Below are 115,343 nucleotides of genomic sequence, written 5' to 3'. Positions count from 1 at the left end.
TCAAACATCAGCCCATCAACGACGCCGCTGGATGAGGCCACGGCCACCCTGGATGAGGCGGCCATATTCCGGACTGTGCGGATTGCGGGCAGCCCACGGCCGCCGCTGATGACAAAACCATCGTCCCGGACCCGCCAGATCTGCCGGCCCTGGCCGAAATCAACGGTGACACGTTCTTCCTTCACGGCTTCCGGCAGCATCAGTGTGAGCTCGGTGATGTTGTTGTGACACTGAACCGCGAGCAGTGGCCTTGGCGGTTTCACCCCGAGGGCACTGAGCGTGAGCAGATGCCCGGCCAGTTCTGCGGTATCACGGTAGAGCGGACCATCCCCCGGCCTTCGACGCTGTTCCTGCGCGAAGGCCTGGCGCCAGCGTTCGGGCTGGTTGCCACTGCTGATGTTTTCAATCACTACGGCCACCGGGGTACCAAACACCTCATCAAAGCAGGCCAGCCGTTCCAGGCGCTGGCTTTCGGTGGTGCAGTCCCGGGCGGCTGCCAGTTGCTGACCGGTATCCGCACCGACAGCCAGGGAAGACGTCATACCGACGGCGCAGAACGCAGCGGCACGTAGGCGGTTACTTCTGGTAAACGGATTCACGCTTCTGTCACCTGATACTTCAGACATTTATGGGCCAGGGTACGCTTGGGCAGCCCCAGGCTTTCTGCAGCCTGGGCACGATTGCCACCATATTGGCGCAACCGTTCACGGATGATGGCGGCTTCGAAAGCCTGGGCCGCAGCCCTTAGGTCATCCACTGCGTCCACCTGGGGGAGACCCGGAACCATCTGTGACTGAAAGTCACCGACAACACAGGTTTCCTGATTTGGGAAAAGATCGTCCAGCCGCAATACTTCTGGCTGGATATCGTCACCAACCGGTGTCTGCAGGCAGGCGAACTCGACAATGTTGCGTAATTCGCGAGCATTGCCAGGGAAGCTGTAACCCGCAAGCATACTGAGCGCGTGGCTGCTGATACCCATGGGGCCAACGCCTTCACGAGCAGTGTATTCGCGGATGAAATGCCGACACAGGGGCTCCAGATCTTCTGGCCGCTCCCGCAGGGGTTTAACCCACAGCGGGAACTGGCTGAGGCGATAGAACAGGTCCCGACGAAAGCTTCCGCTCTCAATACAGTTGCTCAGTGGCTGATGGGTTGCCGCCACCAGACGGAAATCGGAATGCTCTTCCTGCTGCGCCCCGAGGGGGCGGAAGCGACGGCTTTCCAGTACCCGCAGCAGTTTGGACTGCAGCGCCATGGGCATGTCGCCGATTTCGTCCAGGAACAGAGTGCCACCGTTCGCCTGCGCCAACAGACCTTCCTTGGCCCGGTCGGCACCGGAGAAAGCGCCCCTGGTGTGGCCGAAGAGTTCGCTTTCCAGCAGCGAGTCCGGAATGGCGGCGCAGTTAACAACGACCATAGGCCCTGCGGCCCGGTCCGAGAAGCGGTGAATGCCCTCGGCCACCAGGTCCTTGCCGCAGCCGGTTTCGCCCTGTACCAGCACCGAAAGCTGGCTGCCGGCCGCCCTGACAATCTGGGCACGCAGGTTGGTCATGGCTTTGGAGTTGCCAACCAGGGTGTTCGCCAGTTGTTCACAGCGCTGGCGCACGGCTTCGGCGTCGTGTAGGTGATCGAGGGAGCGTTTGAGCATGCGGCGTTGCCAGACCTGGTCGCTGGTTTTTAGTTGGCTGACCCACTGGTGGGACAAGAGTGTCAGCAAACCCCGGTATAAAGGTTGGGCGGTGATGCCGTCCCACTCGGGCTCTTCATTGCAGAGCACGAGTATGCCGAGCGTGCGGCCGTCTTCGCCTTTGATGGGCTCCAGCCAGAATGAACGGGGGCGGTTGCTGGCTTCCACCAGGGCGTGAAAACCGTGGTGGTCCAGGCGGTAGCTGGCGGCCCGTGAGAGCTCCCTGGGTTTGCCTTGCTGCAGCAGGTGGGCAAAGGGGTGGCTGAAATCGCCGCAGTCGAATTCGCCATGCTCGCCCAAGGCCGCACAGTGTAATGTGCGCCCGCTGAGGTCGAGTTCCAACGTCCAGCAGCGGCTGAGGCCGAAGGTGTTTTCCAGTTGCCGTGAGGCGACTTTCAGCAGGGTTGGCAGGTTGTCCTGGCGGAGCAGTTCAACCGCCAGGTCTATGCCGGTGTGCAACTCCGTCTGCATCCGTCCCATTCTTTTTCTTCCCTGTATTGGTTGTTCGCCGACCGCGTACCCTGTGGTTCGGCTTTCCAAAACACGCTGTGAATACATCCCTGTACGCTCCGCTCCGCCATCCATGGCTCCGCAGGGTATTTGGAAAGCCGAACCACAGGGCCCGCTACCTTCCAGCTGCCTTATGCAACAACCCCGGTGAATTTGTTGTTCTGGACGCCCAGCGTCACTCTTGTGACCGGCTCTCTCGCTGCCAGCTTCTCGAGCAATGCGAGCGAGACCGAAGGCAGCAGTTCACCTTCGATGATTGACTCCAGCATTCGCGCACCGTTTTCACTGCGGGTGGCGCGGCTGCGGATGGCTTCCACCAGGCCACCTTCCAGTTCCACTGTGGTGTGGTAACGGTCGCCGATCTGGGTGGCCAGGCGGTCGAGTTTGTCGCCAACAATGCGATTGAGGGTTTCCTCGCCCAGCGGCAGGTAGGGCACGACTTCCATGCGCGCCAGCAGTGCCGGTTTGAAGAAATCGGCCAGTTCCGGGTACAGCGCTTCTTCGATTTTTTCGGGCTCGTCCGAGTGTTTGACGATGGTCTGGTAGCCCAGGTTCGAGGTGAGGAAGAACACCACGTTCTTGCAGTCGATCACGCGGCCTTCGCCGTCGGCCAGTTCGCCTTTATCGAAGGCCTGGTAGAACAGGTTGAGCACTTCCGGGTGGGCTTTTTCGACTTCGTCGAGCAGCACGACTGAATAGGGCTTCTGGCGGATGGCTTCGGTGAGGATGCCGCCTTCGCCGAAGCCCACGTAGCCCGGCGGTGAGCCAATCAGGCGGGACACGGTGTGCTTCTCCTGGTACTCGGACATGTTGATGGTGGTGAGGAACTGGCGGCCGCCGTAGAGCAATTCGGCCAGTTGCACCACGGTTTCGGTTTTACCAACACCGCTGGGGCCGGCCAACAGGAAGGCACCCATGGGTCGACCCGGGCGACGCAGGTCGGCGCGGGCGGTGAGCAGGTGCTGGTGCAGTGCGCCAATGGCGGTGTCCTGGCCCTTGATGTGGGATTGCAGGTATTCCGGCAGGCGGGTGATTTTTTCCAGTTCGTCGGCGGTCATGCGGTTGACCGGAATCCCGGTCCAGTCGGCGATGACTTCGGCCACCTGGCGGGCGTCGACACGGGCATGTACCAGTGGCTCGTCGGCCTGCAGCTCTTCCAGTTCCTGTTCGATGGCGGCGGCTTCGCTTTTCAGGTCGGGGCGCTCTTCGTTGGTTTCCGGCGTGGTGTCTTCCGCTGATACGTCCGCGTCAGCATCGACAGTGTCCTCGCTCAGCAATTGCTCACGAATGTCCACGAGGCGCGCCACCAGTTCCCGCTGGTCGTTCCAGCGCTGTTCCAGCTCTTCCGCTTCCACTCGCAGGGTCTCCAGCCTCGCGACCAGTTCTTCCTCGCGGTGTTGGTCGATGGTCTGCCCGAGGGTCTGCTCACGCGTCATCAGTTCCTGCTCCATGCCCAGCTGGTGCAGTTCACTGCGCACGTGGCTTAGGCGGCGCGGAGGCGTACTGAGGTTGAGGCTGACCCGGGCGCAGGCGGTGTCGAGTACGTCGATGGCCTTATCCGGCAGCTGACGGCCAGCCAGGTAGCGCGCCGACATGTCGGCTGCGGCTTTCAGGGCGCTGTCGGCGATCAGGACCTGATGTGCCTTTTCGTAGACGGTGCGCAGGCCACGGAGGATGTGAACCGCCTGGGCCGGCGTAGGCTCATCCAGCGCAACGGGCTGGAAGCGGCGGCTCAGGGCCGGGTCTTTCTCGAAGTATTTCTTGTACTCGCGCCAGGTGGTGGCCGCGATGGTGCGCAGTTCGCCGCGGGCCAGGGCCGGTTTGAGCAGGTTGGCGGCGTCGGAGCCACCTTCGCTGTTGCCGGCACCGATCAGGGTGTGGGCTTCGTCGATAAACAGGATGATGGGCGTCGCGGAGCTTTTCACCGCTTCAATCACACCTTTCAGACGTTTTTCGAACTCACCTTTTACCGAGGCGCCAGCCTGCAGGGCGCCCATGTCCAGGGTCCACAGTTCCACGCCCGTCAGGCGCTCCGGCACATCGCCATTGACGATACGCAGTGCCAGGCCTTCAACAACGGCGCTTTTGCCCACGCCGGCATCGCCGACCACAATGGGATTGTTCTTGCGACGACGACAGAGGATGTCGATCATCTGGTCGATTTCCGCGTCGCGGCACACCACCGGGTCCAGCTTTTTATCGCGAGCCAGATTGGTGAAGTCGGTGGCGTAACGCTTGAGCGGGTCCATGTCCACCTGCGCCTGATTGGCGGCACTGGGGCCATGCTCGGCGCGGGGCTGTTCGATCGAGCCGCGGGTCATGGAATCGAACTGGCGGCGCAGTTGTTCGCGGTTGATGTCTTTCAGACGCTGGCTGACCTGGGGCATCAGATAGCGGTCCGCGTTCATCAGCAATGCCAGCATGATGGCACCGGAGCGCAGGTCGGTGTGGCCAAGTTCGGTGGAGGCAATCAGCCAGGCATCCTGCAGCAGCTCGATCAGCAACGGCGAGAACGACGGGTATGGCTCGGCAGACTGGGGCTCGCCGTTCAGGCTGTCCCCAACTACCGGCTGCAGAGTGTGGTGGTCAATACCGGTGCTGTCCAGAATCTGGCGCACATCCGTAAACGGTGTCTCCAGCAGCTTGAACAGCAGGTGGGAGGGAGTGATTTCCGCACCCTGGCGACTGATACACAGGGCCGCCGAGCTTTCCATTCCCTGGCGACAAATCTCGTTGAGGCGCCCAATCAGCGCCGGCAGTTCTACCCGAATCACAGTGATCTCCTTATTTCGGGAGTTGTTCCAGTACGCTGAGCACATCCCTGATGCGTTCGTTCAGCGCTATGTTGTAAAGCGTGTATACCCCGGCCATGGCGGCCACAAAGAGTCCGCCAATGCCCCATAGGGGAAGGCCAGTTCGAAGCCGGTTGCGAGCCGGGGTTACGTTGTCCAGTGCGCGGGTCAGCGGCTGCGGTTCCTCGTCGCGACGCAACCCGCGAATCTGTTCGTACAACCCGCGGATAATCTGTTCGTATTCGTCCCGGCCGTTGGTCATCACCTTGTAGCGGCCTTCGAATCCCAGGCACAGGCACAGGTAGATGAACTCCAGCATGTCGCGGTAACGTTCCGGTTCCTGCTCCATGCGGGCGGTGATGGCGAACACCTTCTCGCCACCCCAGGTTTCGTTGTGGAAGCGGGACAGCAACGAATGCTGGGACCACACGCTGTGGGCACCCCAATCGGTGCCCAGAACGGCTTCGTCGATAAAGGCGCAGAGTACGTAGCGATAGGCCACCACGGTCGGCCGCTCGTAACCCTGCTCCACCAGCTCCCGGTCGATGGCGGCCACTTCGTCCACCACCTGTTGGTACAGGTTTTCCACACCGTGGAAATCCGCCAGCCGGCGCACCCGGATAACCAGCCCCAGCAGGGGCGTGGCGGCATCAATCAGCCGGTTATCCTCCAGGCCCCGCAGCTGGAACTGATCATTACCGAAGCCCTGGTCTCCCACGCGACCATCGCGGTTGCTGTCCGCAAACATCAGGTCATCAAACGCACTGCCACCTGTTTCCGTGTTGCCATTGGGTGAATCCATCACCGGTGCATCTGCCATGATCTAGCTCCTGATTGCCCAGAACTGCATTTCCATTCCCGGGAAACTGCCGGCCACGTGGAACGCAAAGCCGCTGGCGTTGTCGAGCATCTGCCAGGCCTGGCTCTGGTCGTCCAACCGGAAGTACACGAACCCGGCGTGATACGGCAACTGACGGGGCGCCACCGGAAGGGCCGACAGCGGAATTCCCGGCAATTGCAGACTGATGAGATCGCGGATTTTCTCCACCGACGCCACCTTGCACTGCTGGGTGAACTGCTTGCGCAGGTCGTCGAGCGGCATGTCCGCCTTCACTGCCAGAATGAACTCGGCCTGGCCGATCAGCTGTGCATCCTGGATCGGCGCCACCGTGAGGCCGTACTGGCGTTGCTGCAGCTGGATAGCCAGCGCGCGTGGCTCCAGCACCGTGCTGAGGGACTGCCTCAGTACCTGCATCAGCGGCGTGAACGAGTCCTCCGGCAGGTCGTGATCGTAGGCGGCGTACTCCTGGGGCAGGCGGTTCTCATCGGTGAAGGTCACCAGCTCGCCGCACAATTCCAGTAACGCCTCGTAGAGACGCTCCGGGTGTAACTGCCGCAGCCGCGCCAGGTGCAGGAAGCGGGGATGGGCACGGTTGAGCATCTGCAGCAGCATGAAATCCGCCACGTCTGCCACACCGCCCTGCCCGGGAGCGCCCACGCGCTCGGCAATGTTCTTGGCCCGTTCCCGCATCAATCCGGCCATTTCCCCCACGAACCGCTGCAACCGGGGCGCCGCCCGCACGCTGAGCATGGTGGGGAGGAAGTTCGGGTCCATCACCAGGCTGCCGTCCGGGCGCTTTTCCAGGATCCGGCCAATCGCCAGGGCCGCGTAGGCACTGCGATCATCCCGTTCCAGCATCAGCTTCGGGGCCACTCGTGCGACGTCGATGGTGTGGGAATCGCCATCAATGGAATGCAAATCCCGGATTTCTTCACTCTGGGCACGGAAACGGCCGGCGATGGCAGCTTCTGGCCACTCCACTTCCGCCAGGCTCTCGCTGCCCAGCGGCAGGGCCAGGTACACCACCTGGTTGGCCACGGAGGCGTCGGTGATTTCCAGGGGCTCTGGCATCACATCGTCCTGGGGCAGGCAAAAACGGGTGCCATCCGGAAACAGACCGCTGGCCCTCACCAGGCCCACCCGGCCAAAGCTCAGGTATTCAGCGTTGAGCTCCAGGTCACTGAAACCATAGAGGTAATCAGAAACCGCCAGGGCCCGTTCGTTGATCTGGTGCTCCAGGTAACGTTGTTGCTGCTGGAAATGCTGGGGCTTGATGAACAACCCATCACTCCAGACGACTCTATTGGTTGCAGACATCAGGATTCATCCGACCTTCTGAGTGTGACTTCACGCTCGCGGAGGTTGACCAGCAGGTGGTAGCGACCTCCGATGGGGTCCACCTTCACCACCTTTTTCCACTGGGACAGGTTTGGGTAGGCGTAGAAGGCGATCACGCCGATAAAGCGCGTGTCTTCGGCAATTTCAAAAGGCTCGATAAACTTGAACTGTCCCGGCACCAGGGTGTAATCGCTGTGATCTACGTAGTTGCGGCCCAGTGATGGCTCCAGTTCACCCAGCAACTGGTCAAAATCCGCCGCCATCAACCGTGAGCTGTCCCGCATCTCGATGATCTGGAACGCAATGGGTGTGGGGGCCAGGGATTCGTTGGGGTTCACATCCGGCTCCGCCAGCATGGTCAGATCCACCCGGCTGGGCAGGTCTTCCGGGTAACCCACGGGGATCTCCGGGTCCCACATGACCTTGGCGGTTTTGGTAACCGCATTGTAGGGGGTGCTACACCCCACCAAAACGAGAATGGCGACCAGCAAACTCCATTTGCAGTACTTCACGACAGGTTCTCCCTCTGTAATTGACGCAGTTGTTGATCGTAAGCCTGTTCGAACACCTCCTGAAAAAGACGCTCGAAACCCTGCTGACGACTGGAACTCAGTTCCCGGTAATAGTGTTGGTACATCTCCCATGCCCAGTTGCCCTCGTCTTCATCGGTTTTCAGCCCGCGGCGATAACCGTGGAAACGGCGCAGCAACGCCTCTGGTGAGAAGGCGTGAAGAATGGCCTCCAGCCCCTCGCGGATGGCAGTCTGGGTGGCCACCTGATGCTGATGAAGGCTTTGCAGGCTCTCGCTTACCGCCGCCGGGGCGGACAGATGAACCGGACTGCGCTGGCTGGCGAACAGGGTCTGCACGGTATCGTTATAGTCCTCGCCCAGTCGCAACGGGTTGTCCTCGATGGGCTGGAGGCGGGTGCGCAGGGCCTGGTGTCGGCTATCTTCACCCTGGTGAAGCCTTAACAGACCCTCCACCGTCGCTTTCAGGGTCTGGCCGGCCTCTTCCAAGAAAAGGCGCATCTCATCGCTGTCGGCAAAGCCCAGGTCAGTGTCCATGCCGCGCAACAGCGGCGCGCCGCTGATGTGCTGTCGGCTCTGGTCATTGGCCTCCCGGCGACGCGCCGGCTTGTTGGTCTCGGACATGCTGTCACGCTCTCCTTTTCGCATGGGCAACCCCATGGCTACATCACGGTTCTCACGGTATTCGTCGGTGACGACGCCCTCGCGGGCGTGCCACTGCGGCTTGTCTGCCAGCAGGGAGTCTCGCTCACGGTTAGCGTCCTCCTCGAAGTTACGGTTTTCCTCACGTGTGTCGGTCCAGGCCTGCAACGGGTCATCGCTGAAGGTTTCGCCTGGTGCCGGCTGCAGGCCGTGCAGAGGTTCATCACCAACGGCCTCCAGTTCGCGCTTTTCTGCACGTATCAGCTGACCTTCATCCACATTGACCAGGGTGGTGTCCTCTAGCTCCTCCGGCAGGGCCCCGTTATGGCGGGGGTCATCAAGCATCTCCGCCTTGAGCTGATAACGACCGATGGTGATGATATCGCCGGTCTTCAGGCGGGCCCGGCGACCACGACCCACTGGCTGAGTGGCGCTGTTGACGTAGGTGCGGCCACTACGGTCGATCAGGCAGAATACGCCGTCCATAAACCGCACTTCCGCGTGGCCGGCCACAGCGCCGGTGCGGTGGGAGGACAGTTGCCAGGTGTCGCTGCCGGCACTGCCAATCGAGCCACCAGTGACGCTGAACACATGTTCCCGCGCCAGGCCACTGGCCACCTGGGTGGGGTTGCTAACCACCAGCTTCAGGCTGCGGGTTGATTGATGTTCCATATCCGGTTTCCTTTTACACAATCCGTTGTGAGTTCAGCGGCGTATCTGAAGCCGCACCGCTGGCAGCTTCCGGGCCTTTTCCGGCGTTACAAACGAGTTCCAGCCCAGCCGGACATCCGCCCCCAGTTGCATCGGTTTGACGTCCCGGGGTCGCATCTGCAGTTCCAGGTCGTAGGCGAGCTGTTCACGGGTAACAAACTCCACCAGTTTCACCAGCCGGTCGTGATCTTCCCCATTGGGTAGGAAGTCCGCGAACCGCCGGCGGTCCAGGTTGCGGACTCGCAGGATGAACTTGCCACTGCGATCACGAATACCGGAACCCACCAGGGTATCCTGGCCCAGGGAGGCGTTGGCCTGCCCCAGACGGGTTTGCTGGTCCTTCGGAATGGCCACCCGGCGCAATACCCACTGCTCAATGCCCACATCGTCAAGGTCGAAACAGTGGCCGATAATGCCGCTCACAACCTCCGGCGAGCGGCTGCGCCCTGCCATCATCCCGGCGTAAGCCAGCATCTTCGACCAGTTGACCGGCGTTGCCGCCCTGACCTGCGGATCTCCCAGGCCAACCAGAGAAAAGATGTGCTCGGAAAAGCCGTCCGATGCTTCCGGCCGGAACCTCACGTAATAGCGATACTTGCGCCAGGCCCGGTGAAACAGGGTCACCAGCCGGTGATTGAAAAAGTCCAGAAAATGGCGCCGTATGCCCAGGTTCTGCCCTGCTTCCCAGGCCAGATCTTCCAGGTAGTAACCAGGCAGAGGCGACTGGGAGCCGTGCAACCCCAGAAAACTGACTTCCAGCTGGTAGGGGGCGTGCTCGTGTTCCGGCGACGCCGCCGACACCACATCACTGCCGGGAAATCCGAGCCCCGCAGATGCCGAGAAACGAATACGCTCCCGCTGGGGCTGTTCGTCCTGGAATCGCTCCAGATCATCACCATGATGACGATGGATCAGGTCTACCAGCTGGAAAAAGCTGTAGCGTCGCGCATTGCCCAGAACGGGCTGCAGCTCGGCTACATCAGAGGCTGTTGGCCTTGTTGTAACGTCCATGTATACCGTTCCTGGTTGTCTGTATTCACCACTTCCAGTTGGTGAAAGGCGTTAATACTGGCGTAAAGTGCAAAAAACTGGCTGAGTACTGTGCCGAACAGGTAAAGATCTCCCTCAGACGCAAAAGATTGCTGGTCCAGACGCATCACCGAACGGATACCCCGCACCGGCAATCCTCGAACCATACGGTCCACCGGCGTGGTTTCGATATCCAGAATACCGGCCAGGCGTTTCTGGGATACCCGTTCCGCCTGGCGATCCACCAGCGCACGGAAATCATAGACCCGCAGCACCGTTCGCAGCGCATCCACATCCAGCAGCGACAGATAGTTCAGCGACAGGTTGGAGATCAGTGTCCACAACAGGCTGCCATCCAGGGTCGGCCGCAGGGTGTGCGTGGGCCGGGTAATGTTGCTGAACGACGCAAAGGCAGGCGTTGTCTCCGTCGCCATGCAAATCTCCCCCACCGCCAGTTGATGCGGCAACTGCCGGTTGGTGCAGGTGAGAGTCAGTGATACCGCTTCCTGGCGGTTCAGGCATTCAGACTCATCGCCGCGCACGAAGGAAATATAGTGGTCAAAGCCATCCCCGCGCACACTCTCCCGAGCCTTCACCCGGTAGTAGAGGGCAGTGCGGCCACGATCCCGCTCCACCTCGTGCTGAAAACTCTCAAACGCGGTATACAACCGCGGCTCCCCGCGCCCGGACCGGCCTTCCAGCCAGCCCTCTACCTGCTCGATGCTGAACACCTCATAGTGCTCCGGCGAGCGACTGGACGGCGCAATCCGGTACTCCGTCTGGCGTCCATTCAGATCCACCGGATCGGCCTCATGAGTAAACAGGTTGATGGCCGGCGTGCAGTAAAGCTGGAAATTCTCCGCACGAATCTTCGCATCCGGCGGCAGAATCCGGCTGAAGTGGAAACGCAGGCTGACTTCATCCGCCTGCACCGCCGGCAACCGTGTTTTCAGCCCCTGTATATCCACAAAACGGAAGGCTTCGGGAAAGCTCAGGAACTCCTGCAGAATCCGATAACCCGGATAGGCGTTCTTGGGGTACGGCAGCAGGGCCTCGTCATTGGCAAACCCGACGGGCTTCAACTGACTGGCCGGAATGGAAAACACCGAATCCCCGACCACCAGTTCCATGCGCTGCAGATAATGGTTCAGCCACAGGTACAGCGTCTCGGAAATATGGCTCTCGCCGCCCAGATAAAAACGCAGGTTGTCCAGGCCCAGCGACGACAGCGGCTGGTCGGTGTGCAACGCCAGGTCCACGGTCACGGAAGACACTTCCCGTGAGTGCTCTGCATGGGCATCCGCCACACTCACCGGAAACACATCCACCGCCCGACAGGTACGAAACCGACACTGGGTCTGGCGCGTGGTGTCGCCCAGTGGTCGGCTCTTGATCTCGGTATGCCGATCCACTCGCTGGCGTTCACTGATGGCATGCAGTTGCGGATCAAACCGCATGATGGTGCAACTGGGCACCGGCCGGAGGTAATTCGGCCACAGCATGTTCAGCAGCGAATGCGTCAGTTCTGGAAACTCGTCCTCGACCTTCTCACGGAGCTTCCCGGTCAGAAACGCGAAGCCTTCCAGCAGCCGTTCGACATCCGGGTCAGTACTCTGCTCAGAAAGAAACCGGGTCAACTGAGGATGCGCATCCGCAAACTCCCGACCCTGTAGCCTGAGAAAACTCAGTTCGTCCCTGTAAAATCGATTCAACTTCATAACGACTACTACACCAAAGTCCGATCGAGGAGGATGGGGATGCCTTTTCTGCCGGGAAAAAGGTGTCTGAGCGAAGCGAGTTCTTTTTCCCAGAAGAAAAGGTATCGCCGTCCCCCTCTGACTCCGAGTGGCAGTGTACTCAGGCTTCCAAAAGACGCTGCAAGCCCTTCCATGGGCGCTTGGGCTCCGCCATCCATGGCTCCGCACACTTTTGGAAGCCTGACTACACCCCCACTCTCATCCATGTCTTCAAGCTACTCCGATTGACGTTAAATCACCCGGTAGTAGCGCTTGTCATCCAATAACAAATCAATGGTCGTTTTATCGTCTTCAGAACCCACCTTCAGGTAGACCGTCACCTGGAACCGCAGCTGCAACGGATCCGGCCCCTGGGGCATCGCCATCACATCCACCCGGCTCACCCTGGGCTCAAACTTCTCAATACACTGCCGTATGGCACTTCGAATACGAATGCTCAGGTCATGGGTACCGAGCGTGGCGTCGTTGAAATCCACCAGCCCCAGGTCTGGCACGCTTTCACTGTTGCCCGGATGGGCGTTCAGCAGGCGAACCAGGTGGCGCTTGATGGAGTCCACCACATGGGTCACTTGCCCCATGCTTTGCCCGGCGGGTTCGGCAGCCTGCTCCAGTCGCTCGAACAGGCTGCCGCCCGAAGCCTGAACACCGTCAGCACCGGTGTTCCTGAACACGGATTAGTCCTTGTCCAGACGGCCGACGAGTGACAGCTCGAAGTTCGCACCCATGTACTTGAAGTGCGGACGAACCGCCAGGGAGACCGAGTACCAGCCCGGATCGCCTTCCACGTCGGAAACGATCACCTTGGCGGCGCGCAGCGGGCGACGGCTGCGAACATCCGCCGGCGGGTTTTCCTGGTCGGCCACGTACTGGCGAATCCAGGTGTTCAGTTCCCGCTCCAGGTCCTGACGCTCTTTCCAGGAACCGATCTGCTCACGCTGCAGCACCTTGATGTAGTGCGCCAGGCGGTTGACGATCATCATGTAAGGCAGTTGCGTACCCAGCTTGTAGTTGGTCTCCGCTTCCTTACCTTCCTTGGTGTTCGGGAACTGCTTGGGCTTCTGCACCGAGTTGGCGGAGAAGAAGGCCGCGTTGTCACTGCCCTTGCGCATGGTCAGGGCGATGAAACCTTCGTCGGCCATTTCGTATTCGCGACGGTCGGTGATCAGCACCTCGGTCGGGATCTTGGCTTCCAGCTGGCCGAAGGATTCAAAGGTATGAACCGGCAGATCTTCCACGGAACCACCGCTTTGCGGGCCGATGATATTCGGGCACCAGCGGTATTTGGCAAAGCTTTCGGTGAGGCGCGTGGCCAGCAGGTAGGCCGTGTTGCCCCACAGGTAATGCTCATGGTCGCCGGACACATCTTCCTTGTAGTTGAAGCTGCGTACCGGGTTTTCGGTGGGATCATAAGGCACACGCAGAAGGAAGCGGGGAGATGTCAGCCCCAGGTAACGGGCGTCTTCCGACTCGCGCAGGGAGCGCCATTTGGCGTATTTCGGGCCTTCGAAGACGGCTTTCAGTTCCTTGATGGCCGGCAGCTCCTGGTAGCTGTCCACGCCGAAGAAGGATGGCGCAACCGAGGACAGGAACGGCGCATGAGCCATGGCACCCACGGAAGACACGTACTGCAGCAGCTTCATATCCGGGGTGGAGGGGGTAAACGCGTAGTTACCGACTACGGCGCCCACCGGCTCACCGCCAAACTGGCCGTATTCGGTGGAGTAAATGTGCTTGTAGAAACCGGTCTGGGTTACGTCGGGCGCAAACTCGAAGTCTTCCAGCAATTCGGTCTTGGTGGCGTGGAGAATGTCCACCTTGATATTCTCGCGGAAGTCCGTGCGGTCGACCATCAGTTTCAGGCCGCGCCAGGAGGATTCCAGTTCCTGCAGCTTCGGCGCGTGCAGGATTTCATCCATCTGGGCGCTGATCTTACGGTCGAGCTCGACCACCATCTGGTCAACCAGAGCCTTGTTGACCGGCTGGCCTTTCTCTTCGCTTTTCAGCAGGTTGGAGATAAACGTTGCCACGCCGCGGCGGGCGACATCGTATCCTTCATCGGCGGGCGCCATGCGACTGTTGGCCATTACCTGGTCCAGCAGTGAGCCTTCCGCAGCAGCTTCGGAGGCAGCAGATTGCTGCTCAGCAGTATCAGACATACCACATCCCTTCAGTACGTTTTAATAGAAAAGTGAAACCTGCCAGCAATGGCAGAATTCGAATCAAGAGGCCGGGTTATTCGCCGCTTTCGTCCGTGGCCAGCTCAAGCTCCTGAAGGAGTTTGTCGCGGGCGTCATCGTTGTCCAGCAGTTCCTGCAGCTTGGAACGAAACGATGGCACGTTACCCAACGGGCCCTTGAGGGCAACCAGTGCTTCACGAAGCTCAATCAGCTTCTTCAGCTCCGGCACCTGGCGGGAAATACTATCCGGGGAAAAGTCGTCCAGGGTCTGGAATTCGAGGTTGACCGGCAGTTCTTCGGCTTCTTCGTCCAGCTTGTTGGTGACCGTGGTGGAGAGGGTAAGACCGGCTTCAGACATCACAGAACGGAAGTTGTTCTTGTCGACGGAAATCGCCTTGCGGTCTTCGATCGGAGTTTCTTCGGCCTGCCCCTTGAAGTCACCAACGACAAACATCTTCAGCGGTAGCTCTGTTTCAGCCTGCTGATCTCCGGTGGCGGGGACATACTTGATATTGATGCGCTCTTTAGGCGCGACGGAACCGTCTTTTGAAGACATGCGCTTGCTCCCTGTTGTCCATGTGCAAACTCAGTTGCTGTATTACAGTCCTTTGTGCGCACCGTCCTGGCACGCTACGGGCAAAACTTTACACAGAATTAATCAGGCACTCAAGCAAAAACTGGCCAGCTCCTGGCAAAAATCCGGTCGCAGGCAAGGAATTGCCAAGTTGTCGATGTTTTGGCCAAATCGTGCCGTCAGTGACGTTAATGCGGGGGCGACTGGAAAGATCGGCCAATGACGGCAGCATGACGTCTGGATATACTCTGACTGACCATGAGTTACGGATTCAATATCAAATAAGGACTCCCACATGAGTGACCTGAAAACCCGTTTTGACGAAGCTGTAAACTACATTCAGAACGCAGAGGGCGATTTCAAGCCGTCCAACGAACTGAAACTGGAGTTCTACGCCCTCTACAAGCAGGCCACCGAAGGCGATGTCAGCGGCAAACGCCCGGGCATGATGGATTTCGTTGGCCGCGCCAAGTACGACGCCTGGGAAAAGGTAAAGGGCACGTCTTCCGAGGAAGCCATGCAGCAGTATATCGACAAACTGGAAGCCCTGAAGTAACCACGCAGCCAGTCATGCAAGGGGAGCGACAACCGCAACGGAAGTTGTTCCCTGTCAATTCTCCCGGTGAAAGTTTTTGCGACGGTCAAACGATTGTCATAAGATGCGCGCAACATAAGAACAACAATTCACACGGAAGACGCACCATGGATATTACCGAGGCGCTGGAACAGTCGCAGCCCGGCCTTGTCAGTCGAGTGACTGGCGCCATCCGCAAACACCAGCTTAACCATCGCGCAGAACAGACCTACCTCCACTGGATTTCCCGGTTCGTGCTTTTCCACAACCTGAAAAATCCCGATGCCCTGCAGCCGGATGATCGGCAGCTCTTCCTGGTGTATCTGAGTGAGCGCCTGCAGGTATCACGGGCACGCATGAATCAGGCAAAGCAGGCGTTGGCGTTTTTTTACGAGGATGTGCTGGGCAGGACCGAGCCGGACGGAATCGCTGCCGCGTGAGCCAGAATGGTGTGAGAATTAACGCTCGGTGGTTGTAGTATTGAACGCACCATAGTTCCGGTTGGTCGGGGGCCGGATAATATAGTTGTCGCCGTGGGTCTGTCCGGGAATGGACTTGGGATTGCTGAAACGGAATTCCACCGGAATTTCGTTGCGCCCGAGATCCGTGCGTGGGTCACGGGGTTGCAGGGCGAGAGGATCAAGATAGAAGTCCTCGTCCGTTCGCGGCTGTACCGGTACACCGGCCGCCGGCGCCTCCAGCCCACCTTCGATCACGGTGTTGGCCAGAGACTCTTCCTCCATGGAACGGAAAGGAATGGTTTCCAGGGTTGAGCGTTCCTCATAACTGAATGCGTCACCTTCAACGGGATCTTCCCCGGTTTGCGCCCGCACCAGCGGTGATAGCACCAAAGCCAGCGCCACAAGCCCGATGGCCGTCCTGATTGAATCGAATCCGCCCATAACCATTACCTTTTATTGTTCCCTGTCGTGCCCGGGCATCCATAAATCATGCGGACGCGACTCAAGCTGACAATTTTTGATCAGTCTATCGCCAAACACGACAAAAAACCCGGGCGGGCGCCAGTTTTGTGACACTCCTCACTTGTCGGGCGTGATTGGCTCGTAACGAATGCCGGTAATGACAACATGGTCCCAGCCATCCGGCGTGCGCACGCCCACTTCATCATCAATACGCTTGCCCAGGAGGGCGCGGGCCATGGGAGAGTCAATACTGAGATAGCCCCGAGACAGGTCGAACTCATCGGGCCCGACCAGTCGATAGGTGCTTTCAGCACCCTCGTCGCTCTCGATAGTCACCCAGGCACCAAAGAACACCTTATGCCGGTCATCCGGCAGCCGGTCCACCACCGTCAGCTCGTCCAGCCTTTTGCTGAGAAAACGAACGCGCCGATCAATTTCCCGAAGCTGTTTCTTGCCATAGATATACTCGGCGTTCTCTGATCGGTCACCCTGGGCGGCGGCTTCACGTACGGCCTGGGTGACCTCCGGGCGTTTCTCTTTCCAGAGGTAGCGCAGCTCTTCACGCAGGGCGCTTTCGCCCTCCGCTGTTATGTAGCGGGTTCTGGCCATAGGAAAATCATCGTGTAGAAATAAAAAAACCCCGTAAAAACGGGGTAAGGCTAGCGCTGTGCTGGAGGGAGAAGCAAGCGGAGTTTCCACTGGCTTCCATAACTACACCCTCTATTTTGCACAGTCGAGGTTACACCGCAGTGGCCGCACGATTACGTTTTCTTCAGGGCGGGAATTAGGTTGTTCACTCTAGAGAGTAGCGGTAACGTCCGGACTAGTTAAGTCTACTAACAAGTGAAGCACTTATTGCTCGATATTTTCCGAACAAACGGGGCACCCGACATGAATACACGAAAACTGATCAACACAGCATTGAACGGCCTGGACAGGCTCGGTTACCAGCTGGATCAGTATGGCATTACCGGCAGGTTGAACCGCCACAACCTGGCCGCGTTCATCATGCTGGAACAGAAGCATCTGGAAGGCGAGTGGGACAGCATTCAGGCCAGGTTTGATCGTCGCCGGTCACAGTTTGACGGTCTGCTCACCGCGATCGAAACCCGTACCGACCCGCTGATCAAGCCTCTGCTCAGTCGTGTACATCAATTCAGGGGTGTTTCCGGCCACTGATCAGGCGCCTTTGAGCTCGCCCGAAGACGCCTGTTCTCCAGCTTCCGATACCGGCAGCGTCTGGGTATCCTTGAGGCGTTTCCGGTTCGGGGAATAGGCAGGCAGACGAACGGTCACCATTAGCCCCGGGTACTCTTCTCCAGGATGGTGATCGCTCAGGTATATAATTCCCTGGTGGATCTCGGCCACGGCACTGACAAGACTGAGGCCGAGGCCGTTCCCCGGCAGTGAGCGGCTTTTACCCACCCGGTAGAAGCGCTGGAAGACCTGGTCTTTTTCTTCGTCGGGAATGCCAATACCGCTATCCCCCACCTCGAAAATCGCATCCGCCCCTTCCTTGCGAACACTGACGCGAATCTTCCCCTGTTCGGGCGTGTACTTGATGGCGTTGTCGATGAGGTTGCTGACCATCTGGAACAACAGATCCCGGTCCCCCTCGATCACCACTTTCTCCTGCAGCGACTGCTCGAAATCCTGCTCCTTGTCTTCCGCCAGCGCCTCGTAGAGTTCGCAGGCATCGCTGACCAGCTCACCAAGGGACACCTGTTTCATATCCGCCGCATTGCCACGGGTTTCCAGACGCGCAATTCTCAGCAGGGCATTGAAGGTGGCCAACAATTGATCCGCCTCCGCCACCGCTTTGCCCGCCTGATCCCGTGCTTCGTCGTTGTCCACCGACATCAGGGTGTTTTCAAGCTGGTTGCGCAACCGGGTCAGAGGTGTTCTCAAGTCGTGGGCAATGCTGTCGGACACGTGGCGTATACCTTCCATCAGGTACACAATCCGGTCCAACATCTGGTTGAGGTTTTCAGCCAGCTGGTCGAAATCGTCGTCGGTGCCCCGGGTAGGAATCCGTAAAGACAGGTGCCCGTTCATAATTCGCCGGGACGTACTATTGATTACCTCAATCCGCCGGGTGGTGCTTCGGCTCATCAGAAATCCACCGAGCAGGGCCAGGGCCAGGGTTATTCCCATACCCCAGTTGATGGCCGTTTCGATCACCTTTTTCAGATTGGTCAGTTCATCCACATCACGACCAACCAGCAAGCGCAGGCCGCCCTGCACCTCGAAGATACGTGCACGGGCAAGACGCTCAGGGCCGGTCCAGCCGACCGAATCATCCAGTGTGAAATTGATCCAGCCACTTTCCGAGCGTGAGCCTTGCGGCCAGGTTTCTATATTGCCGGCAAGCTTGAGAAAGTCGTCGGTGGTGAGCAGGTAAATGGATTTGGCGTTAGGGTCGCGGGCAACGCGTTCGCGAATAATGGAAATCAGCCCATTGATACCGCTGCCGCGATATTGCTCAGCGAGGCCGGCAATCTCAGCCTCGATGGTTTCATCGGTCTGGGCAGTCATGAACCCGGCTGTACGCCAGTAGATAAACGCCAACAACAGAAAAACCGAGGTGGCGAACACCACCATATACAGCAGGGCTAACTGGAACGATGAAGTTCTGAGCTGGCTAAGCAGTTTCACGCAACATGTATCCTGCGCCCCGGATAGTCTGCAGCAATGGGGTATCGAACTCCTTGTCGATTTTCGCCCGCAGACGGCTGATATGCACATCAATCACATTGGTCTGCGGGTCGAAGTGGTAGTCCCATACCTTTTCCAGCAGCATGGTGCGGGTGACCACCTGCCCGGCATTGCGCATCAGGTATTCCAGCAAACGGAACTCCCGGGGCTGAACGTCAATATTGTGCCCTGCCCGCTTGACAGTCCTGGCCAGCAGGTCCATTTCCAGATCCGCTACCTTCAGCACAGTCTCGGTTTCGGCGGACTGACGATTACGGCGCACCAGGGATTCGATCCGGGCCAGCAGTTCGGTAAAGGAGAAGGGCTTGGTCAGGTAATCATCGCCGCCGCCCCGCAGACCTTCCACACGGTCATCCACATCCCCCAGCGCACTGAGGATCAGCACTGGCACCTGGTTGCCGGTGGCCCGTACCGTTTTGATAATTGACAGGCCGTCCATACCCGGAAGCATGCGATCGACAATCATGATGTCGTAATCTTCGCTGGCGGCCATCATCATTCCATCCTTGCCATCCGCCGCATGATCAACGACAAAATCAGACTCTTTCAGCCCTTTAACAAGGTAGTTTGCCACGTCCTGATCGTCTTCAATTACCAGTGCTTTCACCGGTTATCCTCCTGATTAGCGGATTACATTAACAGCTAGGGTACGAAGAACATCGGTTGCCGACCAGTTACGATCTTGTAAGAGGGTGTCGCCAACGGCGACGGTCACGCTCTATGCCGAAACCAGCCCAGACTTGCCGCCGTGTCGCTCCTGGGGCGATATTCCGCGCTCACCCAGCCACCATACCCCATGCGGTCAAGAGCCGCGAAAACATTCCAAAAGTTAATCTCCCCGGTACCAGGCTCATGACGCCCGGGATTATCCGCAAACTGGATATGGGCAATCCACGGCAACAGGCACTCCACCGTGCGGATCAGATCCCCTTCCATAATCTGCATGTGGTAAAGGTCGTACTGCAGTTTAACGTTGCCAGCATCAACCGCCTCAATCAACTGTATCACCCGCGCGGAGTTATCCAGGAAGAATCCCGGTATATCCACCCTTGAGTTGATGGCCTCCAGGCACAGGGTGATGCCTTCGTCCTCAAGCCGGGCAGCGGCGTATGTCACATTATCCACCAGCGTTTGCCAGGCCAGTGACTCATCCATGGCGGCAGGGCAGATGCCCGCCAGACAGTTGACCTGTTTACAGTTCAGGGCCCGGGCATAACGAATGGCCTGGTCCACACCCGCCCTGAATTCATCCACACGGTCGGGCAGGCAAGCGATGCCTCGCTCACCAGCGCCCCAGTCGCCGGGCGGCAGGTTGAACAGCACCTGGGTCAAGCCGTTTGCTTCAAGTTCGTGCCTGAGATCCTCTTCCCGCCATTCATAAGGGAACAGGTACTCCACACCGGTAAATCCAGCCTCCCGCGCCACCCGGAAACGGTCCAGAAAATCCACCTCGGTGAACAGCATGGAGAGATTGGCAGCAAATACAGGCATGGCTTATCCCCTACGTTTAATGGCCGGCGAGGAGCCCAACAGCGCGCCATTCAGATGTTCCAGTTCCAGCAACAGACCGCTGTGGTCCACATCACTGTGCCCGTTGGCGACGAGGCTCTGATATTCATTGTGTACCTGCTGCGCCAGCGGCAGAGTCAGTCCTTCCGAGCGCGCCTCGTCCAGAATCATACGCAGATCCTTGAGCTGGATACGCGCAGGCGCACCGGGGGAGAAATCACGCTCGATCATTCTCTGGCCATGAAGCTCCAGAATACGGCTGCCTGCAAAGCCACCCATCAAGGCGTCCCGCACAGCGGCAGGATCAGCCCCGCCTTTCGCAGCCAGCAGTAACGCTTCGGAAACCGCGCCAATGGTAATACCCACGATGGCCTGATTGGCCAGCTTGGCCAGTTGTCCGGCACCGACGGGACCAATCGGGGTGCACTTCCCCAATACTTCGAAAACCGGCATCACCCCTTCAATGTCTGCTTCAGAACCGCCGGCCATGATACTCAGAGTCGCCTGTTCAGCTCCCACGGTTCCACCCGATACCGGCGCATCGACATAGCTCGCACCCTGTTCATGAGCCAGGCCCGCGTGACGGCGTGCCAGCGAAGGCTGAACCGAACTCATGTCAATATACACCGCTCCGGCCCTGAGTGCGCTGATGCCGCCCTGCGCCACCATCACGCTGTCCACCACATCGCCGTTTTCCAGCATGGTGATCACCACATCGGCATTGCGAACAGCATCTTCAGGAGAGTTGGCAATGCTGGCCTCGCCTACAAAGGGCTCGCACTTGCTCGAGGTCCGGTTCCACAAAGTCATTGGGAAACCGGCGTTCAGAAGGTTACGAACCATGGGGGTACCCATAAGCCCGACACCTAAAAAGGCAAGGTGCAAACGTTTATTGGTCATGACTCGTTGGTCCCTGAATCAAAGCTCGATTATACAAACAAAAACGCCACCGACCCCGTGAGGGTGGTGGCGTTCTGACAAAAAGCCCGAGTTGTTTCTGGCTTATGCGACAGCTTCTTCCGTCGTCATCTGCGCCCGAATCTTCTTCATGGCGTTCTTTTCCAACTGACGGATACGCTCGGCAGAGACGCCATACCTGTCAGCCAGTTCATGCAGCGTGGACTTGCTGTCAGACAACCAGCGCTCACGCAGGATGTCCTGGCTACGTTCGTCCAACAACTCCAACGCAGACATCAGGCGACCGTTAGAATCATCCGTCCAGTCCGACTGCTCCAGTTGAGTGGCCGGGTTGCTGCGGTGATCCTCCAGATAATACGCCGGAGCCTGGTAGGCATTGTCGTCATCGTCGTCCTGGGGCCCGTCAAACGCAGTATCATGGGAGGCCAGACGACCCTCCATTTCACGAACAACCTTTGGCTCTACACCAAGATCGCTGGCGACAGCGTTCACTTCATCATGGCTCAGCCACGCCAAGCGCTTCTTCTGGCTGCGAAGGTTAAAGAACAGCTTGCGCTGGGCCTTGGTGGTTGCGACCTTCACGATACGCCAGTTACGCAGAATGAACTCGTGAATCTCCGCCTTGATCCAGTGCACTGCAAAGGAGACCAGGCGTACACCATATTCCGGGTTAAAACGCTTGACCGCTTTCATCAGGCCCACATTGCCTTCCTGGATCAGATCGGCCTGGGAGAGACCATAACCGGCATAACTGCGGGCAATATGGATCACGAAGCGCAGATGCGAAAGCACCAGCTCACGGGCAGCATCCACATCACCTTCGTAATGCAGCCGCTCTGAAAGCTTGCGCTCCTCCTCTACAGAAAGCACCGGTATACGGCTGGCGGCCTGTATATAGGACTCCAGATTCGCGCCCGGAACCAGTCTGTCGAGGACCTGTAGATTCGTACCCATATTTTCTCCTCCGAACATGACGGCCAGTAAATATAACAACTCGCACTGTGACCGCCAAGTACCCTGAAAGTTCCCTGAATTCCCGTTAAAACGTTTTAAATCAACAAACTGGGAATTTGCTCACTGCTTCAATCTGATTTCAAGCTACCCCGAAAGCACAGATGTTTTCAATACGGCATTACCGAAACCGGAGATCACCCGCCGGCTATTTCGCCAGGCTCAATATCATCAAGGTGACGCTTGACGGCTACCCAAGCTCCCAACCAGCCTAGCAGCATGGCGGCAATTATCAACGCCAGCGCCCCGTCAAACGTCAGACCGTTAAGAGAGAATTCGCTGCGGTAAAGCCCTGCCAGGCGCTCAACCGGACCGCTGAGCCACCAGAGCGATATCTGAAGCAGCAGCCACGCAACTATACCACCCCCAAGACCAAACCAGGCACCGGTGTACAGAAATGGGCGGCGCACGAAGGCATCTGTGCCACCTACCAGTTTCGCCACCAGAATTTCGTCACGGCGGTTTTCAATGGCCAGGCGCACGGTATTACCGATCACCAGCACCACCGCAGCGGCCAGCAACAGGGCCAGGGCCCATACCGCACGGCCCAGAAGGTCGGTCATCGCATTCAGCCGCTGCAACCACCCCAGGTCCACCTGCACACGCTCCACACCGTCCAGCCCTTCAATCACCGTCAACAGCATCTCCACACCGTCGGCAGTGCGGGAACTTTCACTGGGCGTAACCAGCAACGTATGGGGCAACGGATTCTCGTTAAGGTAATCCAGGGCATCTTCAAGACCGGAAGAAGCACGGAATTCATCCAGCGCCGCATCCCGGTCGATCAACTCCACTTCAGCCACGCGGCTGTCATCAGAGACCGTTGCCTTAAGGGCCTGAGCCTCCTCTATAGAGACGGCCTCGTTCAGATAGGCCGTCACCCGGGCGGAGCTTTCCCAGCCAGCGCTGACGCCTTCCAGGCTGGCCAAGAGCAACATCAGTGCCACCGGTAATGCCAGGGCCACGCCCATAACCGTCCAGGTCATCATACTGGCAATCGGAGACTGCCACAGCCGCTGGGCGCTGTCCCGGGCAACTTTGCGGTGATGGCTCAGGTAGCTCTCGGCCTGTTCGCGCCACGGCGAGCGAGCACTTTTCGCACCCCGGGTCTGTTGTCTGCGGGGATCGTTAGCCATGCAGTCCCCCCGCAACCCCGACCCCAGACACCAGCCGGCCGTGATCCAGCGTCAGCGTGCGACGCCGAAGATCGTTGATCAGGGCAATATCGTGGGAGGCGATCAATACCGTAACCCCCACCTGGCTGAATTCCGTAAACAGCCGCATGATGTCAGCAGAAAGCTCGGGGTCCAGATTACCGGTGGGCTCGTCCGCCAGCAAAACCGGTGGCTTGTTCACGACGGCCCGGGCAATACCCACCCGTTGCTGCTCTCCGCCGGAAAGCTGCAGCGGGTTCATCTTTTCCTTGCTAAGCAGCCCCACCTTGTCCAGCGCGGCACGAACGCGTCTGCCGATATCCCGGGCAGGCGTGCCCATCACCTCCAGTGGCATGGCCACGTTGTCGAACACAGTGCGGTCAAACAATAACTGGTGGTTCTGGAACACCACGCCGATGTGGCGGCGGATGTAGGGCACCTGGCGGCGCGGCAAGGTATTGAGCACCTGCCCGCCCACAATCACCTCACCGGCACTGGGGCGCTCCATCACCATGATCAGCTTTAGCAAAGTGCTTTTACCGGCACCGGAGTGGCCGGTAAGAAACGCCAGCTCTCCGCGCTCCAGGCCGAAATTGACCTGCCGCAGCGCGGTATGGTCGCTGTCGTACCGTTTGGTGACCTGATGGAACTCGATCATCGGGGGTTACTTCTCTGGGGTGTTATCAAGAATTTTCGTCAAACAGCGCATCCACGAAAGTGCGGGCATCGAAGCTGCGTAAGTCGTCCACCTGCTCCCCCACACCGATGTAGCGAATGGGTAGCTGCAACTGCCGGGCAATGGCGAACACAATACCACCCTTTGCCGTGCCATCCAGCTTGGTCAGGGTAATACCACTGACACCCACTGCCTGCTGGAATACCTGGGCCTGGCTGAGGGCATTCTGGCCAGTGCCGGCGTCCAGCACCAGCATGACTTCATGGGGAGCGGTATCGTCGAGCTTCTTGATGACCCGAACCACCTTCTCCAGCTCGCTCATCAGGTTGTCCTTGTTCTGGAGGCGGCCAGCGGTATCGGCGATGACCACATCCACCCCGCGAGACTGGGCCGACTGGACGGCATCGAAGATCACTGAAGCACTGTCAGCACCGGTATGCTGGGCCACCACAGGCACGTTGTTGCGCTCGCCCCACACCTGCAACTGCTCCACCGCTGCCGCCCGGAAGGTATCCCCCGCTGCCAGCATTACCGACTTGCCATCACGCTGGAACAGCTTGGTGAGCTTACCGATGGTGGTGGTTTTACCCACCCCATTCACACCCACCATCAAAATCACGTAGGGTTTTTTGGCGGTGTCGATTTCCAGGGGCCTGGTCACATCCGCCAGCAGGCCATGGAGCTCCTCCCGCAGTGCCTTGCGCAGGGCCTCTCCGTCCTTGAGCTGGTTGCGCTGAAGCTTGTCCGTCAATGACTCAATGATTTCCGAAGTAGCGGTAACGCCCACATCTGCCATCAGCAGCGTGGTTTCAATTTCCTCCAGCAGATCCTCATCCACTTTCTTGCCGACGGAGAACAGGTCGGCAAGGCCACCGGTCAGGTTGGCCCGGGTTTTACCCAGACCCTGGCGGATACGCTCGAAAACACTGACCTGAGGCGCCTCAGGCTCCGGGGCTGGCTGAGGCGCCGCCGGAGCTTCCTCCGCAAAGGGAACTTCGGCAACCGGGACACTCTCGTGCTCAGCTTCCTTCCTGTCCTCAGCTTTTGGCACAGCACCTTCGGAGGGTTCCGGCTTTTTCTGGGGCACAGGCTTCGGCCGCGGCACACGCCTGCGGTTGGCGGCCACATCCAGAACAAACACCAGGACAAGAAGGGCCAGAAGGCCGATAGCAATCCACTCTGCCGTCATAGTCATACCATTGGTTGTCGATTCGCGGGATAAAAGAAAGCCGGTATTCTAGCAGACTGGATGCCCTAAGTGATGGCCGCAGGTGACTCACCGGATAAACCTTCGTAACATGGTGCCAACCGCACGCACAGACGCACCGCACCAGCGATCAAGAGACCTTACGGACAATGGCACGCAACCAGAAACCCAGGGCCGCCAGCGGCGGAGGAGAACTCCGCATCATCGGCGGCGACTGGCGCAGCCGCAAACTGCGCTTCCCCGAAGCCGGCGGCGTACGCCCAACCCCCGCCCGCACCCGCGAAACCCTCTTCAACTGGCTGGCATACCACCTCACCGGCAGCCGCTGCCTCGACCTCTTCGCCGGCTCCGGCGCCCTGGGCCTGGAAGCCCTCTCCCGCGGCGCCGGCATAACCGTCTTCGTCGACCACACCCCGGCCCTCGCCCAGGCACTTCGTGGCAACTTGCGGCTGTTGAAATCAGAAATGGGAGAAGTGGTCTGCCAGAACATCGACACCTACCTGGCCCAACCTCCAGCCAGACCCTTCGACATCCTGTTCATGGACCCACCGTTCAGACAAGGCTGGCTGGAAAAGCTGTTTCCGATGATTGCAGATCATGGGTGGGTAAAATCCGGAGGCTGGATCTACGCAGAACACGAAAGCGAGATGTCGACACCAACGCCACCCGCCAACTGGACCCTCCATAGACAGAAAACAGCAGGCCAAGTGACCTACTGCTTGTTCAGAGTGGAAGGATCAGAAGCAACCAACTGAGGAGACCACGCGGGGAGATTTCACCAAGGTCAAATCGGTCTCGGGGTGGGGTGCCTTTTCTGCCGGGAAAAGGTGTCTGAGCGAAGCGAGTTCTTTTCCCAGAAGAAAAGGCACCCCACCTCGGGACCAGACACCCCAACAGCAGGCTACTAGCTAGGGAGAGGGTCTAAGAGAATAAGCCCGCAAATGCGCCGCAAAGTCTTCCAGATAGCGGATACCACTGGCCTCAGCCTCCCGGCACCACTCCATCAACGCATGCAGCTTATCCTGCGGTTTCAAACCACGACGACGCCAGAGCTCCTGCAGCTCGTTGCTCTTCTCATAAATCTGCCGCAACACCGCATTACGCTCCAGCACAGTCTCCAGGTGTTCCTTCTCCTTGGGCTTGATCAGCGTTACCTCCCGGGACAACAAACGCTTCAGACTGCGGTAACGCGGGCGGATCTCCTCATCCATCAGCGACTTCTGCTGACGCAAAACCGGTTCCATCACCCGCTTGCGATACTGTCGCATGATGTCGAAGCGACTGTTGGTAATCGCCTGCACCGTCTCAACATCCACCTCCTGCTTACCCGGCACATAATGGGCAATAGGCTTGAAGCCCTTGGGGGTTGCCAGCCCGAAGAACTGGAACAGACGGATGTAACCCCAGCCGATATCCACCTCGTACCAGCGGCGCGACAGCTTGGACGAATTGGGATAGGTATGGTGATTGTTGTGCAACTCTTCGCCGCCAATCAGAATGCCCCAGGGCGAAATGTTGCGGGCATTGTCGCTGCACTCGAAATTACGATAACCCATGAAGTGGCCAATGCCGTTGACCACTCCTGCAGCCCATACCGGAATCCACATCATCTGCACCGCCCAGATCCAGATACCGTGAACACCGAACAGCAGCAGGTCAATCACTGCCATCAACTGGATACCCAACATCTTGTAGCGGCTGTAAACGTTGTTCTCCACCCAATCTTCCGGGGTGCGCTGACCGTAACGCTCCAGGGTTTCCGGCGTACCGGCCTCCTCATAAAGCTCAGCCCCTTCAAACAGCACCTTGCGAATACCCAGCACCACCGGACTGTGGGGGTCTTCCTCAGTTTCGCACTTGGCATGATGTTTACGGTGGATAGCTGTCCATTGCTTGGTGTTCTGTGCCGTGGTCAGCCACAGCCAGAAACGGAAAAAATGCGCCAGCACCGGATGCAGATCCAGTGAGTTATGGGCAGAATGGCGATGCAGGTAAAGCGTAACGCTGATGATTGTGATGTGGGTAAGCCCCAGCGCAACCAGGATCAGCTGCATCACCGAAAGGTCCAGAAGACCGTTGTACCACATAGAGTTTTCCTCGTCCGAAATAAGAATCCGGTACTGCCCAGCAACCGTATCAGGCCACTTTAGCGTACAGTTGTTAGCCGGAACAACCGTATTTGGATGCCAATTTGTTACTGATTACACTTATCCGTTACCGACCCCTGTCGCTGGAGTAAAATCCCTTGCCCGAATTACCCGAAGTGGAAACCACCCGGCGCGGCATAGCGCCCTATTGCGAGCACCGGACCATCACCCGCGTGACCGTGCGGGATAACCGTCTTCGCTGGCCCGTTCCGGGCAACCTGAGGGAGCTGCTGGAAGGCGTCGTTATTCACACCGTGGACCGCCGCGCGAAATACCTGCTGATCGGAGTCCGCTCAGCCACCGTGGCCGGCTCACTGATCGTGCATCTGGGCATGTCCGGCAGCTTGCGGGTTATTACGGACCAGAGCGAACCACTACCCCATGACCACGTTGAGCTGGAACTGGACAGTGGCACTCGCCTTCGCTTCAATGATCCACGCCGGTTCGGTTGCTGGCTGTGGTCCGAAATCCCGGATGAGCATCCGCTCATTGCCAGCCTGGGCCCCGAGCCGCTGGCGCCGGAGTTTAATGCCCACCTGCTCTACCGCATATCCAGGGGCAAAAAAGCCCCCGTCAAGTCCTTCATTATGGACAACCACGTGGTGGTGGGTGTGGGTAACATCTACGCCAACGAAGCGTTGTTCAAGGCCGGCATCCACCCCCGCCGTGCCGCCGGGCGAATCAGCCTGGACCGCTATAATCGCCTGGTGGAGGCCATCCGGGAAACCCTCAGCGCCGCCATTCTGATGGGCGGAACCACCCTGAGGGACTTCGTGAACAGCGACGGCAAGCCTGGTTATTTTGCACAGTCGCTGCTGGTGTACGGTCGTACCGGGGAGCCCTGCCAGGAATGCGGGCAAACACTGAAGGAAATACGGATGAACCAACGTTCGACGGTTTACTGTGGCAAATGCCAGCGCTAGACCCGCGCTCAGACAACTATTGAAACAGAAAATTCGTTTGAAAATGCGCAAATATGATTCATAGTTAACAGAGTATCCATAATTGTAAGCTACAATACGCTGTAGATTTATCGCCAGGAGTAACAAGAAATGAACGGTAAAGTTTCCCACATCGTTATTACAGCCGTAGCGGTTTGCCTGCTGGCGTTTTCCTCTGTCGGCCATGCCCAGGCCATTGATGAAGAGCCCTCTGCGCTGGCAATGACCGGCGACGCCCTGTTTGTTCGCCCGGCCCTGTTTGCCACCACCATTATCGGTAGCGCCGTGTACCTGGTGTCGCTGCCTTTCTCCGCGCTGGGCGGCAATGCTGGCGAAGCCGGGGAAGTTCTGGTTGTTGGCCCGGCCAAGGCTACTTTCGTGCGCTGCCTCGGCTGCACCCGCACCGGCAGAAAGCCTGAAACCATTGAGCAGGCCAGCAACTGATCCGTAAAATCCCGCCTTGCCAATTGTCGCATTCTTCGGCAGCCTGAAGTTCAACCAACTTCAGGCTGTTTTTGTTTATGGTGAACTGGCACTCCCTCGATACCGTCTTCCTGGATATGGACGGAACGCTGCTCGACCTGCATTTCGATAACCACTTCTGGCTTGAGCACCTGCCCAGACGTTATGCCGAGCACAACAACCTCAGCCCTGAAGAAGCGCGCAACACCATTATTCCCATGATCATGGCCGAGCGTGGCTCCCTGAACTGGTACTGCACCGATTACTGGAGCGACCGGCTGGAACTGGACATTACCGGCCTCAAGGCGGAAGTCGGTGAACGCATAGGCTACCGCCCCCATGTGACGGACTTTCTCGATGCGGTGAGAGGCAGCGGCCTGCGCTCAGTCATCGTGACCAACTGCCACCCCGACCCGCTCAGCCTGAAACTGCAGCGGACCGGTCTGGACAGCCGGGTGGACAACATCATTTCCAGCCATCAGCTGGGAAAACCCAAGGAAGATCCAGCCTTCTGGCGTGATCTGGCCCAGCTGGAAACTTACAGTCCCACTGCCACCCTGATGGTGGACGACAGTTTTCCGGTACTGGAGAGCGCCCGTACCGCCGGCATAGCCCAATGCCTGGCCATCCTCGCACCGGACAGCAAACATGCCGCCCGGGACAAACACCCGGATATACCCTCGATTCATCACTTCGATGAAGTCCTGCCGGCCCTGCGTCAGCGCCAGACCCTGCCATCCGGCCAGTGAGCCAGCTATACTATGGGTATACGCTCATCAGGTGAGGAGACATGACGGCAACCACCACTGAGGACAACCGCGTAAGACTCGACAAATGGCTGTGGGCGGCACGTTTCTACAAAACCCGCAACCTCGCCAAACAGGCCATAGAAGGGGGCAAGGTTCACTACAACAGCCAGCGCACCAAACCCGGAAAGCTGGTGGAAACCGGCGCCAGGGTTACCCTGCGGCAGGGATGGCAAGAGCGCATTGTTATCGTGGATGACATCAGCGAACGTCGCCGGGGTGCTCCGGAAGCCCAGAAGCTTTACCACGAAACCGACGACAGTGTGAAACGCCGGGAAGAGCTTTCGTGGCAGCGCAAAACCATGCAGGCTGCGCAGTTGCCACCTGCCCGGCGGCCCTCCAAAAAAGACCGCCGGGACATCCAGCGCTTCCGCGAACAGAACGGGCTTTGATGTCCTGCCCCACAGATTACCGATTCCGACTTTAACGCTCAGGAGAAAACACCATGGCATCCCGGGACCAGTTCCAGCGATTTATTTTTGAAGACAGCCAGGTCCGGGGAACCTGGGTGAAGCTCAACGACAGCTACAGTGAAATCGGCAACCAGGCGCCGTATCCCGCCTCTGTAAGGCGCATTCTCGGAGAATCCCTGGCCGCCAGCGTACTGATGAGCACCACCCTCAAATTTGAAGGCACCCTCTCTTTGCAGGCCCAGGGCAAGGGGCCGCTGCGCACCTTGATGGCCGAATGCAGCCACGACCACTTCATCCGTGGCCTGGCCCGGTACGATGAACACGCCGTTACCGAAGAATCCCTGGACGCATTGCTGGGTGAAGGCAGCATGGCCATCACCATCTCGCCGGACAAAGGCCAGCGCTATCAGGGTGTGGTGCCCAGAGAAGAAGAAAATCTGGCCGGCTGCCTGGAAGAGTATTTCGAGCGCTCTGAACAGATCCCCACCAGTTTCTTCCTGTTTGCCGACGACAGCTGCAGTGCCGGCCTGATGCTGCAGAAAATGCCCGGCAATAGCGAGCAGGATTCCGACCTCTGGGATCGCCTGAATCATCTGGCCAGTACCGTGGAAGCCGGGGAGCTTCTGGGGCTGGACAGCGAAACCTTGCTCCACCGACTGTTCCACGAAGAAACCGTGCGCCTGTTCGACGCCGAAACAGTGGCCTTCCGTTGCAGCTGCTCACGGGAACGGACCCTGGGCGCACTGGAGGGCATCGGCCAGACAGAGTGCTACAGTATTCTCGAGGAACAAGGCTCCATCGAGATGGATTGCCAGTTCTGTCACGCCCACTATCGCTTCGATAGAAATGATATTGATCACCTTTTCACCGGCCATACGTTACACTGAACACCCGGCTGAATGGCCCGGAAGCCAGTCATAGAGCGGCTTCCGGGGAAGTCGTTTTTTACCGGCGTCTCTGGCATAATAGCGCGCCTGAACTGACCCGATTGCTCAGATTTCCGTCAATTTTCAGGGGGGGGACGGCCTGGACAATCACGATCACATCCCGAGGGCGAGGTCGAAGTGAGTAACACTTATAATGATCTGTGTGCAGCACGACTGATCGAGTTAGCACTGGAAAGACACGAGGGCCAACTGGCCGCAAACGGTTCACTGGTGGTAAAAACCGGCGAACGCACCGGCCGGTCCCCGATGGACCGCTACATCGTGGAGGAGCCCAGCACCTCTGACGACATCCACTGGGGCCCGATCAATCGCCCGTTCGACGCGGAGAAGTTTGATGCCCTCTGGGACCGCGTGGAAGCCTACATCGCCGAGAAAGACAGTTTTGTAAGCCATGTGCACGTCGGCTCTGACCCGGAACACTATCTCCCGGTACGCATGACCACGGAGACCGCCTGGCAGAACCTGTTCGGACAGAACCTGTTCATTCGCCCGGAGACCTTCAACCCGGCCGACAAGCAGGAATGGCAGATCCTCAACGTTGCCAATTTCGAATGCGTGCCCGAGCGTGACGGCACCAACAGCAACGGCACCGTGATCATCAACTTTGCCAAGCGCAAGGTATTGCTGGCGGGCATGCATTACGCCGGCGAGATGAAAAAGGCCATGTTCTCAGTGCAGAACTTCCTGCTGCCGGAAAAAGACGTGCTGCCGATGCACTGCTCCGCCAACGTGGGCGAAGACGGCGAAACCTGCCTGTTCTTCGGCCTCTCCGGCACTGGCAAGACGACCCTGTCTGCCGACCCTGAGCGCTTCCTGATCGGTGACGACGAGCACGGCTGGGGCCCAGGTACCGTTTTCAACATCGAAGGTGGCTGCTACGCCAAGTGCATTGATCTGAGCCAGAAGAACGAACCCATTATCTGGGACGCTATCCGCTTCGGTGCTCTCGTTGAAAATGTCACGATCGACCCGGACACCCGCGAGCCGGACTACACCGACGTCTCCCTCACCGAAAACTCCCGCTGTGCCTACCCGCTGGAGCACGTTGAGAAGCGCGTAATCGAGAACCGCGCTGGCGAGCCGTCACACATCGTATTCCTGACCTGCGACATGACCGGCGTACTGCCGCCCGTGTCCATCCTCAGCAAAGAGGCCGCAGCCTATCACTTCCTCAGTGGCTACACTGCCCTGGTGGGTTCTACGGAAATGGGCTCCTCTTCCAAGCTGAAAGCCACCTTCTCCACTTGCTTCGGCGCACCCTTCTTCCCGCGTCCGGCCGGCGTCTACGCCGAGCTGCTGATGAAGCGCATGGACGAGTTCGGCAGCAAGGTCTTCCTGGTTAACACCGGCTGGACCGGCGGCCCCTACGGCGTGGGAGAGCGCTTCAGCATTCCCACCACCCGTGGCATTATCGCCGCCATCCAGAATGGCGACCTGGACGATGCCGAAACCGAGCACCTCCCCACCCTGAATCTGGAGGTGCCAGTAGACGTCCCTGGCGTAGACAACAACCTGCTGAACCCGCGCAATACCTGGGCCAGCAAGGAAGACTACGACGCCAAGGCTGCCGAACTGATCGGCCAGTTTGTTGAGAACTTCAAGAAGTTTGATGTTTCCGACGCCATTGTAGAGGCCGGTCCGAAAGCATAAGCCTGCCTTTACCGAAAAAGCGCCCTGCTCTTTGAGTACGGCGCTTTTTTTATGCCTTTTCAGCATGGATCAACTCAATAAACACCGGCCAAGCGGTTCGAGTCGCAATGCGTGGCCGTCGGCAGACCTATTGGCATTGGCCCCTCAAGAGGTTAATTTATGACCAGTTAATGATCATGAGGGCCGATTCGGCATGGCAAAAAGCGACACAAAATCTCAGTTCAAAGCAGACCTGCTTCGTCCGGCCAGGTCGGATGACGACACGCCCTGGGCTTTTGTCATTCTGCCCAGGGAGGCGAGCGCAAAGCTTCCCAGGCGGGGAAGAACAACGGTGGAGGGTAGCATCAACGGCCATAGCTTCCGGGCCACGCTGGAGCCAGACGGGCAATTGAGCCATTGGCTGCGCGTAAATGACGAACTACTGAACACCGCAGGCGTGAACTTCGGCGATAGTGCCACATTCGAGATCATGTCGGTGGAGCAGGAACCAGAGCCTGATGTTCCGTCCGACCTTCAGGAAGCCCTTCTGGCTGCTCCCGAAGCTCGCGCCGTGTGGGACGACACGACCCCCATTGCGCGCCTGGACTGGATACACTGGATTACCTCAGCCAAGCAGGCCAGGACCCGGGCGAAGCGGATCGGTGATGCCTGTGACATGCTCGCTTCCGGAAAGCGGAGAGTTTGCTGCTTTGACCCCTCGGGCTACTACAGTAAAGCCATCAGTGCTCCCAAGGCAGCCGATTAAGCTACGGTGTGCCCCAAAACTCGATGGGCGAGCACGCCTAGGAGAACCACGAAATGTCGACTGAGCAACCGCTACCGAAAGCCGTGTCTGTCGAGGAATGGCAGGCAGCCCTTGACCCACTGCGGGTGAAGGAGAAAGAGCTGACGCGCTCCCCTGGAGAAAATCACCCAGTACAGATCACGTATGGGGTGGAGAATTCCCTGGCACTCGTCTTACGAGAGCGCCTTCATTGACGAGCCCTGGTCAGTTCCTGATTATCCCCCGCGATATCTGGCACACCGTCAATGTTCCGAAAGGTGCACTGGTAACCTTTGTGACAGCTGGCGAAGGCACACAGCATTGTCCTCGAACCAGGGGCAACTGAGTGGCGGCTAGACAGATTACCACTGCTCCCTGTCCTCCGCGCTTTCCTCGGCTTCAACTTCTGCTTTTCTCTCCTGGATTTTCTTCATCTTTTCCTTCGATATCGGCATCCTGCCACTATCGCGCAGCATGAAGAGCCCGCCGAGTATCAGGGCAAGGGCGCCGAGAAGGAAAACCCATCCTATCGTTGGCATAAGCGTGACTCCCTGACTGGACTGGTTTCCTTTATAGTGGACCACACACCTTCGATCCTACAACCAGATTTCGGATATTACTCCATGTCCTTTGCCAGAATTTACGAGCAGGCGGCCGCCCGCAAGGGCGGAGAAACGGCATTACAGGCACTCCTGCCACGGGTCGCTGAGCGCGGCGAACTGGAGGCCCTGGGCGACGACCGCTACCTGGCTGAGGTTACCCGCTGTGTATTCAAGGCAGGCTTCGTATGGAGGGTAATCGAGAACAAATGGCCGGATTTCGAGGCAGCGTTCAAGGGTTTTGTACCGCTTTACTGGCAACAGGTGCCACCGGATGTGCTGGAGGAACTGGCCCGGGACGAGCGTATAGTGCGGAACATGCAGAAAATCCGTACAGTGCCTGAAAACGCCCGGATGATAGTGGACGGGGCCCGTGAGCATGGAAGTTTCGGGGCTTTTCTCAGCCAATGGCCTTCGGACGACCAGGTGGGGTTGCTGATGTGGCTCAGACGCCATGGTGCCCGGCTGGGCGGCAATACCGCACAGTATTTCCTGCGACGGGTTGGCTGGGACGGCTTTATCCTGTCATCGGATGTAGTCGCCGGACTTCGTCGTGAAGAGCTGCTGGATGCAACACACGGCAGCAAGAAGGCCCTGATCCAGGCGCAGCACGCCTTTAACGACTGGCGTCGGGAAACCGGCCTGCCATACAGTCACCTGTCACGGATTCTGTCTTATTCCGTCGGGGACTAACTTCATTAACCGGGCAATGGCAGAAACAAAACGGGCTTTGCGAATTCCACAAAGCGATGGCACGATATTCAATTCCTCAGGATGAGAGAGAGGGTGTAATGAACCCGACGATTGAACTGCTCAAGTCACACCGTTCGATACGCAAATTCCAGGACTGGAAGATTCGCCATGAGCTCTTCGAAGAGCTCATTCGTGCCGGCCAGAGCGCTGCCACCTCCAGTCACGTTCAGGCCTATTCCATTATTCATGTCACCAACAAAAAAAACCGCAAAGCCCTTGCGGAGTTGAGTGGTGGTCAGCGTTATGTGGCTGAGTGCTCGCATTTCCTGGTGTTCTGCGCCGATATGAAGCGGCCCACTGATGCCGCCGAGCGTGCGGGTACCGAAGTGGTCAGAGGCACGACCGAGCAATTACTGGTGGCCAGTATCGATACTGCGCTGGTTGCCCAGAACGTCGCTACAGCAGCCGAAGCGGAAGGTCTGGGCGTCTGTTACATTGGTGGCATTCGCAACGACCCTGCCGAAGTGAGTAAATTGCTTCGCCTGCCCGACCATGTCTACCCGGTGTTTGGTATGTGCATTGGCTATCCGGACCAGAGTCCGGAAATCAAACCGCGCCTGCCCCTGGCGTCAGTCCTGAAGCAGGACTACTACGAGGATGATCAGGACGCGACGCTGGTGGCGGAGTACGACACCACCATGCACTCCTACTACCAGGCTCGTACCGCAGGCAAGAAAGACACCACCTGGTCAGAACAGCTCAAACCGCTATTTTCCACCAAACTTCGCCCCCACATGCGCGATTTCCTGCGCGCCAGGGGCTTCGAGATGAAATAGCGGCTTTAGCGGGGTGGTCTAACCCGGCGCTCCGACCAGGGAGCGGTAGACATCCACCATCGTCAGGGTCACCGCTGTACGGCTACGCACGGTTGCATCCCGGGTTGCGGTGAACTCCTGTTCGGCCGTCAGTACCTCGAAATAGCCGATGAATCCCTCTTCATAACGGGCCCTGGCCAGTTTCACCGCTTTCTCGGCGCTGTTCATGGCCTGCTCAAGTCGCTCTTCCCGTTGTTGGGCGCGCTGATAGCGCACCAGCCGTGTCTCTGCTTCTTCAAGCGCTTCCAGTACAGTTTGCTGGTAGTTGGCCAGTGCCGCACGGCTGTCTGCTCCAGCAGCCTCAATACGGGCCTTTACCTTGCCGTGGTCGAGGAAGGTCCAGTCAATGCCCAGGGCCACACGCCGGGTTTCCGCCGGGCCAGTGAACAGGTCACTGGTGTCGGCGGTCACGGAACCTATCAGGCCACTGAGGGTAAAGCGGGGAAACAGGTCCGCGGTGGCAATGCCGATGCGGGCAGTAGCAGCAGCGAGGCGGCGTTCCGCTGCGGCGATGTCCGGGCGGCGCCGCAATACGTCCCCGGGGCTGTCCACGGGGATCACCGGCAGACTTTCTGGCAAGGTACCCCGGGGTGACAGGGTACCCACAAGTGCCATCGGCGGCTGGCCGGTCAGTACGGCAATGCGGTGCATCGCTGCGCGGATACCCGCCTGCAGGGCGGGCAGTTCAGCACGGGTCCGTTCCAGTTGGGCGCGGGCACGCACCTGGTCAAACTCGGTGCCCCGGCCCGCCTCCACCCGGGCTTCCACAATATCCAGGGATTGCTGTTGCAACGCCACACTCTGCTGCGCCACCTGATACTGCTGTTGCAGGCCCCGTAACTCAAAGTAGCTGCTTGCCAGTTGCCCCACTATCGCCACCTGCACAGCACCGATATCGGCACCGGCGGCTTCCAACTCCGCCCTTTGGGCTTGTGTCGCACGCCGCAGGCGCCCGAACAGGTCCAGCTCCCAGTTGGCAGCAAGGCCGGCCTGGTAACGCTGCACCCGTTCCGGACCGTCACCCGGCGGTGACTGCTCACTGTCGGCCAGGTACTGCTCCGCCGCGGTAGCACTGGCGGTTACGCTGGGCCACTGATCCCTTTCGGCCCCGTAGAGCAGTGCAGCCGCACGCTCGTAGCGGGCCACCGCACCTTCCAGGGTGTGGTTGGCCGTCAGCGTCTGGTCAATCAGCTGTTCCAGCATGGGGTCGTCGAACCCCTGCCAGAAACGTTGCTGATCACCGGTGCCGGCCACCATCGTGCGTCCCTCCGAGAAGACTTCCGGTTCCGGTGTGGCCGGGGTCTGGTAATCCGGCCCCACGGCGCAACCGGTCAGCAGCACCAGAGCCCCCATTATCGCAATTACTTTATGCATGGCTACCTCCCGGAAGTGCTTCGTCGTTCGGCTCGTCGTCGCAGTTCAGTGTGGATGTGTGATGGCTCTTCAGGCTATGGCTGCCGGATAGCTTGCGCAGGGCCACGTAAAACACCGGCGTGAGGAACAGGCCAAACAGGGTCACTCCGATCATGCCGGCAAACACGGCGGTGCCCAGGGCCTGGCGAACCTCGGCGCCGGCACCGGTGGCCAGTACCAGCGGTACCACGGCGGCGGTGAAGGTAATGGAGGTCATGATGATGGGCCGCAGTCGCAGCCGGCAGGCCTCCAGTGCCGCTTCCACAACGCCCCGGCCCTGCAATTCCAGCTCACGGGCGAATTCCACAATCAGGATGGCGTTCTTGCAGGCCAGGCCAATCAAAACCACCAAGCCCACCTGCACGAAAATATTGTTGTCCCCGCCTCCAAACCACACGCCGATCAATGCCGAGAGCATACACATGGGCACGATGAGAATGACTGCCAGCGGCAGGGTCCAGCTCTCATACAACGCTGCCAGCACCAGGAATACCAACAGGATGGCAAGCGGGAAGACCACCAGAGCGGCATTACTCTGGTTGGCCTGCTGGTAGCTGAGGTCGGTCCACTCGAAATCCATCCCGGCGGGAAGGGTCTCTTCCGCAAGCGCCCTCAATACATCCAAGGCCTGGGCCGAGGACAGTATCCGTGGGTCTGCCTCGCCGGCGATATCAGCGGCAGGGTAGCCGTTGTAACGCAATACCGGGTCGGGCCCGAAGCTCTGGCGGATATCCACCATGGAGCCGATGGGTACCATCTCGCCCTGGTTATTGCGGGTACGCAGGCGGGCAATATCCTCCACACTGTCACGGTAGGGGGCATCGGCCTGGGCAATCACCTGCCAGGTACGGCCAAAGCGGTTGAAGTCGTTGACGTAGGTGGACCCAAGATAGGTCTGCAGGGTGTCAAACAACTCCGTCAGCGGCACCCCCTGGGCCTTGGCCTTGAGCCGGTCCACTTCCGCATCCAGTTGCGGCACGTTGGCCTGGTAGCTACTGATGGGGTAACCCATGCCGGGTGTCTGGCTGATCGCGCCCTGGAACTGGTTCACCGCGTTCTGCAGGGCACCGTAACCCAGGTTGCCCCGGTCCTCGATGAATAACTGGTAGCCAGAGCCATTACCCAGCCCGAGGATCGGGGGCGGCATGAAGGAGAAGGCGAAACCTTCTTTCAGCCCACTGATCTTCTGGTTGATCTGGGCATTGATTTCCCCGGCACTGAGGCTGCGCTCCTCAAACGGCTTGAGAGGAAAGAACACCACGCCGGTGTTGGAGGTATTGGTGAACTGCAGTGCGTTCAATCCCGGGAAGGCAACCGCATTCGCCACCCCTTCGGTCTCCATGGCGATATCGGTCACCTTTTGCAGCAACTGGTCAGTTCGCTCCAGAGAGGCACCTTCCGGAAGCTTCACTCCGGCCATCAGGTACAACTTGTCCTGAATCGGTATAAAGCCCGGCGGCACCACCTTGAACATCAGCCCGGTGCCTGTGAGCAACAACGCATACACCACGAACACCGCACCGCGCCGGCGCAGGGAGCGGGACACACCGCTCTGGTACCTCTCCGCGCTGGCATTGAAGAAACGGTTGAACGGCCGGAAGACCCAACCGAACAGGGCGTCAATGACCCGTTGTATTCGATCCTTGGGTGCCGCATGGGGTTTGAGCAGCATGGCGGCCAGCGCCGGCGACAGGGTGAGGGAGTTGATGGTGGAGATCACTGTGGAAATGGCGATGGTTACCGCGAACTGGCGGTAGAACTGCCCGGTTACTCCGGAAAGGAACGCCATGGGAATAAACACCGCGCACAGCACCAGGCCGATGGCAATGATAGGGCCGGAGACCTCCTTCATGGCCTGATGGGCCGCTGCCAAAGGGGTCCGTCCTTCCTCGATGTTACGCTCCACGTTTTCCACCACCACAATGGCGTCATCCACCACGATACCGATGGCCAGAACCAGCCCGAACAGGGTCAGGGTGTTGATGGAATAACCCAGCAGGTAAAGCGCACCGAAAGTCCCTATGACCGAGACCGGTACCGCCAGCAACGGAATGATGGAGGCCCGCCAGGTCTGCAGGAACAGGGTGACCACCAGCACCACCAGCAATACCCCTTCCAGCAGGGTGGCCACCACCGCCTTGATGGAGTCGCTGACGAAAATGGTCGTGTCGTAAACCGCTTCGTACTCCACCCCCTCCGGGAAAAGGGTGGCCAGTTCGTCCATGGTGTCGATCACTTCATCACGGATTTCCAGGGCGTTGGCCTCCGGTGCCTGAAAGACACCAATGGCCACGGCATCCTTGCCATCAAGCTGGGAGCGCAGGGTGTAGTTGCCGGCCCCCATCTCCAGCCGGGCCACGTCTTCGAGCCGCAGGATTTCGCCATTGTCGCCGCGCTTGAGCACGATGTCGCCAAACTCTTCCACGGTTTCCAGCCGGCCCCTGGCATTGATCAGGGTGAGGAAGTCGCTGTCCGGTACTGGCTCGGCACCGATCTGGCCGGCGGAAACCTGCACATTCTGCTCACGCATGGCCCGCACCACATCACTGGCAGTCAGGCCACGGGCAGCAATCCGCTCAGGGTCCAGCCACGCGCGCATGGCGTAGTCGCCACCCCCGAATATCTGCGCATCCCCTACTCCCCGGATACGAGCCAGACGGTCCCGCACGTGCAAACGGGCATAGTTACGCAAGTAAAGGGTGTCGTAGGTGCCGTTCGGAGAGGTCAGATGAACCACCATCAGAAAGGTCGGCGACTGCTTCTGGGTAGTCACCCCCTGGCGCCGCACCTCTTCCGGTAATCGGGCGAGTGCCTGGCTGACCCGGTTCTGCACCCGCACGGTGGCGTCTTCCGCATCTGTGCCGGGGCGGAAGGTGACGGTCATCTGGAGCACGCCATCGGAGCCCGCTACGGACTTGAAATACATCATGTCCTCGACACCGCTGATGGCCTCTTCCAGGGGCGTGGCCACGGTTTCTGCGATTTCCTTGGGGTTGGCGCCAGGGTAGACGGTGCGCACCACCACAGACGGCGGCACCACTTCCGGGTACTCGCTGACGGGCAAGTTGGGAATGGAAATCAGCCCGATGGCAAAAATGATAATGGAAAGTACCGCCGCGAATATCGGCCGATCGACAAAGAAGCGGGAGATATTCATTGCGACATCTCCCGGGCCACTGCAACCGCACCGTCATCCTGATCAGAGTCTCTCATCGCGACCAGCTGCGGTTTGACCTCCACGCCGGGGCCATAGACTTTCTGCACACCATTGATGATCACCAGGTCCCCGTTCTCGAGGCCGTCGCGGATCACCAGCAGATCTTCCACCTGGCGGCCGGTGGTTACGTGCCGGGGGCTGACCACGTTGTTTTCATCCACCACGTAGACGTAACGACGGTCCTGATCGGTCAGCACCGCCTTGCGGTTGACCAGCAGGGCCTGGTCCAGCCTGGCCACGGGCATTTCCACACGGGCAAACTGGCCGGGCCTGATCAGGCCATCGGTGTTGCTGACCACAGCGCGATACTGCAGGGTGCCGGTTCCCGGGTTCAGGTGGTTGTCGACGAAGTCCAGCTTACCCTGATACTGCCGACCATCCTCATCCCCCAGCGTGATTCGCAAGCTCCGGGGCTGGCCAGTGGCAGGCAACCGCTGGCGACTGAACGCGGCTTTCTCATCGGCCTCGAAATAGACGTGTACCGGATCCACCGACACCACAGTCGTCAGCAGGCTCTGGTCCGCATTGGCGAGGTTGCCACGGGTTACCAGCGCACGACCGGCACGGCCGCTGACCGGTGCGGTTACGCGAGTGTACTGCAGGTCCAGTTCGGCGGCATCCAGCGCCGCCTGGGCTGACTGGACCCGGGCACGGGCACTCATCAGCGCGGCATTGCGCTGGTCGTACTCTTCCCGGGAAATAGCCCGGCTTTCCAGCAGTGTCTTCGCCCGGCCGGCTTCGCTCCGGGCCAGTTCCAGCTGGCTATTGGCCAGCGCCAGGTCCGCACGGGCCGCCTGCTCCCGCGCCTTGTAAGGCCGGGGGTCGATCTGGAACAAGAGGTCACCGGCCTGCACCAGCTCACCTTCTTCGAACGCCACCTCGTCGATGTATCCACTGACCCGGGGGCGTAAATCCACTGTTTCCGGTGACGCAACCCTGCCCGTGAAAGACTCCCACAGGGTGACCGGCTCTACGATAACCTCAGCAACATCCACTTCTGGCGGGGGAGGCGCGGCCATCGCCTCGTCGCTTTGCGCTTCGCACCCGGTCAACAACACCGCCAATGCGATGGCCAGGCCCAGTACCCGGCCGGGTCCGCTGAAATTCTCTGCTGTCAGACTTTCCATGGTTTTTCGCTCCACTGTCGGGATCGCCTTGTGAGCATTCCCGGTTGGCAAGTAATCGGTTGGATCGCTTGTTAAGTCGGTTGGGATAAAACGAATTCGACACAGAGCCTAGGCCCTCAAGTTAACTTGAGGTCAATAGGTCCGAATCGGGATGTGAGTTAAGATAAAGAATGCAGGGATGAAGACGGTATCGGGTTACTGCGGGAAGCTTGCCTGATTCTGCCAGCTGTCATGAGCCTGAGCTGAGGGGTTGCCGATTTCTGCGCGGTCATTGCCTGATCCTGCAGAACATACATGAACCCCCATACGATTCAGGGTGCGAAGGATTATACTGCCCCGAAAGGGAGACCCACCGATGACTGCGACGATTCCAGAGATTTCCGGAAATCTCACTCTCAACCTGCAGCAACAGCTCGCCCGGGTAGTTGGTACATGGACAACTCAACAGGGCATTCAGGGTTCAGCCATTGATGGTGTGGAGCTGATACGCTGCGACCGGCCTTCCAGCTGCGGCTCAAGTGTCTACGAACCTTCGCTGTGTTTTGTGATACAGGGCACCAAGACCATTCAGCTGGGCGACCGTGAAATCACCTACCAGCCACTCTCCTATCTCGCCAGCTCCGTTCATCTACCGGTACTGGGGCGGATTACCGAGGCCTCGGAGGAACAACCCTATCTTGCGGCAAAACTCAAGGTAGACCCCCAGGAAGTAGCGGATCTGGTGCTGGAACTGGGTGAGAAAGCCCCACCACTGGACCCACACGGTCACTGCCCGGAGGTGGAATGCGGTCTTTGCATTTCTTCCATGGACGAGCTTATGCAGAATGCGCTTTACCGGCTGCTGAGCCTGTTGGATTCCCCCGGAGACATTCCCATTCTGGCGCCCCTGGCCCGCCGGGAAATCATTTACCGGACCCTGATTGGAGAGATGGGGTCGCGGATGCGCAAGTTTGCCTCGGCCGAGTCCCAGTCACACCGGATTTCAACGGTGATCTCGGCACTGAAGGATCATTACGCGGAACCCCTGCGAATCCGCGAACTGGCGGAAGCGGCCAACATGAGTGAGTCGACGCTGTACCACAGCTTCAAGCAGGTAACCCGCATGTCGCCGCTGCAGTTCCAGAAGAAGCTGCGCCTGCATGAAGCCAGGAGGCTGATGCTGACCGAGGGGCTCGAGGCCGCCACCGCCAGCTATCGGGTGGGCTATGAAAGCCCCTCCCACTTCAGCCGCGAATACAGTCGCCTGTTCGGAGCGCCGCCAAGAGCAGACGTCACCTTACTTCGTGGTGAACGGAGAACGCCTGAGACGATATGACTTTTCCGGCTCAGGCATAGAACAGCAGCGGTACAAACGCCACCAGTACCAGCGATATACCCATGGCTATCAGCGGCATGATAATGCGCTCGTGGCGCTGGTAGAACGTGCCCTCTTCCTGCTGTGCTGCCAACACTTCCGCTTCTCCGACCACTTGTCGTGTCAGCAAGTGGTTCAGCGCAACCGGGGGGCTGAGGTAACCCAGTTCGAACGCCACCAGGGTAACCATCCAGAAGTGAATCGGATGAATACCGCTGCTATAGGCAATGGTGGCCACTGTTGCGGTGACGAGAATCACGGCTCCAAAGGCGTCCATGATCATACCCAGTACCACCAGTATGACCACCATCAGCAGCATGGCGGACCAGGCGCTGTCGAAAGACTGGGGGAAGGCTTCCATCAGATGGGAACGCTCAATCACGCCGCCAATGCTGACTGACAGGCCCAGCAGCAAAAGCAGAGCCCCGATTTCAGCGGTGGTGTCGTTGGTGGCTGAACGCAAGCTGCGTTCCAGGCCCTGGTGGTTGATCTCGCCACTGGCCCGGCCCTTGCGGTTTTTCAGGCTGATGTGCTCGTACAGCAGAATCGCCAGCATAATCACCGGCAGCAACCGTGGGGCCGAGAACTCGTCCATTTTTACGTCCAGCGCGAACCGGTACAGCAACACCACCGCGAAGATCACCAGAACATAGGGAATCAGCTGCTTCAGTGCCGACATCATCGGCGAAAAGGCAACGGCGGCCGGAGCCAGGTTGAACCGGCTCTGACGATTAACGGTCAGCGCGACAGCGGTGAACATGGCAGCGGTCAGTACGAACACCCATATGCCCCAGCCAAACAACTCATCGGTAGTGACTTCCCGATTCAGGTAGGCAATCACCACCACCAGCAGGCAGGGCCGCAAGACAACACCCAGGGAACCAGACATGGCGGTGGCGGCCAATGCCAGATGCCGGCGGGCACCGGCAGCACGCAGTTCCGTGTAAATAACGGCGCCGGCAGCAATAACAAAGATGCCCGAGGCGCCCGTGTAGGCCGTAGGCACTGCAGCAACCAGCACCGCCACCACGGCCAGGAGTTCGGGTGGCATGCGCCACGGCCGGAACACGTTGAACACCAGTGTGGCTAGGCGTGTCTGCTTCAGCATCATGCCTACCCACACATACAGGCCCACGTTGAGGAACATGTCAGACAGTTCCATCATCTTGCCCAGATAGATACCAATACCAGAGGCATGACCAATCAACGCGAAGTAAGTGCCTGATATCAGACACATAACAGTATAAAGAGGTACAGCCAGAAACGCCTTGTTGAGCACACCCCCCTCTGCCAGATCGTCCGGCACACGTATCAAGCGGTAGAGACTGGCCAGGGTCAGCGCAGCGAATCCGATAACCCACAGGTTGTGGAGCAGAAGCTCCTCCGGGGACATGGTATTGCCGGAGCCAAAACTGGACTGGCGAAAGATCACACTGGAGCCGAGCAGCATGGCATTCGCTATAGTCTGCAGGGTGTGGGAAACGGTGTAGTCCAGGCGGGTTTCCATGGCTCGCATGGCGATGTGGTGGCGGGTCAATGTGGCCGTGACTGCGCACAACATCACCAGAATAACGAGAATATAGCGTTGCGACTCCAGCCCGAAAGCAATCAGATCGGCAACGAACAACTCCATTGCCCGGTAGGCTTTCACGCCGGGGGTGAGCTTGTCCCTGAGGTTTTCGTAGCTCTGGTAACTCTGGCGGCAGTTTTCCACCGACCGTTCGATGGCCAGGCGAACTTCGGCAGGATCTTTCTCGACCTCGCCCAGCAACGCTGCCATTGGATTGTCGCTGCCGTCTTTCGCGAGCTCTTCCTGCACCGCGGCTTCGATATCCACGTTCGGATCACAGGTTGGCTGGACCGGATCTGCCCTCAGTTTGTAATAGCCACTCCACAGTTGCTCGCCACCGCGGAGCATCTGGTTGTGGATATCACTGCTGGTGGAAAACAGCACCACCGCCAGCAGAAGCAGACAGGCCGGCAGGGAGGAAAACCACTCCCTGCCACTACGGCGAAAACCACCCTCGGACATAACAACTCACTCTGGGAATGTTGAATTACAGCAGATCATCCAGATCCATGGTTTCGACTGTTTCCCTGTCATCGTCCCAGAAGGTTCCCAGTTTGCCAGTCGGTGTACGGTGCCCGGTGTTTTCCATCCACATACGGTCGGATATAGCGACAATCATCTGGGTCGCCATGGCGTCCACGAACTTCCATTCTTCATCCGCTGGCGTTTCGTCGATGGCTTCGGCATGGCTACGAATCACAGCGCGCAGCCGCTCCTGGTCGCCCTCGTTCTGGGCGGCAATGGCGTGGAATACATGACTGAGCCTTACCCCGGCCTCCTCACCCTGCTCATCGGCAATACTCAGGCGCTGGAAAGGATCTTCGCCCTCGGGCAGCGCGCCGGGGATCATCGACCAGACCGTTGCGCGTAATGCCATGGGGGCGCCCCACCACTTGTCGTTTTCCAGACAACTAGTGGCGCGGGCAACGGTGGAGCCAATGTTCTTGGGGACGCCGATGGACGAGGTAGACTGGATCTCGGCATTCAGTGCCTGCAGGCCCGAAAGCAGTCCTGCCATGTAGATAAATTCACCAAGATCGTCCTCAAAGCCGGGGCATTCGCCCTCATCCGGCTCGCCATAGAATGCGTTATGGTGATTCCAGCCCCGGTAATAACGCCTGGCGGCCAGTGCCAGGGCCCGTTTCTGGCGAATAATGGCGTCTTCCGCCGCTTCCGCATTCCGTGCACGCATTGCACCCAGGCTGGCCAGTTCGTGCTCCCGCGCCTGTTCTTCGGCGCAACCACCGGCGGACAGGTAAAGCATTACCGCCAGTTGGTCAGGCTCAGTGGTTACACGGCCGAAGGACATCAGCAAGGGCGCGGTGGCCTCACTCATGGCACAGCCCATGGCCAGGTCTTCACTTTCCAGAAGATAGGGAACGGTGTGATTGCGGGAGAAGCCCTGCATCACATCACCAGTGGTCTTGTAGATCATGTTGTTGACGACCCCACAACCACTGAGAACCAACCCTGCAAGAACTGCCGTTACGGCACCGCGAAACCGGACAAACCCGTGAGGTAGCCGGTTGGCAGGTTTCTGAATACGTGTCATAACATCTTACCTTTTTCTTGTTAGGGCGGCCGGGCGTCGTCCGGCCGGGGCCACGCAACTGCCTGGTTACAGTTTGTAACCGAAACAGCATTATCGCCTACAACTCCCTGTTTTTATGCGACTCCGCCCGCAAATGAAGCCGGAGGCTCAAATGTATCCGGTTTACCGGTTTGCACAATGGGTCGCAAACCGCTATAGATTTGATCAGCCGGCGGTTACGCAGCCACCGGCCAGTAACCAAAAACGACAACAAGGAGTATCCAATGCGCAAACCTGAACTTGCCGCCGCTGTTGCAGACCAGACCGGATTGACCCGGGAGAAAGCCAGTGAAGTGATCACCGCTTTCACCGACCAGATCTCCGCTGCCGCGGCCCGGGGCGAAGACACCACCCTGATCGGTTTCGGTACCTTCAACATCCGCAGCCGTGACGCTCGCGATGGCCGTAATCCCCAAACCGGTGCAACCATCCGCATACCAGCCAGCAAGACTGTCGGCTTCAAGGCAGGCAAGGCGCTGAAAGACTCGATCCGCTAAAACCGCAACCGGGGGCCGTCCGGCCCCCGGTTATCAACGTTTCAGGACGCACACTCGGAACGGGAACCATCCACCCGGCAACGAATCGCCTTCATCAGGCTGATAGCGCGTTCGTCGTAGACACCGTCTTCCAGCAACGATAACCGCACCTTGCGAAGCATCTTGTCGTATTCGGCCACGTCTTCCTGTGGCGGATGCATCCACACCTCATCAGGAATACCTTCTTCGGCTTCAGCGATGATTTCATAGGCCTCATCGATGCGCTGGATGGCCTGGTTGCGCACCATCTGGCCTGCACTGTCCGGGAAACGGTCACGATGGATAATCACCTGGAAGTTCATGTACGCCAGCGCATACTTGAACACGCCCCCGTTGGGGGTCACACCCTTGTAGAGCTCCAGAGGGGAATAGGCCACCGCAGGTGCATAGGCCAGATCGACACTGCCATTGTTGAACTTGCCCGCAAAGTTGGCGGAGTTGGAGCCCACTACGGAAGCGCCCACATGGCGCACCATGCGTACGGAGGCAGTGTCAAAATCCAGGGTTGCAATGCGTTTACCCTGGAGTTTTTCCACCGAATCGATCGCCCGGTCACGGGTGTGCAGGTACACCGCACCACCGGGGAAAACACCGGCCACTTCGTAATCGCCATCGATCAGGAACGGGCGTGCCTTTTCCTGGCTGAGGGTGTTGTACAGCAGCCGCATTTCCTCTTCACCGGGTACAGCACCCATAGCCTCCAGGGTGCCGGTGAACTTGTTGAACTCGCGGGCCCGGGTACCGGTGAGCAACACAGCGTCACACTGGCCAGCCTTGAAGTCTTCGGCGGCCACTTTCTCGTCGGTGTAGGCACGCAGATTCAGTTTGATGCCTTCCTTGAGGGCGGTGGGCTGGAAGGTTTTGGTGATAGCGAACAGCGGGCCGTTGGCTCCCACAGGATCAAACACACAGAAGCTTCGCTCCATGAGGTCCGATTCCGCCTGAGCGAACGGCGACAACGCAAGACTGGCACACAGGGCGGCAACCGCTGTGGCCTTTCGCGGTAGGTTGACTAGTTTCACGGGGATGACTCCTGAATTATTATTGTCGGGCGACCGCACATCCGTTTGTGCGTTTTTCACCGCATTCCCTGGCCGAGGTTAGGTCGGCCATGACAAGAATACGTTGGCACGGGTGCCAGTCTTCAAGGGCTCTGAAGCAAAAAGGTGAGGAACTGTGACGGGCTCGACAGAGGTTTGGCAACCCCTGCCACATTTTACCGACATGAAAGCCAGGGCTACAGGTTATTGCCGGGCCAAGCCTGCTGTCCGTCGCACAGGGTGAGACGAACCACTCCAGGAAGATCCTTGCCAGGCAGCGGCACGTGGCGCCCTACGGAACAGAGATTGGTGTCACCCGGCCGCCAGCTGGCTTCCGGATCAAATACACACAGGTCCGCCACCGCACCTTCACGGAGGTCGGCGGAACGGCCAAGTACAGCAGCCGGGCCAGTCGTCAGCGCCCGGATCAGGTCCACGCTGCCCAGCTCACCGCGCTCCACCAGCAACAGTCCCATGGACAGAGTGCTCTCAATGGTAGCAAGGCCTGGTTCTGTGGCAGCCATCGGTGCCTGCTTGGCCGCGGAGTCGTGAGGTTGGTGCTGGCTGGTAACAGCGTCAATCACGCCGTCCCGTACACCTGCCAGCAGCGCCTGCCGGTCTTTCTCCGAACGCAGGGGCGGGCGCACATGGTAACGGCTGTCGAATCCGGACAACGCGTCTTCCGTGAACAGGAGCTGGTGCATTGCAACATCTGCGGTCACTGAAATACCACGCTTACGGGCATCGGCCAGCATCTCCACGCTACGGGCACAGGATAACTGGCTCAGATGCAGGCGAACGCCGGTTTCTTCCGCCAGCAGCAGCATTTCCATGATCGCCGCGGTCTCCGCCACTTCCGGAATGCCCAGCAGCCCCAGCCTTGAGGCCACCAGACCATCATGGGCGTAACCATCGGCTGCCAGAGCCTGGTTCTCAGGGCTGAACATGACCGTCAGCCCGAACGTCCGGGCGTAAGCCATACAGCGACGCAATACCCGCGCATTCCTGACCGGGCGGGCGCCGTTACCCAGGGCCACACAGCCCGCAGCCGCCAGGCCAGCCATATCACTGAGAAGGTCGCCTTCCAGACCCCGGGTAATGGCGCCCACCGGCAGTATCCGCACCGCGGAACGCCTGGCAGCCACGTCCAGAATCAGATTGGTGACCGCCCCGGAATCGTTGACCGGCGATGTCTCCGGCGACGCACACACAGTGGTGAACCCGCCATGGGCGGCAGCCAGGCTTTCCGACGCAATATTGCCTTTCTGACCATTGCCCGGCTCGCGCAGGTTGCAGCACAGGTCGACAAAACCCGGCGACACAATGCAGCCACCAGCGTCAAACTCGTTATCGGCAGACTCCCGGCTGGCCGCCTCGCCGAGCGCGGCGATATAGCCATCCCTGATCAGGACCGTGGTTACAGTATCGGTGTTGGCCAGACGGCCACCGCTGATTTTCAGGCTGCTCATCCTTCGGCCCTCCCTGCCGGCTTGCGATTACGATCTGCCATCTGGCCACCCATGGCCATGGACATCACTGCCATGCGAATGGCAATACCGTTGGTGACCTGGTTCAGGATGACCGACTGGGGCCCGTCAGCCACCGCCGATTCTATTTCCACCCCCCTGTTGATGGGGCCGGGATGCATCACAATGCAGCCGGGATCAGCAAGGGCCAGCTTCTCGCGGTTGAGGCCATAGAGGCGGTAGAACTCCCGTTCGCTGGGCAACAGCGCCCCTTCCATACGTTCTTTTTGCAGGCGTAGCATGATCACCACATCCAGGTCTTTCATGCCCTGTTTCATGTCGTATTCCACCGTGCAGCCCAGGCTTTCCACGTCTCTTGGCAGCAGAGTGGCCGGCGCAATTACCCGCACTTCGGCCGCCCCCAGTTCGTTCAGGGCACGGATCTGGGAGCGCGCCACCCGTGAATGCAGCACATCACCAACAATGGCCACTTTCAGCCCCTCAAAGCGGCCTTTGTGCTGCCGGATGGTAAGCATGTCGAGCATGGCCTGAGTGGGATGTGCGTGGCGGCCGTCTCCGGCGTTGATGATCGCCACGCCCGGGGTAACGCTTTCGGCGATAAAGTGGGGGGCACCACTCTGGGAATGACGAACCACGAACATGTCGCTCGCCATGGCCTCAAGGTTCAGCAGGGTATCGGACAGGGACTCCCCCTTCGACGTGGCGGACGTGTTGATGTCCAGGTTGAGCACGTCCGCTGACAGGCGTTTGGCCGCCAGCTCGAAAGTGCTGCGGGTGCGGGTGCTGGATTCAAAGAACAGGTTCACCACCGTACGGCCCCGCAGCAACGGCACTTTCTTGATGCTGCGCTCACCCACTTCGATAAAGGAATCTGCGGTGTCCAGAATTTCGGTCAGCAGCGCCCGGTCGAGACCATCAAGGGTCAGGAAATGCCGTAGCTGGCCGTCAGCAGTAAGCTGCAGTGGTGTCGAGGAAGGGTCGTTTGCCGTCATGTGTCGCCTGTTGGTGTTATGCGTTCGCTGATTACTTGCCCGTTTCCTGTAGTTCTATGTGCAGAGGGTCCGGGCCGCGCAGTTTCACGCGCTGGTGTGACTGCAGCGCCAGCACCCGTCCGGTGACGTCCGGCTGCACCGGCAGTTCCCGTGCGCCCAGATCCACCAGGGTGGCGAGGATAATACTTGCCGGCCGGCCATAATCGAAGATTTCATTCATGGCAGCGCGAATGGTGCGGCCACTCATGATGACGTCATCAATGAGGATAATATCCCGGTCTTCCGTACTGAACGGCAGGCTGGAAGGTTTCACTTTCGGGTTCAACCCAATGCGGCTGAAATCATCCCGATAGAAGGAAATGTCCAGCTCTCCCCAGGGCTCTTTCAGGCCCAGGCGCTTGCTCATGACATCCGCGAGCCAGACGCCGCCGGTACGAATACCGATCAGTGCCGGATCGGTCACACCGCGCTCTTCCAGCTTCCTGCGCAAACCCGTTTCCAGATCGTCCAGCAGCTGGTCCATATCAAGCAATGCAGTCATTTGAGTCCTCTTATACAACAGCCTGAGCCCGGTCAGGCAGAACGGGATTCCTGCTGATGAAACCAGGTTTCCAGAATCAGTACGGCAGCACGGTCATCGACACCGTCGCGGCCAAAGTCACGGCTGCCGCCTGCAGCCATGACGTCGCCTTTGGCCTCGAAACTGGTCAGGCGTTCATCCACCATTTCCACCTCCACGTGAAAGCGGCCGTGTAAACGTTTGCCAAATTTACGGGCCCTGGCGCACATGTCGTTCTCGGTGTCGTCCATATTCAGGGGCAGGCCCACCAGAACACGGTCCGGCTTCCATTCTTCCAGAAGACACGCAATCTGGCCCCAGTCCGGTACTCCGTCACGGGCCGGCAGCATCGTCAGCGGTTTGCCGGTTCCGATCAACTCCTGGCCGCTGGCAACACCAATCCGTCGGGTGCCGAAATCAAAGGCCATTACGCGGCGGTTTCCGGCCTCAGGCATGACCAACGAACTCGCTGAGCTGGTTAAGATCAATACCAATCCGTTCCAGCACGGCCTGATAACGGTCGTCCCAGGCAGTGCGGAACAGGATGTCGGGAGTGGCGGGACAGGTCAGCCAGGCATTGCTTGCCAGCTCGTCCTCCAGCTGCCCCTCACTCCAGCCAGCATAGCCCAGACAGACCAGGTAGCTTTCCGGCCCTTTGCCGGCCCCAATGTCGGAAAGGACATCCCGGGATGTGGTCAGCAGCACATCATCGGCCACCCGGGCAGTATTCTGCCAGGCGGTCTCCGGGGAGTGCAGCACGAAGCCGCGCTCAGGCTGCACGGGGCCACCACCATAGACGGGTACGTCCAGTTCGCCGCCGTCCATATCCAGCTGTTCGAGAATTTCCCCGAGGTGGATATCCAGGGGGTGGTTCACCGTCAGCCCCAGCGCGCCTTCATCCGAGTGCTCGCACAGGTAAATCACCGCCCCATGGAAACGGGGGTCCTGCAGATAGGGGGAGGCCACCAGAAACTGGTGCCTCAGACTGTGTGGAGAGTGTTTCGATGCTGTCATCCTGATGTCAGACCCCGCCGTTCGAATACCCAGGTACGGATAATTTCCAGTTCGTCGATATTCTCTCTCATATCATCCGGGAAAGGGGCAAAGGGCGCCGCCATTCTCACAATGCGAATAGCCGCGTCATCAAGCACCGTGCTGCCGGATGACTGGAGTATAGCCAGTTCCTTGATCGAACCGTCTTTCTTCAGTGAAACCAGCATGCGCAGTGTGCCATATATGCCCGCCTGCCTGGCCTCCTTAGGGTAGTTGATGTTGCCCACCCGGGTCACCTTGCTGACCCAGTTCTGCACATACCAGGCGTTGGTGGATTTCAGGGTGGATGCCGCCGTAACACGCATGACGCGAGGTTTCTTGGCGTAGGCCTGCCGCTGCTGGTCAAACCTGGCTTCCAGGCTGGCAATTTCCAGGCTGCGCTCCATCAGGCTCTTCTTTTTCTTCACGGGCAACGGCTCGTCAGAATCCGGTTCCGCGGTGTCCGGCTTCGACACCTGGCGGTCGCTGGTCGCATCTGTCTGCACCACAGGCTGTTCCTGCTGGCGTACCGGCTTCACCCGGGAGGGCGGCTCGGGCTGAACCTCGGAAATCTCCTGCTGGCTGATCTCCGTGGGTTGCGGCGAGGTCATTTCCACCGGTTCTTCCTCGGTGCCACTGCCTTTCTGGCTGGTCTGGGCGAGGAAATCGGCTTTGTCCGGGTCAGTCTTGTCATCAAACTGTGACAGGGTAATTTCCATGGTCTGGGCCGAGGAACGCGGAGGCTCCGGCGCGAAGGTGATACCCAGCACCACAATGGCATGAAGCGCAAGCGCCATGAAAAGTGTGAAAGAGAACCGATCGAAATCGCTGACCTGCACTGCCATTCCTGAACTTTACCTCGGTTAGGCCCGGCTATGGACCATTATTAAAGACGACGCTCGACGGCATCCAGCAACTGGCTGGAAATATCGATTCCGAATGCGGCATCAAGTTCCCGGATACAGGTGGGGCTGGTTACATTGATCTCGGTCAGATAGTCACCGATCACATCGATACCAACGAAAATGAGCCCTTTTTGCTTGATGACCGGCGCCACCCGGTCGCAGATCTCCCGGTCCCGTGCGGTCAGTTCACGGCCCTCGCCGCGGCCGCCGGCTGCCAGGTTACCGCGATTCTCACCATGGGAGGGGATGCGCGCAAGTGCATAGGGAACCGGCTCGCCGTCAATCAGCAGGATGCGCTTGTCACCCTGTTTGATCTCTGGAATGTATTTCTGCGCCATGGCCTGATGGGCACCATGGTTGGTCAGGGTCTCGATGATCACGCCGAGGTTGTCGTCATTTTCCTTCACCCGGAAGATCGAACGCCCGCCCATACCATCCACCGGTTTCATGATGACGTCGCCATGCTCGGCGTAGAATTCCTTCAGCCGTTGGGAGGAACGGGTCACAATCAGCGGTGGCGTGCAGTCTTCGAACTGGGCAGCGAACAGCTTCTCGTTACAGTCACGAAGCGTCGAGGCGGGGTTGACCACCAGAGCGCCCTGCTGCTCGGCAATTTCCAGTATAAAGGTTGCCATCAGGAATTCACGATCCACCGGCGGGTCCTGCCGCATCAGGATAACATCCAGATCACCCAGCGCCCGGTCCTGGCTGGCGCCGAAGCTGAACCAGTCTTCCGGGTTCATGTGAACGGTCAGGTCGCGGGTGCGTGCTCTGGCCTGTCCGCCCTTGAGGTAAAGGTCCGGCAATTCCATATACTCGATTTGCCAGCCCCGCTTCTGGGCAGCCAACAGCATCGCCAAAGAGCTGTCTTTCTTGAAATGGATCTTTTCGATGGGGTCCATCACAATTCCGAGTCGGACTGTCATAATGCCTCGTCAGGTAAAAGGTTGAAAACACGAACCGGTCTGCAAAGCGCTGTCAGTGATAAGTGCTATGCTGTGAACTCAGATGGTATTGTACCCGAGCCGCGAATGCATCCGGAGAAATCCCGTATCAATTACGTGACTTTCCGGGCAGAAGTACATTTGGTCACAAAGTTATACTTTTTATCCGGCCCCCAATACTCTATAAATGAGCGGGATTTATAGAACAACGTTAACGTTTGTGTTAAAAACCCCGGTTGAAAAATAACGACAGTCGCAGAGCGCAAGGCAGTTGGACAATGGATGACAACTTCGAGAATCTGAAGATTATGGTGATCGACGACAGCAAGACCATTCGTCGCACCGCTGAAACCCTCCTGAAGAAGGTCGGTTGCGAAGTCATTACGGCAACAGACGGCTTTGACGCTCTGGCGAAAATTGCCGACTCCCAGCCCAACATCATTTTCGTTGATATCATGATGCCCCGGCTGGACGGCTATCAGACCTGCGCACTCATCAAGAACAATTCCTCTTTCAAAAAGACGCCGGTTATCATGCTCTCCAGTAAAGACGGACTGTTCGACAAGGCCAAAGGCCGAATTGTCGGATCAGACCAGTACCTGACCAAACCGTTCAGCAAGGACGAGCTTCTTAACACCATTCGCCAGTACGTTCCCCAGGCGGAACAGTAAACCTGCTGAAGCAAAGAACTATTGAGGACACCATGGCCCGCATTCTGATTGTTGATGATTCCCCGACCGAGGTAAAAAAAATCTCGACCATTCTGGAAAAGCACAAGCACGAAGTGCTGACAGCTGATAACGGCGCCGATGGCGTTGCCAAGGCCCGTGCCGAAACTCCGGACCTGGTATTGATGGATGTGGTCATGCCCGGCCTGAATGGCTTCCAGGCAACCCGCCAACTGACCCGCGCGCCGGAAACCGCATCTATTCCTGTGGTGATCGTAACCACCAAGGACCAGGAAACAGACCGGGTATGGGGTACTCGTCAGGGCGCCAAGGGCTACCTTGTGAAACCCGTCAACGAAGACGACCTGATCAAAACAATCAACAGCCTGATTGCCTGATCCCCAACCGTGGAGTAAGCATGTCCGCCCAGGCCGCCCCCTTTGCAGTACTGACGGATATCGCCCGACGCAGCCGGACAATGGCTGCCGGTCTGCCGGAACAACAGGAAGCCGTTGAGCTCTGGAACGGGATCGGCTTTGTTCTGGCAGGCGAGCGCTACGTCGCGCCGATGGGTGAAGTTACCGAAATCCTCCATGTACCCCGCTATACCCATATACCCGGGGTTCATCAGTTTATGTTGGGCGCCGCCAACGTGCGGGGCCGCCTCCTGCCCCTGGTTGACCTTGCCGGTTTCTTTGAAATCCCCCGCTCCTCCCGCAGCCAGCGTGAGCGCCGGGTGCTGGTTGTGGAACAGGGTGACGTGTTCAGTGGCCTGGTAGTAGACAGTGTTTCGGGCATGCAGTATTTCGCAGTGGACAGCTTTGTGGCCTCGCCACAGGATGTGCCTGCAAACGTTCAGCCGTTTGTAAATGGCGGCTACGAGCGTAACGAGGAAGTCTGGAAAGTGTTTTCCGCCGCCGAACTGCTCGGGGACGAACGCTTTCTGGATGTAGCGCAATGGTAAGGGCGGTGACAACGGCAGGAACTCCTTCCCGCCTGCCCAACGCCCGCAGAAACAAACTTGCCAATATTATGAAGAGGCCGGGAGCCAGAAAATGAAAAATAGAGCCGGAAGACTCAGTATGGGACAGGGAGGCAACAAACTCGTTGCCGGCCTGATCGCCGCACTGATCGCATTGACCATCCTGCTCGTTGCAGTGCTGTTCATTATCAACAAGGACAGCCAAAACGACCAGGCCTACATCGCCCACGCTTCGGAGCTGCGGGTACTGTCACAGGAAATTGCAAAGAACGCGACGGAAGCAGCGGGCGGTACCGCCTCGGCCTTCGACGCGCTGCGCCGTTCCCGTGACGAATTCGAGCGCCTGTGGGGTTATGTGGTTGATGGCAACCCGGACACCGGCCTGCCCCCAAGCGAGCTTGCCCAGGAAAGCGGCGTGCAGGAGACCTGGCAGGAAGTACGGAACAACGCGGACAGCATCCTGTCTACCCGCGATGCGGTACTCGGCCTCCACGAGGTTGCCCGCACCCTGAACGAAACCATTCCGCAGCTCCAGGTGGAATACGACGACATCGTACAGATCCTGCTGGACAACAACGCACCTGCCGAACAGATCGCCCTCGCCCAGCGCCAGTCGCTGCTGGCAGAGCGGATTGTTCGCTCGGTCAACAACGTACTGTCCGGTGATGAAGACGCGGTTATCGCCGCGGACCGGTTCGGTCGCGACGCCAGCCTGTTTGGCCGCGTTCTCGACGGCCAGGTAAACGGCAACCCGGCCATGGGCATCTCCCAGGTTAACGATGAAGATGCCATCTATGGCCTCGAAGCTGTTGGTGAACTGTTTGAATTCGTATCCCAGAACGTAGACGCCATCCTTGAAGCCTCTCCCGACCTCTTCAAGGTTCGTACTGCGGCGAGCGACATTTTCTCCAATTCACAGGTTCTGCTGGACGAAATGTCTGTGCTTGCTGAGAGATTCACCGGCCAGGCCGGCTCCCGGCTCATCAGCCCGACTCTCGCCTTCATCATCCTGGCTGCGATGGTTGGTATCGTTGTCATGATCGGTGTGGTTCTCTACCGCGAAGCCCAGGAGCGTCTGGCGACGACCCAGGAACAGAACGAACAGAACCAGAACGCGATTCTGCGACTGCTGGACGAACTGGCCGACCTGGCCGATGGTGACCTGACCACGGAGGCCACAGTAACCGAGGACTTCACCGGTGCCATCGCCGACTCCATCAACTACGCGATCGACCAGATGCGCGGACTGGTACAGGCGATTCGTGGTACTGCCGTACGGGTAGCGTCAGCGGCCCAGGAAACCCAGGCCACTGCGATGCACCTTGCCGATGCTTCCGAGCACCAGGCGCAGGAAATTGCCGGCGCCTCCGCTGCGGTTAACGAGATGGCGGTGTCCATCGACCAGGTGTCCTCGAACGCCGCCGAATCCTCCGCGGTTGCGGAGCGGTCGGTTGCGATCGCGAAGAAAGGCGCGGAAGTGGTACAGAACACCATCCGCGGCATGGACAACATCCGTGAACAGATCCAGGAAACCTCCAAGCGGATCAAGCGCCTGGGTGAGTCTTCCCAGGAAATCGGTGACATCGTATCGCTGATCAACGACATCGCCGACCAGACCAACATCCTGTCCCTGAACGCAGCGATCCAGGCCTCCATGGCCGGTGACGCGGGCCGGGGCTTCGCGGTTGTTGCGGACGAAGTTCAGCGACTGGCGGAACGCTCCTCTGCCGCAACCAAGCAGATTGAGGCACTGGTCAAGACGATCCAGTCGGATACCAACGAAGCGGTTATCTCCATGGAGCACACCACCGCCGAGGTGGTCCGTGGTGCGCGTCTGGCCCAGGACGCGGGTATCGCCCTCGAGGAAATCGAGAACGTATCCATGTCCCTGGCGGAACTGATCCAGAACATCTCCAACGCCGCGCGTCAGCAGTCGTCTTCTGCGGCTCACATTTCCAATACCATGAACGTCATCCAGGAAATCACCTCGCAGACCTCTTCCGGTACCAACGCGACTGCGAAGTCCATCGGTAACCTGGCAGAGATGGCGTCCGAGCTGCGGTCCTCTGTAGCGGGCTTCACACTGCCCGAGGAAGAGTCGGCCGATCAGGAAGAAGAGGAAGACAGCGACGTCCCGGTGGTGAGCTGATTATCGCTCCGAGGCTGCTGACAGTTTATGGCTGAAACACGCAACCATCTGTCACCTGCCGACGGCATCTGGTCACTGCGCCGACTCCCCGATATGGACGAAGCGCAGTTCAGCCAGTGGCAGACACTGCTTGAACACCGTACTGGCATTACCCTGCCTTCGGGCCGCAAGTCGTTTCTCGAAACCAATCTCGGGATCCGCATGCGGGAGATCGGATGCAGCAGTTACCAGGCCTACTACGAGCAGATCGTATCCGGCCCGGATGCCATTATGGAATGGTCCACCCTGGTGGACCGGCTGACGGTACAGGAAACCCGGTTTTTCCGGGACCCGGATGCCTTCAGGCTGGTGTCTGACTATGTGCTTACCCGGCCCCGTGAAGCGCTGACAAAGCGTCCCCTCGAGGCCTGGAGTGTAGGCTGCTCCACCGGTGAGGAGCCCTATACGCTGGCCATGCTGCTGAACGAGTGTATGGAAGGATTGTCTCTGCAGCCATTGTTCGGGGTCACTGGCTCCGACATCAGCAAGCCAGCCATCGACAAGGCCCAGTCCGGCCTGTTCAGTGCACGCAAGCTGATGGGAATGGACGAAGCGATGAAGGCCAGGTACTTCCGGCCGGCAGAGCGGAACAACGTTGAAATTGTAAAAAGCATCCGGGAGCGGGTGTGTTTCACAAGGCTGAATGTGCTGGATCTGAAACACGCTCCCATGCACGGAATGAACATTATCTTCTGCCAGAATCTGCTGATTTATTTCCGGCGCTGGCGCCGGCGGGAAATCGTAAAAAGGCTTGCAGAGCGGCTGGCGCCCGGGGGGTTGCTGGTCCTGGGCCAGGGGGAACTGACCGACTGGCAGCCCCCTGGCTTACAGAGGGTACCCTCGGAACATGTGCTGGCGTGGATCAAACGCCAGACTGACGAAGAATAACCGGAGTGGTTATGGGCAATCACCATGACAGCATCGCCCTGGACTGGGTTCGTGGCGAAATACAGGACACGCTGACCCAGGGTCAGCAGGCACTGGAAGCGTATGTCGAGAATCGTGACGACACCGCGCGCCTGCGCTTCTGCCTGAACTATCTCCACCAGGTTCACGGTACTCTGCAGATGGTTGAGCTTTACGGCGCAGCCCTGCTGACCGAGGAAATGGAGAAGCTCACCCAGGCCGTCCTGAACGAAACCGTTGCCAGTGTGGACGATGCGGTGGAAGTATTGATGCAGGCTATCCTGCAGCTTCCCCAGTACCTCGAACACCTTGCCAGCAGCAAGGATGACTTTCCGATGGTGCTGCTGCCGCTGCTGAACGATCTCCGGGCTGCCCGGGGCGAATCGCTACTTTCCGACACATCGCTGTTCAAACCCGATCTGGCGCCCTCGAAGGTTGCCGCTGCTTCCAATGTGTCCCAGCGCCTGCAGGATCCAAAGGTTCTCGGCCATATCCGCAAGCTTCGCCAGATGTACCAGTTCGCACTCGCCGGCGTGGTTCGCGAGGCCGACCTGGACGCTCATTTCGATTACATGCAGAAGGTAATCCAGCGGCTGATCCGCTTGTGCCAGAAAACCCCCCGGGGTCAGCTGTGGAAAGCCGCAGGTGCCTTTGTGGAAACCCTTCAGGAGCACGTCAATCCGGTCAATACAGCCGTCAAGGCACTGTTGCGTGAACTGGATGCGGAAATACGCCGTCTGACCGACGAGCATGTGGATATCCTGCAGCAGCAGGTACCAGAAGCCCTGCTCAAGCACCTGCTGTACTATGTCGCCCGCGCCCGGGACCTGGACACGCCGCTGGTGCAGGAACTGCGTAACGATTATCGGCTGGAACAGGCCCTGCCGTCCGACGATGACGTCGATGCCGCCAAAACCCGGGTCTCCGGCCCTGGCCGCGACGCCATTCACTCGGTGGTCAGCGCCCTGAACGAAGAGCTTGCCAAGCTCAAGGATCAACTGGACCTGTTCGTTCGCTCAGAGCTACGCCAGAACGACGAACTGGAAGAGCTATTGCCGGGCCTGCGCCAGGTGGCCAATACCCTGGCGGTGCTGGGCCTGGGCATACCCCGAAAGGTCATTACCGAACAGCTCGAACTGGTGGAAAAGCTCTCCGCCCAGCCTGAAGCCGTGGATGACGGTACCCTGATGGATATTGCCGGTGCCCTGTTATACGTCGAAGCCAGCCTGGCCGGGCTCGACAGCGACCGGCAGTCCGAGAGCAACCGTGCCGATGACGATCAGCAATCCGTCAATATGGGTTCGCGAGAACTGGGTGAAGCCAACGGCGCCCTGCTGAGGGAGTCACGCAATACCCTCGAGCAGGTCAAGACCGCTATCGTCAATTTTATTGCCTCGCAGTGGGAAACCGGCGAAATCGAACATGTTCCCGGATTGCTCCACAGCATTCGCGGCGGCCTGAGCCTTATTCCCCTGGGCCGTGTTGCCGATATGCTCGCCTCCGCCGAGCGCTACATCACCGATGTACTGCTTGGTGGCAAACAGGTGCCTGACTGGAAACAGCTGGACACCCTGGCTGACGCAATAACAAGCATTGAGTATTATCTGGAGCGGCTTGCTGAAGGTATTGAGGACAACGACAGTGTGCTCAGCGTGGCTGAAGCCAGCCTTGCTTCCCTCGGTTTCCCGGTTGGCGAAGAACCCACCTGGCAACATCCGTCGGAAGAAGACGTACCGGTGGTAGAGCCCGAAATAACCGCCGACGCAAGCTCAGGTGACACCAAAGGCTCCGACGAAGAGCTACTGGATGACGAAATTCTTGGCATCTTCGTTGAAGAAGCTGAAGAAGTCCTCGAAACCATTAACGAGTTCTATCCTCGCCTACGCCAGAATCACGACGACCGCGACGCATTGACCGAAGTCCGCCGAGCATTCCATACCCTCAAGGGCAGCGGACGGCTTGTAGGCGCCACCAGTATTGGTGAGCTTGCCTGGTCAGTGGAGAATCTCCTGAACCGGGTGATTGACCAGACGCTGCGCCCCAACGACGAGATGTTCAGCCTGATCGACGACGTTAACGGTCGGATTCCGGCACTGATCAACGACTTCCGTACTGGCCAGGCAGATGGTGATGTGGCAGAGCTGATCGAGCGCGCCGAAGCCATGTCCACCACCCGCAAAACCGACAGTGAAAGTGCCGCCTCAGAACCCGTAGCCGAATCTGACAGCAGCGCCGAAGCGGAAGCACTCTCAGAGAGCCCGGCAGAAACACCCGTTGCTCCGGGGCCATCCGCGACTGAAGATAGCGAGGAAGACGACCTTATCGACGACGAAATTCTCGAGATTTTTATCGAGGAAGCCGGTGAGGTTCTGGACACCATCCGGGAATTCCTGCCCATGCTGCTAAGGCAGCACGATGACCGTACCGCGTTGTCGGAAGTCCGGAGGGCATTCCACACCCTGAAGGGCAGTGGCCGCATGGTTGGCGCCCTGATCGTTGGCGAGCTCGCGTGGTCGGTCGAGAACATGTTGAACCGCGTGATCGACGGCAGCATCTTCATGAACGACGACATAGCAGTTTTGCTGGACGAAGTAACGGCGGTTCTTCCGGAACTCGTTGAAGACTTCGAGAAGCGCAGAGCTGCGTCCCGTGATACCTCGGCCCTGGAAGCCCGCGCCAAGGCCCTCGCCAATGGCGAGATCCCTGACGCCAGCACCATGCCGCCTTCGGAGCCGCAGACGACTGCTGACCAGGAATCCGCGGCGGAGCCACTGCAGCCTGATGACGACGAAGACACCGCGGTCGACCCGGTACTGCTGGACATCTTTGAAAGTGAAACCGAAACCCACCTGCAGACCCTGCAGGAGTTCCTTCACGCCGCCGGTGACAAGGCCAGCGTTGCCTATACCGACGACCTTTCCCGCGCTCTTCATACCCTGAAAGGAAGCGCGCATACCGCGGGTATTGGCCCGATTGCCGCTGTCATTACTCCGCTGGAACGATTTGTTAAAGAATCCCGAGCCCAGAACAAGCGGGCAGATCAGGACGTCGTCAGCCTGATTGGCGACGCCTGTCATTTCCTGACCCAGGGCCTGAGCCAGATCCGCGAGAACCCGCAGGGCGATCTTCCCGGAACGGAAAACTTCCTGGAAAGGCTGGAAGAGATCAGCAATGCCACATTGCGCGGCGCCCGTTCCCGTGATGATGACCAGCAAGAGGACAACCGACCCCAATTGGTTCAGCTATTCCTCAACGAAGGCCTGGATATCCTGCTGGACGCCGACCGCATTCTTGACGAGTGGGCGGAAAACCCCGAACAGACCTCGGCACTGGATACCCTGCGCAGGGAGCTGCGGCAGCTGACAGACGGTGCGCAACAGGCTGATCTGACCGACGTCGCCGAACTCTCAGGGGCACTGACAAACGTCTATGAGCGCGCTGCAGAGCCCGGGTTCCAGCCGGATCCGTACTTCTTCGATACCATCCGTGCAGGTCACGAACATCTGATCAACATGATGGATCAGGTGGCTGCAGGGCTGGCCACGGAAAATGGTGACGAACTGATTGCCGGCCTCGACGCACTCGCCCTGGCCACCTCCGGTGAAACGCCCGACCCCTTTGAGCAGGAATTCACCGGCGACCTGGAAGAGATCGACCGCAGCTTTGATCTTGAGGCCGAGGACACCCCGGACGAAAGTGACGAACTGCCGCCGCTGGCGGAAACCGATGAAGAGATGGATCAGGAGTTGGCGGAGATCTTCCTGGAGGAAGCCCGCGACCTGATCGACAGCACCGCCGACGCCCTGCAGAGCTGGAGCGACAATACCAACAACCTTGACCTGCTGCGTCTGCTACAACGGGACCTGCACACCCTCAAAGGTGGCGCCCGTCTTGCCGACATCCCCCCGGTTGGCGACCTGTCCCACGAGCTGGAAAACCTCTTCGAAGGCCTGACAGAACAGCGCCTTGCCGTTACCGTTGAACTGTCCGACTTACTGTTCCGCTGCCACGACCGTTTGGCAGGGATGGTCGAAGCCCTGGAGCAGAATGAAGCACCCCGGCCGGCACCGGACCTCATCAGTGAAATCCACGCCTACATGGACAGCGCCACTGGTTCTCGTCCGGTAACGGACGTGAACCACGATAGCACCGAAGAAGCTGACACCATCCCTCCTGACGATCTGAAAGAGGACGATGGTCCGGCACCGGAGTCTCCGGCGGATGCCCCGGAAGACACGCCGGAAGAGGAACACGCCACCGATCTGTCCCATCTCGACCCGGAGCTGATTGGCATCTTCCTGGAGGAAGCCTACGACCTGATCAACTCGACCGGCAGCGCCCTGCATACCTGGAGTGAAGACACCTCCAACCGCGAAGTCGCGGCGGAGCTGCAGCGTGACGTGCATACCCTCAAGGGCGGCGCCCGCATGGCCGGTGTTGACGCCATTGGCGACCTCACCCATGTGCTGGAAGATTTGTTCGAGAAAGTGGCCGAGGGCCAGCTCAGTGCCAGTGACGACATGAACGATCTTTTGTTTGCCTGCCACGACCGGCTTGCGCAGATGGTTGAGCAGGTTGCTACCCAGAAGCCATGCCCGCCCGCCACGGAGCTGGTCGCCCAGGTACAGGCTATTCTCTCTGGCAAACCAATGCCTGCTGCAGAGCCTGAAGAACCTGCAGAAGAACCGGAAGCGACCACTGGCGCATCCGATGAGCCCGAAAAAACCGAAGAGCAGTCTGCTTCCGTTGCGGACGCTATTGCACAGGCCTCGGACGATGACCTGGTGGGCATCTTCCTCGATGAAGGCGTGGAGATTCACGAGGCCATTGGCGAATGTCTGGCCCAGTGGAAGGACGAGCCGGAAGAGCTGGTTGGCGTGACCCAGCTTCAACAGGAACTGCATACCCTCAAGGGTGGCGCTCGCCTGTCTGATGTTGACCCCATTGCCGATCTGGCCGAAGCCTGGTCAGACGCCCTCGACCCGTTGATTGCCGGTGCCAGCAATCAGTCCAGCCTGCTGGCGCTTAGCGAGAAAGCCCACGGCGCCTTGCGAAACATGCTTTCCAGCCTGGAAGACGGCACCAAACCAGCTGCTGACACCGCTCTGGTAAGCGCATTGAAAGATGCCCACAGGGCCTCCGGCGACGAACTGTCCGAATCAGCTACACCAGCCGGCGCCGTCAGCGACGAAGAGGCTGTTGATGCCGAAGTGCTGGAGATCTTCCTGGAAGAAGCCGGCGAGATTCTCGACCAGCTGGAACAGTTACTGGACGACTGGCGCAAAGATCCGGCCAACCACCATTTCAACCAGGAAGCCCAGCGTGCCCTGCACACCCTCAAAGGTGGCGCACGGCTATCGCAACTCGGCGAACTGGGTGACAAGGCCCATGGCCTGGAAACACGACTGATAGACCTGGGTGGCAACACCCCGGGCGAAGAAGCCTGGCGGGCCATTACCGAAGACCATGATGCCATAGTGTCGTTGGTCGCCGATATCCGTAAACGGTTCGAGAATACCGGCGCAGTTCCGGAACTCGCCAAACCGCAAGCCGATATATCCGGAACGTCTGAAGTACCCAAGCCACCAGAACCAGTCGCCGACGAAAAGCCGGCTGAACCGGAAAAACCGGTTGCGCCAGCGCCCAAACCCAACAAGGGGCCATCCAAGTCGCCGGCAAAAGCGGGCGCCGCCCAGCGCGCACCCCAGGAAACCATCCGGGTATCCGCCCCGTTGCTGGACGAACTGGTTAACCTGGCGGGCGAGACCAGTATTACCCGTGGCCGCCTGGAACAGCAAACCAGCGACTTCAGCCACAACCTGGACGAGATGGCCGCCACCATCGAGCGTCTGCGTGAACAGCTGCGCCGGATGGAAATCGAGACCGAAACCCAGATCCTGTTCCGTGCCGAGAAGGAACACGGCCCGGACTACGGCGACGACTTCGACCCTCTCGAGATGGACCGCTATTCCGCCATCCAGCAGCTCTCGCGGGCTCTGACGGAATCGTCCTCTGACCTTGCGGACCTGCGGGAAACCCTGTCCGACCGGGTACGGGATACTGAAACTCTGCTGGTGCAGCAATCACGGATCAACACGGAACTCCAGGAAGGTCTGATGAAGACCCGGATGATCCCGTTTGCCTCCATGGTACCCAGGCTGCGCCGGATCGTTCGCCAGATCAGCGGCGAGCTGAGCAAGAAGGTCGAGTTTGATGTCCGTAACCCGGAAGGGGAAATGGACCGCAACATCCTTGAACGCATGATCGCGCCGCTGGAACACATGCTGCGTAATGCGCTTGATCATGGCATCGAGAAACCGGCGGACCGCAAGAAAGCCGGGAAGCCGGAAACCGGGGAGGTTACCCTGTCGCTGACCCGCGAGGGTGGCGATGTGGTACTGCGAATGATCGACGACGGCGCCGGCATTCCGGCCCAGGTTATTCGTGACAAGGCGATTCGCCAGGGCATGATGTCAGCGGATGAAGACCTGAGCGAGCGCGAGGTCCTGCAGTTCATCCTCCAGCCGGGCTTCTCAACCGCCCAGCAGGTCACCCAGATTTCCGGCCGTGGTGTCGGCATGGATGTGGTGGCCAGCGAGATCAAGCAGCTTGGCGGCAGCCTGGACATCGATTCCACTGTCGGCAAAGGCACCGTCTTCACCGTTCGCCTGCCGTTCACGGTATCCGTCAACCGGGCACTGATGGTGTCTACCGGTGAGGATTTCTATGCCATTCCGCTGAACACCATCGAGGGTATCGTGCGGGTCAGCACCTACGAGCTTGAGGAATACTACAAGCCGGACGCCCCCCTGTACGAATATGCCGGCCAGCAGTACCGCCTGCAGTACCTGGGCAGCCTGCTCAACAGCGACCATCATCCCAAACTTCAGGGCCAGGCCCTGCCGCTGCCAGTAATCCTGGTGCGCGGTGCCGAGCAGCCCATGGCCCTACAGGTGGACAGCCTGATGGGCAGCCGCGAGATCGTGGTGAAATCCCTCGGCCCGCAGTTCAGTACCGTGCGGGGCGTCTCCGGCGCCACCATTCTTGGTGACGGCAACGTGGTGGTAATCCTCGACCTGCCGGCGATGATCCGGTCCGATATCCTCTCCGAGCGTCAGCGAATTGCCAGCCTCGAGAAGGCCAGGGAAGCCTCACGCCGGGTGGAACAGTCCACCGTGGTTATGGTGGTGGACGACTCGGTCACCGTACGCAAGGTCACCTCGCGCCTGCTGGAGCGGAATGGCATGGAAGTGATCACTGCCAAAGACGGCCTGGACGCTGTGGCACAGTTGCAGGACCACAAACCCGACATCATCCTGCTGGACATCGAGATGCCCCGCATGGACGGTTTCGAAGTGGCCAGTTTTGTGCGCCATGATGAAAACCTCAAGGATACGCCGATCTGCATGATCACCTCCCGTACCGGTGAAAAACACCGTGAACGGGCGCTGGCCATAGGTGTCAACGAATACCTCGGCAAGCCTTTCCAGGAAACCGAGCTGCTGGACACCATCGCGCGGCTGACCGGGAAGCAGTGATGACCGGCCAGCCAGGACGGCCAGCGGTCGGTATCGTCTCGGATATCGTGCTGCAGCGACACCGGCTGCAGGAAGCCACGTCCAGGTTCGGCCTGGATGTTTGCTTTTCCGGCGACCCGGCACGCCTCCAGGGTTACCCCGATTTTCCGGAGGCCAGCCTTTGGTTGATTACCCTCGAAGACGAGGCAGACCACCCGGTCCTGTTCGATCATCTGCTGGAAAACACCGAAGCACCGGTGCTGTTTGGCCTCGATCCGGCCCCGAAGCCCGGTAGTACCGAATATTTCCGCTGGGAACGTCGGTTGCTGGACAAGCTGGAGCAGTCGCTCGGGCATATCGAGAAACTGGATTCCGCCGCCGCTATTGAGGAACTGGCCAACGAGCATCCAAAGGCGGCGACGTCACCCACGCTGCCTCACTGGATTCCGCCTGCATCGGCGGATCTGCCAGCGGAAGAAATCTGGATTCTGGGCGCATCACTCGGTGGCCCGGCCGCGGTTAAAACCTTTCTAGACAACCTCCCACCCGGCTTGCCTGTGGGTTTTGTCTATGCCCAACACATCGACAACAACTTCACCGAAGTACTGACCCGGGTACTGGGGCGCCATGCCCACTACCAGTTGAAGCCCGCGGAAAGCGGCTACCGCATTCATAACGGCGACGTTATCCTGATGCCGGTTGAGCACGAATGGACCCTGGACGACAGCGGTGCACTCCTGCAGCGGGATACCCCCTGGCCAGGGCCCTATGGCCCGTCCATTGACCAGGTGCTGCTGAATATCGGGGACCATTATGGCGCCCGTTGCCACGCCATCGTGTTTTCCGGCATGGGCAACGACGGTGCCATTGCTGCGCCTTTGCTGAAAGCTTATGGTAGCCGCATCTGGGTGCAGGAAAGCACCAGCTGTGGAAACAGTTCGATGCCGGACTCCGTGGCGGCCACTGGCTGCTCCGTTTTCTGTGGCACGCCGGAACAGCTGGCCCGAGAACTCGTCAAAACGATTGAAGAATCCTGCCTGCTCAAGGGCCGGCAAAAACGGGATTCCGCCTGAGGAAATGAGTAATGAACGACAACAGCCAAACCCTGCCCTGTGTAATGATCCCCATGAGCGGAAAACAACTGCTGTTACCGAACGTTTCGATAGCGGAAGTCGTGGATTTTGCCAGCTCTGACCCCGCACCCAACACGCCCGAATGGCTGGTCGGTGAACTGGACTGGCGCGGCCTGAATCTGCCAGTTATTTCATACGATGCAGCCAATGGCGGCAAGCTTACCGTTCCCGGCGGCAATCGGGGTCGCATTGTGGTACTGAACACCATCGGCGATCATCACAATTCGGTACCGTTTATGGCCCTGATCACCCAGGGCATTCCCAGTCAGACGCGTCTGACCGAAGAGCAGGTTAATAAAATCGATGGCGAAACCGGCCCTGCCGACCTGATGGTAGTGGAAGTCGAAGGCGAAACCGCCATTATTCCGGACCTTGGCTACCTTGAGTCCCTCGCACTGGAAGCTTCCCGCTAGCCTAACCACCGCGAGGACAGCCAACGAAGACGTGGCACTGTTATTTGCTAATGTTATAATGTTGCAAATTTCGCAGGACAGTGCCCATGTCATCCAGCGCTCTTCCCTATCGTCCCCACAATCACGACGCCTGTGTTGCCCAGGCGCTGGCTGAGGCCAGAACCATCTGTCAGCAACACAATGCCCGCCTGACACCAACCCGCGAGCGGGTACTGGAGCTGATCTGGCAGTCACATAAGCCCCTGGGTGCCTATGACGTGCTCGCTGTGCTGGCAGAAGATGGCCACAATGCCGCGCCACCCACCGTTTACCGTGCCCTCGATTTCCTGCAGCAATACGGGCTGGTGCATCGTATTGCCTCGCTGAATGCGTTTACAGGCTGCACCCATGCCGGCAAGAGTCACAATGGCATGTTCCTGATCTGCCGCTCCTGCGGGAACGTGCTGGAACTGACAGCACCCGCTGTGTCCAGTGCGGTCCATATGGCAGCAGCGGAAGAGTCCTTCCGGCCGGACGATGTGACCGTTGAGGTTTCGGGCTACTGCCCAGGCTGTGCTCCGGATCACGCCCATGGCTGAGGCGCTGGTAGAACTCAGACGGGTAACCGTCAGCTTTGACAACCGCCCCGTGGTGGATCACGTGGACTTGCGGGTCCAGCGGGGAGATATCATTACCATTATCGGCCCCAACGGTGCCGGCAAGACCACACTGATCAAAGCCATCCTGGGTATTCAGCCAATTTCCGACGGTGCTCTCACCCTGGCTCCCGGGCTGACCATCGGTTACGTGCCCCAACACCTGACCCTGGAGACGACCCTGCCACTCAGCGTCAAGCGGTTCATGCTGCTCAGTGGTCGCTCCCACGTGGAATGCCGGGAAGCACTGTCGAAAACAGGCGTAGCTCACCTGATTGATGCCTCGGTCCACCGCCTGTCCGGAGGTGAGAAGCAGCGACTACTGCTGGCCCGGGCACTGGCCCGCAGGCCGGATCTGCTGGTACTGGACGAACCGGCTCAGGGCGTGGATATAAATGGTCAGGCGGCCCTTTACGACCTGATCAGAAGCCTGAGAGACGAGCTTCATTGCGGCGTGATCATGATCTCGCACGACCTGCACCTGGTCATGGCCGCCACAGACAAGGTTATCTGCCTCAACCAGCACGTCTGCTGCAGCGGGTACCCTGCGGATATCTCCCACGACCCGGCCTTCATCGAGACCTTCGGCCGCCCGGTTGCGGAAAGCCTGGCGGTATACCATCACCGCCACAACCACAGCCACGACCTGCACGGTGACGTAGTTACGGGCGAGGATGATGACCACAGGGAGTGCTCCCATGTCCATCATTGATGCCATCCTCGGGGACTTTTTCTGGCGTGCGCTGATCGGTGGCCTTGGCGTCGCCCTTGTGGCCGGACCACTGGGCTGTTTCGTGGTGTGGCGGCGCATGGCCTACTTCGGCGATACCCTGGCCCACTCCGCGCTGCTGGGCATTGCCCTGAGTTTCCTGATCAGTGTTCCCATCAACCTGGGTGTGATCATTACCTGCGTGGTACTGGCAGTGGCCCTGGTCCTGTTCTCCCGCAGCAAGACGCTGGCCACTGACACCCTGCTGGGAATCCTGGCCCACAGTGCCCTGGCCATTGGCCTGGTGACACTCAGCTTCATGCCCGACATCCGGATTGACCTGACCGGCCTGCTGTTCGGCGACCTGCTGGCCATGAGTCGCCATGACCTGCTCTGGATCTATGGCGGTGCCGCGCTGATTCTGGCTTTGCTGACACTGCTCTGGCGGGGGCTGTTGATGAGTACCATTCATGAAGAGCTGGCAAGAGTGGAAGGCGTGCCAGTCGAACGCCTGCGGTTGGCGCTGATGCTGATGTTTTCTATCGTGATTGCCGTGGCCATGAAGATCGTCGGGGTACTGTTGATCACCGCCCTGCTGATTATCCCGGCTGCTACCGCCCGCCGCCTGGCATACAATCCGGAGCACATGGTGGCGCTGGCCATTGTCTTCGGTTTCGTGGCCGTCAGCGGGGGCCTGACGCTGTCCTGGCACCTGGATACACCCGCCGGCCCGTCCGTGGTCGTTACTGCCTTTTGTGTTTTTCTGCTGGTCTACGGTTCGGCGCGCCAGACCCAGTCCTGACCGGGAGTAATAAGGGTAGAGTTTGCCGGGGCTGTGGCCGTGGCCTGAAGTGTGGACTAGAGTAGAGGGCAGGCAGTCACCCCCAAATCTCGCCAACGGTTACGGACAGACTATGGAAAGCCCCGAACTGACAGGGAAAGGACATTCCCCGGTGCTGCCACACCTGTGGGCACCGCTGCTGATTCTTGCCGCCGGCCTGGTGGTTACCGGCGCCACCGCACTGGTACTGGAAAGCCAGGCCCGCAGCCTGGCCGAAGAGGTCTACCACCGGCAGCACAACACACTGGTTGCGCAACTGAGCGGCTATGAGCAACTTCCTCCCATAGTCACGGACGAGCCTGTTCCTGAGGAGCCGGTGAACGACTCGGCAGCGGTGGGACTATGGCTGGCTACCGTTTTCAAAAATTCCGTTCCGGGCATGATCAACCTTCGCATTGATACCCTGGAACGTCACACCAAAACTCCGCTGTTCCAGACCATTCACACAGCAAATCCGGACCGTTCACAATCGTTGCGCACGGAAATCTCCATCGGGGAGCATCGGTGGCTGCTGACCACCCTGCCCGACGCCCGGTTTCTGGAACGCCCGGCCCAGCAGTCGTTTCGCTTCGTGTGGCTGGCCGGGCTGGTGATGACCCTTCTGGCAACGGTGATTGTGGTACTGCTGTGCCTACATTTACGACGCTGGCAAATGCACTTTCGCAGGGCGGAACGGGGGCGCGAAGAATACCATCAGCAACTCAACAACATGCAGGTGGAAAAATCCATTCTGCGGAAGGCGTTGAATGACAGTGAACAGCGCAGCCGCGACCTGGTGGCGCTCTCAGGAGCCACTATCTGTGAGCTCGATGAAGCGGCTGCCACAGGATACATCTCGCCCCAGGTGGCTGATCTGTTGCAAAAAGCTCCGGCTGATCTTTCCGGTCTCCCATTCGACGAGCTGGTGGTGCCGGATTACCTGGACAATTTCCACCGGACCCTCCAGGCCGCGAGACAGGAGCAGCAAATACAGCGCATTGACCTGAAACTGCTGGACACCAATCGCCAGCGGGTACCAGTGACTGTTCGGGTACTGGCATTGCGGGATACGTTACACGGGTTCAGCGGTTACCGGCTTAGCCTGCAGCCCGGTACCCAGGCGGTCCAGTAGCGCAGTGCCGGTTGCCCGAACCCCCGAACCGTCAGCGTTTGCCTTCCAGAGGCCGCAATACGTCTTTCAGCCGGCCGGACGCCACCAGTTCCATGAATTCATCTCCCAGGCGTTCACTCTCGGCAATGGCCTTGCGCCAGGCGCGCTCGCGTCCGGCGTCGTCGCCCAGGTAGCGTTCGAAATCCTTGCGATCCGGCAGTTTCTTATCCGGCAGCGACTCCAGGTATTCAGCCGACGGCGACACCAGTAGCACATCCTGTAACCGGGTGGCGTCGCCTCTGCGCCACGGCAGGGTTTTATCGAACCAGCCCGGCACAACCTTGTCGGTGAAATGAGGGTACAGAATAACCCCGGGCTGCTCGTAGGGAAGGTCCAGGTGATAATCCAGCAGGCCGCCATCGCGGTACAGGCCATCTGGAGCGCCGGGAATGTTACGCACGCCAGACATCACCATGGGAATGGACGCGGAAGCCAGCAGTGCCGGCATCAGATTGTCTCGGTTCAGCGCTACTTCGTGGCTGGGAAAGTCCACCAATTTGGCCAGTGGAGCTCTTACCCGTGCGTCATGGATGATGCCTCGTTCCATAAAGCGGCCCAGGTGACGACGGCTGACCATGTTGGCACTGATGGCATTCATCAGGCCCAGGCTGAGGCGGCCCCTGGTGTCGTGTTCCAACATGCCACGACTGCGCACCACAACGATGTTCAGGCGGTACCAGGGGTGGTTGAGAATGTGGTCTTCACAGCCGGAGAGCAGCTCATCCAGGAACACCACGCTCTTGCGGCTGACTTCCGCCATGCTTACGCCTTTGGCGAAGCGCTGGGAAGTGTACAGGTCAGCCAGCCGGCCCAGTTGGGACTTCGGATCATCCGTTGAGGTTACCGCTGCAAACCGCCAGCTCCCGATAGAAGAACCGATAAGCGCGCGTACCTGAGGAACCGCAGGCAGGAAGTCCCCGAAAATGGCCTTGTCGAGGCCGGAAATCCCCAGTGCCTTGGGGCCACCGGCCGCTCCGGGCACAACATGCACGTCTGCTGCGGTAAATGGCTTGTCCTGCAACCGTTTGAAAGCACGGCTGCCCGCACGGATGGTCAGCGCGGAGGGGCGCGTGTGAACGGCGGTCATAATGGCTCCTTGCTCAGAGCACGCAAGTTTATCGAACTGCAGGCCAGGCAGCCATAGTCGTGGTGGTGGCATTACTACCGGGCCTGAAAACCCACTATCTTCCCGGCAAGGAAGTGCTAGACTGCGAAAAAACTGTTTCAGGAAGCCCAGTTACACCATAAACAGCCGGAGTATGCTGTGAACCCACTCACCGCCACAACCAACCTGGCTACCAACCCCACCCTTGCGGTACTTGGTTTCAAGCGACAGATCGTTTATCACCTGCACTTCTGGGCGTTCGTAGCCGTTACACCTCTGGTCATGGTGCAGTGGCGCCAGGGCAATATTCTGTTGGCCTTACTGCTCACGCTGTTCTGCCTGAATGCGGTTGCCGTCATCGCGTTGCTGCGGTTCCGCAACCTCTATTTCCTCCAGGGGCGACTGTTCCCGCTGCTGGCGGTGATCTGCGCTGTTTATTCCACCACAATAAATGGCCATGCCGGGCTCTACTGGGCATACCCCGCCGCCGCGGCCGTGTTCTTTCTGCTTCCCCTGAAGGAGGCGACTGCCAGCAACATCGTATTTGTGTTCTGCATGTCGGTGGTGTCGTTTGTCTCGTTTCCGGAGGCCGATTTCTGGCGCATCACTTTCTCTCTGGTACTGACCTGCCTGTTCGTGATGATCTTCGCCTGGCTGGTAGGGAGGTTGCAGGCGGAGCTGACCCGGCTGGCCACCACGGACCCGCTCACAGGCTGCCTTAACCGGTCACAACTGGCCGAGATCCTCAATGGCCGGATCCAGATGCGTGAGCGCTATGAACGGGTTTCCAGCCTGATACTGCTGGACATGGACTATTTCAAGACCATTAATGACCGCTGGGGACATCTGGCTGGCGACAGGGTTCTGCAGGAACTGTCCTCCAGGCTGAATAAGCGCCTGAGGGCAAATGACCGGCTGTTCCGCATTGGCGGCGAGGAGTTCATGCTGGTCCTGCCGGAAACACGTCAGAAAGACGCCGACAAGGTTGCCAGGGAGCTGCTTACCACCATCAGCGCCCGCCCCTTCGTTGAAGGCATCCAGGTAACCGCCAGCGCCAGTGTGGCAGAAGTCGATAAGGGCGAAACCTGGTCGGTATGGCTGAACAGAGCCGACCAGGCCCTCTATGAAGCCAAATCCAGGGGGGCGGAACCAGGTAGCCAACGCTGCCAGGCGCCGGGAAGCTCTCCCTCCCGAAGACACCGACCCTCTGTTAGCCGACGCCTAGTGTCAGGCGCGGCTAATCCGTCTGCCGACAGAATTCACGCCAGGCCCTGTAGACCTTCGCGGCACTCTCAAAATGCGGGTAATGACCGACATTGCGCAGGCTGACAACGTCCGCGTCCGGTACAAGCTCGCGATAGCGTCTGGCCATGGCGGCGCCCGAAACCGGGTCTGCCACGCCCGAGATCAGCCTCAACGGCTGCCTCGCATTCTGCAGCGCCCCCACCCAGCGATGGCGGTGGCACCGACGTTCTTCCATGAAGTGAATCAGCCTGTGCAGAATGCCACGGCCATTGTTGTAGGTGAGCAGATACCAGAAATCATCCATGTCTTCAGGCCCGGGTGCGCTGCCCGGGCCGAACAGACGCCGGAAATTCCGCTCAAAGGTACCACGGGACAACCCACGACTGATCAGCCCGCCCAAAGGACTGCGCAGGAGTTTCTGTATCAGCAGGGGACTATGCACTTCCGGGAAAAGCGCCCCGTTGAGAAAGCCCACCCGGGTGATGGCAAAGGGCAACACGCCTTCCTGGTCACGGGCCAGTAATTCCTGAGCCACGCTGCATCCGTAATCGTGAGCAAAGATACTCACAGCTTTTAACCCGAGGCCGGCAATCCACCCCTCAATCATGTCGGCCTGATCTTCGATACTGTAATCGTAAAGCGCGGGCTTGTCGGAGAAGCCGAAGCCCAGCATGTCGAGGGTGAATACCGTATGGTGCTGGACCAGCAATGGCCACAACCGGTTCCAGTCCCAGCTCGCCGTGGGGAAGCCATGGAGCAGCACCAGGGCGTCACCCTGCCCGGCCATGCGGCTGAAAATGGCATGCCCCCCGTAAGAGAACCATTTTCCCTCCTGCTGCCAGCCCTCCAGGGTTCCTTTCCCCGATTCGTGAGCTGTCTGGCCCTGCGTTCCTGGTATCACCTGTTCCATTCCGGTTTCCTGAACCCCGCCTGAGTGTGGAACTCTAAATCAAACCAGCCGGGCCTGCCATATCCCATAGGGCATTTTGCGAACCGGGTCGGTCGGCATGGTCTTTTTGATCCAGGTGATCGTAATTCTGGAGGACATCGGCAAATTACCTTAAGCTTTCGCCTTTTAACCGAATACCAATTCCGGAAGCCTATATGACCAACAAGCTTGACGACCTGGCCAGCCATTTCCAGCAGATTATCGCTGGCCTGGGCGAAGATCCGGGCCGCGAGGGCCTTCAGGACACCCCCCTGAGGGCAGCGAAAGCCATGCAGTTTCTGACCCAGGGGTACAAACAGAGCCTCGAAAGCCTCGTTAACAATGCGGTCTTCGAGTCTGCCATGGACGAAATGGTGGTGGTTCAGGATATCGAGCTTTACAGCATGTGCGAACACCACATGTTGCCGTTTATCGGAAAGTGCCATATTGCCTACCTGCCGCAGGGCAAGGTGCTGGGGCTGTCCAAATTTGCACGCATTGTCGACATGTATGCCCGTCGTCTTCAGATCCAGGAAAACCTGACCCGTGAAATTGCCGAAGCAGTGGAAATGGTTACTGGCGCCAAGGGCGTCGCTGTTGTTATTGAGGCACAACACATGTGCATGATGATGCGCGGCGTGGAAAAACAGAACTCCCGCATGAAAACCTCAATGATGCTGGGCCAGTTCCGCAAGTCCCAGGCAACACGGACTGAATTCCTGACGCTGATCCGGGATCGCTGAATATTCATGAGTATCGAGGAGTCCAGATGACAGCAGTGACCGGTAACCACCAGGCAACCGTGCGCATAAAGGACCTTTTGCTACGCGCCTATATCGGCATCAAGGACGAAGAGATCAACAATCAGCAGGATGTGCTGATCAACGTGCGGCTGACCTACAATGCTGCAGACGCCATCAATCAGAATGACATCCGTGCGGCGCTGAACTATCGCACCATTACCAAGCAGATCATCAGTCACGTAGACGGCAACCGCTTTACCCTTCTGGAGCGGCTTACACACGAAGTACTCAGCATTGTCATGGAGCATGAAGCCGTCCGTTGGGCCGCAGTGGAAATCGACAAGCCCCATGCGCTACGCTATGCCGAATCGGTGTCTGTCTTGAGGCGCACCGGGCCACCTGACGAACCGGTATCGCCATGTCCCGCAACAATCCCGAACAGCTACGCAGAATACTCGAAACCGTCCGCACCATCTCACTGGTCGGAGCCAGCGACAAAGCCAATCGTCCCAGCCATGAAGTCATGGCCTATCTTCAGGGGCGCGGCTACCGGGTGATACCGGTCAACCCCAGGCTGGCGGGTAAAACAGTGCTCGGCGAAACCGTCTATGCTGATCTTGCTTCCGTCCCCATCCCCGTTGATATGGCGGATCTTTTTCTTGCCCCTGATCACACCGACCCGGTCATCGATGCCGCTATCAAAAAGGAGATACCGGTAGTCTGGATGCAGATCGGTGTCATTAATGAAGAGGGGGCGTTGCGAGCGGAAAATGCGGGGGTCACTGTGGTCATGGACAAATGCCCCAAACAGGAAATCCCCCGCCTTGGCATACCTCCCGTGGCACAACCTGTCCTGTGATGCGGGTGCCGCCCGGCATCTTAACCATAGACCTGTCCCGGAGACTGGATTTCTGAGATAATCAGGTACGAAAATCAGAAGACTGGCAGAGCCATGTGGTTCCGACGTAAAACCAGCAAGAAGCCTTCGCGAAGGCCAACAGCAAGCCCCCTGGGACCTGATACCATCACCCGCATTCAGCGGGTACGGCTACCGGTGGATCTGCTCGCCTCCGGTATGCGGGTAGTCAAACTGGACCGCCCCTGGACTGAAGTTCCCGTGTTGTTCCAGGGCTTCACCATCGAAACCCCCGACCAGGCCCGTATCCTCCGCCAATACTGCGAATGGGTGCTCGTCGAAGGTGATGACGAGATATTGTCGACGGCGCTGAACCAGGTGGCATTGCACAAGCAGCGCACTTCAAGGCCAATGTCTGAAACCCGGCCGCTGTCGAAAGAAATACCTCGCGCCCGCAAGGCATGGACCAACACGCAAACCTTTGTGGAGCAGGTGACCCGCAACATCGAGCAGGGCAATGACCTTAACCTGCAGGAGGCGCGTCCAGTCATCCGCGAATGCGTTGCAAGCATCAAGGCGAACGCCAGCGCGATGCTCTGGATGAGCCGCATCAAGTCCCGTGACGCCTACACAGCTGAGCACTGCCTGCGCGTCGCCATTTTTACAGTGGCGTTTGCCCGTTTTCTGGGCATGCCGGACGAAGATCTGGAGATTGCCGGCCTGTGTGGCCTGCTTCATGATCTCGGCAAACTGAAAGTACCAGCAGAGATACTCAACAAGCCAGGTGCACTGACCCGCGAAGAATTCGCGATCATGCGGAAACATACCACCTTCGGCTACGAGTTGTTGCGTGCGGATACAACACTGGACCCGATCATTCGCGATGTCACCCGTCATCACCACGAACGCATCGATGGTTCTGGCTACCCGCAGCAATTGCAGGAGTGGCAGATCAGCCGTTTCGCCCGCCTGGTGTCGATTGTCGACGCCTTTGACGCGATGACCAGCGACCGCTGCTATCGGGATGGCATTCCCACATCCGACGCCATCCGCATCCTGTACCGTAACCGTGGCAGGCAGTTCGATGCCGACATGGTGGAAGCCTTTATCCGTATGGTTGGCATTTACCCACCGGGAACCCTGGTGGAACTGACCACCGGAGAAGTGGCGTTGATTGTGGCGGCACACCCTGGCAAGAAACTCAAACCCAGGGTGGAGGTTCTTCTCGATACCGAGAAAAAGGCGATTACACCGAGAATGATTGACCTGGCAAATCCGGCGCCAGGGGAACAACCGGAAATCACGCGCCCACTCCCCGATGGCGCGTTTGGGATATCGTTGCAGGCACGGATTCACCAATTGGTAACAGATCATCGCGTTTATACCTCACAATAGGACGAATCCGGCCGATATGTGGTTCAGTCAATCAAGCAAACGGAGCACTTTGTGGACAAACCTGCCTCGACGCTGACCCTGTTTGTCAGGGGATTGCTGAACCCGGCCTTTCCAGCACTGATATTCCTGGTGTTCATGGGCATTGCTCTGGTTTTGCAATATGGCATGGAAAAGCAGGACAATTCCCAGATCCAGTCCAATCTGGACAACGAAGCGCTGTCCATGGCCACTCGTCTTGAACGGGAGTTTCTGGTTCATGTGGATGCCATTGGGCGGATGGCAAAACGGCGGGAAACCACCCCGGACATGGCCCGCGAAACCTGGGAGCGGGATGCCCGGAATTACCTGGCTGATTTTGGCGTCTACCAGGCGATCGAGTGGATTGACGAAAACTTTGTTATTCGCTGGCTGGAACCTTACCAGAAAAACGAAGACCTCATCGGCTACAACGTCGCCACCTCGCCGGAACGTCGGCAGGCCCTGGAAGCAGCCAGGTCAACGGGCAATATTGATGTTTCCGGCGTCATTGATCTGAAACAGGGTGGCAGTGGGTTGGTCATCTATGCGCCAGTACTCTCCGGCGCGGCCAACGAAGGGTTTATTGCCGGCGTCTTCCAGATGGAAACCCTTGCCCGACAACTTCTCTCCGGACGTCCACTGGAGTCCTTCCGCATCGACATCCTGGATGACGGCCGCCCTGCGTACGTCCTTGGCCAGTCAGTCACCCCGGACACCTCATTCTCCAGCACCGCCAGTGTAGAGCTGCCGACCATGGACTGGACCCTGACCGTTACCCCTTCCATGTCCTGGGTAAAAGATCATCGCAGCAACTGGCCGTTCGTGACCTTCGTGATCATGCTGTGCATGGGGGCATTGACGAGCCTCACCACGCTACTGGTTCAGCAGATTCTCAAACGCAATCAGGCATTGCTGAAAACCCGCCGCGAGCTGGATGCAGAAATCAGTCAGCGCCAGGCTGTACAACAGGACCTGGCGCGACTTGAAACCACAGATACCCTGACCGGTCTGGCCAACCGCCGATTTTTCATGGAAGACCTGGTTCACACCCTGAGCATCGCAGACCGACAGATGCGTCAGGTCGCCCTGGTAATGATAGACCTCGACCGCTTCCAGATGCTCAACGACTCCCTCGGGCACCAGTTCGGAGATGAGTTGCTGATCAAGGTGTCCGAACGCCTCAACGCCCTCAGCGATGAACGAATCATGGTTGCCTATTCCGGCGGCGACGAATTCATGATCTGCCAACAGCACGTGGAAAACATAGACGACATCATCAATCTGCTGGGACAGATCAAACAGTGCTTTGATGAGCCTTATCACGTTCAGGGACAAAAGCACGGCGTCACCGCCACCATGGGAGTGGCGGTGTATCCCCAGAGCGGCCTGGACGCCGACACTCTGATGCGTAATGCAGACGTGGCGCTGTATCGGGCCAAGGAGCAGGGCCGGAATACCTACCAGTTCTATACCGAAGGCATGCAGGAGCGGGAAGTCATGCGCCTGGAGCTGGACAAAGACCTGGACCAGGCACTGGCCAATGACGAATTCGTGCTTTATTTCCAGCCCCAACTGGATCTCAACGATTCCTCCATCAACAGTGTGGAAGCGCTGATCCGCTGGCAGCACCCTCGCAGAGGCCTGCTGCCGCCGATCGATTTCATTCCTCTGGCTGAGGAAAGCGGGCGCATTACTGATATCGGCCGCTGGGTGGTCAAGGCTGCCTGCAAGCAACTGGCTGATTGGCAGAACAGCCCTTATGCCGGCCTTCGCATCGCCGTGAACCTGTCAGGCCGTGAGCTGGATGATGAGAGCATAGTTGATCATATCCAGGAAACACTGGAGTCCCACGGCGTGCCAGCGAATCACCTGGAAGTGGAGCTGACCGAAGAGATTTTTATCCAGAATATCGAGCACAACCTCAATCAGCTCTCCAAGCTCCACAAACTGGGCGTGCAGCTGGCCATCGATGATTTTGGCGTTGGCTATTCTTCGCTCGGTTACCTGAGGGATTTTCCGGTAGACCTGCTGAAAATCGACCGGTCTTTTATTACGGACGTCACCGAACGCCACGACGATGCGGTGATTACCCGTGCAGTCATCAATCTGGCGCATAACCTGGGCATTCAGGTAGTGGCCGAAGGTGTGGAAACCCAGGAACAGCTGAATTTCCTGAAAAATCATCGCTGCGATCTGATCCAGGGCTACCTCATCAGCCGCCCGGTTCCCGCCGCCGATCTGGAAAAAGCGCTGAGTTCCGGCATTCTGAATGTTGATACGCCGGTTGGTACCTGATTGAAAAGGGCGCTGCGAATCACCACTATTCCGGTATCAGCTTTCAAGGTACCAATTTATGACTGCAAACTATCTGACCAGGGAACAGGATGACCGCCTGCGGCGATGGGAGACCTGGAACAAGCGCTATTTTATTTTCGCGTTCTTTTCGCTGATTGTGATTCTGGTTTTCAGCAGCCAGCTCGGACTTTCCAGTGGCGATAGCTGGGGTCCTCTGGGTGTCATCATTGCTCTGTTAATCACGCCCATCATTGCCCTTCAGTTGCGCCTCACTTGCCCCGCGTGCGGGGAAAAAATCGGCTGGCAAGCCAAACTGATGGCCCCGGACCAGTGCAAGGCCTGTGGCACCTTCCTGCGCGCAAAAAACACCTCTTCCTGAAAAAAACCTTTGACCTGTGAGTAGCTCACAGGTTTTAGTCTACCTTTAACCTATACCACGTGGCGTTCAAGTTAGGGTGGCTGCTGCGCTATGAAAGTCAAAGAGATTGCTATGGGGGCGGGGGTTAACCCCGATACCGTCCGGTTTTATACCCGGGAAGGGTTGTTGAAGCCCACTCGGAATCCGGACAACAACTATCAGCTGTACGACGCAGAAGACCTGCGGCGATTACGTTTTGCCCGCAAGGCGCGGCAACTCGGTTTTTCACTCCCGGAAATCCGGCAGATTCTGGAGCAGGCGGAGGATCATCACTCCCCCTGCCCTATGGTACGGGACGTCTTTCGGCATCGGCTCGCGGAAGTAGAGCGCGAGATTGCTGAGCTGCAGCAACTGCGCAACCGCATGACCGCGGCGCTTTCTGCCTAGCAGGACATGCCGGACGGCACGCCGGACGGCCATACGATCTGCCAGCTTATAGAACACTGGGACGAGACCGCCCCGGAAACAGGTAAGAAGGAGTAATGCTCCATGAATGAGAAAACCGCGTTACACCCTGCGTTGTCGATTTCCGGCGCATCCTGCCAGGGTTGCGTGCGCAAGATTCGTAGCGCGCTGGAGCTATTGACCGGCAGTGCCGATCGGGTAGATGTGAATCTGGACGAGCAGACGGTTTTACTGCCCGATGGCATTGATACCGGGGAAGCGGCCCGTATTGTAACGGAGGCAGGTTACCCTGCGATGCCTCTCGACGAGGCGTCTGCCGAGCCGGTGCCCAGAGATGATCATTGCCACTCCGAAGACGACGAGAGCCAGAGTGGAACCGGACATAGGCCTGCAGAACACCCCGGTATCGGTGGGAACAGCGATGAAGGTGATCAGATTCACCTCGCCGTAACCGGCGCCACATGCGCCTCCTGTGTGAACACCATTGAGAAAGCGCTGAAGTCGGTGGATGGCATCACCGGTGCGCATATGAATCTGGCAGACAATACCGCCACTGCCAGTGGCCATGCCGACCCCCAGGCACTCATCAAGGCTGTGGAGAGCTCCGGCTACGGTGCCAGCATGATAGAAGATCCGGATGCCGCGGATGACCGCAAGCAGCAAGAGGATCGCAAGCAGTACAAAACGCTGCTGGTTAAGATGGCGATCAGCCTTGGCCTGGGTCTGGGTCTGATGATCTGGGGCATGGGATTCGGCTCCATGATGGTCACAGCAGACAACCAGTTGACCTGGCTTGTCCTGGGTATTCTTACCCTGGGCGTGATGGTTGCCACCGGCGGCCATTTTTTCACGGGCGCCTGGAAGGCGTTCCGCCATCACAATGCCAATATGGATACCCTGATTGCCCTGGGCACCGGCACCGCCTGGGCCTATTCCATGGTGGTAGCCAGCATTCCCGATGCGCTGCCGGAAATGGCCCGGCATGTGTATTTTGAAGCCTCGGCAATGATTATCGGCCTGATCAACCTGGGCCAGGCGCTGGAACTTCGTGCCAAGGGCAAAACCTCGGAAGCCGTGCGTCGGTTGCTGGACCTACGGGCAAAAACCGCCCGGGTCATCCGTAACGGTGAAGAGCGGGATCTGCCAGTGGAACAGGTCCAGGTTGGTGACCGCATTCGTGTGCGGCCCGGAGAAAAACTGCCAGTGGACGGGGAAATCAGCGAGGGCACTACCCGCATCGATGAGAGCATGCTCACCGGTGAACCCATGCCCATCAGCAAGCGCGAAGGTGACGAGGTGTCTGCCGGTACCCTGAATACCCATGGCTCGATTATCTACAAGGCCACCCGCGTGGGCAGCGAAACCGCTCTCGCCCAGATCATCCGCCTGGTCAAGAAGGCCCAGGGCTCCAAGCCTGCCATCGGTCGTCTGGCGGACAAGATTTCGTCAGTGTTCGTACCCAGCGTGATGCTGATTGCCGTGGTTTCGGCACTGGTATGGTACAACGTCGGGCCGGAGCCAGCAGTGGTCCATATGATGGTGGCAGCCACCACAGTGCTGATTATCGCCTGTCCCTGCGCCCTTGGCCTGGCCACCCCGATGTCAGTGATGGTCGGTGTCGGCAAGGCTGCGGAATACGGCGCGCTGATCCGCCAGGGCGACGCCCTGCAAACCGCCGGCAAGCTGGACCTGGTGATACTGGACAAAACCGGCACCATCACAGAAGGGCACCCGGCCGTTACCCGTTTCCATGCCATTGATGACGATACGGGCCGATTACTGGCGCTGGCAACCGGCCTGGAACAGCACTCGGAACACCCGTTGGCGGAAGCCATCATGGCTAAGGCCAAAGAAGAAGGCGTCACCCCGGAAAATGTCAACGGGTTTGAGGCTCTCAACGGCCAGGGCGTGCAGGGCGAGCTTGAAGGCCAACCTGTGCGCTTGGGCAATCGCCGCTGGCTGGAAAGCGAGGGTGTGGATCTGTCAGGTCTTCAGAAGGAGGCTGATGCCATTACCTCCGAAGCCGGAACTCCGTTGTTCCTGGCGCTGGGTAAAGAAGCGGTGGGCGTGATCGGGGTTGCCGATGCCGTTAAAAAAGATTCCGAGGACGCCATCCGCCGGCTCCACGATGCTGGTATCCGGGTGATGATGGTCACCGGCGACGTAGACGCCACCGCCAGAGCCATCGCGCAGAAAACCGGGATTGATGATTACCGTGCGGAGGTATTGCCTGAAGACAAGGCCACCATCGTCAGCGAAATGCGTGGCAAGGGCTACACCGTGGCAATGGTTGGCGACGGCATCAACGATGCCCCTGCCCTGGCCGCTGCAGATGTCGGCTTTGCCATTGGCACCGGAACCGATGTGGCTATTGAAAGCGCCGGTATTACGCTGATGCGGGGATCGCTGCACGGCGTAGCCGACGCCATTGAGATATCACGGGCGACTGTTCGTAATATCCACCAGAACCTGTTTGGTGCTTTTATATACAACTCCATGGGTATACCGGTGGCAGCCGGGCTGTTATACCCTTTGTGGGGAATATTGATGAGCCCCATTCTGGCCGGCGCTGCCATGTCGCTTTCCTCAGTTACGGTGGTGACCAACGCCAACCGGCTGCGGTTGTTCAGAACCAGCAATAGCGTCAGCAAAGAGGGGAACGAATGAGCACACTTCTGGTCAATGCGGGAGGACTGGTCCTGATGGCCGCCATCGTCTGGTGGTTCTGGCTGTCACCCTCTGACGGTAGCAAAACGGACAACGACCATAGCCATCACCACTGAGGTAACATCATGAAAAAACACATGCTGGCCCTGGGCCTCATTGCCACCGTCGGTCTGAACAGCCAACTGCAGGCCGACGAGGGGCTCAAAGACATTCATGTCTACAAGTCTCCGACCTGCGGCTGCTGCACTGACTGGGTAGACCACCTGGAGGACAATGGGTTCAAGGTTGAAGTGACTGAGACCAACGACCTGAACCCCATCAAGATCGATGCGGGCCTGACACCAGCGCTGGCCAGTTGCCACACGGCCTTCGTCGGCGACTACGTGATCGAAGGTCACGTTCCGGCCAATGACATTCACCGCCTGATTGCCGAGGCCCCGAAGGCAAATGGCCTTGCGGTACCGGGAATGCCGGCAGGATCTCCGGGCATGGAAATGGGCGACCGCAAGGATCATTACCAGGTGCTGATGTTCAACGAAAACGGCCAGACCCGGGTTTTCGCAGAGCACAACTAGGCCCTTCCTTGCTCCACGACTATCCCGGCCACTAAATCGGGCCGGGATATTAACCACTCGTAACAGGTCTGACTCATACCGCCATAACCGGTATACTCCGTAACAACATTCAAATTTTATCCAGTCAGGTTCTGTTCATGCTCAACGCCGACGCCCTCAGCCAGTTGCGCCAGCTCAAGTCCGATATTGAAGAAAACAAGGTGGTGTTCCCCGGCACTGTCAAAGCCACCAACGGACGTTTCGGCTTTGTGGCACTGGATGAAGGCAGGGACGTGTTTCTGCCGCCGGAAGAAATGCAGAAAGTCCTGCCGGGCGACCGGGTGACCATTACCGAGCAGGAAGGCGATAAAGGTAAGACCCAGGGTGTGGTGGACGAACTGCTGGAAACCCGTCTGGACACCTTCGTGGGACGTTACCTGGTCAAGGGTAAGGGCCACTTTGTGGTGCCGGAAACACCCGGCATCAATCGCTGGATATTCATTCCGCCGAAAGAGCGCCAGAATGCCGGGCCCGATGACTACATCTACTGCCGCATTCACAAACACCCCATCAAGGATGGGAAGGGCCAGGCAAGGATCCTGAAAGTGATCGGCAAAGCCGGACAGACCGGCATCGAGCGCGCCTTCACAGTCGCCACCTTCGATCTGCCAGACACCTGGCCCGAGGCTGTCAGCACACAGGCCGAGGCATTGGACGAATCGGTCATCGACGCCCGGAGCGAAAACCGGGAAGACCGCACCGACCAACCGTATGTCACCATCGACAGCCCCGGGACCCAGGACATGGACGACGCCCTGCTGGCCGAGCCCAATGCCACCGGCTGGAAACTCTCCATTGCCATTGCCGACCCCACCGCAGTTATTGAGCCGGGCAGCCCGGCCGAGCAGGAAGCCTTCCGCCGCGCGACGGCCATCTATTTTCCCGGCGAGCCCCTGCCAATGCTGCCGGACACATTGAGCACCCGCCTGTGTTCTCTGATGCCCGAGGTAAAGCGCCTGGCCCTGGTCTGTGACCTGCAGGTGAACAACGATGGCAGCCTGGGTGAGTACAGCTTTCACCAGGCCGTCATCCGCTCCCACGGCAAGCTCAGTTATGAACTGGTATCCAACCTGATCGAGGGCCGTGAAGCCGATGACGTCAAGGCGTTACCGGACAGCGTTTCCAACAGCCTTGACCAGCTCCATCAGGCTGCAACTGCGCTTCGCAAGTGGCGGAATGAGCACGCACTGGTGAACGGCGACCGCCCGGAATTCCGCCTGCGCCTGGATGAGAACCGGCGGGTCCGGCTGATCGAGCCCTCGGTGCAGAACGAGGCCCATCGCCTGGTGGAAGAATGCATGATTGCGGCCAACCGCTGCGCGGCGGACTTCCTTGGACAGCAGGACAAGGGCCTGTTTATTCAGCACCCCGGCTTACGTGATGACCGCGCCGACAACATCCGCGCACTGCTGGAAGGCTATGCCCCAGATCTGGCTGGCGTGGATGCCACCAGTGCCGAGGGCTTCCGTGACCTGATGAAACAGACCGAAGGGCTGGATTCGGAAGTGCCGGTCAAGGCTATCATCTCCCGCCAGCTAGCGCGGGCCGAGCTGTCCTTCACAGCCGCTCCCCACCAGGGCATGGGTCTGGCCGCCTACACCACCTTTACCTCACCGCTGCGCAAGTTCAGCGACTTTCACGTTCACCGGCTGATCAAATCGATCCTGTGGCAGGAGCCCCTGAGCGACCTGAGTGACGAACAGCTGGCCGAACTGCAGCTGACCCAGTTCCGCGCACGCCAGGCGGCCAACAGCCTGGAGAGCTGGCTCAAGAGTGATTTCGCCCGCACCCTGGGCGACGAGCCAATGACCGGCGCCATCAGCCGCACAACCCCTTCGGGTTTCTTCGTGCGTCTGGATACCAACGGGCTGGAAGGATTCGTCAGCTGCAAGACCCTGGAAGGCAAGTTCAGCTTCGACCCGGTCACCCTGCGCCTGGTTCATAACAAGAACGGTCGCACTTTCCAGCTGGAACAGCCGGTGACGGTTACATTTGCGGGCGTGGACGACGAGCGCAAGCAGATTCTTTTCAATCTCACAGAGACGCCGGCCGGAGAAGCAGCCACCGACAGCGGTCCCGACCCCACAAGCGAGGCTTGAAAATCCGGGCCCGGAGCACCATCGTATTAGTAAAGACGCGGCTATCTATTGCGGAGGTGATTCCGGATGCCTATCAGCCCAACTGAATTTCTCAGGAAGTACGGCTTCGAAGAGGAAGAAGAGGAGCGGGACCACAGCCTGCGCCACAATGCCATGGAGCACGCGAAGCACCTGAAGCGACCCCATGCCGGCACGCCTCACGACTGGGAAGAGTGGGAGCGCTATAAAAAAGAGCACCCCGATGAAGTCGAGGACGATGAAAAGGGTAACAACAACTAGCCCTTCTCAAGCATCCTCGACAGGCGTTCGTCCTTTGCCCGCCACTGCTCTGCCAGCCAGTTCTTCACATTCTTGCGGTGCTCGGCATCCGTCGCATAGTCCCGCCCCTTGAGATACGCGGGAATCGCAACCGTGTCGATCTCCATTTTTACCTCAGTGACCCTTCCGCACATGAAGTCCCAGAAAGTGGGCGCCTTGCCCGGATAAGCGATTGTCACATCCACCAGCGTTTCGATCGCATCCCCCATGGCATCCAGCACAAATGCCACACCGCCGGCCTTGGGGGTCAGCAGATGGGTGTACTTTGATTTCTGCTGATCGTGCTTGGCCTGGGTGAAACGGGTGCCTTCCACGAAGTTCATTACGCTGACCGGTGTGTAGCGAAACTTTTCACAGGCCTGGCGGGTGGCTTTCAGGTCTTCGCCGCGCTTTTCCGGGTGCTTGATCAGGTATTCACGGGTGTAACGCTTCATGAACGGGAAATCCAGCCCCCACCAGGCCAGGCCAATCACCGGTACCCAGATCAGCTGTTGCTTGAGGAAGAACTTGAGAAACGGCGCCCGGTGGTTGAACACCCGCTGCATGGCGAAAATGTCGACCCAGCTCTGGTGGTTGCTGAGCACCAGGTACCAGCTTTCCCGTTTGAGTTTTTCGTCGCCGTGGACGGTCCATTTCGTGCCCTGAGTGAGTTTCATCCAGCCGGTATTGCAGGCCACCCAGGCTTCAGCAATCCAGATGATGGCTTTGGTGCACAGTACCCGGAAACCGGTATGGGGGATGATCAGTTTGAATATTGCCGGAATGTAGAGGAGCAGACACCAGAACAGGGTGTTGATTCCCAGGAGGATAGAGCTGATAACGCCGATGACCGGGGCTGGCAGGAAGCTGAGCATGGTTGTCCTGTTGTTGGTTTTTTCGATGGCTGAATGATACCAATGGTTGGCAGCTTTGGGCAGTGGCGTGAAGTGACCGGTTTGCCATTGGTGGTGGACGTTCTTGCCATAGTTCTGGCCTGTATAGATAGTCTAGTCTTGTTGGGCCTCGGTGGCTGTGCAGGTATGAAAACCCTTTTCCGGACCCGTTAGCGCCCTACATTTTATGGAAATCTCTATGCCCGACCCGCTGAAATACGCCTTTGACAAGGCTTCGGAACTGACCCGACACTCCGCGCTTTACGCCGGCAACGCCTTCGACCGTGTATTTCGCGCCGCCAGCCTGGTTCAGGCGGGGCAGACGCCGTTCGAGACCCTGCACACCGATGGCCTGGTGAGCCTGCGGTACTATCCGCCGCTGGCCGAGGACTTCATCGAGCTGGACGGCGAGATGATCAATGTGGAGCGCACGCCCCACAAGACACCGATCGTGATCGTGCCGCCATTGGCAGTAAACATGCTTATCTACGATCTGTTCCCCCAACGCAGCCTGGTGCGATTCCTGCGGGCCAAGGGGTTTGAGGTGTACCTGATCGACTGGGGCGTGCCGACGCGAGAGCACAGCCACTACAATCTCCACACCTACGTGGCGGAGCTGCTGCCGGCCTACTTGAACCGGGTGCGGGAACACAGCGGCGAGCAGGAGTTATCGCTGCATGGCTGGAGCCTGGGGGGCATGTTCACGCTGTTTTACTCTGCCCTCAGCCGCGACCAGCACATCCGCAACGCCATTGTGCTGGGCTCTCCCATCGACAGCCATGCCTCCGGCCTGATGGGCTTGATGTACCAGCGGGTATCCGACGTCGCCGACTTTGTCCGCAAACGCACCGGCTTTCGCCTGCACGACGTCAAACCCCACTGGTTCCACACCCCCGGCTGGGCCAACACCATCGGCTTCAAACTCACCAACCCCATCGGCAGCGTGATGGGCTACTGGGAACTCATCGTCCGGCTGGGCGATCGCGAATTCGTCTCCAGCCACGCCACCACCTCCGCGTTCCTCGACCGCATGGTCGCCTACCCCGGCGGCATCGTTCAGGACGCGGTGGTGCGCCTGTGGATCGACAACGACCTCTCCCGCGGCCAGATCCAGATCGGCGAAGACATTGCCCGCCTGGAAAACGTAAACGCCAACTTACTCGTCATCGCCGGCGACAGCGACACCCTGGCCACACCGGGTGCGGTCAAACGGATTGAGGACCACGTCAGCTCAAAGGACGTCACCTTCCGGGTCACCCCCGGCGGTCACATGGGTATTCTTGCCGGTAGCAGGGCGCCGAAAGAAAGCTGGCTGGAAATGGCGGAGTGGTTGGCAGAGAGGTCGGATTGAATTAAAGCAATCTGACTCCTAATTTATAGACGCACTTCGCTTCCACCAAGCTCAGAGGCTGGCCAAGGTCGCGGGCAACTCCGAAAGACTGCGAACCACCGCATTGGGCTGAATCCCCCAGTCCTCAAACACCTTCCCGGGATCACGCTGAACCCATATAGCCATAAGCCCCGCCGCCCGGGCCCCGATCACATCCCAGGCATTACTCGACACCAGGCACAACGGTTGATCCAACGCCCCCGTCGCCCGACGGGCATAGGCATAGACCGCCGGGTCCGGCTTGAAGCTTTTAACGTCATCCACCGACACCAACCCATCAAACATCGCCAGCAGATCATTGTGCCCCAAAACCTTCTCCAGCGCCGGATAGGTGCCGTTGGAAAACGCATACATCAGATAATCCCCCTCAAGGGACTTCAGCGCCGGCAAGGAATCATCAAACGCAGGCAGGGAAAGGTAAGCCCCCATGAGCTCATCCTCACGCTCACTGCCCAGATCCAGACCATGACTGGCCATCGCATACCGCAACGCCTGCCGGGTACAGGCTCCGAAATCCTCATACATCCGCATCAGCCCCTTGCGAAATGAAAACTCCAACTGCTTCTCCCGCCATTGCGCGCTCACCGATTCCGCCGTCTCACCCGCATCCGGTGCCAGCAATTGCGCCATACCCATCGGGTCCACAAGTGTTCCGTACACGTCAAACGCCAGAATCGGCTTCATCAGGTTCTCCTTTGTCATCCAGTCGGCTTTGGTACATCGTAAACCATGCGGCATCACGATATGAATGGTCACTCAAACTATTGAGCCAGGTGAAGTCATGCACAAAGCTCTCTACCGAAAAGAGGAGCCGGAGCTGGCCGAAGCACGGACGGAATTCGCAACGGCACAGGAAAAACTCTGATGCCTGGGTTACACTCCCATTCATGAACCCAGTCGATACATTAAACCTGGACATTCGCTCCCTGAGTACCTTTATAGCCGTGCTGGACGAAGGCAGTGTATCCAGGGCCGCTGTACGTCTGGGGGTAAGCCAGTCGGCGGTCAGTCACACTCTGGAACGCCTGCGCCAGGCACTCGGAGATGCCCTGTTCGTGAAATCGGGCCGTGGCATTGTGCCCACCCGTTATGCCGTTCAGGCAGGCCCTCACATTCGTCAGATACTCGACGACCTCCACTCCCTGTCCTCCGGCCCGCCGTTCACACCAGCCAGTGCGGAATTCACCTTTACCATTGCGGCCAACGACTACCAGCGTGACCTGATATTGCCCGGGCTGCTATCGGTCCTCCGCCGCGATGCCCCCGGCATCCACCTGCAGGTGATCCCCTCGGGCATCCCCACTGCCGAAATGCTGCGCAAAGACCTGTGTGACCTGATTATTTCGCCCCATGCCCCGGAAGCAACAGACATCATGCAGAGGGGCCTGATGGCGGACCGAATGGTCGTATTCTACGACCCGGCTCAGCGGCAGGCCCCTGACTCACTGGTGGATTACCTGAAAGCCGATCACATTGGCATCCTCTTCGGCACGGGGGAAAAAACCGCACTAGAAGACTCGTTATCCGCTCGTGGCCTTCGACGAAGAACCGTTGTGACCGTCTCCAACTTTTCCGGGCTGGCCGGATTCCTGCGCGGAACAGACATGCTCGCTACTGCCCCTGAACGCATGAGTGAACACTTACTGCGTGACTTTGCCACAGCAGCCCTGCCCTTTGATTACAAGCCTTTCACCATGCTTATGTTATGGCACAAGCGTAACCAGAACGACCCCGCCCACCGCTGGATCCGCAACCATGTTAACGGCGTGGCCGCGACAATGAACGATATCAACAGTTAACCCATCTGTTTTTGTCATACGTTGTATGAAACGGACGGCCGTTATCAGGGCTGGGTTAGTGCGTAGACTTACACCATTGTTTCGGGAAGCGGCGCAGGAACGGAAATGCTTGCATTAACCAGTGTATGGACAACGATATTATTGGCCGCCGCCGTCGCCCTTGGGCCGCTGGCGATCGACATGTACCTGCCTGCCCTGCCCAGCATGGGAGAATCCCTGTCGGCCGGTACCGGCCAGGTCCAGCTGACCCTGAGCGTCTACATGGCCGGCTTCGCGGTCGCCCAGTTGGTCTGCGGCCCCCTGGCAGACCGTTTTGGCCGCAAGCCCATCATGATTGGCGGTTTTCTGCTGTTTGCCGCTACCAGCGTGATCTGTGCCCTTGCCACCAACATTGAAACCCTGGTGCTGGCCCGCTTCCTCCAGGCCCTTGGTGGTTCTGCCGGGCCAGTACTTGGCCGCGCAGCTGTGCGGGATATCTATTCGCCCAGGGAGGCCGCGAAGATCATGGCCATACTTGCCAGCATCATGGCTCTGGCACCGGCAATCGCCCCGACTCTAGGCGGCTTTATGGTGGTCGGTCTGGGCTGGCCATCGATATTCCTGGCGCTGGGCGGCTATGCGCTGGTGATGGCGGTGGTGGTGGCCGTTGGCATTCCGGAACCGATGCATCCGGAGCACCGTCAGTCCCTGAGCCTGGGCAGTCTGCTCAAGAATTATCGGGCGATAGCGTCAGACATCAGCTTCCTGGGCTACACACTGACTAACTCCCTGGTCTTCGCCGGCCTGTTTGCGTTCCTGTCCGGCGCCTCGTTTGTGCTGATCGATTTCCTGGGTGTCCAACCCCAGCATTTCGGACTGTTCTTCGCCTGTATCGTCGCCGGTTACATCGTTGGCAACCTCACCGCTGTTCGCCTTGGCCGCCATCTTGTCCCAGACCAGATTCTGGTCAGAGGGCTGGTCCTATCTGTCGCCGGTGGCGGGCTGATGGCGGCGTTGGCGATTACTCAGGTCTACAGCGTCTGGGTGGTGATACTACCCCAGGCGCTGTTCATGATGGGACTTGGCATGGTGCTTCCCCAGACCATGGCTGGCGCACTGGCCAACTTCCCCCAGATGGCCGGTTCCGCGTCGGCACTTTTCGGCTTTACCCAGATGGCGGTCGCAGCCATTATCGGCATGCTGGTGGGCCATTTCCACGACGGTACCTCCCTGGCGATGGCGGCTGTTATTGCTACGTGCGCCATCGCAGCCCTGGCCAGCTACCTGTTGCTGGTCCAGCGGTACCCGGCTCCCGGATTTGAGCCGGCCTGACACTCATTTAACCGTGTCCCTGGATGAAAAAGCATCCAAAATGAACTACACAGAGTAAGTTGTTAGACACAAATCCATTCGGCCAGAAACAGGGAATAACCTATGAGCAACGTCACACTCGGCGGCAATCCTATTACCGTCAGCGGCACCTTACCGCAACCGGGCGACACCGCCCCCAACTTCACCCTCACTACCCAGGGCCTGGAAGACGTCACTCTCGATAAATGGTCCGGCAAGCGCAAAGTACTCAACATCATCCCCAGCATTGACACCCCCACCTGCGCCACGTCCACTCGCACATTCAATGAAAAAGCCAGTAACCTGGACAATACCGTCGTGCTGGTTATCTCCGCCGACCTGCCCCCCGCCGCCAGCCGGTTCTGTGGTGCAGAAGGCCTGGAAAACGTAACCACCCTGTCCAGCTTCCGCAACTACAGCTTTCAGCAGGATTACGGTGTGGCAATTCAGGACAGCCCACTTGCCGGCCTTTGTGCCCGTGCCGTGGTAGTTCTGGATGAGGACAACAAGGTTTTACACAGCCAGCTGGTGGGTGAAATCAAGGACGAGCCGGATTACGAGAAGGCTTTAGCGGCTCTTTGAACCTGTTGTCGGATCGGACCAGGGGTAGGATGTTTTTTCTGCCGGGAAAAGGTGTCTGAGCAAAGCGAGTTCTTTTCCCATAAGAAAAAACATCCTACCCCTGGCCCAGCCCCCAAACCCGCAAACCCGCAAACCTGCTAGAATCGCCCTCCAGGCACAACACCAGGAACCGAAGCCCCCAACGTGACCAACGCCGAATCCCAAGCCAGCCTGCCACGCCAGTTGTTTACCATGACCTGGCCCATGCTCTTCGGCGTGCTGTCACTGATGACTTTCCAACTGGTGGACAGCGCATTTATTGGCCAGCTCGGTCGCGACCCGCTGGCAGCGCTTGGCTTCACCCTGCCCATGCAACAGTTGATTATTGGCCTGCAAGTAGGCCTGGGCATCGCCACCACTGCCATTATCTCCCGCACCCTGGGCGCGGGTGACCAGCTTCGCGCCGAGCGCCTGGGTGGCCTGGTGGTCACCGTTGGCGCCACCCTGGTGATCATCCTGTGCATCAGCCTGTGGTTATTGCAGACCACTATCATGTCGGCACTCGGCGCCGAACAGAGCCTGCTGCCACTGATCCGCAGTTACTGGATACCCTGGCTCGTCTCCGCCTGGACCGGTGCCATGCTGTATTTCGGCTACAGTGTGTGCCGCTCCCATGGCGATACCAGGCTGCCGGGCTATATGATGGTGGCCACCAGCCTGCTCAATATCGCTCTCGACCCCCTCTACATCTTCGTCTTCGGCTGGGGCCTGCCCGGTGCCGCCCTGGCCACCATTACCGCCTTCGGCATCGGCTGCCTCTTGATTTACCCCAAACTGCTCCGTTGCGGCTGGTTGCGCTTTGACCTGAAGCAGCTGGCCCTGGGGAAAGCAGTCCGACAACTGACCGGCATTATGGCCCCCGCCATGGTCAGTCAGCTAATGCCACCGGTCTCTGCCATGGTGGCCACTGCATTGGTGGCCGGTTTTGGCTCCGCGGCCGTAGCTGCCTGGGGCCTGGGCACACGCCTTGAGTTTTTCTCCATCGTGGTAGTACTGGCACTGACTATGTCCATGCCCCCCATGGTTGGACGTATGTTGGGGGCCGGCGAAATTGGCCAGATTCGCAAACTCGTGCGCCTGGCGGTTCGCTTTGTGGTGGTCTGGCAACTGGCCATCGGCCTGATCTGGTTGCTGGCCTCCGGACTGGTATCCGAACTGTTCACCAGCGACAGGGACGTCAGTGATGTGCTTGGCAGCTACCTGGTGCGGGTGCCGCTCAGTTACAGTGGCCTGGGCGTCTGCATGCTGATGGTCTCTGTTTGCAACGCCCTTGGTCTGGCAATGCGTGCTCTGCTGGTATCCACCCTTCGCCTGTTCCTGTGCTTCCTGCCCTTTCTCTGGTTTGGTGCCCAGATTGGCGGCATCAACGGGCTGATGAGCGGCGCCTTAGCTGGTAACCTGTCGGCAGGAGCCATGGCCTATACGTTCTACCGCCAGGGCATCCGGAAACTCGCGGCCCCGGACGCTGCTTAATGAGTTATAAGAATGAAAAAGTCTCAAACATCGGCTATACATAAAGAATGCTAATAAGCTGAATGTTTTTAAGAACTCACTCCTGACCGGCTGAATTCCGTTATGGACATTGGGCTTCTCGTCTTTTTGCCCGTACTGGGAGCCATCGCTTCGCTCCTTTCAAGGCTGAACCGGCCCGGCCCGGATCACGTACAGCGCCACGCGCTGACAGCGCTGATCGCCCCGGCCATCTGCCTGCTGCTTTTGCTCAGTTACCTTCCCCGGATCCAGTCCGGCGAAGCCCTCGTCTATTCCATTTCCTGGGTACCGGAAATCGGCCTTGGCGTCGCATTCCGCCTGGACGGCCTGAGCTGGTTGTTTGCCACTCTGATTACCGGTATCGGCTGCCTGATCATTCTCTATGCGCGATACTATTTCGCCGGCAAGGACTCGGCCGGGCGCTTCTTCGTGCTGATTCAGCTGTTCATGACCGCCATGCTGGGCATTGTGCTGTCAGAGAACCTGCTGTTCATGCTGGTGTTCTGGGAGCTCACCAGCCTGGTATCTTTTCTGCTCATCGGCTTCACCTGGTCCAGCCGCAACGCCCGTCGTGGCGCCCGCATGTCCCTGGTAATCACCGGCGGCGGTGGCCTGGCCCTGCTCGGTGGCATTCTGCTTCTGGGGCAGATTGTTGGCAGCTACCAGATCAGTGATGTATTGGCGGCCACCGATGCCATTGTCAGGGACGATCGCTACCCCCTGACCCTGTCGCTGATTCTGCTTGGCGCCTTCACCAAGTCTGCCCAGGCGCCGTTTCATCTCTGGCTGCCCCATGCCATGGCGGCACCGACGCCTGTGTCCGCCTACCTGCATTCTGCCACCATGGTCAAAGCCGGCCTGTTCCTGATGGCCCGCCTGCATCCGGCCATGGGCGACACCGAGCTCTGGTTCAGCCTTATTACGATTACCGGCATGGTGACCCTGATGGTCGGCGCGTTTGTGGCCATGTTCATGCACGACATCAAGGGCCTGCTGGCCTACTCCACCATTTCCCATTTAGGGCTGATAACACTTTTGATTGGCATGGGCAGCGAAATGGCAATGGCGGCGGCCCTGTTTCATCTGACGGTCCACGCCCTGTTCAAGGCTCCCCTGTTCATGATGGCAGGCATCGTCGACCAGGCCACCGGAAGCCGGGACATGCGAAACATCAACGGCCTGTGGAGAACCATGCCGGCGCTGATGCTGATTACAGCAATACCGGCGGCGGCCATGGCAGGCCTGCCGCTGATGAGTGGTTACCTGAGCAAGAAGATGCTGTTCTCCGAGAGCCTGCTGGTCACCGCCCCCCATTGGGCCAACACCCTGATTCCGGCATGGGTCACTGTGGCAGGCCTGTTTTCGGTGGCGTATTCCGTGCGCATCTTTCACAACGTGTTTTTCAACGGGGCACCGGTGGATCTGCCCCACTGGCCTCCCCGCAAAAAACCGGCAGGCATGCTGGTACCACTGTGCATTCTTGCCGCCGCCTCACTGATGATGGGGCTGGCGCCACAGGCCACCTACGATGGGGTAGTTCATCTGGCCGTCATGGCCACGTCCATGACTCACCTGCCGCTGTATGACTTCTCCGCCCTCTCTGAGGCCCGGGTGCCGGCCATGATGAGCATGACCGCCATGGTCGGGGGGGTAGTGTTCTATCTTGCCCGCGGCCCGCTGTTTGCCATTCATCGACAGCTACCGGAGGTCGATGCCAAGAACATCTTTGAACAGATCATGCAGCAGTGTATCCGCTTCGCCCAGTCGCTGGTCTATCGCCTGGAAAATGGCTCACTGCAGCGCTATCTCGCCTTTATTCTCGTCGCCGCAATCGCACCGGCGCTCTGGATGCTCGGTGGCTACACCGGCTGGCAAGGCCCCTCCGCACTGACAGAGGTTAATCCGATGGTGGTTTTTGGTGCCGTCATCCTATGCCTGTCTGCCATCGGCGTTGCCCTGTTTCACCACCAGCGCCTGCCAGCACTGCTGCTGTTATCGGTCACCGGCCTGTTTGTCACCCTGGCCTTCGCCCAGTTTTCAGCCCCGGACCTTGCTCTTACCCAGTTGTCCGTGGAAGTCATGGCTGTGGTCATCATGATGCTGGCACTGTCGTTCCTGCCCCAGACCTCTCCCAGAGAATCCGGAGCCGGAAGGATTGTGCGTGACCTGGGACTGGCAGGCCTGGCGGGCACCGGCGTTGCCCTCTTTGCCTTCGCGGTACTGACCCGGCCTGCCGAAACCATTTCCGGTTATTTCCTGGCCAACAGCGTTTCCGGAGGGGGCGGCACCAATGTTGTCAACGTCATTCTGGTGGACTTCCGCGGCTTCGATACCCTGGGTGAAATCACCGTGCTTGGCATAGCCGCTGTCGCGGTCTTTGCGTTTACCCGTGATCTGCACCTGAAAGAACGGGTGGCCCATGCCGGTACCGCAAAGGGCTTTGCCGAGCCCCATCCGGTGATCCTGCAGATGGTCTCCCGTATGGCCCTGCCTATTGCCCTGCTGGTGTCGGCCTTTATTTTCCTGCGCGGCCACAATATGCCAGGCGGGGGGTTCATTGCCGGGCTGGTGACCGCCGTTGCCCTCACCCTGCAGTACATGGCCGGTGGCCTGGTCTGGGCGCAGGAACGGATGCTCACGCATTTCCGCCCCTTGATTGGCGCCGGCCTGCTGATCGCCACGGCTACCGGCCTGGGCAGTTGGGTAGTCGGCTACCCGTTCCTCACCTCCGCTTTCAGCCACATGGACTGGCCACTGATTGGCGAATTCGAACTGGCAACGGCTTTGTTATTTGACCTGGGAGTTTACACCACAGTGGTGGGTGCCACCCTGCTGATACTGGCAAACCTTGGCAAACTGATGACCGTGGCCGGCCCCGGCCAGGAGGTGGGCTGATGGAACTGGTGGTTGCCATCACCCTGGGTGTGCTGACCAGCACCGGCGTCTACCTGATACTGCGGGCACGCACGTTTTCAGTGGTACTGGGTCTGACATTGCTATCTCATGGCGTAAACCTGTTCCTGTTCAGTATGGGGCGGCTGACCACCGCTTCCCCGGCCGTGATCGGGCTGGTGGAGAGCTATACCGACCCCCTCCCCCAGGCACTGGTGCTCACCGCCATCGTAATCAGTTTCTCTATGACAGCCTTTGTGGTGGTACTGGCCCTGAAAGCAGCCGTGGAGCTGCGCAGTGATCATGTGGATGGCGAAGATCCGAACGAGGACCGCCAATGAATCACCTGATGATCATGCCCATCGTGATACCGCTGCTGACGGGCGCATTCCTGCTGGTGATGTACCGCTACAACATCGGCCGCCAACGGTCGCTGAGTATTGGTTCCACGCTCCTGCTGGTGGTCTTCGCGGTGTGGGCTCTTCTCCAGGCCGGCGTCACCGATTACACCCTGTACCGTCTCGGTAACTGGCAGCCGCCGTTCGGGATCGTGCTGGTACTGGACCGGCTCACCGCCATCATGCTGCTGCTGACAGCGTTACTTAGCCTTTTCTGCGTTCTCTATGCCAGTCGCGGTTCGGACCGTGAGGGTTCCCACTTCCACGCCCTGTTGCAGTTTCAGCTCATGGGGATCAACGGTGCCTTCCTTACCGGGGATCTGTTCAATCTGTTCGTATTTTTCGAGGTACTACTCATTGCCTCCTACGCGCTGCTGCTCCATGGCGGTGGCCGCGCACGCAGCCGCGCCGGGCTGCACTATGTGGTTATCAACCTGGCAGGCTCCGCCCTGTTCCTGCTGGCGCTGGGTATTCTCTACGGTCTGACTGGCACGCTGAACATGGCGGATCTGGCCCGTGTTATTGCCAGCGCCCCTGAGGCGGACCTGCCGTTGCTGAAAGCAGCCTCGCTCCTGCTGATGGTAGTGTTCGGTATCAAGGCTGCGCTGCTCCCTCTGTTATTCTGGCTACCCCGGGCCTATTCCGCTGCCAGTGCACCCGTCGCGGCGCTTTTCGCCATCATGACCAAGGTGGGGTTTTACGCCATGGTACGGGTGTTTCTGGTGGTGTTCGGACTGGACGAGGGATCACCTGCCAACGAGTCGGTATTGGCGTGGCTGTGGCCGATGGCACTGGTGACTCTCGCGCTGGGTGGCATTGGCGTGCTCGGCGCGGCCAGCCTGCGAACCCTGACGGCCTACATGGTCATTGTCTCTGTCGGCATACTGCTTGCGGTCGTGTCCCGCAACGATGAACAACTGTTGGCTGCCAGCCTGTTCTACCTGTTGCACAGCACCTGCCTGACGGCGGTGTTTTTCCTGCTGGCCGACCTGATCGGCCGATACCGCGACAACGGCTATGACCGTTTTTCGGTGATCTCGCCTCTATCGCACCGCTGGATTCTGGGCACTGTGTTTCTGGTTGCGGCCGTCAGCATGGCCAGCCTGCCGCCCTTCAGCGGATTTGTCAGCAAGGCCTGGATTCTGCAATCCTCCTCCCCGCTACCGGACTATCTCTGGCTTTGGGCGTCCATTCTCATCTCAGGGCTGCTGATCATCGCCGCCCTGAGCAGGGCAGGGTCAGGTTGGTTCTGGCGGCCCGAGGAACTCGCCGTCAAGGCCGCCCCGGCGCTGGATGGTGCCCGCACCGCCACTGTCTGTGTGATGATTGCCATCAGCTTCTCTCTGGCGCTTTTTGCCCAACCCGTGATGGATTACCTGGAGGCGGCCGCACACCTCGTTTACCAGCCATCGGGCTATGTGGAAGCCGTGCTGGGGGATTACGTCAGCCAGAGCAGGGAGGTGACCGAATGAACCGTCGCGAACTCTGGCTACCACGACCATTATTCTCGCTGTTTCTGGCAATGCTCTGGTTATTGATGGTCAACAGTTTCTCGGTGGCCCACATGCTGCTGGGACTGGCCCTGGGCGTGTTCATTCCTTTCATAACCCGGCCCTTCTGGCCGGAACAGGCCAAGGTGCGTTACTTGCTACCTCTGGTCCGGTATTTCATGATTCTGGTGGTGGATATCGTGCGCTCAAATCTGGTCGTGGCAAGGCGCATCCTCTGGCATCCGGATCAGCTGACGCCCGGCTTTGTCACCTTTCCACTGGAGCTGGACGATGACTTTGCCATCACTATCCTGGCCAGTACCATTTCCCTCACACCTGGCACTGTCACCACCCATTACGACAGTGACGCCGGCACCCTGCTGATCCATGCCCTGCATGTAACCGACGAGGATGAGCTGGTGCGGCAGATCAAGGAACAGTACGAGCGGCCGTTGAAGGAGATCTTCCAGTGATTGCCACCGTGCTTCCATTCGTGATCGGCCTCTTCTGTATTGCTGTGCTGCTCAACCTTTACCGCCTGGCCATTGGCCCCGACATCGTTGACCGGATTCTCGCTCTGGATACCCTGATGATTAACAGCATTGCCCTGATTGTACTGGCGGATATCCAGATGTCGCTGGGCATACTGTTCGAAGCCGCCCTGCTGATCGCCTTGATGGGGTTTGTCGCCACGGTGGCCATGACCAAGTACCTGCTGAGGGGGGATGTCATCGAGTGAATGGTTCAGAAATGCCCCTGCTTCTGGAGCTGATGATTACGTTTTTTCTGGTGGCCGGTGCCATAGTGGCGCTGATCGGCTCTATTGGTCTGGCGCGACTGAAAGATGTCTATATGCGCCTGCATGGGCCCACCAAGGCCAGCACCCTCGGTGTGGGCTGTATCCTGTTGGCCTCATTGCTGTATTTCAGTTTTCTGAAAGGCGGCCTGTCGGTGCAAGAGGCCCTGGTGACTTTGTTCCTGTTTGTGACCGCCCCGGTCAGTGCGCACATGATGGCCAAGGCCGCCCTTCACCGGAAGCTGAAGTGCTCCCCCCGTACCCGCAAAGGGCCGCCGGATCAGTGACCGGCGAATCGTTTCCGGAAGGTTTCCGGCATGGGTACGACAGCCTTGCGCTGGTAATTGAAGAATACGAACCCGTATTTTGCCAGAGCCACAGGCTGCCCACTTTCCGCCTTGGTAACCCGGAATACGAAATCCCCGCCGTACCTGTTGAAGTCCATCAGACCCACTTCAAACCTCAGCATTTCCGGGAAAAACGATTCAGACTGGTACATGGTTGCCAGATCAGTAACGATGATACCCATTCCATTTTTATCAGCCTCCTGGACGCCGTAGTTCACCAGAAACTGTGCCCTGGCCTCTGACAACATTGAGATGAGCGCATCGTTGCCCAAGTGGTTGGCACCGTTAATATCAGTGATACGTACCGGCATCCTGGTTTCAAAATAAAAGGCATCATCCGGAAAAGAGAGCTTGATACGAGCCAAGGTTGAGTTCCTGTAGGGGAGGATTTTCGGAGAAGGCCAATGATACTTGGTTGTCGACCTCCCTTCATCCCGGGACATCAAGTTCAATATTCGTTATCTTGGATTTATCTCTGGCGCATTCAGCTTGTGAGCATCGGGGATTGGGAGTGCTCTTTCAAAACACGCTCCTTCGGCACATCCATGTGACGCTTGGGCTCCGCCATCCATGGCTCCGCACAGTTTTGAAAGAGCACTCCCAATCCCCACCTCAAACTTAAACGCGCACCTACACCAATAAGACAACGGACATTCTATGAATATTCGCCCTGCTGCGACTCTGGTTCTGACGAAAGACACCCCCGAAGGTCTGCAAATACTTCTTCTACAACGGACCTGGGAAGCGGTCTTTATGCCCGGGTTCTTTGTATTCCCGGGTGGGTCTGTAGATGACCAGGATATAAGGGGGCGCCAGCATGCCGTGGGGCGAGGTGATAGCGAAATCAGTCAGACCATGAGCCTGGATGAAGGTGGGGGTGACTATATGCTCGCGGCGGTCAGGGAGTGTTTTGAGGAAGCCGGCATTCTGGTGGCTCTGGACCAGAATGATAGGGAACTCGCCACCGAACACCCTGTTCACAGCGACCGCATGGCGCTATTCAAGGGTGAAATGACGCTGTCAGAGGTGTGTCAGCGGCACAAACTGACGATTCCGCTGGACCGGTTGGCGTACCTGGGGCACTGGATTACCCCGCCAGGCCCTCCCCGCCGGTTTGATACCCGGTTTTTCGTAGCAGTGGCGCCAGAGAATCAGCTGGCGAGCCATGACGGCACAGAGACCATTGATCACGTCTGGCTGAGCCCTGCCCAGGCGCTGGAGGATCACCGCTGTGGGCGACGCTTGCTGGGCCTGCCGACCATCCGGACATTGCGGATACTGAGCGACTTTGACACGACCGGGGCGTTGATGCGTTACGCCCACGCCAATCCCCCGGAACCCTATCCCAGCAAACCGTGGCCTGCGGTCAAGAAAGGAAAGCCGGTGACACTGGAACCCGGCGCGCCGGCTTATGACGAAGCAGCCAAGCTGGACCCGGAGGGCGAAGGCTCCACCCGTGCGGAGATTATTCCCGGCGAGCCGGTGGAAGTGGCAGCCGGTGTCGTGCGGCTGACAGCGCCAAACCCGGGGATGATGACCGGGCCGGGTACCAACACCTATGTACTGGGCCATGAGCGGTTCACGGTTCTGGACCCGGGACCGGACAATGCGGCTCATATCGAGCGGATTCTGGAAATCACCGGCGGGGTGATTGATCAGGTGGTGGTAACCCATACCCACCAGGACCATTCACCCGGGACCGTGGCGCTGAAAGCCAGAACCGGATGCCGGGTTTTCGGCCTGCCCGCGCCGGCAGGCGCAGCCCAGGACCAGACCTTTGCGCCGGACGAGGAACCGGTTCATGGCGATGTGATCAGAACGGATGCTGGCACCCTGAAAGTGATCCACACCCCGGGTCATGCCTCCAATCACCTTTGCTATGTGTTACTTGAGCAGGAACTGCTGTTCTCAGGGGATCACATCATGCAGGGCTCGACGGTGGTGATTAATCCGCCGGATGGCGACATGAAGGCCTACCTCGAATCGCTCTACGATCTGCTGGACGAACCAGTACGCTACATTGCTCCGGCGCACGGTTTTCTGATGGGGCACCCTGAAGCGGTTATCGATTATCTGATCACCCACCGCCTGGCCCGGGAGCATAAGGTGGCCCGGGTGCTGAAAGAGTTGAAAACGGGAAGCCTGAAGGCATTGACGGCGGACGCTTACGACGATGTCCCGGCAGCCATCCACGGTGTGGCTGCCCGTTCGGCGCTGGCCCATCTGTTGAAGCTTGAGGGGGATGGCCGAGCAGCCAGGGAAGGCGAGACCTGGCACGCCACTTCCCACACCTGAGCCCCGCCAGCCAACTAACACCGGGCCCGCGCCCGGGGCGTGGTTATTTCTTTGCGATAATATACACCGCGTGGACGATACCGGGTATATAGCCAAGAAGGGTCAACAAGATGTTGATCCAGAAGTGCTTTCCGATACCCACTTGTAAAAATACTCCCAACGGCGGTAACAGAATCGCAATAAGAATTCGCAAAAGATCCATAGAGTGAGCTCCCTTTCAGACGTATAACGGATACAGAACCGTAACATGCATCCTGTAGCCTCAATGAATAGGCCATTTTGCGGAAATACACAAAGAGTTCATGAAACGGGCATTAAACCTTTGTCACAGCCGTATTCATGAAACTTGGGGGCCTCTATCCTTGTCGCGTGCCATACATCCAGATGCCAGGCCCCACTGGCTGACAACCTGAGAGGACCTATGCCGTACCGCTGGCTGACACAATTGTTTCGCGCTGGCCTGATTTCCACATTCTGCGGCAGCCTGGTAGTCCTGCCAGCTGCCCACGCTGAGCAATCCGGTACATCTGATACCCAGGAAGTCCTCGTCGCAGAGCTTGCCGAAGACGAGAGCGTTGAAGATGTCGAACACTCCGAACCACTGCGCTCGTCGGAACGGAAAACCAGTGAACCTGATTCGCCTGAAGAGCAAGGCGTCGATGAGGCCCCCGGACAGACTGACGATGCGGAACCACACGAGCCGGTAGCGGAAGCTCAGAGTGAGACCGCACCAGAAGAGGCTGTTCCCGAACAGAGCGAACAACCTGAACAACCGGAAGAGGCTTCCAGCCTTGAGATGCTGGGGGCCAAGGTTCCACCCGGAACAGCCACCCGGTTGTCCTGGTCACCCGCTATCCAGGGTGCCGGGCTTTCCCAGCCAACACCGGTACTGGTGGTTAACGGCGCCAAACCCGGGCCCAGACTCTGCCTGACCGGCGCAGTGCATGGTGATGAACTCAACGGGATCGAAATCATTCGTCGCACAATGTATGACCTGGAGCCAGACAAACTCTCAGGTAGCGTTATCGGGGTTCCCATCGTCAATCTGCCCGGTTTTCAGCAAGGCAGCCGCTACCTGCCCGATCGCCGCGACCTGAACCGGCATTTTCCGGGCAGCACCGATGGCAGTCTGGCAGATCGCATTGCGTACTCCTTATTTGAAAGCGTGATTCGGCATTGCGACATGCTGGTGGATATTCATACCGGATCGCTCAAACGCACCAACCTGCCCCAGTTGAGGGCTGATATGAATAATCCGGAGGTGGCAGAACTGACCCGTGGGTTTGACCGCATGGCCGTTGTCCATAGCACCGGCAGTGCCGGTATGCTTCGCTATGCCGCAATTGAGGCCGGCATCCGCGCTGTTACCATGGAGGCTGGTGAATCCCTGCGCATCCAGGAACACCAGATCAAGGCGGGCGTCAATAGCCTGACCAGCCTCATGGACAAGGAAGGCATGATTTCCAGGATGTTTGTCTGGGGTGACCCGGAGCCGGTCTACTACGACTCAGAATGGGTACGGGCTGAGCACGGCGGCATTCTGTTCAGTGAGATCAAGCTCGGCGCCAAGGTCGGCGAAGGCGAGATTCTTGGCTATGTTTCAGACCCCATTACCAATGAACAACACCCCATCCGGGCCAGAAGCAATGGCCGGATTATCGGAATGGCTGTGGATCAGGTTGTAATGGCGGGCTTTGCCGCCTACCACGTTGGTACTGAGGCAGAAGTGCCCGGAGAGTAGTATCCTGTCGGGTCCCTGATAACCGTCGGGGCTCAGGAATGCTGACAGGAGCTGGTGTGTCTTCAGAAACCCCGAAACCATTATGGCTTGCCTATACCGGGCTGATTCTGACCCCGTTGTTCTGGGCCGGCAACGCCGTGGTCGCCAAAGGCGTGGTGGATGAGATTCCGCCATTGTCCATGTCATTCTGGCGCTGGGTGATTGCCCTGGCGATTCTGCTACCGTTCGGCTTGCCGGGTGTCTGGCGCCAGCGCCACCTGATTCGCCAGCACTGGCGGTCGATACTGGCACTGTCTACCTTCAGCGTAGCGGCATTCAATTCACTGCTCTACTTTGCAGCAGTAACCACCAGCGCCACCAATATCGCACTGATCAACGCCACCATTCCCATTATGGTGGCATTACTGGCCTGGGTGTTGCTGGGGGATCGCACACGGCCGGTGCAGGCACTGGGTATCGGGCTGGCGGTACTGGGCATTCTGGCGGTCGTCGCCAGAGGAGACCTGTCGGTGCTCACTGGCCTGCGGGCACAGCCAGGCGACCTGATCATGGTACTGGCGGTCTTCAGCTGGGGCCTGTTTTCGGTGCTGCTGCGCCGCCAGGCCGTACCGCTGCCGCCGCTGACATTCCTGACCGTTCAAATTGCGTGCGGCACTCTGGTGATATTGCCGCTTTTCCTGACAGACCTGATGTTTTTCTCAGGCGGTTTCGAACTGAACCGGTCGACCGCCCTGCCCATGATGTATTTTGCCATTTTCCCCGGTATTCTGGCCTACGGGTTCTGGAACCATGCGGTCCACCGGATTGGCCCGGCAAAGGCGGCCATCTTCATGTACCTTACTCCGGTGTTTGCGTCGGTAATGGCGGGCATTTTCCTCGGGGAACGACTGGGCATCTTCCACATCGTGGGCGGTCTGCTGATCCTCGCCGGACTTTTCCTGGCCACCCGCACCTCCGAACTGCGACGTAAATACCGCTGAACGTGCAAACGGGAAGCACTGAACAGGCAGGAATTCATGGATAATCACTTGGCAAGATTTCTCAGATTAATGGCCGTACTGGTGTTTACGGCATTCAGCACCGTGGCTTTTTCCGCCCCCTGCGATCCGGAAGAAAACAGCTGGGTCCCCGGCCGCTATTACCCCACTGGCTCAACCGTGTTTCATAAGGGCAAATGGTACGAATCCCGCCAGCTTCATGAAGGCAAAACGCCAGGAGCGGATTTCGAGTGGAAAAAACGGGCATCCGCACCGGACTGCGGCAACGAAGAAAGCAGGCCAACAGCCACAACCGGGCAGCAGGATGAGTCGAAAAAACCCCGGGCCCGGGGCCAGGAGCAGCAGGAACCCAAAGCAAAAGCCCGGAACAATGCCAGGCAGGCCTGCAACGCCCCCGGGGCCTGGAGCTTTGGTACCAGTTACACGGTTGGCCAGATCACCAGCCATGAAGGGCAGACCTACCGTGCGATTCGCCCCACCAATGGCCAGATGCCGGGGGTGAGCAAACCGCCCCACTGGCAGCCGGTAGAGCATCCCTGCAAGAACGCACCTGACAGCGGCAATTAATCCGTCACCGGTACGATTGCCACGCGGATTTGTTCCAGCGCGGTCTCCAGTGTCTTCCGCGGGCAGCCGATGTTCATGCGCATGAAACCACTGCCAGCTTCGCCGAAGGTGATGCCCGGGTTCATGCCAATGCCGGCCTGATGCACGAAGAATCGCTTCAGTTCTGCGTCATCCATCCCCAGTGCCCGGCAATCCAGCCACAACAGATAGGTGCCCTCGGGTTCTGTCACCCTGACCGCGGGCAAGTGCTGTTGAATGTAATCCATGACGTAATCGCGATTGCCTTTCAGGTAGGCCATCAGCTGGTCGAGCCACTGGCCACCATGGCGATAACCGGCCTCGAATCCGGCGATGCTGAACGGGTTGCACTGGTTCATGTGCATGGCCTCGAAAACCTCTTTCAATGCCTTGCGATGGACAGCATTGGGCACCACCAGCGCCGACAGGCCCAGGCCAGGCATGTTGAAGGTTTTACTGGGCGCCACAGCCGTAACCAGCGCATCGTCTTCCCCCGCCAGCCGGGCCAGCACCTGGTGGGCGGGTTTGTCCGGATAGGTCAGATCACAGTGAATCTCATCCGCCAGCACCAGCAGGTTATATCGCCGGGCAATCGACAGTACTGCCCTGAGCTCGTTCTCGGTCCATACCCTGCCGACCGGATTATGGGGCGAGCACAGCAGTAACACCCTGGCGTCGTCTCTTGCGGCGCAGGCTTCCAGGTGCTCAAGGTTCATTTGATAACGGCCATCCACCAGTTCCAGCGGGTTCTCGATCACGGTACGGCCGGTTTTCTGGATGGAACTGAAGAACGGCGGATAGACCGGCGGCTGGATGATCACGCCTTCGCCTTCACCAGCAAACGCCAGCGCTGCCGCGTGAAGGGAAGGCACCACCCCCGGGGCCATAAGCAACCACTCCCGCTCGATGCTCCAGTCGTGGCGGCTTTTGAACCACTCGACAATGGAGGCATACAGGCTCTCCGGAAACAGGGTATAGCCATACACCGGGTGCCTGGCTCGCTGTTCCAGCGCCCGGGTGACCTCCTCAGGGGCCGGGAAATCCATGTCCGCCACCCAGAGCGGAATCACATCCTCACGGCCGAACACGGCCTTGCGGGCATCAAACTTTACCGAGCAGGTATTCTCCCGCGGAAGGAGCCGGTCAAAGGAATCGCGCACAAAGGGCCTCCGTTATGGCGTTGGCAAAAGGGTTGTGAATACTGCCCGTCATTCTGCGGCAGGAGTGATAATGGCAGCAACCGCCCGTCCGTCTTTGGTCGCAAAAACACAGGTTTTGCTTGCCTGCAACCGCCGATACTTGCGAACCTACCGGATTAATTGCTCGTCCCGGTTTACCCTCGGAGCCCTTGAATGCTTGCCCAGATCCTGTCCACCATGCTGCCGGTCTTCCTGATCGCCGGCTGTGGTGCTCTCTACGGTCGTTACCGCACCCCCGATATCCAGGGCCTGAACACGCTGAACATGGAGCTTTTCGTACCCATGCTGGTATTTGCGGTGTTGGCGGACCAGCAGGCACCGCTGCAGGACTACACCAGCCTGGCACTGGCGGCAACGGTTGTGGTTCTGGGCTCCGGGATTGTCCTCTACCCAGTGGCCAGAGTTCTGAACCTGAATCTGAAAACCTTCCTGCCACCGATGATGTTCAACAATTCCGGCAACATGGGCATTCCGGTGCTGGTGCTGGCCTTCGGCGAGGCAGCCTTGCCGGCAGCCGTTGTGCTGTTTGTTGTGGAGATGTTGCTGCACTTTACCGTCGGCATCTATATGCTCGACCCGCACACCTCCATCCTCAGAAGGCTTCGCCTGCCCGTTATCATGGCCAGTATCGCCGGCCTTGCGGTCAATTTCGGCGGCGTACCCATGCCCCAATGGTTGCTGGAAACCCTTAACATGCTTGGCGGGGTGTGTATTCCCCTGATGCTGTTTACCCTCGGTGTGCGCATGCTGGATGTGGACTTCGGCGACTGGAAGCTCGGCATCCTTGGTGCCATTGCCTGCCCCGCCTCCGGGCTGATCCTGGCCTGGCCGATGATCGCCATTCTCGACCTTGCGGGCCTGCAGATCGCCGCCCTGTGGGTCTTCGCCGCCATGCCATCCGCGGTTTTGAACTACATGCTGGCGGAACAGTACCAGCAGGAGCCCGAAAAGGTTGCCTCACTGGTTCTGATCAGCAACCTCGGGAGCCTGGTGGTTATGCCTGTGGTGCTTGGGTTGGTGTTTGCGGCAGGCTACGTCTGAGCACTACCCCCTCAAGCGAAACACACTGACCCGCCCACTCAGTTGCTCCGCCAGCGTGGCGAGGTCGCGGCTGGCACCAGCCACCTGTTCAGAACCGGCAGCGGTTTCCACGGTGGAGTCGTGAATACGGCTGATATTGCGGTTCACTTCCTCAGCCACGCTGCTCTGCTCTTCCGCAGCACTGGCAATCTGTGCGTTCATGTCATTGATTTCACCCACTTCCTGACGGATCTGCACCAGCGCCTGTTCCGCCGACCGGGTTTTTTCCACCGTTGTCTTGGCCAGGTCCCGGCTGGTCTCCATCACCGCGGCCGCTTCCGAGGCACCGGTCTGAAGTTTACCGATCATCTCCTGGATTTCACGGGTGGAATCCTGGGTGCGGGTCGCGAGTGAACGTACTTCATCCGCCACCACCGCAAAGCCTCGGCCGTGAGTGCCGGCCCGGGCCGCCTCGATCGCCGCATTCAAAGCCAGCAGGTTGGTCTGCTCGGCGATTGCGTTGATCACTTCGATGATCTTCTCTATGTTGGCGCTGTCATCCGAAACACGATGCACGGTAACGGCTGCTTTCTCGAGCGTGTCCGCCAGCTGGCCAATGGACGCCGCTGTTTCCTGAACTACCCTGTTACCGGTTTCCACTTCCTGATCCGCCTTTCCAGTAGCGGTGGCGGCACTGGAGGCAAATCCCGCCACCTCGTTCACGGTCGCCGCCATCTGGTTGATGGCAGTCGCCATCTGTTCCGCTTCCTCGGACTGAATACGAATCTGGCGATTGTTATTGTCCGATGTCGACAACAACTCCGCGGAACTCCTGGACAACTCCGTTGCGGACTGACGAACCTCGCGGATAATTCCCGCGAGCTGCTCTACGGTATCCCTGAGGGCCCCCATCACGCTGTTCGGGTACTTCGTGTGAATGTCCTGGTCAAGTATGCCGTCCGAGAGCCGGCGAATAGCATCCGCGACCTCATCCGGCTCAGCCCCCAGCGTTGAGCGGAGTCTGCGAATAATAAGCACCGCCACTCCAACGCTCAGCAGTACGGCAATGCCGGTGACCAGAAAAATCAGCCGGTTGAAGTTTCCGGCGGCTTCTCTGACCGCATCCACGTTGGTGGTGATAAAGCCTTCCTGATGGTCAATGAAGGCGTTGATACGGTTCAGCCAGGTGGTGTAGGAGGGGGAGACGTCCTCCAGCAAGAATTCCCGGGCATCCTCGATGCTGCCATCCTGTCGCATCTCCAGTAACTCATCGGTCAGTGCCAGGGTACTACGTTCGATCTCCTTGATAGCCGCCAGCAGTTGCCGCTCCTGGTCAGTCGCACCGGCTGACTGGAACAACTGGTCCATAGGTCTGGCCGATTCCACGTAGAAGACTTTCAACCGTTCTATGTCCTGGAGATGGGTTCTCAGGGCGCGGTCTTCCCGCACCAGAACGGCATCGCGGATGGCAATTGCCCGGTCATGGACACTGCCACGAAAGTTGATTGCGTATCGCTGTTTAACGGCCGCGTCATCTCCTACTTCCGTGAGCGTCCTGTCAATAAAGCCGACCCGATGGTTACCGATGAGGCTGACCAGAACCATCAGTGAAAGAATAAGACCAAAACCCAGGGCGAGTGGTTTGGCGACGGTAAGTTTACTGAACATTATCTACTCCGGCTGTGCCTGACCATAAATCGAACCTATGTATTCACCACTCTTCCAAAATCAGATCAATGAATTCGCCGGGAAACGCTGATCTTTTACAATGATTTTCATTGCTACATATCGTTACACTCCTGGGTCCTTAGCCGCCATTACCGGCAGATGCGCTTGCAACCGCACGGGCTTTGGCCGAAGGTAAGAACTATTCAGGTTGAATTTCATTTCGATACGGAGATCCGCCCCATGAGTGTTCTGCTTCTCCTCTTAAGTGCGCTGGTGCTGATTTATCTCGGCATTGGCGGCGCAACGGCTGCGGCCGTTCTGGTCATCGCAACCGTTGTAGGTCTGTTCCAGGATGGCTGGCACATCCTCAGTATCCTGTTCGGTGGTGGCCTGCTGGCCCTGGGTCTGGTGTTGGTACTGCCGGGAGATCTGCGACGCGAGAAGCTGAGTGCACCGCTCCTTGGGTGGGTGCGCGGCAGGCTCCCCAAGCTTTCCGATACCGAGGCAGAAGCATTGCGCTCGGGTACTGTGGACTGGGACGGTGAGCTGTTTTCCGGCCAGCCGGACTGGTCAAAGTTGCTGGACGCCAAGCCAGCCCATCTCTCCAGTGAAGAGCAGGCGTTCCTGGACGGGCCGGTGGAAAAACTCTGTGCCATGCTGGACGACTGGAAAATCACCCACGAAACCTATGACCTGCCCCCAAAAGTCTGGAAATTCATTCGTGAGAACGGTTTCTTCGGCCTGGTGATTCCCAAGGAACAGGGTGGCAAGGGTTTCTCCCATACCGCTCATTCCGAAATCGTCATGAAGGTCTCCACCCGCAGTGTGTCTGCCGCGGTCACCGTCATGGTGCCCAACTCCCTGGGCCCGGGCGAGCTGCTGATGGAATACGGCACCGATGCCCAGAAAGAACATTACCTGCCCCGCCTCGCCGGTGGCGAGGAAATTCCGTGCTTTGCCCTGACCTCACCGGTGGCGGGTTCCGACGCCGGCGCGATTCCCGACAAGGGCATCGTCTGCAAGGGCCAGTGGAATGGCGAGGAGGTCCTGGGCCTGAAAGTCACCTGGAATAAGCGCTATATCACCCTGGCACCGGTCGCCACGCTGATTGGCCTGGCCATCAAGGTGTACGACCCCGACAAGCTGCTGGGTGAGTCTGATGAGATCGGCGTCACCTGCGTAATGATCCCACAGGACGTTGAAGGCGTTCACTCCGGCGCTCGTCACCTGCCCATGAACACTGTGTTCATGAACGGCCCGACCTGGGGCAACGACGTCTTCATCCCCATGGAGCAGGTCATCGGTGGCCAGGACATGCTGGGCAAGGGCTGGAAAATGCTGCTGGAATGCCTGTCTATCGGCCGTTCCATCTCCCTGCCCGCGCTGGGCACCGGCGCCGGCAAGGTAGCCAGCCTGGCTACCGGTTCCTATGCCCTGACCAGGGAACAGTTCGGACGCTCCATCAGCCAGTTTGAGGGGGTGCAGGAAGCTCTCGAGCCCATTGCCGGCTACACCTACATGATGGACGCCGCGCGATTGCTGACCTCCGGCATGCTCGACCGTGGGGTGCGACCCTCCGTCCCTTCAGCAGTGCTCAAGTACCGCAATACCGACCTGATGCGCATCGTGATAAACCATGCCATGGACGTGGTCGCAGGCCGTGGTGTGATTACCGGCCCCCGCAACTTCCTGGCGCGTGCCTACCAGGCGGTGCCCATTGGCATTACGGTCGAGGGTGCCAACATTCTTACCCGCAGCCTGATGGTGTTCGGGCAGGGAGCTATCCGCTGCCATCCTTTCATTGTGGACGAAATTGAAGCGGCCGGCATGGATGACAACAAAGCCGCCGTCGAAAAATTCGATGGTATCTTCTACCGCCATATCGCCCACACTACCCGCAATGCACTGAGGTCATTATTGCTGGCACTGACCGGCGGTCTGCTGGAACCCGTGCCGCGCCATGGCAACATCCAGTCCAGCTATCGCCAGCTCGCCCGCTTCTCTGCAGCCTTTGCGCTGATGACCGATGTGACACTGCTCACCGTCGGCGGCGGCCTCAAGGCCCGTCAGCGACTCTCCGGCCGCATGGCGGACTGCCTGGTGCACCTGTATTACGCCACCGCAGTCATCAAGCAATGGCACGAAGAGGGCTACCCGGATGACCAGCGTCCGTTGGTGGAGTGGTGCCTGCAAACCAGCCTGCGGGACTTCAAGACGTCCATGCGTGAGCTGATCATCAACTTCCCGGTGCCTCTGTTGCGCTGGCCGTTACGGATACTGGTGTTCCCGCTGGGTGCCACTGGCCTGAATGGACCGGACGACAGGCTGGGCACCGAAGTGGCCGCCAGCATCGTCAAGGACACACCATTGCGCCAGCGCATCAGCCGCGGCAGTTATGTCAATACCAACCCGGACGATCCGCTGGGCCGGGTACTGAACGCCTACCGGCTGGCCAATGAAACCCGGGAAATGCGCGCGCGCCTGCACGAGGCCCTGCGCAATCGTGATGAAGACGAGTTGGGCGGTATTGACCTGCTGATGGGGCACCAGCGCAAGGAACTGGTGGACTGGGCCTGTGATCAGGGCGTTGTGAAAAAGGAGGAATGCGACAAACTCCTGGAAGCCCTGGAAGCCCTCTACGATGTGATCCGCGTGGATGCCTTCGACGCGGAGGGCCTGCAAGCACTGGCCCGCTGCGCCAAGGGCAAACGGAAGGTCGTAGAACGCGCCGCCAAAGAAGAATAACCCGATTCCGCTCGGCTGCACCCCGATGAGCGGGTGTGGCCGAGAGCTCCACGCTCGGCCTCCCTCCCACCAAGCGTTCTTCATTGTTTCAGCCTTTCACTGCGATTAGCAGATCTTATGAAATCGGCTATCAAAAGCCCTTCTTTTAATCAATTTTTAGTTATAAAATAAACGTTACATATTTCTTTTAAGTATATATAGATATTCCGGCAGGCTATATGGAACTTCAGTTCAGCCAGGTCACCAAATCTTTTGGCAGCCTGAATGTGATCAAGCAATTCGACACCTCCATCAGAACCGGAGAAATCGTTGCTCTGGTAGGTCCGTCCGGTTGTGGAAAGTCCACACTGTTACACATGCTGGCCGGACTTCAACAGCCGTCTTCGGGCATCCTCACTGCGGATGGTGGCCCGGTGGCCAAACCGTCTCCCGAGCGCACCCTGGTGTTTCAGGAACATGCCCTGTACCCGTGGATGACCCTGCTCGACAACGTGGCACTGGCACTGGAGTTCCAGGACAAACCCCGCAAGACCGCCCTCAAAGAGGCAGGGAAGTGGCTGTCCCGGGTCAAGCTGGCCGGCTTTGAAGGCTATTACCCCCACCAGGTGTCCGGGGGCATGCGGCAGCGTTGCGCCCTGGCCAGGGCCTTTATTGCCCGCCCAAAGGTATTGCTGCTGGACGAACCCTTTGGTGCCCTTGATGCTCTGACCCGGATGACGCTGCAAACCGTCCTCAAAGACCTGATCGAGGAAGAGCGCCCCACCGTGGTTCTGGTCACTCATGACGTGGATGAAGCGCTTTACCTCGCGGATCGCGTGATGGTGTTCAGCCAGCGCCCGGCGACCGTTCTGCGGGAAGTAGAACTGGGGCACATCCCCAAGACCCATGACCTGTCCGCGTTTGCCGATGTCCGCCGGGAAGTCCTCAACCTGCTGGGCATTGATACTGATGAACACTCACCTACAGATTCCCAAGGAGAAATGGCATGAACCGTTTAGTGGCTCCCGTTATTGCCCTGCTGCTGGGTCTGGTTGCGACCAGTCCTGCCACGGCAGCAGAAGAATTCCGTGTCGGTTATGTTCGCGTAATGGACGATGCCCAGGCGATGCTTGCCTATGAAGCAGGGCTCTACGAGAAGTATGGCCTGGACGCCCAGCTGATCGAATTTTCGTCCGGTACCGACCTGATCAAAGGGATCGTCGGTGGCCAGCTGGATATCGGCGTCCTGGGCTTTTCCAATGCCTTCACCTGGGCTTCCCGAGGTGCCGATCTGAAAATCGTCGGTGGCGCCCAGCGCGGGTATCACTCACTGCTGGTGCGCGAGGATTCCGGCATTGAATCGGTGGAAGACCTCAAGGGCAAAAGCCTGGCGTCCCAGAAACAGGGCAGCACCGCAGACATCGTGCTCAAAGGCGTGATGCTTGCCAATGCCGGGCTGGCGCCGTCGGACCTGAATATCATGGGTGTAGCCCCTTCCGTGGCCGTACAGTCGCTGGTGGGTGGCCGTGTGGACGCCGCTTTCCTGTTCGAGCCCTATGACCGTATCGCGCAGCTGGTTGCGCCGGTCAAGCAGATCTATGAGATTGGCGAAGTCTGGCCGTTCCCCTGCATGGTGGTGATCACCTCCGCGGAGACCCTGGAGAGCCGCAAGGATGTGCTCTGGGCCGCACTGGATGCCCAGCGCGACGCCATTGAGATGCTTGAAAACGAGCCTGCAAAGGCAGCGCCCTATATCACGGACTACTTTATCCGCGAGCCGGTCGTCGAATCCCGCGACCAGGGCGACGTGCCCAGTGAGCAAGTAATCACTGAAGCCATCAAAACCAATGATTTCAGTGCCAGACTAACCGAAGACGACATCAACCGCATGAAAGAGCTGGCAGCCATCATGCAGGAGCAGGGGATTCTCGAGGTAGAAGGCGAATTCGATGTCGATGCCCTGCTGGACCTGTCCTGGCAACAGGCGCGTGAGCTGTAAGCATGAGCACTACTCAGTCGACCGGCGTTGCCAGCAAGCGAGCCTATGTGGCTGCAATCGTCATTATCCTGTTCTTCTGGCAAGTGGCGGCCTGGTTCCTGCCGGATTTTCTGATGCCGGATGTACCGGTTGCCCTGCAACGGTTGTGGGAAGAACTTAACAGCGGCGATTTCTACGAAGGGCTGGGCAACAGCATGAGCCGCCTCGGCCTCGGATACGGGGCCGCCCTGTTCTTTGGCATTGTTCTGGGCCTGGTGGGCGGCACCCTCGACCCTGTGCGCAGCACCCTGAAAGCGGCGATCATTATCCTGCAGTCGATTCCTTCGATTGCCTGGGTGCCGCTGTTCCTGATCCTGATGGGCTTCGGCAACATGCCGATCATAGTGGTGGTGGCCATCGGCGCCTTCTTCCCCACCGCCCTGAGCGTAATGAACGCCACGGAAAGCGTCGAGAAAGTGCATATCTCAGCGGCCAGGGTGATGGGTGCCTCGAAGCTGCAGATGCTCAAACGGGTCTACTTTCCTGCGGTTACCCCGGAACTGATCACCGGTGCCCAACTGGCCTTCGGCAATGCCTGGCGCGCCCTGATCTCAGCCGAGATGATTGTCGGCTTCAGCGCCGGGCTTGGCAAATCCCTGGCCTATTCCGGTGAAATTGCGGACATGACCGGCGTGATGACCAACATCCTGGTCATTGCAATACTGGCTGCGGTGATTGACCAGGTCATACTGGAGCGCATCAAGCACCGTCTGCTGCGTTACCAGTATCTCTGACACCTACTCTGTTCTGAGGCCACCGCGAATGGCCTCATCCACCAGCCACCGGCGCAGAATCTGAATACCCCGCTCGCGCCGGCGGCTGGTCTTCCAGGCAAAGTAGAACTTGTCACCGGTCATCACTGAGTGGCAGGGCAGCCGCACAAAATCCCCCGAATCCTTCCGCGTACTGAGCATGTAATCGTTGGTCAGCGCGATGCCCTGATGGAACCGCGCTGCCTCCAGCGCCAGCAACATATGACTGAAATGCTGGACCCGCGCGTTACCGGGAATTATCTGATCCACCTCGCGGTACCAGGCTTCCCAGTCGCCGGCCGCTTTATCGAAAATACTGTGGGTGGAAAGCAGCGGAAACCGCGACACATCTTCAGGCGACAACTCCGGTTCGTCCCGCCCTTCAACCTCCGAATCCCGACCCAGCTCCCGCCGGATGCGCTGCCAGTAATCCTGGCTGCACACTGGAAACAGCCTCTCGGTGTACAACAGGTCATAACTGAACGCTGCTGATGCTGGCTTTATGGTAATGAAACAATCCGCCACCCGGTCCGACAACACCGGATTCTCACTGCTCATCTCCAACGACAACTCCAACTGCGGATGCTCCCTCTGCAGATCCGGCAGCCGCGGCACCAGCCAGCGCACCGCAAACGAACTGAACACCGACAGCCGCAACCGCGACTCCTCGCGGCCCAGTAACTGCTCGCTTACCCGTTCAATCTGCAACAACGCAGAGCTCACCCCATCCAGGTACTGCCGGCCTTCGTCGGTCAGAGCCAGCGTTCGCCCACTACGCCAGAACAGCTTCTCGCCCAGGTAGGTTTCCAGCTGCTTGATCTGATGACTGATCGCACTCTGACTCACGGCCAGCTCTTCAGCAGCCAGCGAAAAACTGTTCAACCGGGCAACGGCTTCAAAGACGGGCAGGGATTTCAGGGGTGGCAGCTTCATTATCTATTTTTCTAATACCGATGGATTAAAGATCATTTTATCGGATATTAGCACAGGCATAGAATGCCATCACAACGTTAAGGGAGCCCTGTGTAATTCCCTTTCCAAAACTGTACGGAGCCATGGATGGCGGAGTCCAAGCGTCACATGGATGTGCCGAAGGAGCGTGTTTTGGAAAGGGAATTACACAGGGCGAATGCTCCCAACCGGGAGGAAAGAAAGTAAGAGGTAACACCATGTCAGGCAAAACCGTAAACAGTGCAATCCTACTGCTGGTGATCGGCAACGCCATGGCATTGATCAGTGACGTCTTCATCAAACTGATGGAACCCGGCGCGCCGATCTTCCAGTTTGCCTTCCTGCGCTGCGTCATCACC

The 115,343-nt window shown here is 58.8% G+C and carries 105 protein-coding genes and 2 pseudogenes (1 of these 107 running past the window's edge); 61 read left to right on the top strand and 46 right to left on the bottom strand.

Going from position 1 to position 115,343, the window contains the following annotated elements:
- The 12 genes from vasI to tssB all read right to left on the bottom strand — a co-directional run.
- A protein-coding gene (gene vasI / locus ABJM11_RS00990) for a type VI secretion system-associated protein VasI (protein WP_348294319.1) crosses the window boundary here: on the bottom strand, positions 1–599 show its 5' portion. 55 nt of this gene lie to the left of the window's left edge; the window shows 599 of its 654 coding nt (coding positions 1–599); it begins with the start codon at positions 597–599; its stop codon lies off the left edge, out of view.
- On the bottom strand, positions 596–2,161 hold the full coding sequence (locus tag ABJM11_RS00985) for a sigma 54-interacting transcriptional regulator (RefSeq protein WP_348294416.1): 1,566 nt from the start codon (positions 2,159–2,161) through the stop codon (positions 596–598). The genes vasI and ABJM11_RS00985 overlap by 4 nt, the downstream gene beginning before the upstream one ends.
- Before the next feature lie 170 nt (positions 2,162–2,331).
- On the bottom strand, positions 2,332–4,974 hold the full coding sequence (gene tssH, locus ABJM11_RS00980; protein ID WP_348294317.1) for a type VI secretion system ATPase TssH: 2,643 nt from the start codon (positions 4,972–4,974) through the stop codon (positions 2,332–2,334).
- Positions 4,975–4,984: 10 nt separating this feature from the next.
- Positions 4,985–5,812, bottom strand: a complete 828-nt coding sequence (icmH, locus tag ABJM11_RS00975) for a type IVB secretion system protein IcmH/DotU (protein ID WP_348294316.1) — start codon at positions 5,810–5,812, stop codon at positions 4,985–4,987.
- 3 nt (positions 5,813–5,815) lie between these two features.
- Positions 5,816–7,150 carry a type VI secretion system baseplate subunit TssK gene (gene tssK, locus ABJM11_RS00970; RefSeq protein ID WP_348294315.1) on the bottom strand — a complete coding sequence of 445 codons (1,335 nt, stop codon included), beginning with the start codon at positions 7,148–7,150 and terminating at the stop codon, positions 5,816–5,818.
- The gene (gene tssJ / locus ABJM11_RS00965) at positions 7,150–7,683 is read right to left on the bottom strand and encodes a type VI secretion system lipoprotein TssJ (protein ID WP_348294313.1); all 534 of its coding nucleotides are present in this window, start codon (positions 7,681–7,683) and stop codon (positions 7,150–7,152) included. The genes tssK and tssJ overlap by 1 nt, the downstream gene beginning before the upstream one ends.
- Positions 7,680–9,014, bottom strand: coding sequence for a type VI secretion system-associated FHA domain protein TagH (gene tagH / locus ABJM11_RS00960; RefSeq protein WP_348294312.1), 1,335 nt, complete (start codon positions 9,012–9,014; stop codon positions 7,680–7,682). Before tagH ends, tssJ begins: the two co-directional genes overlap by 4 nt.
- Positions 9,015–9,047: 33 nt before the next feature.
- The gene (gene tssG / locus ABJM11_RS00955; protein WP_348294311.1) at positions 9,048–10,064 is read right to left on the bottom strand and encodes a type VI secretion system baseplate subunit TssG; all 1,017 of its coding nucleotides are present in this window, start codon (positions 10,062–10,064) and stop codon (positions 9,048–9,050) included.
- Positions 10,028–11,800 carry a type VI secretion system baseplate subunit TssF gene (tssF, locus tag ABJM11_RS00950; RefSeq protein WP_348294310.1) on the bottom strand — a complete coding sequence of 591 codons (1,773 nt, stop codon included), beginning with the start codon at positions 11,798–11,800 and terminating at the stop codon, positions 10,028–10,030. Before tssF ends, tssG begins: the two co-directional genes overlap by 37 nt.
- A gap of 269 nt (positions 11,801–12,069) precedes the next feature.
- Entirely contained in the window at positions 12,070–12,510 is a 441-nt protein-coding gene (gene tssE, locus ABJM11_RS00945; RefSeq protein ID WP_348294309.1) for a type VI secretion system baseplate subunit TssE, read from the bottom strand.
- A gap of 3 nt (positions 12,511–12,513) precedes the next feature.
- Positions 12,514–13,995, bottom strand: coding sequence for a type VI secretion system contractile sheath large subunit (gene tssC, locus ABJM11_RS00940; protein WP_348294307.1), 1,482 nt, complete (start codon positions 13,993–13,995; stop codon positions 12,514–12,516).
- Positions 13,996–14,071: 76 nt separating this feature from the next.
- Positions 14,072–14,572: a type VI secretion system contractile sheath small subunit gene (tssB, locus tag ABJM11_RS00935; RefSeq protein WP_036211254.1), complete on the bottom strand. Its 501-nt coding sequence runs from the start codon at positions 14,570–14,572 to the stop codon at positions 14,072–14,074.
- A 313-nt stretch (positions 14,573–14,885) separates the two neighbouring features.
- On the opposite strand from tssB, the gene ABJM11_RS00930 reads away from it, so the two are divergent.
- Both ABJM11_RS00930 and ABJM11_RS00925 read left to right on the top strand, forming a co-directional pair.
- On the top strand, positions 14,886–15,146 hold the full coding sequence (locus ABJM11_RS00930; RefSeq protein ID WP_348294305.1) for an acyl-CoA-binding protein: 261 nt from the start codon (positions 14,886–14,888) through the stop codon (positions 15,144–15,146).
- Between the two features lie 146 nt (positions 15,147–15,292).
- Positions 15,293–15,604, top strand: a complete 312-nt coding sequence (locus ABJM11_RS00925) for a site-specific integrase (RefSeq protein ID WP_348294303.1) — start codon at positions 15,293–15,295, stop codon at positions 15,602–15,604.
- An 18-nt stretch (positions 15,605–15,622) separates the two neighbouring features.
- Here ABJM11_RS00925 and ABJM11_RS00920 read toward each other — a convergent pair whose 3' ends face one another.
- Positions 15,623–16,066, bottom strand: coding sequence for a hypothetical protein (locus tag ABJM11_RS00920; RefSeq protein ID WP_348294302.1), 444 nt, complete (start codon positions 16,064–16,066; stop codon positions 15,623–15,625).
- Positions 16,067–16,204: 138 nt separating this feature from the next.
- Positions 16,205–16,696 (bottom strand): transcription elongation factor GreB, encoded by a 492-nt coding sequence (greB, locus tag ABJM11_RS00915; protein ID WP_348294300.1) that lies wholly within the window; start codon positions 16,694–16,696, stop codon positions 16,205–16,207.
- Between the two features lie 282 nt (positions 16,697–16,978).
- On the opposite strand from greB, the gene ABJM11_RS00910 reads away from it, so the two are divergent.
- Entirely contained in the window at positions 16,979–17,266 is a 288-nt protein-coding gene (locus tag ABJM11_RS00910; RefSeq protein WP_348294298.1) for a hypothetical protein, read from the top strand.
- Here the strand turns inward: ABJM11_RS00910 and ABJM11_RS00905 are convergent, their stop codons facing one another.
- From ABJM11_RS00905 to ftsY, 8 genes are all read right to left on the bottom strand, one after another.
- Positions 17,267–18,742, bottom strand: a complete 1,476-nt coding sequence (locus ABJM11_RS00905) for a HAMP domain-containing sensor histidine kinase (protein WP_348294296.1) — start codon at positions 18,740–18,742, stop codon at positions 17,267–17,269.
- A complete protein-coding gene (locus tag ABJM11_RS00900; RefSeq protein WP_137436320.1) occupies positions 18,729–19,409 on the bottom strand; it encodes a response regulator transcription factor in 681 nt (226 codons plus the stop codon). Before ABJM11_RS00900 ends, ABJM11_RS00905 begins: the two co-directional genes overlap by 14 nt.
- Before the next feature lie 104 nt (positions 19,410–19,513).
- The gene (hyi, locus tag ABJM11_RS00895) at positions 19,514–20,293 is read right to left on the bottom strand and encodes a hydroxypyruvate isomerase (RefSeq protein ID WP_348294294.1); all 780 of its coding nucleotides are present in this window, start codon (positions 20,291–20,293) and stop codon (positions 19,514–19,516) included.
- A gap of 3 nt (positions 20,294–20,296) precedes the next feature.
- Positions 20,297–21,211, bottom strand: coding sequence for an NAD(P)-dependent oxidoreductase (locus tag ABJM11_RS00890; RefSeq protein ID WP_348294293.1), 915 nt, complete (start codon positions 21,209–21,211; stop codon positions 20,297–20,299).
- A 102-nt stretch (positions 21,212–21,313) separates the two neighbouring features.
- Positions 21,314–22,183, bottom strand: a complete 870-nt coding sequence (gene rpoH / locus ABJM11_RS00885) for an RNA polymerase sigma factor RpoH (protein ID WP_348294292.1) — start codon at positions 22,181–22,183, stop codon at positions 21,314–21,316.
- Positions 22,184–22,377: 194 nt separating this feature from the next.
- The gene (ftsX, locus tag ABJM11_RS00880; RefSeq protein WP_348294290.1) at positions 22,378–23,376 is read right to left on the bottom strand and encodes a permease-like cell division protein FtsX; all 999 of its coding nucleotides are present in this window, start codon (positions 23,374–23,376) and stop codon (positions 22,378–22,380) included.
- Positions 23,369–24,052: a cell division ATP-binding protein FtsE gene (gene ftsE, locus ABJM11_RS00875; protein WP_348294288.1), complete on the bottom strand. Its 684-nt coding sequence runs from the start codon at positions 24,050–24,052 to the stop codon at positions 23,369–23,371. The genes ftsX and ftsE overlap by 8 nt, the downstream gene beginning before the upstream one ends.
- A gap of 25 nt (positions 24,053–24,077) precedes the next feature.
- On the bottom strand, positions 24,078–25,259 hold the full coding sequence (ftsY, locus tag ABJM11_RS00870) for a signal recognition particle-docking protein FtsY (protein WP_348294286.1): 1,182 nt from the start codon (positions 25,257–25,259) through the stop codon (positions 24,078–24,080).
- Between the two features lie 167 nt (positions 25,260–25,426).
- Between ftsY and rsmD the strand changes: the two genes are divergently transcribed.
- A complete protein-coding gene (gene rsmD / locus ABJM11_RS00865) occupies positions 25,427–26,032 on the top strand; it encodes a 16S rRNA (guanine(966)-N(2))-methyltransferase RsmD (protein WP_348294284.1) in 606 nt (201 codons plus the stop codon).
- A gap of 153 nt (positions 26,033–26,185) precedes the next feature.
- On the opposite strand, the gene ABJM11_RS00860 is transcribed toward rsmD, so the two are convergent.
- Complete coding sequence (locus ABJM11_RS00860) at positions 26,186–27,364, bottom strand: fatty acid desaturase (protein ID WP_348294283.1); 1,179 nt, start codon at positions 27,362–27,364, stop codon at positions 26,186–26,188.
- A gap of 158 nt (positions 27,365–27,522) precedes the next feature.
- Between ABJM11_RS00860 and mutM the strand changes: the two genes are divergently transcribed.
- The 9 genes from mutM to ABJM11_RS22435 all read left to right on the top strand — a co-directional run bounded on the left by mutM (position 27,523) and on the right by ABJM11_RS22435 (position 33,763).
- On the top strand, positions 27,523–28,347 hold the full coding sequence (gene mutM / locus ABJM11_RS00855; RefSeq protein WP_348294281.1) for a bifunctional DNA-formamidopyrimidine glycosylase/DNA-(apurinic or apyrimidinic site) lyase: 825 nt from the start codon (positions 27,523–27,525) through the stop codon (positions 28,345–28,347).
- 129 nt (positions 28,348–28,476) lie between these two features.
- Positions 28,477–28,809, top strand: coding sequence for a hypothetical protein (locus ABJM11_RS00850; protein ID WP_348294280.1), 333 nt, complete (start codon positions 28,477–28,479; stop codon positions 28,807–28,809).
- A 77-nt stretch (positions 28,810–28,886) separates the two neighbouring features.
- On the top strand, positions 28,887–29,576 hold the full coding sequence (yrfG, locus tag ABJM11_RS00845) for a GMP/IMP nucleotidase (protein ID WP_348294278.1): 690 nt from the start codon (positions 28,887–28,889) through the stop codon (positions 29,574–29,576).
- Between the two features lie 41 nt (positions 29,577–29,617).
- A complete protein-coding gene (gene hslR / locus ABJM11_RS00840) occupies positions 29,618–30,025 on the top strand; it encodes a ribosome-associated heat shock protein Hsp15 (protein ID WP_348294276.1) in 408 nt (135 codons plus the stop codon).
- A 53-nt stretch (positions 30,026–30,078) separates the two neighbouring features.
- Positions 30,079–30,933, top strand: coding sequence for an Hsp33 family molecular chaperone HslO (hslO, locus tag ABJM11_RS00835; RefSeq protein WP_348294275.1), 855 nt, complete (start codon positions 30,079–30,081; stop codon positions 30,931–30,933).
- Positions 30,934–31,110: 177 nt separating this feature from the next.
- Complete coding sequence (locus tag ABJM11_RS00830; RefSeq protein ID WP_348294274.1) at positions 31,111–32,643, top strand: phosphoenolpyruvate carboxykinase; 1,533 nt, start codon at positions 31,111–31,113, stop codon at positions 32,641–32,643.
- Positions 32,644–32,836: 193 nt separating this feature from the next.
- Positions 32,837–33,388 (top strand): YdeI/OmpD-associated family protein, encoded by a 552-nt coding sequence (locus ABJM11_RS00825; RefSeq protein WP_348294273.1) that lies wholly within the window; start codon positions 32,837–32,839, stop codon positions 33,386–33,388.
- A 53-nt stretch (positions 33,389–33,441) separates the two neighbouring features.
- Positions 33,442–33,621: a hypothetical protein gene (locus tag ABJM11_RS00820; RefSeq protein WP_348294272.1), complete on the top strand. Its 180-nt coding sequence runs from the start codon at positions 33,442–33,444 to the stop codon at positions 33,619–33,621.
- The gene (locus tag ABJM11_RS22435) at positions 33,572–33,763 is read left to right on the top strand and encodes a hypothetical protein (RefSeq protein WP_407069941.1); all 192 of its coding nucleotides are present in this window, start codon (positions 33,572–33,574) and stop codon (positions 33,761–33,763) included. The genes ABJM11_RS00820 and ABJM11_RS22435 overlap by 50 nt, the downstream gene beginning before the upstream one ends.
- Before the next feature lie 5 nt (positions 33,764–33,768).
- On the opposite strand, the gene ABJM11_RS00815 is transcribed toward ABJM11_RS22435, so the two are convergent.
- Positions 33,769–33,945 (bottom strand): DUF2897 family protein, encoded by a 177-nt coding sequence (locus tag ABJM11_RS00815; RefSeq protein ID WP_348294270.1) that lies wholly within the window; start codon positions 33,943–33,945, stop codon positions 33,769–33,771.
- An 84-nt stretch (positions 33,946–34,029) separates the two neighbouring features.
- Here ABJM11_RS00815 and ABJM11_RS00810 point away from each other — a divergent pair, with 84 nt between their 5' ends.
- Positions 34,030–34,698 (top strand): DNA-3-methyladenine glycosylase I, encoded by a 669-nt coding sequence (locus tag ABJM11_RS00810; RefSeq protein WP_348294268.1) that lies wholly within the window; start codon positions 34,030–34,032, stop codon positions 34,696–34,698.
- A 98-nt stretch (positions 34,699–34,796) separates the two neighbouring features.
- Positions 34,797–35,534, top strand: a complete 738-nt coding sequence (gene nfsA, locus ABJM11_RS00805) for an oxygen-insensitive NADPH nitroreductase (protein ID WP_348294266.1) — start codon at positions 34,797–34,799, stop codon at positions 35,532–35,534.
- A gap of 18 nt (positions 35,535–35,552) precedes the next feature.
- On the opposite strand, the gene ABJM11_RS00800 is transcribed toward nfsA, so the two are convergent.
- The 3 genes from ABJM11_RS00800 to ABJM11_RS00790 are packed head-to-tail and all read right to left on the bottom strand — an operon-like array spanning position 35,553 to position 41,330.
- Entirely contained in the window at positions 35,553–36,947 is a 1,395-nt protein-coding gene (locus ABJM11_RS00800; protein ID WP_348294264.1) for an efflux transporter outer membrane subunit, read from the bottom strand.
- Complete coding sequence (locus ABJM11_RS00795; RefSeq protein WP_348294263.1) at positions 36,940–40,143, bottom strand: multidrug efflux RND transporter permease subunit; 3,204 nt, start codon at positions 40,141–40,143, stop codon at positions 36,940–36,942. Before ABJM11_RS00795 ends, ABJM11_RS00800 begins: the two co-directional genes overlap by 8 nt.
- Positions 40,140–41,330: an efflux RND transporter periplasmic adaptor subunit gene (locus ABJM11_RS00790; protein ID WP_348300331.1), complete on the bottom strand. Its 1,191-nt coding sequence runs from the start codon at positions 41,328–41,330 to the stop codon at positions 40,140–40,142. Before ABJM11_RS00790 ends, ABJM11_RS00795 begins: the two co-directional genes overlap by 4 nt.
- A gap of 355 nt (positions 41,331–41,685) precedes the next feature.
- On the opposite strand from ABJM11_RS00790, the gene ABJM11_RS00785 reads away from it, so the two are divergent.
- Complete coding sequence (locus ABJM11_RS00785; RefSeq protein WP_348296805.1) at positions 41,686–42,645, top strand: AraC family transcriptional regulator; 960 nt, start codon at positions 41,686–41,688, stop codon at positions 42,643–42,645.
- Between the two features lie 10 nt (positions 42,646–42,655).
- On the opposite strand, the gene ABJM11_RS00780 is transcribed toward ABJM11_RS00785, so the two are convergent.
- Both ABJM11_RS00780 and ABJM11_RS00775 read right to left on the bottom strand, forming a co-directional pair.
- Complete coding sequence (locus tag ABJM11_RS00780; RefSeq protein ID WP_348296806.1) at positions 42,656–44,716, bottom strand: TRAP transporter large permease subunit; 2,061 nt, start codon at positions 44,714–44,716, stop codon at positions 42,656–42,658.
- A gap of 25 nt (positions 44,717–44,741) precedes the next feature.
- Complete coding sequence (locus ABJM11_RS00775; protein WP_348296807.1) at positions 44,742–45,806, bottom strand: hypothetical protein; 1,065 nt, start codon at positions 45,804–45,806, stop codon at positions 44,742–44,744.
- A gap of 263 nt (positions 45,807–46,069) precedes the next feature.
- Between ABJM11_RS00775 and ABJM11_RS00770 the strand changes: the two genes are divergently transcribed.
- On the top strand, positions 46,070–46,342 hold the full coding sequence (locus ABJM11_RS00770; protein ID WP_348296808.1) for an HU family DNA-binding protein: 273 nt from the start codon (positions 46,070–46,072) through the stop codon (positions 46,340–46,342).
- A gap of 41 nt (positions 46,343–46,383) precedes the next feature.
- On the opposite strand, the gene ABJM11_RS00765 is transcribed toward ABJM11_RS00770, so the two are convergent.
- The 8 genes from ABJM11_RS00765 to gshB form a co-directional block, all read right to left on the bottom strand.
- Positions 46,384–47,307, bottom strand: a complete 924-nt coding sequence (locus ABJM11_RS00765) for a putative solute-binding protein (protein WP_348296861.1) — start codon at positions 47,305–47,307, stop codon at positions 46,384–46,386.
- A 311-nt stretch (positions 47,308–47,618) separates the two neighbouring features.
- Complete coding sequence (locus ABJM11_RS00760) at positions 47,619–48,890, bottom strand: dihydroorotase (RefSeq protein ID WP_348296809.1); 1,272 nt, start codon at positions 48,888–48,890, stop codon at positions 47,619–47,621.
- Positions 48,887–49,900 carry an aspartate carbamoyltransferase catalytic subunit gene (locus ABJM11_RS00755; protein WP_348296810.1) on the bottom strand — a complete coding sequence of 338 codons (1,014 nt, stop codon included), beginning with the start codon at positions 49,898–49,900 and terminating at the stop codon, positions 48,887–48,889. Before ABJM11_RS00755 ends, ABJM11_RS00760 begins: the two co-directional genes overlap by 4 nt.
- Positions 49,901–49,931: 31 nt before the next feature.
- Positions 49,932–50,441: a bifunctional pyr operon transcriptional regulator/uracil phosphoribosyltransferase PyrR gene (pyrR, locus tag ABJM11_RS00750; protein WP_348296811.1), complete on the bottom strand. Its 510-nt coding sequence runs from the start codon at positions 50,439–50,441 to the stop codon at positions 49,932–49,934.
- A gap of 32 nt (positions 50,442–50,473) precedes the next feature.
- Entirely contained in the window at positions 50,474–50,914 is a 441-nt protein-coding gene (gene ruvX, locus ABJM11_RS00745) for a Holliday junction resolvase RuvX (RefSeq protein WP_348296812.1), read from the bottom strand.
- Positions 50,907–51,473, bottom strand: coding sequence for a YqgE/AlgH family protein (locus ABJM11_RS00740; protein WP_348296813.1), 567 nt, complete (start codon positions 51,471–51,473; stop codon positions 50,907–50,909). Before ABJM11_RS00740 ends, ruvX begins: the two co-directional genes overlap by 8 nt.
- A complete protein-coding gene (locus ABJM11_RS00735) occupies positions 51,470–52,336 on the bottom strand; it encodes an energy transducer TonB (RefSeq protein WP_348296814.1) in 867 nt (288 codons plus the stop codon). Before ABJM11_RS00735 ends, ABJM11_RS00740 begins: the two co-directional genes overlap by 4 nt.
- Positions 52,337–52,377: 41 nt before the next feature.
- Positions 52,378–53,322 carry a glutathione synthase gene (gshB, locus tag ABJM11_RS00730; protein ID WP_348296815.1) on the bottom strand — a complete coding sequence of 315 codons (945 nt, stop codon included), beginning with the start codon at positions 53,320–53,322 and terminating at the stop codon, positions 52,378–52,380.
- A 296-nt stretch (positions 53,323–53,618) separates the two neighbouring features.
- Here gshB and pilG point away from each other — a divergent pair, with 296 nt between their 5' ends.
- From pilG to ABJM11_RS00670, 12 genes are all read left to right on the top strand, one after another.
- Positions 53,619–54,011, top strand: a complete 393-nt coding sequence (gene pilG, locus ABJM11_RS00725) for a twitching motility response regulator PilG (protein ID WP_007154228.1) — start codon at positions 53,619–53,621, stop codon at positions 54,009–54,011.
- A 32-nt stretch (positions 54,012–54,043) separates the two neighbouring features.
- Positions 54,044–54,406, top strand: a complete 363-nt coding sequence (pilH, locus tag ABJM11_RS00720) for a twitching motility response regulator PilH (RefSeq protein ID WP_011787171.1) — start codon at positions 54,044–54,046, stop codon at positions 54,404–54,406.
- Between the two features lie 20 nt (positions 54,407–54,426).
- A complete protein-coding gene (locus tag ABJM11_RS00715; protein WP_348296816.1) occupies positions 54,427–54,972 on the top strand; it encodes a chemotaxis protein CheW in 546 nt (181 codons plus the stop codon).
- A 91-nt stretch (positions 54,973–55,063) separates the two neighbouring features.
- Complete coding sequence (locus ABJM11_RS00710; protein ID WP_348296817.1) at positions 55,064–57,139, top strand: methyl-accepting chemotaxis protein; 2,076 nt, start codon at positions 55,064–55,066, stop codon at positions 57,137–57,139.
- Between the two features lie 27 nt (positions 57,140–57,166).
- Complete coding sequence (locus tag ABJM11_RS00705; protein ID WP_348296818.1) at positions 57,167–58,066, top strand: CheR family methyltransferase; 900 nt, start codon at positions 57,167–57,169, stop codon at positions 58,064–58,066.
- Positions 58,067–58,077: 11 nt separating this feature from the next.
- Positions 58,078–65,622, top strand: coding sequence for an Hpt domain-containing protein (locus ABJM11_RS00700; RefSeq protein ID WP_348296819.1), 7,545 nt, complete (start codon positions 58,078–58,080; stop codon positions 65,620–65,622).
- Positions 65,622–66,674, top strand: coding sequence for a chemotaxis protein CheB (locus ABJM11_RS00695; protein ID WP_348296820.1), 1,053 nt, complete (start codon positions 65,622–65,624; stop codon positions 66,672–66,674). The genes ABJM11_RS00700 and ABJM11_RS00695 overlap by 1 nt, the downstream gene beginning before the upstream one ends.
- Positions 66,675–66,685: 11 nt before the next feature.
- Complete coding sequence (locus tag ABJM11_RS00690) at positions 66,686–67,147, top strand: chemotaxis protein CheW (protein ID WP_348296821.1); 462 nt, start codon at positions 66,686–66,688, stop codon at positions 67,145–67,147.
- 86 nt (positions 67,148–67,233) lie between these two features.
- Positions 67,234–67,725 (top strand): Fur family transcriptional regulator, encoded by a 492-nt coding sequence (locus tag ABJM11_RS00685; protein WP_348296822.1) that lies wholly within the window; start codon positions 67,234–67,236, stop codon positions 67,723–67,725.
- A complete protein-coding gene (znuC, locus tag ABJM11_RS00680) occupies positions 67,718–68,494 on the top strand; it encodes a zinc ABC transporter ATP-binding protein ZnuC (RefSeq protein WP_348296823.1) in 777 nt (258 codons plus the stop codon). Before ABJM11_RS00685 ends, znuC begins: the two co-directional genes overlap by 8 nt.
- Positions 68,481–69,293: an iron chelate uptake ABC transporter family permease subunit gene (locus ABJM11_RS00675; RefSeq protein ID WP_348296824.1), complete on the top strand. Its 813-nt coding sequence runs from the start codon at positions 68,481–68,483 to the stop codon at positions 69,291–69,293. The genes znuC and ABJM11_RS00675 overlap by 14 nt, the downstream gene beginning before the upstream one ends.
- 112 nt (positions 69,294–69,405) lie before the next feature.
- The gene (locus ABJM11_RS00670; protein ID WP_348296825.1) at positions 69,406–70,443 is read left to right on the top strand and encodes a PAS domain-containing protein; all 1,038 of its coding nucleotides are present in this window, start codon (positions 69,406–69,408) and stop codon (positions 70,441–70,443) included.
- A 31-nt stretch (positions 70,444–70,474) separates the two neighbouring features.
- Here the strand turns inward: ABJM11_RS00670 and ABJM11_RS00665 are convergent, their stop codons facing one another.
- Positions 70,475–71,569 (bottom strand): patatin-like phospholipase family protein, encoded by a 1,095-nt coding sequence (locus ABJM11_RS00665; RefSeq protein WP_348296826.1) that lies wholly within the window; start codon positions 71,567–71,569, stop codon positions 70,475–70,477.
- A 177-nt stretch (positions 71,570–71,746) separates the two neighbouring features.
- On the opposite strand from ABJM11_RS00665, the gene ABJM11_RS00660 reads away from it, so the two are divergent.
- Positions 71,747–72,916, top strand: a complete 1,170-nt coding sequence (locus ABJM11_RS00660) for a GGDEF domain-containing protein (RefSeq protein ID WP_348296827.1) — start codon at positions 71,747–71,749, stop codon at positions 72,914–72,916.
- Here ABJM11_RS00660 and ABJM11_RS00655 read toward each other — a convergent pair.
- Complete coding sequence (locus ABJM11_RS00655; RefSeq protein ID WP_348296828.1) at positions 72,825–73,742, bottom strand: alpha/beta hydrolase; 918 nt, start codon at positions 73,740–73,742, stop codon at positions 72,825–72,827. The genes ABJM11_RS00660 and ABJM11_RS00655 overlap by 92 nt on opposite strands.
- Positions 73,743–73,936: 194 nt before the next feature.
- Here ABJM11_RS00655 and folE point away from each other — a divergent pair, with 194 nt between their 5' ends.
- The 11 genes and pseudogenes from folE to ABJM11_RS00600 all read left to right on the top strand — a co-directional run bounded on the left by folE (position 73,937) and on the right by ABJM11_RS00600 (position 85,549).
- Positions 73,937–74,503, top strand: coding sequence for a GTP cyclohydrolase I FolE (gene folE, locus ABJM11_RS00650; RefSeq protein WP_348296829.1), 567 nt, complete (start codon positions 73,937–73,939; stop codon positions 74,501–74,503).
- A gap of 26 nt (positions 74,504–74,529) precedes the next feature.
- Positions 74,530–74,883, top strand: a pseudogene (gene folX, locus ABJM11_RS00645) (dihydroneopterin triphosphate 2'-epimerase); the annotation flags it as partial.
- A 38-nt stretch (positions 74,884–74,921) separates the two neighbouring features.
- Positions 74,922–75,362 (top strand): CoA-binding protein, encoded by a 441-nt coding sequence (locus tag ABJM11_RS00640; protein ID WP_348296830.1) that lies wholly within the window; start codon positions 74,922–74,924, stop codon positions 75,360–75,362.
- 93 nt (positions 75,363–75,455) lie between these two features.
- Positions 75,456–76,754 carry an HD-GYP domain-containing protein gene (locus ABJM11_RS00635; protein ID WP_348296831.1) on the top strand — a complete coding sequence of 433 codons (1,299 nt, stop codon included), beginning with the start codon at positions 75,456–75,458 and terminating at the stop codon, positions 76,752–76,754.
- A 51-nt stretch (positions 76,755–76,805) separates the two neighbouring features.
- Positions 76,806–79,067, top strand: coding sequence for an EAL domain-containing protein (locus ABJM11_RS00630; protein ID WP_348296832.1), 2,262 nt, complete (start codon positions 76,806–76,808; stop codon positions 79,065–79,067).
- Positions 79,068–79,125: 58 nt separating this feature from the next.
- Positions 79,126–79,446 (top strand): hypothetical protein, encoded by a 321-nt coding sequence (locus ABJM11_RS00625; RefSeq protein WP_348296833.1) that lies wholly within the window; start codon positions 79,126–79,128, stop codon positions 79,444–79,446.
- A gap of 90 nt (positions 79,447–79,536) precedes the next feature.
- Positions 79,537–79,968: pseudogene (locus ABJM11_RS00620) on the top strand (MerR family transcriptional regulator).
- 6 nt (positions 79,969–79,974) lie between these two features.
- On the top strand, positions 79,975–82,557 hold the full coding sequence (locus ABJM11_RS00615) for a heavy metal translocating P-type ATPase (RefSeq protein WP_348296834.1): 2,583 nt from the start codon (positions 79,975–79,977) through the stop codon (positions 82,555–82,557).
- 125 nt (positions 82,558–82,682) lie between these two features.
- Entirely contained in the window at positions 82,683–83,132 is a 450-nt protein-coding gene (locus ABJM11_RS00610; RefSeq protein WP_348296835.1) for a DUF411 domain-containing protein, read from the top strand.
- A gap of 137 nt (positions 83,133–83,269) precedes the next feature.
- Positions 83,270–85,270, top strand: a complete 2,001-nt coding sequence (locus ABJM11_RS00605) for a VacB/RNase II family 3'-5' exoribonuclease (RefSeq protein WP_348296836.1) — start codon at positions 83,270–83,272, stop codon at positions 85,268–85,270.
- Between the two features lie 66 nt (positions 85,271–85,336).
- Positions 85,337–85,549: a hypothetical protein gene (locus ABJM11_RS00600; protein WP_348296837.1), complete on the top strand. Its 213-nt coding sequence runs from the start codon at positions 85,337–85,339 to the stop codon at positions 85,547–85,549.
- On the opposite strand, the gene ABJM11_RS00595 is transcribed toward ABJM11_RS00600, so the two are convergent.
- Positions 85,546–86,442: an acyltransferase gene (locus ABJM11_RS00595; protein WP_348296838.1), complete on the bottom strand. Its 897-nt coding sequence runs from the start codon at positions 86,440–86,442 to the stop codon at positions 85,546–85,548. The two genes, ABJM11_RS00600 and ABJM11_RS00595, sit on opposite strands and share 4 nt — an antisense overlap.
- Before the next feature lie 217 nt (positions 86,443–86,659).
- Between ABJM11_RS00595 and ABJM11_RS00590 the strand changes: the two genes are divergently transcribed.
- Positions 86,660–87,811 (top strand): alpha/beta fold hydrolase, encoded by a 1,152-nt coding sequence (locus tag ABJM11_RS00590; protein ID WP_348296862.1) that lies wholly within the window; start codon positions 86,660–86,662, stop codon positions 87,809–87,811.
- A 51-nt stretch (positions 87,812–87,862) separates the two neighbouring features.
- Here the strand turns inward: ABJM11_RS00590 and ABJM11_RS00585 are convergent, their stop codons facing one another.
- Positions 87,863–88,534, bottom strand: coding sequence for a haloacid dehalogenase type II (locus tag ABJM11_RS00585; protein WP_348296839.1), 672 nt, complete (start codon positions 88,532–88,534; stop codon positions 87,863–87,865).
- Positions 88,535–88,737: 203 nt separating this feature from the next.
- Between ABJM11_RS00585 and ABJM11_RS00580 the strand changes: the two genes are divergently transcribed.
- The 10 genes from ABJM11_RS00580 (at position 88,738) to ABJM11_RS00535 (ending at position 98,953) form a co-directional block, all read left to right on the top strand.
- Positions 88,738–89,649, top strand: a complete 912-nt coding sequence (locus ABJM11_RS00580; protein ID WP_348296840.1) for a LysR family transcriptional regulator — start codon at positions 88,738–88,740, stop codon at positions 89,647–89,649.
- Between the two features lie 105 nt (positions 89,650–89,754).
- Positions 89,755–90,960, top strand: a complete 1,206-nt coding sequence (locus ABJM11_RS00575; RefSeq protein ID WP_348296841.1) for a Bcr/CflA family multidrug efflux MFS transporter — start codon at positions 89,755–89,757, stop codon at positions 90,958–90,960.
- 102 nt (positions 90,961–91,062) lie between these two features.
- Positions 91,063–91,560, top strand: coding sequence for a thiol peroxidase (gene tpx, locus ABJM11_RS00570; protein WP_348296842.1), 498 nt, complete (start codon positions 91,063–91,065; stop codon positions 91,558–91,560).
- 231 nt (positions 91,561–91,791) lie between these two features.
- A complete protein-coding gene (locus ABJM11_RS00565; protein WP_348296863.1) occupies positions 91,792–93,072 on the top strand; it encodes an MATE family efflux transporter in 1,281 nt (426 codons plus the stop codon).
- Positions 93,073–93,174: 102 nt separating this feature from the next.
- Positions 93,175–95,985, top strand: coding sequence for a monovalent cation/H+ antiporter subunit A (locus tag ABJM11_RS00560; RefSeq protein ID WP_348296843.1), 2,811 nt, complete (start codon positions 93,175–93,177; stop codon positions 95,983–95,985).
- Positions 95,985–96,323, top strand: a complete 339-nt coding sequence (locus tag ABJM11_RS00555; protein ID WP_348296844.1) for a Na+/H+ antiporter subunit C — start codon at positions 95,985–95,987, stop codon at positions 96,321–96,323. Before ABJM11_RS00560 ends, ABJM11_RS00555 begins: the two co-directional genes overlap by 1 nt.
- Entirely contained in the window at positions 96,320–97,852 is a 1,533-nt protein-coding gene (locus ABJM11_RS00550) for a monovalent cation/H+ antiporter subunit D (protein WP_348296845.1), read from the top strand. Before ABJM11_RS00555 ends, ABJM11_RS00550 begins: the two co-directional genes overlap by 4 nt.
- Positions 97,849–98,343 (top strand): Na+/H+ antiporter subunit E, encoded by a 495-nt coding sequence (locus ABJM11_RS00545; RefSeq protein WP_348296846.1) that lies wholly within the window; start codon positions 97,849–97,851, stop codon positions 98,341–98,343. The genes ABJM11_RS00550 and ABJM11_RS00545 overlap by 4 nt, the downstream gene beginning before the upstream one ends.
- Entirely contained in the window at positions 98,340–98,609 is a 270-nt protein-coding gene (locus tag ABJM11_RS00540; RefSeq protein ID WP_348296847.1) for a K+/H+ antiporter subunit F, read from the top strand. The genes ABJM11_RS00545 and ABJM11_RS00540 overlap by 4 nt, the downstream gene beginning before the upstream one ends.
- Positions 98,610–98,620: 11 nt before the next feature.
- Positions 98,621–98,953 carry a Na+/H+ antiporter subunit G gene (locus ABJM11_RS00535; RefSeq protein WP_348296864.1) on the top strand — a complete coding sequence of 111 codons (333 nt, stop codon included), beginning with the start codon at positions 98,621–98,623 and terminating at the stop codon, positions 98,951–98,953.
- On the opposite strand, the gene ABJM11_RS00530 is transcribed toward ABJM11_RS00535, so the two are convergent.
- Complete coding sequence (locus ABJM11_RS00530; RefSeq protein ID WP_348296848.1) at positions 98,947–99,378, bottom strand: thioesterase family protein; 432 nt, start codon at positions 99,376–99,378, stop codon at positions 98,947–98,949. The two genes, ABJM11_RS00535 and ABJM11_RS00530, sit on opposite strands and share 7 nt — an antisense overlap.
- Before the next feature lie 292 nt (positions 99,379–99,670).
- Between ABJM11_RS00530 and ABJM11_RS00525 the strand changes: the two genes are divergently transcribed.
- Entirely contained in the window at positions 99,671–101,308 is a 1,638-nt protein-coding gene (locus tag ABJM11_RS00525; protein ID WP_348296849.1) for an MBL fold metallo-hydrolase, read from the top strand.
- 43 nt (positions 101,309–101,351) lie between these two features.
- Here the strand turns inward: ABJM11_RS00525 and ABJM11_RS00520 are convergent, their stop codons facing one another.
- Positions 101,352–101,510, bottom strand: a complete 159-nt coding sequence (locus ABJM11_RS00520; RefSeq protein ID WP_144777495.1) for a YqaE/Pmp3 family membrane protein — start codon at positions 101,508–101,510, stop codon at positions 101,352–101,354.
- 219 nt (positions 101,511–101,729) lie between these two features.
- On the opposite strand from ABJM11_RS00520, the gene ABJM11_RS00515 reads away from it, so the two are divergent.
- The 3 genes from ABJM11_RS00515 to ABJM11_RS00505 are packed head-to-tail and all read left to right on the top strand — an operon-like array spanning position 101,730 to position 104,614.
- Complete coding sequence (locus tag ABJM11_RS00515; RefSeq protein WP_348296850.1) at positions 101,730–103,049, top strand: succinylglutamate desuccinylase/aspartoacylase family protein; 1,320 nt, start codon at positions 101,730–101,732, stop codon at positions 103,047–103,049.
- A gap of 38 nt (positions 103,050–103,087) precedes the next feature.
- Positions 103,088–104,029, top strand: coding sequence for a DMT family transporter (locus ABJM11_RS00510; RefSeq protein ID WP_348296851.1), 942 nt, complete (start codon positions 103,088–103,090; stop codon positions 104,027–104,029).
- Positions 104,030–104,077: 48 nt separating this feature from the next.
- A complete protein-coding gene (locus ABJM11_RS00505; protein WP_348296852.1) occupies positions 104,078–104,614 on the top strand; it encodes a carbohydrate-binding protein in 537 nt (178 codons plus the stop codon).
- Here ABJM11_RS00505 and ABJM11_RS00500 read toward each other — a convergent pair.
- The gene (locus tag ABJM11_RS00500; protein ID WP_348296853.1) at positions 104,611–105,792 is read right to left on the bottom strand and encodes a pyridoxal phosphate-dependent aminotransferase; all 1,182 of its coding nucleotides are present in this window, start codon (positions 105,790–105,792) and stop codon (positions 104,611–104,613) included. The two genes, ABJM11_RS00505 and ABJM11_RS00500, sit on opposite strands and share 4 nt — an antisense overlap.
- Before the next feature lie 192 nt (positions 105,793–105,984).
- On the opposite strand from ABJM11_RS00500, the gene ABJM11_RS00495 reads away from it, so the two are divergent.
- The gene (locus ABJM11_RS00495) at positions 105,985–106,872 is read left to right on the top strand and encodes an AEC family transporter (RefSeq protein ID WP_348296854.1); all 888 of its coding nucleotides are present in this window, start codon (positions 105,985–105,987) and stop codon (positions 106,870–106,872) included.
- A 3-nt stretch (positions 106,873–106,875) separates the two neighbouring features.
- Here the strand turns inward: ABJM11_RS00495 and ABJM11_RS00490 are convergent, their stop codons facing one another.
- Complete coding sequence (locus tag ABJM11_RS00490; RefSeq protein WP_348296855.1) at positions 106,876–108,519, bottom strand: methyl-accepting chemotaxis protein; 1,644 nt, start codon at positions 108,517–108,519, stop codon at positions 106,876–106,878.
- 240 nt (positions 108,520–108,759) lie between these two features.
- On the opposite strand from ABJM11_RS00490, the gene ABJM11_RS00485 reads away from it, so the two are divergent.
- From ABJM11_RS00485 to ABJM11_RS00470, 4 genes are all read left to right on the top strand, one after another.
- Complete coding sequence (locus tag ABJM11_RS00485) at positions 108,760–111,264, top strand: acyl-CoA dehydrogenase (RefSeq protein WP_348296856.1); 2,505 nt, start codon at positions 108,760–108,762, stop codon at positions 111,262–111,264.
- Positions 111,265–111,482: 218 nt separating this feature from the next.
- Positions 111,483–112,253, top strand: a complete 771-nt coding sequence (locus ABJM11_RS00480) for an ABC transporter ATP-binding protein (protein ID WP_348296857.1) — start codon at positions 111,483–111,485, stop codon at positions 112,251–112,253.
- Positions 112,250–113,242 (top strand): ABC transporter substrate-binding protein, encoded by a 993-nt coding sequence (locus ABJM11_RS00475; protein WP_348296858.1) that lies wholly within the window; start codon positions 112,250–112,252, stop codon positions 113,240–113,242. The genes ABJM11_RS00480 and ABJM11_RS00475 overlap by 4 nt, the downstream gene beginning before the upstream one ends.
- 2 nt (positions 113,243–113,244) lie before the next feature.
- Positions 113,245–114,015, top strand: a complete 771-nt coding sequence (locus ABJM11_RS00470; protein WP_348296859.1) for an ABC transporter permease — start codon at positions 113,245–113,247, stop codon at positions 114,013–114,015.
- A gap of 3 nt (positions 114,016–114,018) precedes the next feature.
- On the opposite strand, the gene ABJM11_RS00465 is transcribed toward ABJM11_RS00470, so the two are convergent.
- A complete protein-coding gene (locus tag ABJM11_RS00465) occupies positions 114,019–114,966 on the bottom strand; it encodes a LysR family transcriptional regulator (RefSeq protein ID WP_348296860.1) in 948 nt (315 codons plus the stop codon).
- Between the last annotated feature and the right edge of the window lie 377 nt (positions 114,967–115,343).

Origin of the sequence: Marinobacter sp. (genome assembly GCF_039977835.1) — a bacterium.
GTDB lineage: Bacteria > Pseudomonadota > Gammaproteobacteria > Pseudomonadales > Oleiphilaceae > Marinobacter.
The sequence above is the reverse complement of the archived record's forward strand: the minus strand, read 5'-3'. Positions and strand labels throughout refer to the sequence as shown.

Excerpts from the sequence above, each read along its gene's own strand:
- ABJM11_RS00985 (WP_348294416.1), bottom strand. The coding sequence starts at position 2,161 with ATGCAGACGGAGTTGCACACCGGCATAGACCTGGCGGTTGAACTGCTC.
- icmH (WP_348294316.1), bottom strand. The coding sequence starts at position 5,812 with ATGGCAGATGCACCGGTGATGGATTCACCCAATGGCAACACGGAAACA.
- tssK (WP_348294315.1), bottom strand. The coding sequence starts at position 7,150 with ATGTCTGCAACCAATAGAGTCGTCTGGAGTGATGGGTTGTTCATCAAG.
- tagH (WP_348294312.1), bottom strand. The coding sequence starts at position 9,014 with ATGGAACATCAATCAACCCGCAGCCTGAAGCTGGTGGTTAGCAACCCC.
- tssG (WP_348294311.1), bottom strand. The coding sequence starts at position 10,064 with ATGGACGTTACAACAAGGCCAACAGCCTCTGATGTAGCCGAGCTGCAG.
- tssF (WP_348294310.1), bottom strand. The coding sequence starts at position 11,800 with ATGAAGTTGAATCGATTTTACAGGGACGAACTGAGTTTTCTCAGGCTA.
- tssC (WP_348294307.1), bottom strand. The coding sequence starts at position 13,995 with ATGTCTGATACTGCTGAGCAGCAATCTGCTGCCTCCGAAGCTGCTGCG.
- tssB (WP_036211254.1), bottom strand. The coding sequence starts at position 14,572 with ATGTCTTCAAAAGACGGTTCCGTCGCGCCTAAAGAGCGCATCAATATC.
- ABJM11_RS00930 (WP_348294305.1), top strand. The coding sequence starts at position 14,886 with ATGAGTGACCTGAAAACCCGTTTTGACGAAGCTGTAAACTACATTCAG.
- ABJM11_RS00925 (WP_348294303.1), top strand. The coding sequence starts at position 15,293 with ATGGATATTACCGAGGCGCTGGAACAGTCGCAGCCCGGCCTTGTCAGT.
- ABJM11_RS00920 (WP_348294302.1), bottom strand. The coding sequence starts at position 16,066 with ATGGGCGGATTCGATTCAATCAGGACGGCCATCGGGCTTGTGGCGCTG.
- greB (WP_348294300.1), bottom strand. The coding sequence starts at position 16,696 with ATGGCCAGAACCCGCTACATAACAGCGGAGGGCGAAAGCGCCCTGCGT.
- ABJM11_RS00910 (WP_348294298.1), top strand. The coding sequence starts at position 16,979 with ATGAATACACGAAAACTGATCAACACAGCATTGAACGGCCTGGACAGG.
- hyi (WP_348294294.1), bottom strand. The coding sequence starts at position 20,293 with ATGCCTGTATTTGCTGCCAATCTCTCCATGCTGTTCACCGAGGTGGAT.
- ABJM11_RS00890 (WP_348294293.1), bottom strand. The coding sequence starts at position 21,211 with ATGACCAATAAACGTTTGCACCTTGCCTTTTTAGGTGTCGGGCTTATG.
- rpoH (WP_348294292.1), bottom strand. The coding sequence starts at position 22,183 with ATGGGTACGAATCTACAGGTCCTCGACAGACTGGTTCCGGGCGCGAAT.
- ftsX (WP_348294290.1), bottom strand. The coding sequence starts at position 23,376 with ATGGCTAACGATCCCCGCAGACAACAGACCCGGGGTGCGAAAAGTGCT.
- ftsE (WP_348294288.1), bottom strand. The coding sequence starts at position 24,052 with ATGATCGAGTTCCATCAGGTCACCAAACGGTACGACAGCGACCATACC.
- ftsY (WP_348294286.1), bottom strand. The coding sequence starts at position 25,259 with ATGACGGCAGAGTGGATTGCTATCGGCCTTCTGGCCCTTCTTGTCCTG.
- rsmD (WP_348294284.1), top strand. The coding sequence starts at position 25,427 with ATGGCACGCAACCAGAAACCCAGGGCCGCCAGCGGCGGAGGAGAACTC.
- ABJM11_RS00860 (WP_348294283.1), bottom strand. The coding sequence starts at position 27,364 with ATGTGGTACAACGGTCTTCTGGACCTTTCGGTGATGCAGCTGATCCTG.
- ABJM11_RS00850 (WP_348294280.1), top strand. The coding sequence starts at position 28,477 with ATGAACGGTAAAGTTTCCCACATCGTTATTACAGCCGTAGCGGTTTGC.
- yrfG (WP_348294278.1), top strand. The coding sequence starts at position 28,887 with ATGGTGAACTGGCACTCCCTCGATACCGTCTTCCTGGATATGGACGGA.
- hslR (WP_348294276.1), top strand. The coding sequence starts at position 29,618 with ATGACGGCAACCACCACTGAGGACAACCGCGTAAGACTCGACAAATGG.
- hslO (WP_348294275.1), top strand. The coding sequence starts at position 30,079 with ATGGCATCCCGGGACCAGTTCCAGCGATTTATTTTTGAAGACAGCCAG.
- ABJM11_RS00825 (WP_348294273.1), top strand. The coding sequence starts at position 32,837 with ATGGCAAAAAGCGACACAAAATCTCAGTTCAAAGCAGACCTGCTTCGT.
- ABJM11_RS00820 (WP_348294272.1), top strand. The coding sequence starts at position 33,442 with ATGTCGACTGAGCAACCGCTACCGAAAGCCGTGTCTGTCGAGGAATGG.
- ABJM11_RS22435 (WP_407069941.1), top strand. The coding sequence starts at position 33,572 with ATGGGGTGGAGAATTCCCTGGCACTCGTCTTACGAGAGCGCCTTCATT.
- ABJM11_RS00815 (WP_348294270.1), bottom strand. The coding sequence starts at position 33,945 with ATGCCAACGATAGGATGGGTTTTCCTTCTCGGCGCCCTTGCCCTGATA.
- ABJM11_RS00810 (WP_348294268.1), top strand. The coding sequence starts at position 34,030 with ATGTCCTTTGCCAGAATTTACGAGCAGGCGGCCGCCCGCAAGGGCGGA.
- nfsA (WP_348294266.1), top strand. The coding sequence starts at position 34,797 with ATGAACCCGACGATTGAACTGCTCAAGTCACACCGTTCGATACGCAAA.
- ABJM11_RS00800 (WP_348294264.1), bottom strand. The coding sequence starts at position 36,947 with ATGCATAAAGTAATTGCGATAATGGGGGCTCTGGTGCTGCTGACCGGT.
- ABJM11_RS00795 (WP_348294263.1), bottom strand. The coding sequence starts at position 40,143 with ATGAATATCTCCCGCTTCTTTGTCGATCGGCCGATATTCGCGGCGGTA.
- ABJM11_RS00790 (WP_348300331.1), bottom strand. The coding sequence starts at position 41,330 with ATGGAAAGTCTGACAGCAGAGAATTTCAGCGGACCCGGCCGGGTACTG.
- ABJM11_RS00785 (WP_348296805.1), top strand. The coding sequence starts at position 41,686 with ATGACTGCGACGATTCCAGAGATTTCCGGAAATCTCACTCTCAACCTG.
- ABJM11_RS00780 (WP_348296806.1), bottom strand. The coding sequence starts at position 44,716 with ATGTCCGAGGGTGGTTTTCGCCGTAGTGGCAGGGAGTGGTTTTCCTCC.
- ABJM11_RS00775 (WP_348296807.1), bottom strand. The coding sequence starts at position 45,806 with ATGACACGTATTCAGAAACCTGCCAACCGGCTACCTCACGGGTTTGTC.
- ABJM11_RS00770 (WP_348296808.1), top strand. The coding sequence starts at position 46,070 with ATGCGCAAACCTGAACTTGCCGCCGCTGTTGCAGACCAGACCGGATTG.
- ABJM11_RS00765 (WP_348296861.1), bottom strand. The coding sequence starts at position 47,307 with ATGGAGCGAAGCTTCTGTGTGTTTGATCCTGTGGGAGCCAACGGCCCG.
- ABJM11_RS00760 (WP_348296809.1), bottom strand. The coding sequence starts at position 48,890 with ATGAGCAGCCTGAAAATCAGCGGTGGCCGTCTGGCCAACACCGATACT.
- ABJM11_RS00755 (WP_348296810.1), bottom strand. The coding sequence starts at position 49,900 with ATGACGGCAAACGACCCTTCCTCGACACCACTGCAGCTTACTGCTGAC.
- pyrR (WP_348296811.1), bottom strand. The coding sequence starts at position 50,441 with ATGACTGCATTGCTTGATATGGACCAGCTGCTGGACGATCTGGAAACG.
- ruvX (WP_348296812.1), bottom strand. The coding sequence starts at position 50,914 with ATGCCTGAGGCCGGAAACCGCCGCGTAATGGCCTTTGATTTCGGCACC.
- ABJM11_RS00740 (WP_348296813.1), bottom strand. The coding sequence starts at position 51,473 with ATGACAGCATCGAAACACTCTCCACACAGTCTGAGGCACCAGTTTCTG.
- ABJM11_RS00735 (WP_348296814.1), bottom strand. The coding sequence starts at position 52,336 with ATGGCAGTGCAGGTCAGCGATTTCGATCGGTTCTCTTTCACACTTTTC.
- gshB (WP_348296815.1), bottom strand. The coding sequence starts at position 53,322 with ATGACAGTCCGACTCGGAATTGTGATGGACCCCATCGAAAAGATCCAT.
- pilG (WP_007154228.1), top strand. The coding sequence starts at position 53,619 with ATGGATGACAACTTCGAGAATCTGAAGATTATGGTGATCGACGACAGC.
- pilH (WP_011787171.1), top strand. The coding sequence starts at position 54,044 with ATGGCCCGCATTCTGATTGTTGATGATTCCCCGACCGAGGTAAAAAAA.
- ABJM11_RS00715 (WP_348296816.1), top strand. The coding sequence starts at position 54,427 with ATGTCCGCCCAGGCCGCCCCCTTTGCAGTACTGACGGATATCGCCCGA.
- ABJM11_RS00710 (WP_348296817.1), top strand. The coding sequence starts at position 55,064 with ATGAAAAATAGAGCCGGAAGACTCAGTATGGGACAGGGAGGCAACAAA.
- ABJM11_RS00705 (WP_348296818.1), top strand. The coding sequence starts at position 57,167 with ATGGCTGAAACACGCAACCATCTGTCACCTGCCGACGGCATCTGGTCA.
- ABJM11_RS00700 (WP_348296819.1), top strand. The coding sequence starts at position 58,078 with ATGGGCAATCACCATGACAGCATCGCCCTGGACTGGGTTCGTGGCGAA.
- ABJM11_RS00695 (WP_348296820.1), top strand. The coding sequence starts at position 65,622 with ATGACCGGCCAGCCAGGACGGCCAGCGGTCGGTATCGTCTCGGATATC.
- ABJM11_RS00690 (WP_348296821.1), top strand. The coding sequence starts at position 66,686 with ATGAACGACAACAGCCAAACCCTGCCCTGTGTAATGATCCCCATGAGC.
- ABJM11_RS00685 (WP_348296822.1), top strand. The coding sequence starts at position 67,234 with ATGTCATCCAGCGCTCTTCCCTATCGTCCCCACAATCACGACGCCTGT.
- znuC (WP_348296823.1), top strand. The coding sequence starts at position 67,718 with ATGGCTGAGGCGCTGGTAGAACTCAGACGGGTAACCGTCAGCTTTGAC.
- ABJM11_RS00675 (WP_348296824.1), top strand. The coding sequence starts at position 68,481 with ATGTCCATCATTGATGCCATCCTCGGGGACTTTTTCTGGCGTGCGCTG.
- ABJM11_RS00670 (WP_348296825.1), top strand. The coding sequence starts at position 69,406 with ATGGAAAGCCCCGAACTGACAGGGAAAGGACATTCCCCGGTGCTGCCA.
- ABJM11_RS00665 (WP_348296826.1), bottom strand. The coding sequence starts at position 71,569 with ATGACCGCCGTTCACACGCGCCCCTCCGCGCTGACCATCCGTGCGGGC.
- ABJM11_RS00655 (WP_348296828.1), bottom strand. The coding sequence starts at position 73,742 with ATGGAACAGGTGATACCAGGAACGCAGGGCCAGACAGCTCACGAATCG.
- folE (WP_348296829.1), top strand. The coding sequence starts at position 73,937 with ATGACCAACAAGCTTGACGACCTGGCCAGCCATTTCCAGCAGATTATC.
- ABJM11_RS00640 (WP_348296830.1), top strand. The coding sequence starts at position 74,922 with ATGTCCCGCAACAATCCCGAACAGCTACGCAGAATACTCGAAACCGTC.
- ABJM11_RS00635 (WP_348296831.1), top strand. The coding sequence starts at position 75,456 with ATGTGGTTCCGACGTAAAACCAGCAAGAAGCCTTCGCGAAGGCCAACA.
- ABJM11_RS00625 (WP_348296833.1), top strand. The coding sequence starts at position 79,126 with ATGACTGCAAACTATCTGACCAGGGAACAGGATGACCGCCTGCGGCGA.
- ABJM11_RS00615 (WP_348296834.1), top strand. The coding sequence starts at position 79,975 with ATGAATGAGAAAACCGCGTTACACCCTGCGTTGTCGATTTCCGGCGCA.
- ABJM11_RS00610 (WP_348296835.1), top strand. The coding sequence starts at position 82,683 with ATGAAAAAACACATGCTGGCCCTGGGCCTCATTGCCACCGTCGGTCTG.
- ABJM11_RS00605 (WP_348296836.1), top strand. The coding sequence starts at position 83,270 with ATGCTCAACGCCGACGCCCTCAGCCAGTTGCGCCAGCTCAAGTCCGAT.
- ABJM11_RS00600 (WP_348296837.1), top strand. The coding sequence starts at position 85,337 with ATGCCTATCAGCCCAACTGAATTTCTCAGGAAGTACGGCTTCGAAGAG.
- ABJM11_RS00595 (WP_348296838.1), bottom strand. The coding sequence starts at position 86,442 with ATGCTCAGCTTCCTGCCAGCCCCGGTCATCGGCGTTATCAGCTCTATC.
- ABJM11_RS00590 (WP_348296862.1), top strand. The coding sequence starts at position 86,660 with ATGCCCGACCCGCTGAAATACGCCTTTGACAAGGCTTCGGAACTGACC.
- ABJM11_RS00585 (WP_348296839.1), bottom strand. The coding sequence starts at position 88,534 with ATGAAGCCGATTCTGGCGTTTGACGTGTACGGAACACTTGTGGACCCG.
- ABJM11_RS00580 (WP_348296840.1), top strand. The coding sequence starts at position 88,738 with ATGAACCCAGTCGATACATTAAACCTGGACATTCGCTCCCTGAGTACC.
- ABJM11_RS00575 (WP_348296841.1), top strand. The coding sequence starts at position 89,755 with ATGCTTGCATTAACCAGTGTATGGACAACGATATTATTGGCCGCCGCC.
- tpx (WP_348296842.1), top strand. The coding sequence starts at position 91,063 with ATGAGCAACGTCACACTCGGCGGCAATCCTATTACCGTCAGCGGCACC.
- ABJM11_RS00565 (WP_348296863.1), top strand. The coding sequence starts at position 91,792 with ATGACCTGGCCCATGCTCTTCGGCGTGCTGTCACTGATGACTTTCCAA.
- ABJM11_RS00560 (WP_348296843.1), top strand. The coding sequence starts at position 93,175 with ATGGACATTGGGCTTCTCGTCTTTTTGCCCGTACTGGGAGCCATCGCT.
- ABJM11_RS00555 (WP_348296844.1), top strand. The coding sequence starts at position 95,985 with ATGGAACTGGTGGTTGCCATCACCCTGGGTGTGCTGACCAGCACCGGC.
- ABJM11_RS00550 (WP_348296845.1), top strand. The coding sequence starts at position 96,320 with ATGAATCACCTGATGATCATGCCCATCGTGATACCGCTGCTGACGGGC.
- ABJM11_RS00545 (WP_348296846.1), top strand. The coding sequence starts at position 97,849 with ATGAACCGTCGCGAACTCTGGCTACCACGACCATTATTCTCGCTGTTT.
- ABJM11_RS00535 (WP_348296864.1), top strand. The coding sequence starts at position 98,621 with ATGCCCCTGCTTCTGGAGCTGATGATTACGTTTTTTCTGGTGGCCGGT.
- ABJM11_RS00525 (WP_348296849.1), top strand. The coding sequence starts at position 99,671 with ATGAATATTCGCCCTGCTGCGACTCTGGTTCTGACGAAAGACACCCCC.
- ABJM11_RS00520 (WP_144777495.1), bottom strand. The coding sequence starts at position 101,510 with ATGGATCTTTTGCGAATTCTTATTGCGATTCTGTTACCGCCGTTGGGA.
- ABJM11_RS00515 (WP_348296850.1), top strand. The coding sequence starts at position 101,730 with ATGCCGTACCGCTGGCTGACACAATTGTTTCGCGCTGGCCTGATTTCC.
- ABJM11_RS00510 (WP_348296851.1), top strand. The coding sequence starts at position 103,088 with ATGCTGACAGGAGCTGGTGTGTCTTCAGAAACCCCGAAACCATTATGG.
- ABJM11_RS00495 (WP_348296854.1), top strand. The coding sequence starts at position 105,985 with ATGCTTGCCCAGATCCTGTCCACCATGCTGCCGGTCTTCCTGATCGCC.
- ABJM11_RS00490 (WP_348296855.1), bottom strand. The coding sequence starts at position 108,519 with ATGTTCAGTAAACTTACCGTCGCCAAACCACTCGCCCTGGGTTTTGGT.
- ABJM11_RS00485 (WP_348296856.1), top strand. The coding sequence starts at position 108,760 with ATGAGTGTTCTGCTTCTCCTCTTAAGTGCGCTGGTGCTGATTTATCTC.
- ABJM11_RS00480 (WP_348296857.1), top strand. The coding sequence starts at position 111,483 with ATGGAACTTCAGTTCAGCCAGGTCACCAAATCTTTTGGCAGCCTGAAT.
- ABJM11_RS00475 (WP_348296858.1), top strand. The coding sequence starts at position 112,250 with ATGAACCGTTTAGTGGCTCCCGTTATTGCCCTGCTGCTGGGTCTGGTT.
- ABJM11_RS00470 (WP_348296859.1), top strand. The coding sequence starts at position 113,245 with ATGAGCACTACTCAGTCGACCGGCGTTGCCAGCAAGCGAGCCTATGTG.
- ABJM11_RS00465 (WP_348296860.1), bottom strand. The coding sequence starts at position 114,966 with ATGAAGCTGCCACCCCTGAAATCCCTGCCCGTCTTTGAAGCCGTTGCC.